We start from the raw sequence: 110,348 nt of genomic DNA on the forward strand, positions 1-110,348 counted from the left end.
GTCCTCTCCTCCCTCGAGCGTGAGGCAATCGGAGAACTCTCGCCGTGGGCGAACTACCCACTCCACCTCCACGAGCGGTATCCTCTTGCCCGGCGGCCCCCCCCGCTCGATGAAGTCACGGTGTGCCGCTACGAGGACTTCTTCGAGAACCCGGCGTGGGAGGACGTGATCCCGGTAGAGGAGTCCCTCCGGGGCTGGCTCAGCCGCGAGCTCCCGGCAACCTTTGCAGGATAGGAGGTCCAGATGGGCTACAGGTACGTGGTGATCGGGGCCGGACGGCAGGGCGTGGCGGCGGCCTACGACCTCGCCCGTCATGGCGAGGCGGAGCAGATTACGCTCCTCGACCGCAATGCTGCGATCGCACGCGCGGGGGCGGAGCGGCTGAACGGGCTCCTCGGCCGGCAGGTGGCCGACGCCGCGGTGGGGGATGCGTCCCAACCGCAGATGCTCGCCCCGCTCCTCGCCAAGGCCGATGGGCTCCTCTCCGCCGCCTCGTACCGGTTCAACCTCGGCCTCGCCCGGGTCGCGATCGGGACGAAGACCCACATGGTGGACCTCGGCGGCCATACGGGGATCGTCCGCGACGAACTCGCTCTCGATCGGGAAGCGAAGAACGCAGGGATCGCCCTCGTCCCCGACTGCGGGATGGGGCCGGGGATGAACGTGACCCTCGCCCTGGTCGCGATGGACCTCCTCGACGAAGCCGAAGAAGTCCGGATCTACGACGGGGGCCTTCCGGAGGACCCCAAACCGCCATGGAACTACGCCCTGTTCTTCAGCGCCGAGGGGCTGGTGAACGAGTACGAAGGCGAGGCCTACTTCCTCCGCGGGGGAGTGGTCACCCCCATCCCCGCCCTATCCGAGCTCGAGGAGCTGGAGATCCCGCCGCTCGGGGGGCTCGAGGCGTTCGTGACGTCGGGGGGCCTATCCACCATGCCGTGGACGTACGCAGGAAGGCTGCGCATCCTGGAGAACAAGACCCTCCGCTACCCTGGGCACGCCCATCTCCTCCACGGCCTCCGCGCCTTGGGGCTGTTTGGGCGCGAGGCGATTCAGGTCGGAAACAACCTGGTAGCGCCGCGCGATGTGCTGATCTCCCTTTTCAACTGGGCCCTGACCGACCCCGAGGCCCGCGACGTGTGCGTGATCCACGTCCGGGCGCGGGGGAAGGTGGGCGGCCGCCCGGCCGAGGCCCGAGTGGGCCTCCTGGACCGCTACGATCCCGAGACGGGGTTCCGGGCGATGGAGAAGCTCACCGGATGGCACGCCGCGCTCGTTCTCTCCCTCGCCGTGCGCGGGGAGATCCCCCCCGGGGCGACCCCAATCGAGCGCGCTCTCTCTGGGGACCGGTTCCTCTCCGCCGCCCCGGCGCGGGGATGGGCGATCGAGCGCGACGTCGAGTGAGTCCCGCGGCCCCCATCGTGGCAAGGGCTATCTAGGGCAGCCACTCCCCCTACGAAGCGTGGCAGCCCTTGATGATGTACCCGCCGGATTTCTCGTCCCGTTCGAGATCGAGGATCCCCCGCGCCCCGGCCTCCTCGAGGAGCTGCCCGAACGAGCTGAACCCGTGGTAGGACTCGCTGAACCCTGGACGCCGCCGCTTGATGGTTTGCTTGACCATCGACCCCCAGATGTTCTCCCCTTCTCCCCGCTCCTTGAGGAGGGCCTTGTACGTTTCCACGACGAGGTTCCACGCCTCCTGCTTCTTGGGTTCCACGGGGGGGAGCGCCGGCTGTTGGCTCTTCTTCGCCGCCGGCTTGCGGCCGCCCGACTTGGGCTGGTCCTTGGCGGCCGGCCGCACCGCGCGGACGAGGTCATCGTAGAAGATGAACTCGTCGCAGTTGGCGATGAGGAGGTCGGAGGTGGAGTTCTTGACCCCAACCCCGATCACGGTCCGGTTGTTCTCGCGCAGCTTGCTCACCAAGGGCGAGAAGTCGGAATCGCCGCTGATGATCACAAACGTGTCCACGTGCTGCTTCGTGTAGCAAAGGTCGAGGGCGTCCACCACCATCCGGATGTCGGCGGAGTTCTTCCCGGACTGGCTCACGTGGGGGATCTCGATCAGCTCGAACGACGCCTCGTGCATGGGCGCCTTGAACTCCTTGTAGCGCGCCCAGTCGCAGTAGGCCTTCTTCACCACGATGTTCCCCTTGAGGAGGAGCCTCTCCAGAACCTTTTCGATGTCGAACGCGGGGTAGTTCGCTTCCCGCACTCCAAGGGCGATGTTCTCGAAATCGCAGAACAAAGCCATGTTGACGGTATCCGCCGCTTGTGCTGCCTTCATAAAACCTAACCAACCACCTGTGTGGTGCCTAGCGCGCACCACGCAATTAGATTATACCTGAGGATGGGAAGTCAGCTACCGTCCGCCGGCCGTGAGCTGGGGCGGCCGATCCCCGACGCAAGGGCGGAGAGCGGGAACGCCTCCCGGTAGTCAGAGGTGAGCACAGCCGCCTCAGCGGCGGGCACACCCTGGCGGTGCAGCCGACGGCGAAAGGTGGCCACCGCTCGGCGCCGGACCCACGCGTATCCGATGGAGAACCCAATCAGGGCGGCAAGGAGGCGGACCACCGCTCCCGCCGCCCTGATCCCATGCCATAGCCGTCTCAGTCGTCCTCCTCTTCGTCATCCACGTGAGCGTGCATCCCTTCACCAGCCTTGATCCACTTCTTGATCCCCCGGAAGGCCTCGCGGAGGTTGATCATGTACCCGCGGGCCATCTCGAGCGCTTCCTCCTTGGGGATGCCGGACTCCACGAGCTTTTTGTAGAACGTCCCCACCGCATCGGCCATGCTCTCCGCGGCCTCCTTCGAGTACAGGACGTCGCGCAGCCCCCGGAGGAGCCCTGGCACCTGCTGCGTGACGACATCCAGCACCTCGCGAAACTGTTCCACGTCGGTCTGCCCCTCTTTCTCCTCGTCGCTCATCGTCTACCTCCTTCTAGATTCGCAATACCGGGACTTCCCGCCCGAGGAGGGACAGGCTCCCCGTGACCGAGAACCCGGATTTCGTGGCCCCCACAGCGAGGGTCAGGCCCGCGATCTCCGACCCCACCCCCACCTCGAGGAGGGACGCTCCCACCGTCCGCGCGGCAATGGCCAACCACGTCCGTGCGGGCGGGCCCGGAAGCCGCGCGAACGCGGCACGAAGTTCGTGCCCGAGGCGCATCGCTGCCACGAGCTCCCCCTGGCAGAGCTCGCACCCCACCACGTGCCCGAGGAGGGCCGCCCCTTCCGGCTCGGGGAGGGAACGCGCCGCATAGAACGGAATCCGCTCCCGGGCCTCGTCGCACGTCATGGCCTGAGCTCCTCGGCGAGCCTCTTCTTGGCGTGGAACATCCGTGACTTCACCGTCCCCTCCGGAACCCCTTGCACCCGGGCGATCTCCTCGTAGCGGAGGCCCTCGTAGAACGCGAGGAACACGACCTCGCGCTGGTCGGGGGGCAGCCCCGCCACCGCCCGTTGCACCCGCACCTCCCGCTCCACCGTAGAGGAGGGATCCGGGGATTCCCCCTCTTCGTCGGGGACCCGCTCGCCCTTCACCTCGCCCCGCCCGATGCGGTGCGCGTGATGGCGGGCGATCCCGAAGATCCATGTCGAGACCTGGGATCTCCCCTCAAACTTGTCCGCCCCATTCCACACGGCGACCATCGTCTCCTGCACCACCTCTTCGGCGAGATGTCGGTTCCGGAGGAGGGTGAGCGCGTAGCGGAACACCCGATCGGCGTACCGCTCGTACAGGGCGCGGAACGCCCGTCCATCCCCGCGCGCCACCTGCCCCACCAACTCCCCATCGTCCGCCAATGGCTCTCCTCTCCCCATCCCCCGCTGCTCTGACCGCAGCCGCCTGGCGTGAACTCTACCCTCCCCGTTCATCCGGTATGTGCCTGTTGGGGGGGCGGGAGGTTCAATGGAGGAACCTCGGTCGGTCAAGCGGCGTCGTGGGAGGAGGCCACGGTTCGATCGCGCAAGGAGGAAGCCAGGGGCACGAAGAGGAACATTGGGCTTTTGATCGGCATCATGACCCTCCTCATGGGGACGCCAAGCGGCACCCAATCAGGTGGCACGGTTGACGCGCTCGCCCAGCAAACGCCCGCCGATGCGGGATCGCGGTGGAGGTGCTCCAAGACGGCACCGTCCTCCCGGGGTTCGTGGCCACCCCGGTGCGGATCGATGGCCCGGGCGCGGGGACCGTGGTCGGGGAGTACCCCACCCTAGCGGCGCCCGACCCTGACCACGTACCGGCTGAGAGCGGGGAACAGGCCGAGCCCCACCCCAAACAAGACCGCCGTGACGAGGGCAAACCGCAGGGCGGACATGTCAGCCACGCCCGTCACGTACCTCATCCCCTCGACCATGTACGTGAGGGGGACGGCGCGGCCCACCGCACGGAGGAACGCGGGCATGATCTCCAGGGGGAAGTAAACCCCTGACAGGAAGAGCATGATCTGGGCAAGGATGTTCGCCACCGTGCTCGCGCTGGTCGGACGGCGCACGACGAGGGCGATGAGCGTGCCCAACCCCATCGCCCCGCTGGTCGCCGCGATGACGAATACCGTGTACAGGCCCCAGTTCACCGCGAACTGAACGCGGAACAGGACCACGGCCAGGCCCAAGGTGATCGTGGTGGAGACGAACCCCACCCCCAGCCGCACCAGGCCGATCGCCCCGAGGAGGGCGGTGGGGGGCATCGGGGTCACGAGGAGGCGATCGAGGAGCCTTCGCTCCTTCATCTGGGTGATGTGCCCCGACACGGCGAGGAGCCCGGACATGAGGACCGAGAACGCCATGATCCCCGGCACGACCATCGTGAACCAGCCGGCCGGCGTTCGTCCAACGCTCACCCGCTCCACCTCGACCACCGGGGCCAATCCTTGCCGGCGCAGGTCGAGCTCCGCCGCGATCCCCTGGGCCACCTCGGCCAGGGCGTACCCCTCCTGAACGCGGGTGGGATCCTGGAGGAAGAGGAGCTCCTCCCCATCCCACACCAACCCCAGGCCGAGCACCTGCCCAGTGAGGTCAGCCTCGAGCTCGGCGCGGTCCTCATACGGCCGCACCGTCACCGTGTTCTGGGAGGAGAGGACCTCGTCGAGCAGGGCATCGCGTTCCCCGACGACGAGGAGGCCGAGGGTCACCTTCCCCCCGCCCTCGCCCCCTCCCCACACGAACCCAAAGATGATGATGAAGACGACGGGAAACAAGACGGTGAAGAACAGCGCGATCTTGTCCCGCAGGAAGACGAGGGCCTGCGTCCGGAGGAGCTGCCGGAACGCGGTCATCGGGCCACGTCCCACCGCAGGCGCCGCACGGCGACGGCCGCGGACAGGCCCGTCCACCCGAGGGGCACGAGGAACGTCAGGGGGAGAGGGAGGGTGGCCTGCCCTGCCCCGAGGGAGAAGCGGAGCCCTTCCGCGAGGTAGCTCAACGGGTTGAGGTAGAGGAGGACGCGCAGGAACAGCGGGAGATCCGCGACTGGGAAGAAGAGGCCGCTCAGGAACAGGATCGGCATGTTGATGATGTTGGCGATGGCCATCCCCGCTTGAGCTGTGTTGGCGAGCGAAGCGACGAAGAACCCGAACGCGAGGAACGTGACCGCCGCCAGGACGAGGTACCCGACGGCCAACGGCCGGGTGAACGCCACCGTGGCCCCGAACCCCACCCGGCCGAGGAGGACAACGAGGGTGAACTGGAGCCCGCACATCGCCAAGTACCCAAGCGCGAACCCGGCGAGGTACTGCAATACGCGGAGGGGGGTCACCCAGTAGCGGCGGAGGATCTTCAGATCCCGCGAGAAGAGGATCGTCCCCGACACGCTGAACAGCCCGCCCACGAAGAACGCCATGAGGACGATCCCCGGGAGGAGGAAGTCCACGTACGCCACGGGAGCACTGGAATCCCCGATCCACTCCGTGCGCACGGGGGTCGCGGCCTCTGGCTCGTAGAGACCGGCCCGGGTGAGGAGCTCCCGGTTCAGCCGCGCCAGGACCTGCTCCACGACATCCGCGGCCATGGTCGAGGCAGCGTTCGCCTCGCTCGAGTACACCTCAACCTGAGCAGGGGGGCCGGACCCGACCAGCGCCGCCAGCGCGGCGGAGCTGAACCCGGGCGGGATCACGATCAGGGCCGCAACGTCCCCCAGCCGGACCGCCTCCTTCTCCCGAGCGAGGAACCGCTCCGCATCCTCCCCAGAAGTGGGCTGGCGCAGGGTCAAGAGGGGCTCCTCCCCTACTCGGGGTGGGGCGGACAGGGAAACGAACACCTCCTCCACCACCGACGCGAACCCCTCCTCCCGGTCGAGGTTCGCAAGCGCGACAGGGAAATTCATCGTCCCCTCCTCCCCGAGGTGCCCGAACACGAGCGTCAGGACCGAGAGGAGAAGGAGCGGGAACACGACGAACCAAAACAGGGTCTCCTTTTGCCGCAACGCGGTCACGAGGGCGCACCGCGCCAGTTGGAGAACGGCCCTCACGCGCGGAGCCTCCTCCCGGTGAGGGAGAGGAACACGTCCTCCAGGTTCGGCTGGCGCACGACCATGTTCCGGAGGGGAATCCCTCGCTCTCGGGACCAGGAGAGGAGCCCCTCCAGGGCCGCCACCAGATCGGGCGTCGTCAGGGTCACCGTCGTCCCGTCCCCGTGTGCCTCCCCGGGAAGGCTCGCCAGGGCCTCCGGGCTGAGGTCGAACGCGTCGAACTCGATGAGCGTCTCCTGACCGAGGCTGGACGTGAGGTCGCGCGGGCTCCCGTGGGCGATCACGCGGCCGTGGTCCATGATGCACACCTCATCGGAGAGGGCCTCCGCCTCCTCCATGTAGTGGGTGGTGAGGACGATCGTTTTCCCCTCCCCCTTCAGGCGCTCGACGATCGCCCAGATGTTGTGGCGGGCTTGGGGATCGAGCCCGGTGGTGGGCTCGTCGAGGAACACAAGGTCCGGATCGTTGATGAGGGCAGCACCGAGGGCGAGACGCTGCTTCTGCCCTCCCGACAGGTGTCGCACCAGGCTTCCTGCCTTGTCCTCAAGCGCGATCTCAGCCAGGACCTCCGCCACCGGCCGCGGCCGATCGAAGAACGACGCGAACAGGGCGAGGACCTCCCGCACCCGGAGGTAGGGCTCGAACCCGCCCTCCTGGAGCAGCACGCCCATCCGCCCCTTCATCCCCGCCGTCACCCGCCGCACCCGGGCCCCGAACATCTCGATCTCGCCTTCGTCCGCGTCGCGGATCCCCTCGAGGATCTCCAGGGTCGTCGTCTTGCCGGCGCCATTGGGCCCAAGCAGGGTGAACACGGTCCCCACCCGGACCGCGAACGAGACCCCGTCCACGGCGTGGACGGTGCCGTAGCTCTTCTTGAGGTCGCGCACAGCGAGAAGCATCTGCGGATCGTTCGCCACGACCGCCCCCTTGCCCCCCCATATCGGGAAGGGCCGGCGGATCGTAGCGCCGCCGCCCTCGCTCCGCCACGGGAAGCCCGGGGGGCTCGGTATAATGCGAATATCCGGAAGGGGGGAGCGACCATGCCTGAAGAGGAACGCCGGCTGAGCGCGATCCTGATCACCGACATCGTCGGGTACACCCTCCTTGGGCAGACGAACGAGGACCTCTCGCTCAAGCTCCTCGAGGAACACGATGCCCTCTTGCGACCCCTGTTCTCCTCCCACGGCGGACGGGTGGTCAAGGCGATGGGCGACGGGTTCCTCGTCGAGTTCCCAAGCGCGCTCCAGGCCACGCGGTGCGCGATCGCGATCCAGGAGGCCCTCCACGCGCGGAACGCCTCTCAGCCCCCCGAGCGCCGGATCCGGATCCGGATCGGAGTCCATGTCGGGGATGTCGTCCACCGCCAGGGCGACCTGTTCGGGGACGGTGTGAACGTGGCGTCGCGGATCGCCCCGCTTGCTGAGCCGGAGGGAGTTTGCATCTCGGCCCAGGTGTACGATCACGTGTGGAACAAGGTGCACTTCCCGCTCGTGAGCATGGGAAGGCAAGCCTTGAAGAACGTCCGCGTGCCGACGGAGGTGTACGCGGTGGCGTTCCCCTGGTCCCAGGTGCGGCCGGAGGAACCGCGGCCGGTGGACCGCACGCGGATCGCCGTCCTCCCCCTGGCGAACACCAGTCCCGACCCAGCCGACGCCTTCTTCGCCGACGGGATGACAGAGGAGCTCATCTTCACCCTCTCCCGAATCCGCGGATTGCGCGTGATCGCCCAGACATCGGTCATGAAGTACAAGGGGACCAAGAAGTCCATCGCCGAGATCGCCCAGGAGCTGAGGGTGGCCACGGTGCTGGAGGGCAGCGTGCGCAAGGTGGACCACCAGCTGCGGATCAACCTCCAGCTCATCGATGCCCAGACCGAGGAACACCTGTGGTCGGAGGCCTATGACCGCAAACTCGAGGACGTGCTTGCTGTCCAGACCGAGATCGCGCGCAAGGTGGCGGAGATGCTTGAGGTGAAGCTCGTCGCCGGCGAGGAGCGACGCCTCCAGCCAGCGGGGGCGCGGGACGTGGACATCTACATGCTGTACCTGAAGGGTCGCCATTTCTGGAACCAGCGGTCCGAGAGTGGCCTCAAGCGAGCGATCGAGATCTTCCAGGACGTGATCGCGGCCGATCCGCACTACGCCCTCGCCTACGCTGGCTTGGCGGACTCCTACAGCGTGCTCGCCAGCCAAGGGCATCTGCCGGTGCACGAGGCGCTCCCCCTCGCCAAGGAGGCGGCACAGAAGGCCCTCGAGCTGGACGAGGACCTCGCTGAGGCGAACACGTCGCTGGCTCTCATCGAGTGGCTGTTCGAGCACGACACGGAGCGGGCGGCCACCCGGTTCAAGAAAGCGATCGAACAGAACCCAAACTATGCCACCGCTCGCCATTGGTACGCCAACCTCCTGAGCGACCTCGGCCGGACCTCGGAGGCCCTCGCCGAGATGAAGCGTGCCCTCGCCCTCGACCCCCTCTCCCCGATCATCAACATGGCCCTGTCCGCCATCCTCTGGGAGTCCGGGCAGTTCAGCGAAGCCCTCGATCAACACCGCCGGGCGCAGGCCCTCGCGGCCGACTTCGTGGAGGGCCATCTGTCCCTCGCTTCCGTCCTCCAGACGGCGGGGAAGTGGGCCGAGGCCGAGGCGGAGCTCAACAAGGCCCTCGATCTCGATCCCAACAGCAGCGCGGTGCGCCGGGCGTTCGCGGACCACCTCACGTTCCTCGGCCGCTTCGACGAGGCCCTGGAGACCATGAACAAGGTCCTCGTCATGGAGCCCGACTCACCGATCGCGAACCATACCTACGGGCGGTGCCTCGTCTTCGCCCGGCAGTACGAGGAGGCGATCGTCCAGCTTCAGCGGACCCTCGATCTCGATCCGGAATGGGTTCAGCCCCGCGTCACCCTCGGCATCGTGTACACCCTGCTCGGGCGGCACGAGCAGGCCCTGGAAGCATTCCGGAAGGCCGAAGCGAGGGTTGCCAAGACGGACCGGGTGCAGACCGAGATCCAAGCGTCCCGGGTCGTCACCTACGCCGGGATGGGGGAGACGACGACCGCCGAGGAGAACCTGCGGGCGCTGGAGAGAAGGGATTCCGGACTCGGCCACGCGTTCACGGTCGCCTCCGCTCACTTCGCCCTCGGGCACGTGGACGAGGGCCTGGCCTGGCTCGAGAAGTCCTTCCAGGCACGCGATCCGGGGCTACGCCTTCTCAAGGTCCATCCCTGGTTCGATAGCGCCCGGTCCGACCCCCGGTTCCAGGGCTACCTCGTCAAGATGGGGTTCCCCGAAGAGGCGCCCCCGGTGGCGGCGGGGTAGGCCGTTGGACCCCGAGGAGGTCTCGTCATCCATGATCCCCACGCCGGTTGCCGTGAAGGCCGTGCGAACCTACGATGAGGCGGAGATCCGCTCGGCCGTGGAGGCCGCGCTGGCCGCGATCGGAGGGGTGGACGACCTCCTCCGGCCGGACAGTCGGGCGTTCGTGAAGATCAACCACCTCTCCCCGCCATCCCCTCCCGAGCGGGGGATCGTCACCCATCCCACGTTCACGGGTGCGGTCCTCGCGGTCGTGCGGGACTACACGCCGCACATCACGGTGGGCGACGACCTCCACCCCTCGACTCCGGATGGGTTCGAAATCTCCGGGTACCGAGCTCTCGCGGAGCGGCTGGGGGTGAGGCTCGTCAACCTGCGGGAGGAGGGATTCACCCGTGTGGAGTGCGCGGGGGTGGTCCTAAAGGAGGTCTACCTCGCCCGCGCGGTCCGCGAAGCGGACGTCATCATCGATCTCCCTAAGCTGAAGACCCACTCCCTGACCCTGTTCACCGGCGCGGTGAAGAACATGTACGGCGTGATCCCCGGCGGGCTGCGCACCGCGTTCCACGGGCAGCACAAGGACCCCACCGAGTTCAGCCAACTCCTCGTGGACATCTTCGCTGCTGCCCAGCCCCAGCTCACGATCATGGACGGGATTGTGGCGATGGCGGGAGCAGGCCCGGCCAACGGGACGCTGCGCGAGCTCGGGGTGATCCTCGCCAGCCGCGATGCGGTGGCCGTGGACGCCGTGGCATCGCGGATCATCGGGCTCGATCCGCTCGCCGTGCGGACCACCCGCTACGCCCAGGAACGGGGGCTGGGAGCGAGGGACGTGGAGATCGTGGGCGAGCCGATCGCAACGGTCAGCGTCGCCGACTTCGCCCTCCCGCCGATCCCGGCGGGGGAGATTGTGGGCTGGGCCCCGCGGTTCCTGACGCAGTTCGTCACCCGCCAGCTTGCCGTCCGCCCCCAGATCGTGCGCCGGAACTGCGTGGGGTGCGGGGCCTGCGCCCGCATCTGCCCCACCGGCGCGGCCACCGTGACGATGGGGAAGGCGCACATCAACCGTGAGATCTGCATCCGCTGCATGTGCTGCCATGAGGTGTGCCGGTTCGACGCGATCGCCCTCCAGCGATCGCCCCTCGGACGGGCGCTCCACCCGTTCGCTCGGGCGCGGCGCCGTCGGAGGTAGGGTGAACCGCGAACTCCCCGAGTACACGGAAGGCGAGGAGATCGCGAACGCGGTCACCCACGCCGTGGCCACGGGACTCAGCCTGGCTGGCCTCGCCGCCCTCACCGTGCTCGGCGTGGTGCGGGGAGCGAGCGCGGGCCAGATCGCGAGCCTCGTCGTGTATGGGACAACCCTCGTCCTGACCCATCTCGCCTCGACCCTCTACCACAGCGTGCGGAACCGCCAGGCGAAGGCCGTGTTCCGGATCCTCGACCACGCCTCGATCTACCTCCTCATCGCCGGGACCTACACCCCATTCCTCGTGATCCGCCTCTGGAACCCATGGGGATGGGCGCTCCTCGGGGTCGTGTGGGCGATGGCCGCGGCGGGGGTCGTGTTCAAGTCCTTGTTCCTGGGGCGCCTGCGCAAGGCATCGGTCGTCACCTACGTCGCGATGGGATGGCTGATCGTGGTGGCAGCGAAACAGGTCCTGTCCCATGTTCCACTGGGGGCGCTCGTCCTCCTCCTCGCCGGTGGCGTGATCTACACCTTAGGGATCATCTTCTACGCGTGGAAGCGCCTTCCGTTCAACCACGCCATCTGGCACCTCATGGTGCTCGCGGGCGGGATGTGCCACTACTTTGCGATCTTCCTCTACCTCCTCCCCGCCCGGTAGGGTGTGAGCGCTATCATGCGCGGGATGGAGGGGAAACTCACATCGCCCACGGTCCTGCGGGAGGTCCTCTCCCGCCACGGGGTCCGGCTGCGCCCCGAACTCGGCCAGCACTTCCTCGCCGACGGGAACATCCTGGAGAGGATCGTTGAGTTGACCGAAGCAGGGGGGGATGAGACCGCGGTCGAGGTCGGCGCGGGCGCGGGAACCCTCACCGTGGCGCTCGCCCCGCGGGTGCGGGAGCTCGTGGCGGTCGAGGTGGATCGGCGGCTGATCTCGGTCCTGGAGGAGACAACCGCCGCTCACCCCAACGTGCGGGTCCTCCCCGGGGATTTCCGCGGGTTCCCGCTCAGCTCGCTCGGGGAACGGATCCTCCTCGTGGGGAACCTCCCCTACGGGATCACAAGCGATGTCCTCGTGAAACTCATCCGCGAGCGGGAGGCGGTGGAGCGGGCGGTAGTCATGGTCCAGCGGGAGGTCGGGGAGAAGCTCGTCGCCCCCCCCGGACCGGAGGCGAGCCGGCTCGGGGTCCATCTCCGTGCCTACTTCGACGCTGAGGTGGTGCGGAAGGTGCCGCGGACCGTGTTCTTCCCCCCGCCGGCGGTGGACTCGGCCCTCATCCGGCTGCGGAAGCTCCCCGTGCCGCACGTCACGGCGCCGGAGCCGGCGTTCGAGCGGGCGCTCTCCCTCATCTTCTCCGGCCGGCGGAAGACCCTCCGTCGCGCCCTCCTCGGGCAGCTCTCGGCTGCGGAGGCGGATCGGATCCTGGCCGAGGCTAGGTTGGACGGCCGAGTGCGCGGCGAGGCCCTGCCCCTCGAAGCCGTGGACCGCCTGGCCCATACCCTTGACCCCGGCGGGACGAGATGATGGCCCAGGGCTCTAGAGACGGGGGGCACGATGATCAGCTGTCGGGGAGCGGCGAAGACCTATGTGGTGCGGGAGCGGGCGGGGCTTCTCGGCCGCAACGCGGACGAAGGCCTCCGCCCACTCGGACGAGCGGCCCTTCGCCGTTGCCTGGAGCACGGGGGAACCGTCGCCTCAGGCCCATGACCGACGGGGGGCTGCTCACGCGGATGCGGGATCTGCTGACGAGGGAGGGGCGGCTCATCTCCCTCCCTGCGGACCGGACCACAGTGTTCGTGGGCGACACACACGGGGACTGCGATGCGACCGAGCGGGTGCTGGACAAGTTTCCCCCCCGCGAGCACGTCCTCGTGTTCCTCGGGGACTACGTGGACCGGGGGCCGGATTCGCTCGGCAACCTCCGCCTCCTCCTTGAGGCCAAGCTCGCCCACGGGGGCCACGTGGTCCTCCTCATGGGCAACCACGAGGGGTGGGCGGTCCAGCAGTTCGCGCCGGCCGACTTCTGGGAGCGCCTCCGGCCCCCGGAGGCCGCGGCGTGGGGGGAGGTCCTCGCCGGGCTCCCGTTCGCCGCTCACCACCCCATCGGCCTCCTCGCCCTCCATGGGGCTCTGCCCGATGTGGAGAAGCTCGCCGACATCGCCCGCATCCAGCTCGGCTCAGCGGCGTGGCGGGCGCTGGCGTGGGGAGACTGGGAGGACCGCCCCGGCCCTGCCCTCAAAGCGCTCCCCTCCGGCCGTCCGGCGTTCGGAGGGGACCACTTCCGCCGCGTCGCGGATCGCCTCGGAATTCGCGCCCTCGTCCGCTCCCACCAGCCCTCGGCCCCCTTGTACCTGTACGGCGACCGGTGCCTCACCCTGTTCACCTCCCGCGCCTACGGGGGAACGGTCCGGCGGGTGGCCGTCCTCCGTCCGGGGCAGACGGTAGCCACGGCGCGGGACCTCGAACTCGTCGAGATCTAGGCCGGCGGCCCCTGGTCAGGGAGGGGCTGGAACACGGTGCCCCGGTAGCGGCGCAGCTCCTCGATCGATTCCAGGACATCGGGGAGGGCACGGTGCTTGGCGTTCGCTCCGTTGGCGGGGACCCGGTCGGGGTACCAGCGGCGGACGATCTCCTTGATCGAGCTCACGTCCACCTGGCGGTAGTGGAGATAGGCGTTGAGGCGCGGCATGTGACGGGCGAGGAACCGGCGGTCGAAGCACACCGAGCTCCCGGCGAGCGGACACGCTCGGGGCGGGCAGTACTTGCCCACGAGGGCGAGGGCGGCCGCCTCGGCCTGGGCAAGGGTCGTCGTGGACCGGCGCACCTCCTCCAGCAACCCCGACGCCTGGTGCTGCTCCTGGACCCAGTCGTCGAGGCCCACGAGCGCGTCGTTGGGGTGGTGCACGACGAGCGATCCCTGGGCGAGCAGGTTCAGATGCTTGTCGGTGATGACGACCGCGATCTCGAGGATCACGCTCGTCTCCGGATCGAGACCGGTGGTCTCGAGGTCTATCCACACGATGTTCTCTCGGTACCGCATGGTGGGCCGTATGTCCTTTCTCTTCCCGGTCAGGCTCGGCCGTCGTGCCCTCGCTTGCCACGAAGCCACGGGAGGGCTACCGTACCGGGCGATGATGCCCGCACGGCTGCCCGTTGGCCAGCGGTGGGTGGAAAAGCCTATCCCCTACGATATTGGACCGGTTCCAGACATCGCCCTGCCCCGGTTTCGCCTGCGCCTGTTCGGCGCGGTGGGGCATCCCGGCGAGCTGAGCTGGGACGAGCTCCTCCGCCTCCCCCAGACCACCGTTCAGGCTGACTTCCACTGCGTGACGGGGTGGAGCGTGCCGGACCTCGTGTGGGAGGGGATCCCCACCGGGGCGATCGTGGACCTCGTCCGCCCCCACCCGGGCGTGACGTGGGTGATAGCCTACGGCCGGGAGGGGTACACGACGAACGTCCCCTATCCCCAGTTCCAGGATGCCCACAGCCTCCTCGCCCACCGGCTGAACGGAGCCCCGTTGCCTCCGGAACACGGGGCCCCGCTGCGCCTCGTCGTTCCCTCCCTCTACGCCTGGAAGAGCGCGAAGTACCTTTCGGCCCTGGAATTCCTGACGAGCTTCCGCCGCGGACACTGGGAAGCGCGAGGCTACCACGACGTCGGGGACCCGTGGCGCGAGGAACGGTTCCGATCCTAGAGGGACGACCACCAGTACCCGTTCATCGGCCCGAACCGCGAGAACGGCCACACCCGGAAGAACGGAGCCCCGATCAACTCCTCCTCCGGCACGAACCCCCAATAGCGGGAGTCGTAGGAGTTCATCGTGTTGTCCCCGAGGACGAAGTAGTGCCCCCGCGGGACGTGGGTGGGGGCAATCCCGTACTGCATCCCCGCCCCTTGGGTCCAGTAGGTTCGCTCGGCGACAGCGGCGAGGGGGGACCCGTCCACGATGATCTTGCCCCCCACGATCTGCACGGTCTGGCCGCCCACGGCGATGAGCCGCTTCACGTACCGCTCGCGCCGCGTGCGGTACTCGATCCCGAGCCCACGGAGATCCTGGACTCCGTCGGGAACGGAGACCGAGAGCTCCTTGTGCCCAACGCCCTCCCGGAGGACGACGAACGCGAGCTCACCCCCTTGGGCGGCCTCGATCCGCCGGTCGGCGGTGCGCACCGCGGGCACGGGCTCCCCGCCGATCCCGATCGTCGGGTACTGGACATGGGTGATCCAGTCCTTGGCTTGAATCCCGGCCAGGGCCGCCGGGCTGCCCGGCTCGACCGCCGTGACCTGCATCTCCTCCAGTTGCCAGAACACGATCACCCGGCCCGGCACCGGGTCGCGGAAGTGATAGGTGAGGATGTCCACGAAGAACGAGTCCCCGGGGGCGATCGTGGGGTTCATGGACCCTGTGGGGACCGTCATCCGGACGGTGACGAAGTTGATCGTGAGGAGGAAGATGATCCCCACCTCGACGATCGTCTCCGCCCACCCCAGCCAGTACTCCGTGCGGTGAGAGAGGCGCACCCCGCGCCGCCGGAGGAGGCGCACGATCCAGGGCGGTTTCTTCTCCTTCTTGGGCTTTCGCTGCGGCGAGGGGCTCATTCGATCTTGTGGATGCGGCTCACCCGGCGCAGCCAGTAGGGGCGGCTCTTGCGCACCGCGTTGCGCTTGACCACTTCGATCCGCTCCAGCCGCGGCGAGTGCACGGGGACGGTGCGCTCCACGCCCACCCCGGCCGCGACCTTGCGGACCGTCATCATCGTCCGCGTCCCGGAGCCGGAGATCTTGAGCACGACCCCTTCGAAGGGCTGCAGCCTCTCCCGCGCCCCCTCCGCTACCTTCTCGTAGAAGCGCACGATGTCCCCGGGCCGGAAGTCGGGAATCTCCCGTACCTGTTCAACCTCGAGGGCGTGGATGAGATCGTCCATACCGGTCATACTTCCTCTCCTTTCAACCGATCCAAGATGATGGCCACCGCGGCCCGCACCGAGAGGTAATTGTACCCGCGCCCGCGCACCGGGGGGAGGAGGGCATCGCACGCGGCGAGGAGCTCATCGGCCATGCCGTTCCCCGTCCCGAACGCAAGGAGGACCGGCTTCTCCCGGACGAGGGCCCGCGCCTCGTCCCAGCTCAGGCGAGGGTAGGGGAGGCCGCTCCGCGCGCTCGTCCCCCACAACAGCGGGGGCTGGCCCTCCGCCGCGGAGATCTCGTCAAAGCACTCCTCGATCTCCTCGCGCACCGCGACGAGGGACACCGCCTCACGGCGGTTGGAGGACTCCTCCTCTTCCATCCAGAAGCTGCGGAGCCGCTCCGCGATCCGCCGCTGGCTGGCGAGAGGGGTGACCACGTAGTAGCGGGAGGCGCCGTAGGTGCGGGCCGTACGGGCGATATCGGGCACGTTGATCGAGGTCAGGGCAGTGGCCACGATCCCGCCCTCCCGGCTCCGCATCGGGAAGTGGAGGAGGGCGATGTAGAGGTTCCCCATGGTGGGGAAGGGTAAAAGAGGACGGCGGTTGGGGCAAGGGAACCCCATGTCTTTTGCCCGGCGCGGGGGTCGCGGGTAGACTGGCGCGCCATGCGCTCCCGGCGATCCTTCCTCCTCGCGGCGGCGGTCCTCGCCCTCGATCAGGGCACCAAGGCCTGGGCAGGGCGAACCCTCCCCGGGGGGGGATCCCGATCGTACCTCGGCGGCCTGGTTCGCCTGACGCTGGTCCACAACCCCGGTGGCGCGTTCGGCCTCTTCCCAGAGCATAGCGGGGCGTTCATCGCCGTGTCCGCGGTCGTCGTGGCGGCCCTGGCCGTGCTCCTCCTCCTCGGGCGGTGGCGCCCGTTGGGCCGCGTGGGGAGCGCGCTCCTCCTCGGGGGGGCGGCGGGGAACCTCGTGGATCGGGTGCAGTGGGGGTACGTGCTCGACTTCCTCCAGGTCCCGGGGTTGCCTGTGTTCAACGCCGCCGACGTGGCGATCGTGGTCGGGGCAGGGCTGCTCGCGGTGGCGCTCCTTGGGGGAGGGAAGGCGAAGTGAAACCTCTCTTCGTCGTGCTTGAAGGCCCTGACGCGTCGGGGAAGTCCACCCAGCTCCATCTGGTCGCGGATGCCCTCGCGGCGAAGGGGGTCCCCGTCCTTGCTACCCGCGAGCCGGGGGGGACGCCCCTCGGCGAGCATCTGCGGGACCTCGTCCTCTCCCCCAACTCCGCGATGAACCCCCTCACCGAGCTCCTCCTCATCATCGGGGCCCGGCACGAGCACGTGGAGAAGGTCATCCGCCCGGCGCTGGGGGAAGGGAAGTGGGTCCTCTGCTCCCGCTACACCCTGTCCTCGCTCGCCTACCAGGGGTGGGGCCGCGGGCTCGACCTCGACCTCATCCGTCACCTGAACCAACTCGCCACCGGCGGCCTTGAGCCGGACTACGTCTTCCTCCTCGATCTCCCCCCCGGGGTCGCCTACGAGCGGACGCGGGAGCGGGATCGGTTCGAGGGTGAGGGGCTCGAGTTCTTCACCCGGGTCCGGGTGGGATACCTCGAACTGATCCGCTCCGTGCCGCGGGCCTACGTGATCGATGCCACCCTGTCCCAACAGCGCGTGCTCGGGGAGATCCTGGCCCACCTTCCTCTCCCTGGGATATGATCTCTCCGTCAAGGAGGGTCCATGGAGATCGTCTGCCGGCGTGAGGATCTGGTGTTCGGGGTGAGGACCGTCAGCCATGCTCTGGGCGGGCGGACCGCGATGCCCATTCTGGGGGGGATCCGCTGCCAGGGGGAGGGAACGGGGGTCGAGCTGACCGCGACCGACCTCGAGCGGTCCATCCGGTGCCGGATCGCGGCCCAGGTGAACGGCGCGGGGACCGTCGTCCTGCCGGGGCAGGTCCTCTCCCAGCTCGTGGGCCGCCTCCCCGAGGCGGAGACGGTCGAGCTGCGGGAAGAGAATGGACAGGCCCGCCTCACGTGTGGCCGGGCGAGGTTCGATCTCCTCACCCTCCCCCCCGACGACTTCCCCGCGGGGGCGCGGCCGGAGGGGAAGCCGGTGGGAAGTATGTCGCTTCCCACGCTCCTGCAGGGCATTTCCCAGACCACGTTTGCCGCCCTGCGGGCCTCCGAGACGACCCGCCTCGCCCTCACCGGAGTGGACATCGTGCTCCGCGACGGGGCAGCCAAGCTCGCCGCCACGAACGGGTACCGGCTGGCGATCAAGAAGGTCCCCGTGGATGGCCTGGCGGAGGACTACGAGGGGTCGTTCCTCGTGGACGCGACGGTGTTGGGCGACCTGTCGCGGGTCCTGGCTGGGGTGAGCGAGGAAGAAGTGGCCATCTACACTGACGCGGGCCAGCTCCACTTCGCGGCCGGGCCGGTGTTCTTCTCCTGCCGGACGATCCAGGAGCAGTTCCCCGACTTCGAGCGCGTCGTGCCCAAGGATAGCGAGATCGGCCTCTTCGCCCCACGAGCTGAACTCCTCGACATCCTACGCCGGTTGGAGCTGTTCGCGGCCGAGGAGTCGGGGGCGGTGAACCTCAAGGTGGCCGGGCCCGAGCTCGAGCTGGCCGCGGCATCGAAGGACAAGGGCCAGGGCCAGGAGTCGGTTCAGCTCCTCAAGACCCCCCAAAAGAGCATGGAGATCGCGTTCCGGGCGGAGTACTTGATTGACGCCCTGCGGAGGATGGAGTCGGATCAGGTTGCGCTGTGGCTGTCAGCGCCGGAGCGGGCGGGGCTGATCGAACCGGCGGGGGAGATCGCCGCCGGGGACGCGGGGTTCATCTACGTGTGCATGCCGGTCAGGCTCCTTTAAGCCTTCCCTCGGCGTGAGCGATCGCGCTCTCGATCGCGTGCGGCAGGGCCTGCCAAGCAGGCCCTCCTCCCTGGGCGAACGTGGGGCGGCCGCCCCCCTTCCCACCGAGCGCCGCGGACGCGAGGCGGACGAGGTCCCCTGCGCTCACCCGTGGCTCGTCCACGACCTTCGCCACGACGATCGCCCGCTCGGCATCGCAGGCTCCGACCACAACCACGGACCGGCCGAGCCGGGCGGCGAGCGCGTCCGCGACCCGTTTTGCCTCCTCCGCTCCCCCCTCCACGATCGTGCTCACGAGCTTCGTCCCTCCCACCTCGCGCGCCGCGGTGAGGACCTGCTCCGACCGGAGCGAGGCGAGCTCCTCCTCGAGGGCCGCGACGCGGCGACGCAGGGAACGCGCTTCGTCGAGCGACCTCCGGATCCCGGCGAGGGCCTCCGCCTCGGGCACCCCGACCAGGTTCGCGATCTCGCGTCGCTCCTCGCGCAGACGGGAGAGGTAGCGATGGGCGGCCTCGCCGACGAGGGCGCGCAGCCGACGCGTTCCCGCCGCCACCGCCTCCTCGGAGAGGAGGACGATCGGGCCGATCTCCCCCGTGCGGCGGACGTGGGTCCCCCCGCACAGTTCCCTGGACACCCCCGGCACCTCCACCACACGCACGCGGTCCTTCCCCCGGTACTCCTCCTCGAAGTGGGCGATCGCGCCGCGCTTCTTCGCCTCAGCGAGCGGCAGTTCCTCCACGCTCACCGCGAGGTCCTGGAGCACGGGGGCGAACGCAAGCTCCTCGACCTGGGCGAGCTCAGCGGGCGACAGGGCGGAGAAGTGGGTGAAGTCGAACCGGAACTCCTCCGGACCGACCGACGACCCGGCTTGGATCACGTGCTCCCCCACCACCCGGCGCAAGGCAGCGTGGAGGAGGTGGGTCGCGGTGTGGGCCCGCTCGATCCTCCGCCGCCGCGCCTCGTCCACGATGAGCCGGCACCGGTCGCCGAGACGGAACTCACCTTCCGTCACTCGGACGGTGTGGAGCGTGCCGTGGGGCGACTTCTGTACATCCAGAACCTCAGCTCGTCCCGGTCGGGTCAGGTTCTCGATCCAGCCGGTGTCCGCGACCTGCCCGCCCCCTTCGGCGTAGAACGGGGTCCGCTCGAACAGAAGCGGCCCCCCTTCTGCCGCGGCGAGGCACGTGGCCTCCACCTGGAGCGTTCCGTACCCAACGAATTCCGTCTCCCGCTTCACAGGGGCGGGAGTCAAGCCCTCCCCCGAGGCCACGCCGCTCCCCCCGTGAACGTTCCGGGAGCGCTCCCGCTGGGCTTCCATCTCCTGGGCGTAGCCCGCGTGGTCGACTGAGAACCCTTGTTCCAGAGCGATCTCTTCCGTGAGCTCGGGCGGGAAGCCGTAGGTATCGTAGAGCTCGAACACCACTCGGCCAGGTATCCTCCCCCCGTGGGGCAGCCCGGCCAGCACCTCGCGCAGGCGGGCCTCTCCCGCACGGAGCGTCCTCCGGAACGTCCTTTCCTCGTGGGAAATGACCTGTCGAACGAGGGAACGCCGCTCCTCGATCTCGGAGTAGATGGGCCCGAACGAGCTCACCACCGGTTCAACGAGAGTGCGAAGCTGCCCCTCCTTGAGCCCGAGCTCATCCGCCGCCCGCACCATCCGCCGCAGGATCCGCCGCAGCACGTACCCCTGGGCCTCGTTCCCTGGCCTCACCCCATCGGAAACGAGGAACACGACCGCCCGGATGTGGTCGGCGATTAGGTTCCGCAGCCGGAGATCGCTCCGGCGGGCCGCGGCGGTGATCGCCTCAACAATCGGCCGGAACAGGTCCGTATCGAAGTTCGAGTGCACCCCTTCGATCACAGCCGTCATCCGCTCGAGGCCCATCCCGGTGTCGATGTTCTTTTGGCCAAGCTCGCGCAGCGTCCCATCGGCTCCCGCGTCGTACTGCATGAACACGAGGTTCCAGATCTCGGAGAACCTTCCGCAGTCGCAGGCCGGCCCACAGTCGGGTCCGCAGGGTGGGAGGCCCCAGTCCCAGAAGATCTCCGTGTCCGGGCCACACGGGCCGCGGTCGCCCACCGGCCCCCACCAGTTGTGGTCCTTCCCCAGGCGGACGATCCTTGGGGCGGGGATCCCCACCACGTCCCGCCAGATCGTATACGCCTCGTCGTCATCCTCGTACACGGAGACCCACAGGCGGTCGGGGGGAAGCGAAAGCTCGCGGGTGAGGAACCGCCACGCCAGTTCGATCGCTCCCTCCTTGAAGTAATCGCCGAAGCTGAAGTTCCCGAGCATCTCGAAGAACGTGTGGTGGTAGGCGGTCGTCCCCACCCGCTCGATATCGGTGGTGCGGAAGCACTTCTGGCAGGTCGTGACACGGGGATGGGTCGGGGCGATCCTCCCCCAGAAGATGTCCTTGAACTGGACCATCCCCGCTCCCGTGAAGAGGAGCGTTGGGTCCGCGGGGACGAGGCTCGCCGACGGGAGGACGACATGGCCCTCGCGGCGGAAATAGTCGAGGTAAAGTTGGCGCAGTTCGTGGCCCGTCATGGGAGGATTGTCGGTCCGGCGTGCGCTGGCCGCCACAGGCGGCCCACGAGAAGCCACGTCCCGAACGCCATAATGAGGAGGACGCTCACCACCTGAGCCGCCCGGAACGGGCCAAGCCACAGGGCATCCCCGCGGAAGAACTCGCACGCGAACCGCACCGCCCCGTAGCCGATGAAGTACGTGGCGGCCAGGAACCCATCCTTCGCCGGCCGCGTGCGCAGCTTCCAGAGGAGGGCGAAGAGGAGGAGGTTCCCAAGGGCCTCGTACAGCATCGCGGGGTGGAGGGGGAGACCGGGGTAGGTCGCGCCGGCGGGGGACGAGGCGGGGAACACGATCCCCCACGGGAGGTTCGTCGGGGTCCCGAACGCGTCGCCGTTCAGGAAGTTCCCGATCCGACCCAGCACCTGCCCGAGGATGAGGGCGGGAACCACCGCGTCGGCAAGGCGCCAGAACGGGACCCTCTTCCAGCGGGCGACGATGAGGAGCCCCACCACGCCGCCGATGATCCCGCCGTGGATCGCCAGCCCCCCGTGCCAGATCATGAACACCTCCCACGGCGCGCTGCGGTACCAGTCCCACTGGAAGGCCACGTAGTACAGGCGCGCGAACAGGATCCCGAGGGGGATGACGACGAGGAAGAGGTCGAGCACGTCATCGGGCTGCGAGAACACCCCGCGGCGGCGGGCCTCCGCGCGGACGATGAAGTACCCGAGCACGAACGAGATCACGTACATGAGGCCGTAGTACCGGATTTCAATCGGCCCCAACCTCAGGAAGATGGGATGCATCAACGGTCACCGAGCGGCCATTATAATGGGATCGTGATCAGGGGGAGGCGCTGGCTGGGGGCGCTGGGAGCGGGTCTTCTCCTGTGGGCGTCGTTCTTCCCCGGGCTGGGGTGGCTCGCTTGGCTCGCCCTCGTCCCCCTCTTGTGGGCCCTTGATGAGGCGGGAACGAAGCGCGGGTTAGGCCTCGGCGCCCTGTGTGGGGTCGTGTTCTTCGGGCTCGAGTTCTCGTCCCTTTCCTCCCTCTCGCCGTTCGTGGGCGCGATGGTGGTCCCGATATGCCTCGCCCTCGCGGTGTACGGGGGACTGTTCCTCGCCCTGTTCGGGGCGGTGGCCGGGCGGTGGAGCTCCCCCTTCGTGTGGGCGGGGGGATGGGTCCTCGTCGAGGCCCTCCGCGCGGCCGGGCCGTTGGGGGTCACGTTGGGGAGCGTGCCGGGGACGATGGCGGGCGGGCCGTTCCTCCCCGCGGCGGCCTGGGGCGGGCCGTGGCTCCTCTCGCTCGGGGTGGCTTGGACGGCGGGGTGCCTCGCCTGCGGCGTGCGCCAGCGACGGTGGCTCCCATGGGCGGCGCTCGGCCCCCTCGCCCTGTTCGTCGTGAGCGTCGTCCCATCCGGAACGCGGGACGGAGGGACCCTCACCGTGGCCCTCATCCAGCCGAACATCGCCAAGCTCGAACAACTCGACCCAAACCTCCTCCCGGCCCACCTCGCCCTCTACCAGGAGCTCCTCGCCCAGGTTGCGCCCCCCGTGGACCTGATCGCCCTCCCCGAGAACGTGCGGCCGTGGCTCCTCGCCGAGCGGGACCACCTGGCCCTGTTCCAAGGCGCGGCGATCGAGGTGGGGGCGTCCGTCCTTGTGGGGACAGCGGAGTTCCGCGAGGGGAAGATCTACAACACGGTCCTCGTCCTCTCCCCCCGCGGGGAGGTCACGGGCACGTACGCCAAGACCCGCCTCGTCCCGTTCGGGGAGTATGTGCCGGGGCGGGGCCTCTGGGAGAAGATCGGGCTCGGCCCGCTCATCGCTCCGCTCCTCCCGTTCGACCAGACCCCCGGGGAGGAGGTGCGCCCGGTGGGGAACCTGGGGATCATGATCTGTTTTGAGTCCACGTTCCCCGGGGTCAGCCGTGAGCTCGTGCAGGCGGGAGCGGAGGTCCTCCTCGTCCCCACCAACGATGCCTGGTTCGGGGAGACGCGCCTCCTGTGGGAGCACTACGCGCTGGGGGCGCTCCGGGCAGCGGAGACGGGGCGGGCGCTCGTTCAGATCGGCCAGACCGGGGTAAGCGGCGGATGGGGGCCGCGGGGGGAGGACCTCGGCCGGCTTCCCCCCCGGACGAGGGGGACCACCGTCCTGGAGGTCCCGTTACGGACAGGCTCAACCCCCTACGTGCGCGTGGGGGACGGGCCGGTGCTCGGCCTGGCCGGGGCCCTCCTCGTCCTCGGGCTCAGGACAAAGCGGCCCCGCTCGGGGCGGGGCCGCGAAGGTCGGCTGCGAACCTAGGAGGGGATCTAGGGCGCTACAACGTCCACATCGAGGGTTACCTCGTCCGTGTTTGCGGTAGGGGTGAGGTCATCCCACACCTTCACCGTCGCCGTGTACGAACCGGTTTGAGCGTATCCACCTGCGTAGACCTGGGTCACGTTCAGGGTGCTGGCTGGCGTGGGGAGAACCACCGTCACCACGTAGCCATCGCCGGAGCGGAGCTCCCACTTCACCAGCTTGCGGGCTGCATCCCCAGCCTCGGCTTCAAAGGCGAACGTGACATTGGCGCCCGCAGAGGGGGTCTGCGGGGTGGCGGTGAAGGCCGTGATCACCGGCGGGGGGCTGGTCACGGTGATCGTTGCCGTGGCGGTGAAGTCCTGGGCGGGAGTGGCGTCGTCGGTGACGGTAAGGGTCGCGGTGTAGGTTCCAGGATCGTTGTAGGTGTAAGGTGAACTGTCATCCGGGATCCACCAATCGTAGGTCGCGAAATCCACATCGGATTCGAAGTCGGGCGTCCCGTCGGTCTCATAGTCGAGCGCGACGTGCTTGATCCTCCGCCCCGGCGCGGCGCTGATCGTGGCCCAGAACTCGACATCGAGGGGAGCTGGGCCCGAAGCGGGAACCGCCCCCAGGCTCACGGTCGTCGTCGGTGCTGCACTCACCGTGATCCCCACCGATGCGGAGCTCGTCCGCCCCCGAGCATCCTGGACGGTCAGGGTGGCGATGTAGTCGCCAGGGTCCTCGTAGGTGTGAACGACCGCCACGGTGATGTCGGACCCCTCCGCCGCGGCCGAACCGTCCCCAAACGTGAGGGTGTAGCTCACGATATCCCCCGTGGAGCCTGACAGATCGAACTGCACGGTAAGGGGAGAGGTAACGCTTGCCGTGAGGACGGCCTGGGGCGGGGCGAACAGCCACGCACACCCGGCGAGCCCTAGCCCAAAGACCACCACGAGCCCTATCTTCCAAATCCTGCGCATACCGACCTCCTTCGTCATTGCAGCTGGGGCGAGCGTAGCCCGATCCCAGCATGCCCAATGAGAATCGAGCGAACTCTGGACCGCGGTTCCGTCCATCGGTGGGCGGACACGTGTCCGGGCGAAACCCTGTTTCGCGGCACGGTGTATATTGCCACGGAAGGAGGCGGGGTGCCCGACGGGGAACTTGAGCTCATCCAGCGGAGCCTGAATGGCGACCTGGAGGCATGGGGGGAGATCGTGAGCCGGTACAAAGAGGCCGCGTTCGGGATCGCGGTGGCGATCCTCCGGAACCGCGCCGACGCCGAGGACGCGGTCCAGGATGCGTTCGTCCGCGCCTACGAGCGGTTGGACCGGTACGATCTTTCCCGCAAGTTCTCGACGTGGTTGTTCACGGTGACGGCGAACGTGGCGAAGAACGCGCTGCGCCGTCGCCGGCGGGACCCGCTCCCGAAGGAGGTGTGGGCGGAGGACCCCGCCCAGGCGGTGTGGCAAGAGGAGATGGAGCAGAGCGTGCGCGAAGCGGTGTGGGGCCTTCCCGAGCCGTACCGGGCCCCGCTCGTCCTCCGCTACTGGCACGATTTACCGCTCGAGGAGATCGGCGATGTGCTCGGCCTGCGGCTGGGCACGGTCAAGACACGGTTGCACCGGGCGCGAGCCCTGGTGCGGGCAGAACTTGCGGCACGGGGGGTGATTCGCGATGCGGTTGGATGAACTGGACCCTCTGATCCGGAGGGCGATCGCCCGGGAAGTGGAGGAAGGCCTCCCCGCCGTGGAGGGGTTGGAGGGGCGGGTCATCCGCCAGCTGGCCCAACCGGCCCCCCGCCCGTCGTGGCGGAGGCGGGCCTCCGCAGCCATCGCCCGGCCCCGGATCCGCTGGGGATGGGCCCTCGTCGGCGGGATGGCCATCCTCGCGGTGGGGGTGCTGATCGGGAGGTTCTCCTTCCCCGGCGGGAACCCGCTCCCCCCCGCGGGGGCGAACCTGTTCACCGTGGCGGCGCCGGGGGCGAAGGAGGTCAGCGTGGTCGGGGACTTCTCGGCCTGGCAGCCGATCAACCTATTCGACCACGATGGGGACGGCGTGTGGACGGTGACGGTGGCCCTCCCCCCCGGCCGGTACGAGTACGCGTTCGTCGTGGATGGCCGCTGGGTGGGGCAGGACCCGCTCGCGGCCGAGTACGTGCGCACGTTCGGGGAGTACGTGTCGGTGCGCTACATCGGCGGGGAGGGGCTGTGAGGGGCCTCGTCGTGGCCGTCGCCCTGCTCACGGTGGGGACCATGGCTCAGGTCCCCCTGGCGCCGGTTCCCACCGCAGAGGAGGTCCTCCAGTTCCTCCAGGGGATGCCGATCTCCGCGGCGCTGAAGGCCGCGTTGGCTCCGGTCCTGGGGGCGGGCCTCGCCACGGGACGGGCGACCCCAGCGGTGAGCCTCCCCTTCCTCCGCGGGCTCGCTACCTTGCCCCCTCCTCAGGCCGAGGAGGCCCTCTCGATCGTGTACCGCACGCTCGAACGGGGGTTCATGGTGGACGCGCTGATGAACGATGTGCTGAAGGTGCTCAAGATGGGGCAGCCGTGGGAGGCGGTGATGACGAACCTCCGCATCCGCGCCAACCTCCTCGTGGCTAGCCAGCAGGTGCTTGTCCAGCATGGCATCGTCGGGGTGGGGCCTCAGGGGCCGGGAGGCCCGCTCCTTCCCCAGGACCGGCTCGTTGTGGAGATGGCATGGGCCGTGGGGGATTTCGTGCTCAGCCAGCCACGGGAACCGTTGGAGGCGTTCGTGCGCTCTCGCTTCCAAAAGTTGCGGGGCTCGGTGCTCGACCCGAGCCTCGTGGATCCGCTGCTCGCCGCACTCACACCGGAGCTCGTGGAGCAGATCGCGCGTCAGGCGTATGGACCTAGCCTTTAGAAGGAGGTCGAGGAACATGAAACACATGTGGACCATCGCGCTCGTGCTGGCCATCGGCGTCGCCGCCGTGGGCCAGGTGGAACCGTTGGGGATCGTGGTTGAGCCGCCGGCGGGCGACCTCGTGGTCACGATCACCACCGACAAGCCGGCCTACGCCGTCGGGGAGACGGTGAAGATCACGTTCACCCTTAATACGGCCGCCTACATCATCATCGTGGACCGACATCCGGATGGGAATAGCTATCAGATCTTCCCCAACCAGTATGAGTCCCAGAACTACTTCCCCGCGGGGACGCACACCATCCCCACTCCGGGGAAGGGGTACCAGTTCACGGTGAACCCTCCCCTGGGCACGGAGTGGCTGTGGATCATCGCTTCGACCCAGCCCGTGAGCAGCCTCGCCGGGTTCTCCCCGGGCGAGCCGTTCCCCCTCCTCGGGGCGGACCCTGAGGATGTGCAGGTGCAGGTCCTCGGGCTCGTCCCCGAGCCGACCCAGCGGGCGTTCGACTTCACGAGCTTCGAGATCGTGTCCGGGCCCGCTCCTGGCTATGGCACGCTCATCGTGCGCACCTCGCCGGCAACGGCCAAGCTCTACGTGGACGGCATCTTCCGCGGCTACACTCCCCGGACCCTGAACCTCGTGCCGGGGTTCCACGATATCCTCATCCGCAAGGCGGGATACGGGGACTACACGGCGCGGGTCTACCTCGTAGCGGGGGGAACCCGGACCCTGGATGTGGTCCTCGCGCCGACCGGACCTGCGAACCAGCCTCCGGTCGCCCAGTTCACGTTCACGCCGCCCGTTCCCACCCCAGGGGCGCCTGTCTCGTTCAGCGCCGCTTCGTCCTACGATCCCGACGGGACCATCGTGACCTACCAGTGGGATTTCAACGGCGATGGCGTGTTCGATCGGACGGGCCGGACCGCGACGTGGACGTTCCCCGTGGCGGGCACGTACCCGGTGCGCCTCGTGGTGACGGACGGCCTGGGGGCGACCGGGCAGACAACGCAGCCCGTGGCGGTGGCGGCGATGAACCAGCCACCGGTCGCGCGGTTCGCCTACACGCCCACCGCTCCGCGGCCCAGCGACTGGATCCAGTTCGATGGCGGCGCCTCGTTCGATCCGGATGGATCGATCGCGGCCCACCAGTGGGACTTCCAGAACGACGGGATCTTCGATCGCACCGGTCAAGTGACGTTCTGGCAGTACGCGACGCCGGGCACGTACACGGTGCGGCTCGTCGTAACCGACAACCAGGGGGCTACCGGCCAGGCGACGCAGACGGTCGTCGTCACGCCGCTCGTCATGAACCGGCCGCCGGTGGCACAGTTCACATACAGCCCTGTCTCTCCGACCGTCGGGGCGCCGGTCACGTTCAACGGCACCACTTCCTACGACCCCGATGGGGCCATCGTCGCCTACGCTTGGGATCTGAACGGCGATGGGGCGGTGGATCTCGCTGGGCCGATCGTTTCGTGGGCCTACGCGACGGCGGGGGCGTACAACGCGACCCTCTACGTCACCGATAACGAAGGGGCCACGGGGCAGATGACCCAGCCCGTGATGATTGCGGTGGCGGGGCCTCCGGGGATGCCGGCGATGGCCGTCCCCGGGATCTACGTGTGGGGCACCGACACGTGGCGGATCACGGTGAACGGGGCCTCGACCTGGACCACGCCGCGGAGCTACCGCGTTGAGCTCCGCACGGATGGCGAGTTCATCAACGCGTCCACGGATACCGGCCCGGTCCCGCTGGGGCTCGTCCCCGAACCGGTGAGCGAGGGGTGGCGGATCGTGTTCGAGGGCACGGTGACCTCGGGCCGGATCACCCACTCGTTCCAGGTCCGCAATGCGAACTCGATCTACCTGGACCTGCAGCTGGACATGGACGGAGATGGGGACCTTGACCGCTCGCCGGGGTTCGTGCGGCTGCGCCAGTTCGGGGTCAACCCGCCCCTGAACCCGCTCGTCGTGGGAAACCCGGAGGGGTACAGCGGGGCGTTGGTCCCCTCGCTTAACTTCCGAATTGGGTCCGCCCTCTCCTACACGGAGTTCGTGCGGATCGTGTTCTGGCAGACGACGATCGGGGCGCTCGAGGGGATGTAGGACCTCCGCGCTCCGTGTGCGATGGGGCCCGGCCGACGAGGCCGGGCCCCTCGTCTCCCGGGGATCCCCGCGCTCGGCCCGACCGCCGCGGGGGAGAAACCGCGGCGCGTGGGCTATAATGACCCAACCTGCAAAGGAGGGTCTCGATGAAGGAAATCCGCTGGCACGGGCGAGGGGGGCAGGGAGCGAAGACCGCGTCCCAGATCCTCGCCCAGATCAACCTGCGCGAGGGCAAGTTCGTGCAGTCCTTCCCCGAGTTCGGCCCCGAGCGGTCGGGGGCCCCGATCCGGGCCTATAACCGAATCGCAGACGACGCGATCCGCGTCCATTCTGCGGTGTACGCGCCGGACATCGCCGTGGTGGTGGATGAGTCGCTCCTCACCGCGGAGAGGCCCGCCGACGGGCTCCATCCCGACGGCACGCTCATTGTCAACACCTCCTGTTCGGCCGAGGAGATCCGCCGCCGCACCGGCTACACGGGCCGGATCGTCGTCCTCGACGCGGACCGGATCGCCCGCGAGGCGGGAACAGGGTTCGCCAATATCCCCATGCTCGGGGCGGTGGCCGCTGTGCTTGGCACCCCCTGGGAGCTCGTGGAGGAGGAGGTCCGGGCAACGATGGGGGAACGCATGTCCCGCGACATGCTGGAAAAGAACATCGCCGCGCTGCGAACGGCGTACGAGGCAGCAAAGGGGGCAAGCCATGGCCGATGAACTCAAGGGCTGGAAGGACCTCCCCTTGGGCGGGGTCGTCCCCGGAGGGGCGGCGCGGGAGCTCAACAAGACGGGGAGCTGGCGGGCCGAGCGCCCGATTTGGCATGAGGAGAAGTGCATCCAGTGCTTCCAGTGTTGGCTCCATTGCCCGGACGATTCGATCCTCCTCCACGGCGGGAAGATGACGGGGATCGACTACGACCACTGCAAGGGGTGCGGGCTGTGCGCGGCGATCTGCCCCAAGGATGCCCTGGAGATGGTTCCAGAACGGGAGGGAACATGCGCAAAGTGATGACGGGCCACAAGGCGGTGGCCGAGGCGATGCGCCAGATCGAGCCGGATGTGGTGGCGGTGTACCCGATCACCCCCCAGTCGGAGATCGCCGAGTACTACGCCCAGTACGTGCACGACGGGATCGTCCACTCCGAGCTTGTGCCGGTGGAGAGCGAGCACTCCGCGTTGTCGGCGTGCGTGGGGGCGGCGGCGGCGGGGGCGCGGGTGATGACCGCGACCTCGTCCCAGGGGCTCGCGTTGATGGTGGAAGTCCTGTACATCGCGGCCGGGATGCGGCTCCCGATCGTGATGGCGTTGGCCAACCGGTCGCTTTCGGCGCCGATCAACATCCACTGTGACCACGCTGATGCCTACCTCGCGCGGGACGCGGGCGCGTTCCAGATCTTCTGCGAGAGCGCTCAGGAAGCGTACGACTACACCCTCATCGCCCAGCGGATCGCCGAGCACGAGAAGGTGCGGATCCCGGGGATCGTGAACCTCGACGGGTTCACCCTCACCCACACCTCACAGGTGGTCGAGCCGCTGGAGGACGAGACGGCGAAGAAGTTCGTCGGCCCGTTCAAGGCCCTGTTCCCCCTCCTCGATGTGGACCACCCCGTGTCGTGGGGGACGTTCGCCATGCCCGACTACTACTTCGAGCTGAAACGGGCCCAAGCTGCGGCGATCGAGGAGGTGGCGGGCGTGTTCCTGGAGGTGCAGCGGGCCTACGCCTCCCTCACCGGCCGGCGCTACACAGGGTTCATCGAGCCGTACCGGCTGGACGATGCGGAGCGGGCGGTGGTGGTGTTGGGCTCCACGGCGGGCACGGCGAAGGTGGCCGTGGATCAGCTGCGGGAGAAGGGGGAGAAGGTCGGCGTCCTCAAGGTATGGCTGTATCGGCCGTTCCCCTATGCCGAGGTCGCCCGGGCGCTCGGACACGTGAAGCAGGTGGCCGTTCTCGACCGCGCGTTCTCGTTCGGGGCAATGGGGGCCCTGTACAACGATGTGGCGGCGGCCCTCGTCCCAAGCGAGCGGCGGCCCGTCCTCGCCAACTACATCTACGGGTTGGGAGGGCGGGACGTGACGGTGGAGCAGATCCTGCAAGCGTTTGCCGAGGTGAAGACGGCCCGCCCCGCGACGGGGCTGCGCTACCTCGGCCTGAGGGAGTAGGAGGGACCATGCCAAGCATCAAGACCCTTGCCCAGCGCGAAGAAGCGGGAGTCCGGTTCACGAGCGGCCACACCCTGTGCGCAGGGTGCGCGGAGCCCCTCGTCGTGCGCGCCGTCCTCAACGCGATCGAGGGGCCCGTGGTGGCGGCGAGCCCCACCGGCTGCCTTGAGGTCGCGACGAGCCGTTTCCCGGGGACGGCGTGGAACGTGCCGTGGGTCCACGTCGCGTTCGAGAACGCGGCGGCGGTCATCTCGGGGGTGGAGGCGGCGTACAAGGCCCTCACCAAGACCGGTGCCGTCAAGCGGCGGATCCGGTTCGTCGTGTTCGGCGGCGATGGGGGGACGTACGACATCGGGCTCCAGGCCCTGTCCGGAGCGCTGGAGCGCGGCCACGACTTCCTCTACGTGTGCCTGAACAACGAGGCGTACATGAACACCGGCGTCCAGCGCTCCAGCGCCACGCCGCGCTGCGCCTCGGCCACGACCTCCCCGGTGGGGGACGAGATCCCCGGTAAGCCCCAGGACCGCAAGGACCTCACCGAGATCGTGGTCGCCCATCACGTCCCGTACGCAGGCCAGGCGGCAGTATCGAACCTCATCGATCTCGCGAACAAGGTCGAGCGGGCGATGAAGCACGAGGGGCCGAAGTTCCTCAACGTGCTCACCACGTGCCCGTTGGGCTGGCGGACCCCGCGCGATAGCGCCGTCACCCAGGCGAAGCTCGCTGTGGAAACCCGGTACTGGCCGCTCTACGAAGTGATCGAGGGCGTGTACAAGATCAACTACAAGCCGAAGGAGAACGTGCCGGTGGAGGAGTGGCTGAAGACCCAAGGCCGGTTCCGCCACCTGTTCCGCAATCCCAACGGTAAGGAGCTCATCGCCGAGTTCCAGGCGGCTGTAGACCGGCACTGGAACGAGCTTTTGAGGAAAGAGAAGTGCCTCTCCGGCGGCGAGAGCCAAGGCTAGCTGAGGGAAGGGACCGGCCCAGGCCGTGGTGGGTGGACCTGGGTCGGGACCTCTTCCTCGGGGCCGGGGTGGGGGCGGGGACGGGGGCCTTCTTCCACGACGCCGCGTTCGGCGCGGCGTGCGGGGCGATCATCGGCCTCCTTTTCTTCCTCTACTTCCGGCTCCGGCTGCGGTTGGTTCCCTACTGGAGAGTGAGGCGCTGAAGGTCGGGCTCACGCTGGGCGAAGTGGATCCCGGGGGCCCTGCCAAGACGTGGATCTTGACCGTGGGCGGCGTTGTTTCTCGCCAGCGCCGCGGTGGTGGTGCGGAGCGGGCTACGCTTGTCGAACGCAGGCGACCGCCTCGCCGAGGCGACGGGGATCGGACGGCTGTGGGTGGGGACGATCCTCCTTGCCCTCGCCACGTCGCTTCCCGAACTCGTGACCAACCTGGCGGCGGTCCACCTCGATGCCCCCGACCTCGCCGGCGGGAACATCCTCGGGGCGAACATGCTGAACATCGTTGTCCTTGTTGCGCTCGTGAGCCTGTTCCCGCGAGTCGTGATTCGGCCTATGGAGCGCGACCAAATCTGGCTCGTCGTCACCGCCTTGATCCTCACGGGGGCAGTGCCGGTGCTAGTCGCAATCGGAGGGCGCGTCAACCTGGGCCCAGTCAGCCTGGGCACGGCGTTCATCCTCGGCGGGTACCTGATCGGCATGGCCGTGGTGTACCGCACCCGCAGCTGTCAACCTGCGCCAGCCCCCACCAGCGCCGACCAGGACCCAGAAGAGGCGCCTCCGACGGTGCGCGGGGCATGGGCCAGGTTCGGGCTGGCAACGGCGGGGGTTCTTATCGCTGCCCCTGCCCTCGCCGTGAGCGCTGACCAGTTGGCCACCATCCTCGGGATCGCCGGGAGTTTCATGGGTGTCCTCGCCGTGGCGCTCGTGACGACGATGCCTGAGCTGAGCGTGACTTGGGGGGCGCTGCGCTTGGGTTCAGCGACGATGGCCCTCGGCAACGTGTACGGAAGCTGCGCGTTCAACGTTCTGATCCTGGGGATTGCTGATCTCATGTATCCGAAACCGATCTTCCTCGCCCTTGACCAGTCTCACATCGCAGCGGGCGTGGGAGCTTTCCTTCTCATGGGGCTCGGCCCGGCCTTCTTGGCCCTGCGGACGCGGGGCAAGCTTGCCCTGTCCCAAGCCCTGGCCGTGGTGATGGCCTTGGGATGGGGAGGCTTGATGTACCTTGTGCTCACGCTGGCCCAGTAGCTCCCTGGGTGCTGCTGGTGTCCACTGCCCAGCGGATGCCCCCGACGCACGATGGCCGTTTCGGAGGTCGCATCCGGCAGCGGGGGGTTGAGCATCGCTACCGCAGGCGGGCCAGCTTTGCTCGGGCGGGCTCCCGGACGCTTAGCCAAGCCTGAAGTAGCTCTCGAGCTCGGGTCATGCTCGTGTCGTCGCCTCCTCCACGATCTTGATCTCCTCGTCGGTGAGGCCGTAGAGGTCGTAGACGAGCTGGTCAACCCGGCGGTCCATGGCCACGATCTGCCCCCCGGGCGAGGTGTTGGGCAAGGCACGTCGCCTGACTTATGAGCGCTTGGGGCTGAGCCCCAATCGCTCCAGGCGATGTTTAATTGCCGAAGGGGCGCGCCCGTGTCGTTGGGCAAGCTGGTCGACGTTGAGTCCCTGCGCGAATCCTGCCTTGAGGCGCTGGTCTTCTTCCTCGGTCCAGGCTTCGTAGGCTCTGGGATGCGTGCGACGTTTCTCTTCAAGCGTATACAACTTAGCAGCTCTCTTTGGCGCGATGAAATCCAGGACTGCACCAAGTGCCCAAAACAGGTCCGGGACGTATTGTTCGTCGATCAAGATTCGGGATCGCACGTCCGCGCCATGCTTCACCTCGCTGATGCTCAGGAACCTCGATCCGTCCGGTGTCTCCTTGAGATCAACGTACAGGGTCCGCGATCCGGCCTTGACCCTCACGCTTATGATCTCCGTGTACTCAGGGGTCATTTTGTCGCCTCCTCGACAACGCGGATCTCCTCCTCGGTGAGGCCGTAGAGTTCGTACATAAGGTGATCGATTTGGCGGTCGGTAGCGGCGATTTGGCGCTGGAGGGCGGTCCTTTCATGTTCGGTCTTGGCGGCGGAGGTGGGGTTCACCTTGTGCCACTGGTTGATTCGCGCTTGTACAGGATGTCACGGCCATTCCTTCGCCATGCCCCAGAGGCCGCCGAACCATCGAATCATACCCACGCGCACGTTCTCCGCCGTTCGCACTACGAAACACTGCTTCTTACCGAAACCGTTCAGATTCGTCCCTAGGATCAACATGCTTCGGTCGTCGATTATGAAACGATCGTGTAGTACAGGCCTTGCTGGTAGCCGTACGTGGATATCGCGTCCTGACGCCTGGGCTACGTTGAGTAGTCTCCTGAGTTTCCCGGAATCCCGAATATTTGTGGTCAAGATATCGATCGTGCATTGCGGTGAACACGCATCCAGGTGTTCGACAGTCGCGTAGTCGAAGTAAGGATCGCATACTCTGATGTCGCCGAAGAGGGCGCCTAAAAATTGATGCAGTTGGACGACTTCCTGAACAGCCTTGGCGGGATCAACCATGGTCACAGAGCCACAAACAGCGGCAATTCTGGTCTTCCCACCGGCAAGTAGGAAGTACTCGTGTCTCCCCTTCCGTCGTCTCCGGTCCAAGGTACGCACTTCCCTCGGCGCGGCCATCGTTCCCGCCCCGGTCGTGGGGCTCACTGGTTGTACCGTGCGGTCACCCCGCGGGCAAGCCAGGCGGAACCGACGCGGGTTAGGGGGCGGCTACTCCGCGCCCGGACCGCGCTCGAGGCATTCCTTGAGCCGGTACAGGAGATCGAGGGCCTCGAAGGGGGTCAGCCGGTCCGGGTCCATGCGCCGCAGCTCCTTCAGCACGGGGTGATCGTCGGTGGCAAAGAGGGGGAGCTCCTTCTCACGCGGGGGCAAGGCGGGCGCGCCCTTCTCGAGTTCGTCCAGGGCCCGCTGGGCCTCGCGGAGGACCTCCTCGGGAAGCTGGGCCAGTCGGGCGACGTGAACACCGTAGCTCCGCTCCCCGACCCCGGGGAGGATCCGGTACAGGAAGACGACCTCCCCCTTCCACTCCCGGGCCGCGGCGTGGAGGTTCACGACCCCGGGAGCCTCGTCGGCGAGGCGGGCCAGCTCCCGGTAGTGGGTCGCGAACAGGGTCTTGCACCCGATCTCCATCGCCAGATGGCGGGCGATGGCCCGGGCGAGGACCATCCCATCGTGGGTGCTCGTCCCCCGCCCCAGCTCATCGAGGATCACCAGAGAGCGCGGGGTGGCCCCCCTCAGGATCGCCCCCGCCTCCACCATCTCCGCCATGAACGTGGACAGACCGCCCGTCAGGGCGTCGGACGCTCCGACCCGGGTGTAGATGCGGTCGAACACGGGGAGCTCCGCCTCCTTCGCCGGCACGAACGACCCCATCTGGGCGAGGAGGGCGATGAGCGCCGTCTGGCGAAGGAACACGGATTTGCCGGCCATGTTCGGCCCCGTGACCACCGCCAACTTCACCCCTTCCCCTAGCTCGAGATCGTTGGGCACGAACTGGGTCACTTCCTCCACCATCGGGTGCCGACCCTCGCGGATGCGAACCACGGCCCGATCCGTGAACCGAGGCCGGGTGTACCCCTTGCGACGGGCGACCTCGGAGAGGGATCGCAACGCGTCGAGCTCAGCGAGGGCCTCCCCCACCGCCCCGAGGGCCCCGATCTCCCCCTCCACCCGGCGGCACAGGGAGAGGAACGTGTCCCGTTCAAGTTTCGCGATCCCGTCCTCCGCCGCGGCGAGCCGGTCGGCCAGGGACGCGAGCTCGGCCGAGGTGAACCTCTCCCCACCGGTGAGGGACTGCCGCCTTCGCCAGTCGGACGGGACCTTCGCAAGCTGGGAGCGGGTGACCTCGAAGTAGTACCCGAACACCCGGTTGTAACCGACCTTGAGGCTCGGGATCCCGGTGCGGGCCCGCTCCGCCGCCTCGAGGCCCGCGATCGCCTCCCGCACCTCCCCCGCCTCGCGGCGCAGGGAGTCAAGCGCGGGGTCATAGCCCTCGCGGATGACATCCCCTCCATCGAGGGTCGGGGGCGGAGGGTCCACGATCGCGCGGCGCAGGTCGTCGGCGAGCTCAGCCGGCGCCTTCCCGATCGCGTCGGAGAGGGCGGCAAGCTCCTCCGGCGCGACCGCCAGGAGATCCTTCAGCCGCTCGCCGATCTCGGCCGCCGCGTCCAGGGTGCGGGCGAGGGCGAGGAGGTCCCCGGGGGAGAGCCCCCCCGTGGCCACCCGCCCGCGGAGGCGGGGGAGGTCGCAGCACGACCCGAGCGGGCGAGCGAGCGCGTCGTCCAAACCTGACTGGAGGAGGCAGTCCACCGCATCGAGCCGCCGCTCGATTCCCTCCCGCCGGGCGAGCGGAGCGAGGACCCACCTCCGGAGGAGCCGCCGCCCCATCGCCGTCTTCGTCCGGTCGAGGACGGACAGGAGCGTGACCGCGCCCTCAGCTCGGAGGGGGGTCAGGAGCTCAAGCGAACGCTGGGTGAACGCATCGAGGACGAGCGTCTCCTCCCCCGCCCGCGCCGGCGGCCTCAGGTGAGGGAGATCCCCCACCGTGGCCGTGAGGTAGACAAGGAGCGCGCCCGCGGCTGCCGCCGCGAGCGGAGCATCCCCCAGCTCCCCTGGGAACCGGGCGTGCAGGGCCGCGGAGCTGAAGTCGGCCTCCGGCCGTTCCGTACCTACCCCGGGCAGCTCGACCGGAGGGCGCCACCCCTCGGGGACGATCCACTCCGCCACCGGCAGCCGCGCCGCGAGATGAGCGAGCTCCCCAAGCGGGAGTTCCTCGGCCCAGAACCCGCCCGACGCCGCCTCGGCCCACGCCACCCCCGCCCGTTCCCCCCGCGGCCACACCGCGGCGAGGAGGACGTCCAGCCCGGAGTCGAGGGCCCCCTCCTCGATCATCGTCCCCGGGGTGAGGACCCGCACCACGCCCCGCTTGAGGAGCTTCTTCCCCTGTCCCGGCCGCTCGAGCTGGGAGGCGAGGGCGACCTTGTGCCCCTTGCGGAGGAGGCGCTGCACGTAGAGATCGGCCTTCCGCACCGGGACCCCCGCCATCGGGACCCCCTCCCGGCTGGTGAGGATGATCTCCAGGTCGCGGGCCACGGTCTCCGCATCCTCGAAGAACGCCTCGTAGAAATCGCCGAGCTGAAAGAGAAGGACCGCGTCGGGGTGGCGCGCCTTGAGCTCGCGGTACTGCCGCATCACCGGGGTCAGTTCCATGCCCGGCGGAGTATACCCACCGCCGTCGCCAGGCCGGCTCCACACCGTCGCCACATCCTCGCCCCATGCCCTGCACCTGGATGGGTGAGCCTTCACCCGAAGTCGGTCTCCCAACGGCCATTCTGTGCCGAAGGCAGGGCCCGGCTAGACTCGGGAGCGAGGATGAAGAGGATTCTGGTGGTGGACGACGACCCGTGGGTGCGAAAGCTCGTGCGGGGCTACCTCGAGCGGGCGGGGTTCGCGGTGACAGCCACAGCGAGCGGCGAGGAGGCCCTCGCCGAGTTCACCGCCCACCCCCCCGACCTCGTCGTCCTCGATCTCATGCTCCCCGCGATGGATGGCCTGGAGGTGGCCCGCCGCATCCGAAGCTCTTCCCCGGTCCCGATCATCATGCTCACCGCCCGGTCCACGGAAGAGGACCGCGTGGTGGGACTGGAACTGGGGGCGGATGATTACGTGGTGAAGCCATTCAGCGCCCGTGAGCTCGAGGCACGGGTGCGGGCCGTGTTCCGCCGCGCCGAGTCCGGCCCCGCGGAGCCGCGGGTGGCCGAGGCGGACGGGATCCGACTCGACCTCGAGCGACGGGAGGCGTGGGTGGACGGGAGACCGGTGGAGCTGACGGCGCTCGAGTTCGATCTCCTCGCGTTCCTCGTCCAACACCCCGGCCGCGCGTTCACGCGCCTGGAACTGCTGGAGGCGGTACGGGGATCCTCGTTCGCCTCGTTCGAACGCGCGATCGACTCCCACATCAAGCGCCTGCGGAAGAAGATCGAACCCGTGCCCGAGGCCCCGACCCGGATCGTGACCGTGTACGGGGTGGGGTACAAGCTTGCGGCGGAGGGACCGCGTGAGCCTGGTTAGGAAGCTCTCGTTTCAGACGAAGCTCGTGATCGTGCTCCTCGGGGTGGTCCTCCTCGTGACCACGCTCGGCCTCACCCTCGTGCGGATCTCCGTCAACCGGGCGTTCTCCGACCTCTCCCAGCGCGAGGGGCGGGCCTACGATCAGTGGGTGCGAACGCTCATCACCCGCTACCCTGGGCATCGGGACGACCTCGCTGGGATCGGGCGGTTCCTCGAGGGAAGCCCCCGCGCCCCGGGCTTCCTCCTCGTGAGCCCCGAGGGACAGGTCGTCCTCGCCCAGGACCCCTCCCTCGTGGGGCAGGTCCTCCCCCCCGCCGAAGTGGCGCGGGGAACCCCGATCGAGCTGCCTGACGGGAGCCAGTGGACCATCGTTCCCGTTGAGGAGAGCCCGCCCCCTCCCCTCCACGAGGCGTTCCTCCAGACGGTGAATCGCTCGCTGTGGATCGCCACGGGGGTGGTGGCGGTCGTCGCCCTCATCCTCGCCCTGCTCCTCATTCGCCACCTCACTGGCCCCCTGCGCAACCTGGCGGCCGCAGCCCACCGCATCGCCGCGGGCGACCTCACCGCCCGGGTGGAGGAGACAGGGGAGGACGAGCTGGGGAAGCTCGCCCAGTCGTTCAACGCGATGGCGGAGAGCCTGGAGGAGGCGGAGCGCTCCAAGCGGCAGATGATCGCCGATGTCGCCCACGAACTGCGGACCCCGATCACCGTCCTCCGCGCCGCGGTGGAGGGGTTCGAGGACGGGGTCCTCGAGCCAACCCCGGAGAACCTGTCCGCCCTCAAGGACAAGGTCCACCTCACGGCGCGGCTCATCGAGGACCTCCAGCAGCTCGCCCTGGCGGATATGGGGCGCCTGTCGCTCCGCCAGGAACCGTTCCCGCTCGAGCCGGTCATCGCGGACATCGCGGCGATGATCGGGCCCCAGCTCGAGGATGGGGGGATCCAGCTTGCCCTCGATCTTCCCCCCGACCTCCCCCCCGCGGCTGGCGACCGCCAGCGGATCCAACAGGTCCTCCTCAACCTGATGGCGAACGCCCTCCGCCACACCCCCGCCGGGGGGGAGATCCTTGTCACCGCCCGCGCGGACGGGTCCGAGATCGAGGTGAGCGTGTGCGACACCGGGCCTGGGATCAGCCCCGAAGACGCGGCACACCTCTTCGCGCGGTTTTACCGGGGGCGGGAGGAGCGCGCGGCCGGGACGGGGACGGGCCTGGGCCTGTCGGTGGCGAAGGCGATTGTGGAGGCCCACGGGGGGAGGATCTGGGCCGAGAACCGCCCCACCGGCGGGGCCTGCTTCCACTTCACCCTCCCCCGCGCCCTCACACCGTAATCGTCCATGAGTTGACGCGACGGCTTCTTCCGTTATAATGCGAATCATAATCATGAGCAGGCGGGAGCGGACCCCGAAACAGCACGTGATCCTGGAGGCCATCCAGGGGCGCACCGACCACCCCACCGCGGAGGAGCTGTATCGGGAACTCAACGAGCACGGCCATGCGATCAGCCTGGCCACCGTGTACAGGAACCTGCGCGCCCTGACCCAGGAGGGAAAGGTGCGCGAGCTCCACGGAGCTGGCCCGGATCGGTTCGACCCCACTGTCTCCCCCCATTACCACTTCCGCTGCCACCGCTGCGGCCGGATCTACGACCTCGATCTCCCCTACCGCAGGGAACTGGACAGCCTGAACTTGGGCCTGGGATTCAAGGTGCTGGGACACCAGCTCATCTTCCTGGGCCTGTGTCAAAACTGCCAAGGAGAAAAGGAGGAACCATGGCAAAAGTAGCGCGGGAGATGGTAGAAAGGGCAGGAGTGGATGTGGAACAACTCCTGGAGCTTTTGGTGAACAACGCTGCTGCGGAACTCACCACCTATTACTACTACACCATCCTCAGGGCCAACCTCATCGGCCTGGAGGGAGAAACGATAAAGGAGATCGCTGAGGTAGCGAGGATCGAAGACAGGAACCACTTCGAGGCCTTGGTCCCCCGGATCTACGAACTGGGCGGGGAGCTCCCCGATGACATGGTGCAGTTCCACAATCTTTCCGCGTGCCGGCCCGCCCACCTTCCGGAGAACCCCCGAGATGTGAAGGGGATCCTGACGGTGCTGGTGGAGGCGGAGCGGTGCGCCGTGCGAGGCTACACCCAAATCTGCAACATGACCGCCGGCAAAGACCACAGGACCTACGACCTTGCCCTTTCCATCTTGCATGAGGAGATCGAGCATGAGTCGTGGTTCTCTGAGTTTCTGGGGGAGGGTCCGTCCGGGCACTTCATGCGCCGGGGGGAAACCTCTCCCTTCGTCTCCAAGTTCCTCAAGTAGAGGGTGCGGCGGGGCTACACCGGTGAAGAACTCACCCAGTTGTAACCGAGACCAGTGCCCGTCCCCTGCACGGGACGGAGTTTCTGAAAATCAGGAGGGGTAAAGAATGCGTAAAATGACGGAACAGAACCTGAGGGACGCGTTCGCCGGGGAATCCCAGGCCCACATGCGCTACCTCATCTTCGCCGACGTGGCCGAACGGGAAGGAAAGCCCAACATCGCCCGCCTGTTCCGGGCGATCGCCTACGCGGAACAGGTCCACGCCCAAAACCACTACCGCGAGCTCGGGATGATCCGGGGCTCCGCCGACAACCTCACGGTGGCCATCGACGGCGAGACCTATGAGGTGGAGGAGATGTACCCGGCCTACAACGCCGTGGCCGAGCTCCAGGGGGAGAAGGGCGCCGTAAGGAGCACCCACTACGCTCTGGAGGCGGAGAAAATCCACGCCCAGATGTACAAGGGGGCCCAGGAGGCCGCCCAGGCCGGGAAGGATATCCAGCTCAAGACCGTGTACATCTGCCCGATCTGCGGATACACCGCGGAGGGCGAGGCCCCCGCCCGGTGCCCGGTTTGTCAGGCCCCGCGGGAGAAGTTCCGCGCGTTCTGACGGGAAAGGAGGAACGATGGGAAAGAAGGCGCAGGAGATCGTTGGGATGAAGGTGGAGGAGCTGGTGGAGCAGCTCAACCGGGCCTATGCCGATGAGTGGCTCGCCTTCTACCAGTACTGGGTAGCGGCACAGATCGCCTCCGGCCGGGGATCCCAGCCCGTGGTGGAGGAGCTAACGCGGATCGCCGACGAGGAACTCGAACACGCCGAGGAGCTCGCCCAGCGGATCGTCCAGCTGGGGGGGAAACCCCTTCCCCATCCTAAGTTGTGGCTGGAGAAAACGAACTGCGGCTACAGTGAGCCGCCGGACTCCCGGGACCTGGAGAAGCTGCTCCGCACAAGCATCGACGCCGAGCGCTGTGCGGCCTCCGTCTACCAGAAGCTCGCCACGCTCACCCACAGTAAGGATCACATCACGTACCAGCTGGTCTGCCACATTCTGGCCGAGGAGCTCAACCACGAGGATGCTTTTGAGAACCTGCTCTAAGGAGGAGACCATGGAAGAACGGCGTATCCCATTGATCGGTGACCCCGCCCCCGCGTTCGTCGCCCAGACGACCCGGGGGAAGATCGACTTCCCCAAGGACTACCAGGGAAAGTGGGTGATCCTATTCTCGCACCCGGGGGACTTCACCCCTGTCTGCACCACGGAGTTCGTGGCCTTCGCCAAGCGGTACCCGGAGTTCCAGAAGCTAGGGGCGGAGCTCATCGGGCTTTCGGTGGACCACGTCTACTCCCACATCAAGTGGACGGAGTGGATCGAGGAGAAGCTCCGGGTGAAGATCCCGTTCCCGATCATCGCCGACACGACGGGGAGGATCGCGGGGCTCTACGGGATGATCCACCCCGGGGCCTCGGAGTCGGCCGCGGTGCGGGCGGTGTTCCTCATCTGCCCCCAGGGGATCGTGCGCGCGATCGTGTACTACCCAGCGAATATCGGGCGGAACATGGACGAGATCGTCCGGCTCCTCAAGGCATTCCAGACCGCGGTGAAGGAGAAGGTGGCCCTCCCCGCCGATTGGCCGAAGAACGGGCTCATCGGTGACCACGGGATCCTCCCCGCCCCCGATACCGAGGATGGGGCCAAGAAGCGATTGGCGGAAGCCCAGGCTGGAGCCTACGAGTGCTACGACTGGTGGTTCTGTCACCGCAAGCTCAAGGAGGCCGCGTGATGGAACGTCATCTGACCCAATCTCGACCGACGGAAAGCTGAAGGGTAGAGGAGGAAACAATGGGAATCGCAGCGAAGATCCAAACCGCTGATTGGCAGAAGGAAAAGCACGTCCCAGCGCTCGAGTGCCCGGACCGGGTGAAGGCGGACACGTGGACCCAGGTGAAGGTCTCCCTCGGCAAGGCGACCGCCCATCCCAATACGACCGAGCACCATATCCGCTGGATCGGGGCCTATTTCGCCCCTGACGGGGACAAGTTCATCTACGAGCTCGGAAAGTTCGAGTTCAACGCCCATGGCGAGGCCGTGGCCGGGCCGAACCAGGGCCCTGTGTACACCCATCACGAGGTGACGTTCTCCTTCAAGACGACGAAGCCCGGGACGCTCCACGCCCTGGCGTACTGCAACATCCACGGCTTGTGGGAGGCGGAGAAGCGGATCGAGGTGGGATAGCAGGCTCCCCCGGGCGGCACGGTACAACGAACCGGGGCCGGGGAGAGCCCTCCCCGACCCCGGGCTCACCCCCTACCGGCCCATCCTCGTGCCGCGAGGGCCGAGGCAAGCGCTCGTGCCCTGGCAGTTTGCGCATTCAAACTGGATCGTGGTGTGGCTGATCCCAAATTCATCGGCGAGGACCCGCTTCAGGTCCGCCATCACAGCTCCCGCTCTGCTCAGCGCCTGATCGGCAATCACAACGTGGGCGGACAGGGCGACGTACCCCGGACTCACCGTCCACACGTGGAGGTCATGGACCTCCGCTACCCCCGGAACTCCGGACATCGCCTTCAAGACGGAGCTCGCTCGCATCCCTTCAGGCGTCCCCTCGACGAGGATGTGCCCGGCTCGGCGCACCACCCGCACCGCGCCGACGAGGATCAGCACCGCGATCGCGAGGCTCACCAGGGGATCGGCGATCGTCCATCCGGTGGCGAGGATCACGACCCCTGCCCCGATCACGCCCACCGAACCCAGGGCGTCGCCCACCACGTGGAGGAACGCGCTGTGGACGTTGAGGTCGTGGCGGTCGTGGCGATGGAGCACCCCCGCCACGCTGATGTTCACGACGAGCCCCGCCCCGGCCACGGCGAGCATCGGCCCCGCCAGGATGGGGGATGGGTTACGGATCCGCCCGATCGCCTCCCAGAAGATCCCCACCGCCACCGCCGCCAGCGTGGCCCCGTTGACGAGCGCGGCCAGGACCTGCACCCGGTGGTACCCATAGGTGTGCCGGTCCGTGGGGGGGCGGCGGGCAGCCTTGAGGGCGGCGTAGGACAGGGCAAGGGCGAACGCGTCCAGGAAGACGTGCGCCGCATCGGAGAGGAGGGCAAGGCTCCTCGTGAGGAGCCCGCCCACGACCTCGGCGACGCAGACGAGTGCAGTGATCCCGGCAGCGAGGAGGAGCCTTCCCTCGCTGTGAGAACGTGTCGCCATCGCCTGTGCATGATCCCGACCGGACGCCGCCCGCGCAAGGCCGTCCATGGGCCTGGTCGAACGTGCTACCGGAAGAAGGATCGGTTCCCGCGGGTGCGGGTTAGCGAGGGGGCTCCGCGGCGTAGCCCCGTTCGAGGGCTTCCCGGTTCAGCTCGATCAACCGTTCACGGGCCTTGGCCCCGAGCTCAACAGCCATCGCCTTCGCGACCGTCTCAAGGGGGAGGATGCCAAGGGCGCGCACCACCGCCCCGAGGGCGATCATGTTCGCCACGCGTGGCTCCCCGAGCTCCCGGGCGACGTCGTTCGCCGCGACGAAGATCCCGCGCACATCCTTCCGCGTGAGGTCGCGTTCGATGAGCGACCGGTTCACCACGATCGCCCCACCCTCGGCGACCCGCGGCTCGAACCGATCGAGGGACGGGCCGTTCATCGCGAGGAGGACATCCGGGTTCTCCCCGATCGGCGACCCGATCGGCTCATCGGAGAGGACCACGGTACAGTTGGCTGTTCCCCCGCGCATCTCCGGCCCGTAGGAGGGAAGCCAGGTCACGTCGAGGCCAGCCTCCATCCCCGCCCGGGCGAGGATCTTCCCCGCCAGGAGCACCCCCTGCCCTCCGAACCCCGCACACACCACCGCTCGCTCCATCTCTACCCCCTATCCACGAGGTCCCCGAGGGGGAACGCCCCCGTCACGACATCGGCCACGTGCTGGTGGGCCGCCGCGGGGGGCATCCTCCATCCCGTGGGGCACGTCGCCAGGATCTCCACGAGCGAGTACCCCTTCCCCTCCACCTGGTAGCGGAGGGCCTTCTCGATCGCCTTCGTCGCCTGGGCAACGTGGCGTGGGTCGTGGAGCGACTGGCGGGTGACGTAGGCCGGAGCAGCAAGGGTGGCGATCAATTCCGCTACGGGAAGCGGATGCCCCATCGTGGAAACATCGCGCCCCTCGGGACAGCTCGTCGCCCGCTGCCCGGGAAGGGTGGTGGGGGCCATCTGCCCCCCGGTCATCCCGTAGATCTGGTTGTTCACGAAGATGACGGTGATCGCCTCGCCCCGGTTCGCGGCATGGATCGTCTCCGCCGTCCCGATCGCGGCCAGGTCACCGTCCCCCTGGTAGGAAATCACAACCAAGTCAGGGTTCGCCCGCTTGAGCCCCGTGGCCACGGCGGCCGCCCGGCCGTGGGAGGCTTGGATCCCGTCGCAGCGGAACCACTCGTAGGCGAACACAGCGCACCCCACGGGGGCGATGAACACGGTTCGTTCCTGCACTCCCAGCTTATCGATCGCCCCCGCCACGAGGCGCGTGATGAGACCGTGGTCGCACCCCGGGCAGTACGTAAAATGCTTCTCGTTGAGGCTCGTGGGGCGAGCGAAGACCTTCACCATCGTCTCCGCCTCAGGCATAGCGCAGCACCTCCCGCAGGATATCGCTCGGGGTCGGCACGACCCCCCCCAGCTCCCCGTAGAACGGGGTCGCGGTGCGACCCTCCACCGCCAGCCGCACGTCCTCCCACATCTGGCCAGCGGATAGCTCCACCGTGAGGATGGCTTTCACCCGCTCGGCGAGGGTCCGAATCGGGGCGTAGGGGAACGGCCACAGGGTGACCGGACGGAGGAGCCCAACCTTGACCCCCCGCTCCCGCCCCCGCCGCACCACGGTCTTGGCGATCCTCCCCATCGTCCCGTACGCGATGAGGAGGACCTCCGCGTCCTCGGTCGCCACCTCCTCCCACCGCACCTCACGGGCCTCGATCTCCCGGTACCGGGCGTACCTCTTCACGTTGAGCTCCCGCAGCACCGTCGGCTCGAGGGCGAAGCTCGCGATCAGGTTGGGCTCTCGCCCCTTCGCCCCGGTGAGGGCCCACGGCTTGGGAGGGAGGGTCCCCGGATCACGCGGTGGAGGGAGGGTCACCGGCTCCATCATCTGCCCGAGCATCCCGTCGGCGAGGATCAGTGCTGGGACCCGATAGCGATCGGAGAGGTCGAAGGCGAGCCCCGCCAGTTCGGCCGCCTCCTGGCCGGTGGACGGGGCAAGGACGATCAGCCGGTAGTCGCCGTGGCCCCCGCCCTTCGTGGCCTGAAAGTAGTCCCCTTGCGCCGGGGCGATGTTCCCCAGTCCGGGCCCGCCCCGGGCGGCGTTGAGGATCACGCACGGGAGGTCCGCCCCCGCGAGGTAGGAAATCCCCTCCATCTTGAGGCTCACCCCGGGGGAGGAGGAGGAGGTCATCGCGCGCACCCCCGCTGCCGCCGCGCCGTAGCACATGTTGATCGCCGCCACCTCGCTCTCCGCCTGGAGGAACGCCCCTCCAGCCTTGGGGAGGTGGGCCGCCATGTATTCCAGGACCTCGTTCTGGGGGGTGATCGGGTAGCCGAAGTACGCGCGGAGCCCCGCACGGATCGCTGCCTCGGCCATCGCCTCGTTGCCGGTCATGAGCTGTCGTTCCGCCATCCGCCCCTCCTTACCGCTGCGGCTCGCCGGATGGTCGCCCCGCACCCCGCGCCGGGGTGCCAGCGGCCGCTTTCTCCCGGTAGACCTCGATCGCCACGTCGGGACACGTCTGAGCACAAAGGGCGCAGCCGGTGCACGCCTCAGGGTGAACGGCTGCGGCCACGGCGTATCCTGAACTGTTGTACTCTTTGGACAGATCGAGCACCCCGAACGGACACACGGCGACACACAGGCCGCACCCCTTGCACCGTTCCCGGTCTACCACCACCTTCCCCTTGGGCATCGCTCGCCTCCTAGTCCAGTTCCAATCGTTTGGATGTGCGGTCCCCGTGGCGGCGCTTGAGGCGCCCCAATGCGGCGTCGGTCGCCTTCAGCCACGCCTCGAGCCGCCGCTCCACCCGTTCCTCAGGCTCCGCGGGGAGGGGGGTGGCACCAGCGCGGCTGTTGAGGGCGGACCGGAACTCGATCGCCTCGCGGTGATAGGCGAGGGCATCCCGATCCTGGTCCGTGACCCGGCGCAGGGAGAGGGTGGGCCGGTCGAGGCGGTCCAACCCGATCACCTTGACGAGGACCTCCTGGCCCACGATGAGGGCCCTCCCGCCCGGGCCGTCGCCCACGGTAGGGATCTCCGACGTGTGGAGGAACCCCACCCCTCCTTCCGGGAACCCGATCAGAACACCGTTGAGTTGGATCTCCAGCACCTTCCCCAGCGCAAGGTCACCGACCCGGGGGTTGGGAGTCATCGTCTCCCCTCACCTCCCGCGCGGTCCTCCTCAGGGGTCATGCCTTGGCAACCTTGCCCGCCTTGATGCAGCGGGTACAAACCTCGATCCGCACCCGCCGCCCGTTGTGGACGACGTGGATGCGCTGCAGGTTGGGCAGGCGCACCCGGCGACTGTGGCGGCCGGAGTGGCTCACCTTCGCCCCGAACTCGGGGCCCCGGCCGCAGATTTCGCATCTTCGTGCCATCTCAATCCTCCTTGTGCACGTAGTGAGGGGCAAGTGGACGCGGGTCATCGGGTCCCCCCGACTGAAACCGGTCCCAGCCTTGGCGGGCAACCTCGCTCGCCCGAGGGTGGGCGAACCGCGCCCCGGCGCAGGTGACCCCCGGCGCACAAGTCGCGATCTCGTCCCGGAACTGCTCGACCCCGGATCCAACGAGGAGAGCGCCCGGCTGTTCGACCACCTTGGCGAGGGCCTCCCGCCACGGGAGCACGGCTTCCGCCCCCACGCGGTCCCGGGTTGCCCACGCCATGTACACGAACTCCCGGCGGTCATGGATCCACACCGCGACCTTCCCCGGCCACCACGCAACCGGTCCGGCGAGGGCCTCGGTGTGGCGAACCCCCACCACGGGAACCTGTAAAGCCTGCGCCATTCCCTGGGCGAATGCAAGGCCGACCCGGAGACCGGTGAACGAACCGGGGCCGATGTCAACGGCGATCAGTTCGATCTCTTCCCGCTTCGCCGCCGCCAGACGGAGCAAGGCATCCACCGCCGCGGGGAGGACTCCCCCCCCGCTGCGGCCCATCGGCAGCACGAATTCGTGCTCCCCACCACCCAGGGAAACAAGGGCGACTCCGCCCTGGGCGCCCGCAGTCTCGATCCCCAACACCACGGTCCATCTTAGAGGCCAGCTCCCGGGGCGCGCAACTCCGCCTCACGAAGGAGGCGGGGCGGGGGATGCGTTCCCGCTAGGATTTGCTCGCCGCGGAGGCGATCCTGGGCGATCGCACGGGCGAGGGCCTTCTCATCGGCGAAGCGCTCGTCAGGCCTGAGGAAGGAGAGGAGGTGGACCTCCACTGACCCCACCACCTCGCCGTGGGGGGGGGTGAAGAGGTGGACCTCGGCCGAGGGGGATAGCCCAGGGAACGTCGGCCGGTCCCCGATGTAGAATAGAGCCTTGCTTTCCCCGAGCGACCATTGAACCCACGCCGCGTACACCCCGCGCCGCGGCCGCACGAGCTCGGGGGCGAGGTCGAGGTTCACCGTGGGGTAGCCGAGCCGGCGGGCGAGCTTCACCCCCGACGTCGGGCTCCCGGCGAGCCACGCTGGCCGGCCGAGGAGCAAGGCCGCCTGATCCACCTCCCCCCGGGCAATGAGGTCCCGGATCCGGCCCGCGCTCACCACCTCCCCCTCCCACCGCCAGGGGGCGACGACGTGCACCGCCAGGTTGAGGGGGGAGGCGAGGCGCTGGAGGGTGGCCACATCCCCCGCCCGATCCCGGCCGAACCGGTGATCCGGCCCCACCACGGCCACTGTCGCCCCGAGCCGGGCGACGAGTTCCTCACCCACGAACTCCTCGGCGCTCAGGTCCTGGATCCGTTCCCAGGGGGCCACCACGACCTCGTCGGCGTGATCCCGGAGCAGGCGCACCTTGGCGGGGAGGGTGAGGAGAGAGGGCCCCCGGGGAGGGAACGTGTAGGCGACCACAGGGAGCCCGGCGGCGCGCTGGCGCGCCTCCGCGAGGAGGAACTGGTGGCCGCGATGGACGCCGTCAAACCGCCCCACCGCCACGGCACAGGACATCCGCGTTAGGAGGTCTTGCTGGCGAGGATGAGCCACCCGTAGCTGCGCAGGGATCCGTACCCGATCTCATCCCCCTCGGGGCTCCAGCACGGGAACGCATCGCGCCACTCGTCAAAGGTGAACGCGGTCCGCTCCCGCCCATCGCGGCGGATGACGTGGATGTCGGATGGCCCGCGCAGGCTCGACTCAAACGCGATCCATTCCCCATCCGGGGAGAAACGGGGGCACCAGTCGAAGAACGGGTCCTCGGTCAGCATCTCGATCCGGTCTCCCTCCACGAGGTCGAGGACGTACAGGTCCCAACTCAGCGTCGCCCCGACCTGCCACAGGCCGACGAAGGCGAGCGATCGGCCATCGGGGGAGAAGTCGGGGGTGTCCACCGGACCAGGGGTGCGGGTGAGCCGGCGGACCGTCCCCGAGGGAAGATCGAACAGGTACAAGTCGCACTGCCCATCCGCATACGCGATGAACGCGATGCTCGTCCCATCCGGCGACACGGCGGGCCGCGCGATGAGCTCGACCCCGGGGAGGGCCCCCGACTGCCGGAGCTGGTCTTGGGAGAAGAGGAGGGTCCGCTCCCCAGCGAGGGTGGCCTGCCACAGGGCGTAGCCTTGCTCGCTGAACGCCACGTACACGAACCAATCCCCGGGCCCGAACCGCGCCCAGTCGGTGGCCGCGCCCTCGGTCAGCGGACGGGCGTTCCGCCCCTCCGGGGCGAGCCCAACCCACACTTCCCCTTCGTCCACGTACAGCACGTACTGGCCATCCCGCGACCAGTCAAGGGCCGTCAGGCCGAGGAGCCCCGCCCCCGCCTGGATCGGGATCAGGAGAAGCAGCCCAACGCACAGCCTGCGCATCACGCCCATTCTAGGCACGAGGCCGGAACGGGACAACTCCGACGCCCCCATCCCTTGCGGGGGGAAAGGGTCAGAACCCATCCCGCACCTCCACGACGTCCAGTTCCGCGACCCGCGCCGGGATGCTGAGGAGGGAGGCAAGGTTGGGCTGGGTCGCCCCGCCGTCCCCGGAGATGAGCTCCTTCACGTACAGCCCACCCTGACAGAGGATCTCGACCTCCGCTTCCGTGGGGGAGAGGAGGCGGCCCGTGGCCGCGAGGACCCTCCGCCGGCGGACGAGGTCAGCCCGCCGATGACGGACCCGCTCCGGGGTCCGCTGCTCGATCTCCCCCACAAGCGCCCCCACGGCCCGCGTGAAGGCCTCCTCGTCCACCGGCCGTGCAAGCTCGATCCGCGCCCGGTACCTTTTGTCGGCCCGTTCCTCCTTCACCTGGGCCACGAGGTCCGCCGTGCCCGGTCGGAGGTCGAGGACCTCCACCTTCCCCGCGGCGGCAGCGTTCACCTCGCGGGCAATCGCCTCCAGGTCGAGGGTGCGGATCGTGGGCTCCTTGACCTCGATCACGAACGGCCGACCCCGGCCGAGCATCCGCGCGTCGATGTCCTCCCGCCCTGCCCCGTGGAGGTGGCCTCCCGTGCCGCCGCTGGCGGCGAGGAACGCGGGGAGCACGAGCTCCTCGACCGAGGTCGGGTACTGCTTCCCCGTCCCCCCGCAGCTCACGCAGCCCCGGCCACGGCAGCTCCGGCACGGCCAGTGGGTTTGGGGGATCCCCCGCGCGAGCTTCCGGTACCGGCCGTAGAAGAAGGCCGGGGCGACGGTGAGCGCGATCGCCCCCGTGTCGAGGTCCACCGTGAACTGTACGTCCGGGCGGGCGAAGTCCACCGTCGCCTCCCGCCCCGCCAGTTCCCGCTCGAACGCCTTCCCCAGCTCCCGATTCACATCGCGCCTGAACGGTTCGGCCCACGGGGAGGGGAACCGCTCAGCGAGGAACTCCTCCACCGCCTCGTGGCGGGGGGAGAGGCGCACGCCGAAGAGGAACGTGGCGAACTCCCGATCCCGAACGAGTTCGGCCGCCTCGCGGGCCCGCGCAGCGAGGGTCGGCCACAGGCCTTGGCAGACCCAGCACCGTCCCTCGGGGACCGACGCCCCGCCGCCGGCTGCGGCACGGAGGATCCTCCCCCGCTCCGCATTGGGGACACCGGAGCCCAGCCCAGCGAAGCGACGCCCGAGGCACCGATCGCAGATCGGCCCCGCGGAGGCAAGAGAGGCGGCGAGTTCGAGCGGGTCCACGAAGGAGATTATAGGGGGTAAGGCGCGTATACTGATCCCCTATGCCCCTCGTACGGGGCGAGGAGGATCCGATGACGATGCGTGAGGTGGTGCGGAGGGTCGGGGCATGGGTCGCCGTTCTGACCGCAGTTTTGGGGGCAACCGCCGTCGCGGCAGGGGATGTGGTGGCCTGGATCCCCTACGCGCGGATCACCCCCGAGTACGACAACGTGGTTGCCATCCTCGGGTTCCGCCCGACGGAGACGACGACGACCGACCCGGCGGAGCTCGACCTCCTGCTCGCGGGCCGGCCGGTGCTCCTCATCCCCGAGCAATCGGAGGCCGAAGAGAGGGCCCTCGAGGAGCTGGGCCTCGCCACGGCAACCGTCCTGACCGGGTTCCTCGCCCAAGGAGGCCGGATCGTGGGCCTGACCTACTCCCAGGGGGCCGAGGACATCCTGCGCGGGGCCGGGCTATGGGCTGTGACGGATGACTACAACGTCACGGGCGGTGACATCGCGATCGCCCTTCCCACTGACCCCTTGGCGCGGGACGTCCCCGCGCGCTACGAGGGTCCGGACGGGAGCACCGACTTCGCGAACCTGCCCCGGGACGCGGTGGTGGTCGCCTGGGACACGGTGGACGAGGCGCCGGTCGTCTTCCGCTGGGAGACACGGGGGGGAACGGTGGTCATGCTCGGGTTCGACTGCTACGAGTACAACGACGCGACGGCGCAACTCCTCACGAACGCGGTTGAGGTTGCGCTTGGGACGCCCGTCGAACCAGCCGCGGACAACGTGGTGCAGGACCTGGGCCCAGCCGATATCGAGGACATCCTCATCCAGCTTGGCTACACGTTCGACAGGAGGACCGACGACTACGGCGATCCGGCCTGGGTGATCTACCTCAACGTGGCCACGGTGGCGCTGTTCGTGGACGACCCGGTGGAGGATGCCCCGGGCCGGTACCAGTACCTTCAACTCTATGCGGGGTGGCTCACCGGCGGCGCGACCCCGTGCGAGGTCGTCAACGCGTGGAACCAGGCCAAGCGGGGCTCGCGCGCCTACCTCGACGAGGACGGTGACGTGGCGCTCGAGGCCGATCTCTACCTGCGGGGCGGGGTGACGCGGGACACGATCGCCGAGTTCCTGGAACGATTCGAGCGGATCCTGCCCATCTTCCTCGACCACCTGCACGAGGGCTAGCGAGCGCCTCGTTCGTCATGGGTTCGCCCGGGGCCGGGAGGTCGTTGCCCCGCCCCGGGCGAGCGTCCATTGCGATCCGCTACAGCCGGCCTCCCATCGTAAGGGCGAGGACCGCCTTTGGGGCATGAAGCCGGTTCTCCGCCTGGTCGTACAGCCACGCCAGCTCGGGGTCATCGCACAGCTCAACGTCGGCCTCGTTGCCGCGGTCGATGGGCATCACGTGCATGAGGTACCCGGGCTTCGCCAGTCCCCTGTGCCTCTTACGGGTGTACTTCCAATCCTTGAACCTCTCCGCGTTCTTGATCTCCGCCTCTTTGCCGATCTCGTAGCGGCGGGCTCATCCACCCCCGGGGGAACACGACCGTCGCCCCCTTCACGGCATCGTCAAGCTCAGTGGTGACCTCGAACTTCCCCCCGCCCTGTTGGGCGAACTTCTGAGCCAAGTTCAAGGCCGCGGGGTCGAGCTCGTAGCCCATCTCCGCGAGCACCCTCGCCACGCCGGAGACCCGCTCGGTGGAATAGACCACCTCCTCCCCTTCCGTGGCGGAGCACCGCACCGCTTTCTCGTAAACATCCGGGGCAGGGTGTTACGCCCTGCCCCGGACGCAGCTCGGGCAGGGCGAATACCTATGGTCTCCCGCCCATCGTGAGCGCCATGACCGCCTTCGCCGTGTGGAGCCGGTTCTCCGCCTCGTCGTACACCACCGACTGCGGCCCGTCGATCACCGCATCCGTGACCTCCTTGCCGCGGTCAGCGGGAAGGGCATGCATGTAGATCGCGTGACGCCGCGTCAGCTTCATCCGCCGCTCGTCGCAGATCCAGTCCCGATGCTTCTTCGTCTCGGCGACGATCCCCTCCGGGGTCGAGGCGGCGAAAAAGCCGCCCCAGTTCTTCGGGATCACGACATCGGCCTTGTCGAACGCTTCGTCCATATCGTGGGTCACCGTGATCTTGCCCCCGTGGTGGGCCGCGTTCTCCCGGGCCTGGGCCATGATCTCCGGGCTGAGATCGAACTTCTCCGGGTAGGCAAGGGTGATGTCCATCCCGTACCGCGCGAAGAGGAGGATCTGCGATTGCGGGACAGACAGGGGCTTGAGGTGCGATTCAGCGTAGGCCCAGCTGATCCCGACCTTCACTCCGTGGAGATCCGTCCCGAATCGCTCCCGAATCGTCATGATGTCGGCGAGAACCTGCATCGGGTGGTACACGTCATCCTGCAGGTTGAGGACAGGGACCCGCGACCGGGCAGCGGTCCGGCGCAGGTACTCGTTCCCCTTCCCGTACTCGCAGGCGCGGATCGCGATCGCGTGCCCGAGACGCGACAGGACCTCCGCCGTGTCCTCCGGGGTCTCGCCATGGGAGAGCTGGAGCTTGTCTGGGGTGAGAAAATGCGCATGTCCGCCGAGCTGGGTGATCCCGGCCTCGATCGAATTCCGCGTCCGGGTGGAGCTGTCGTAGAAGATCATGAACACCGTCTTGTAGAGGAGCCATGGGGTTGGCTCATCGTGAGCGAACTTCAGTTTCAGCTCCCGCGCCACGTCCAGAAAGACGTCGATCTCGTCGCGGGTGTAGTCCTGGCACGTGATGAAGTGCCGCCCTCGGAAGAAACTGGACATACGGTTACCCTCCTTTTATTTGCGAAACTTGGGCCAGCTCGGTGAGGAGCGTGGCCGGAAACGCAGCGTAAAACGCTGCGCTGAACACAAGGTCTTCGGTCTTCACTCGTTCGTTCGGGGCATGGGCGAGCGCCTCCGCCCCTGGACCGAATCCTACCGTGGGGATGTGGTACACGCCCGCGGTAACCGTGCCGTTCGTGCTGAAGTTCCAGTGCGCGATCTCGGGGTCCCGTCCAAAAACGCGGCGATAGGTCTTCGCCGCCGCGCGGGTGATGAGGGCATCCTCCGCCTCGAGCCACACCGGGAAGTACTTCTCGGTGGGATAGCGCAGCCCGGTATAACTCGGCTCGTCGAACACGAGCTCACGCACCGTTCCCGCGATCCCCGCTCGCCGGAGGGCGTCCTCCAGCTCGCGAAACACCTGGTCCTTGGACTCGCCAACGGTCAGGCGGCGATCGAGGTGGACCTCGCACACATCGGGGACGGCGTTCAGAGACGGCGACTGGGAGCTGATCTCCGTGACAGCGATCGTCCCCTTGCCGAGCACTGGCCTCACGGGGAGCCGCTCGTTCAGGCATTCGAGCTCGGCCACGACGCGTGCCATCTTGTAGACCGCGTTGTCCCCGAGCTCGGGGGAGCTGGCGTGGGCCGAGCGGCCGGCGACGCGCAGCCGCACCTCGATCCGTCCCCGCTGTCCGCGGTTCACCCTCATCTCTGTCGGCTCGGTGATGAGGACGAAATCTGGGCGCAGCCCGGACTCCTCGATGATGTACCGCCAGCAGAGGCCGTCGCAGTCCTCCTCGAGGACCGAGCCCACGACGTACACCGTGAAGGCATCGAGAGCCCCGAGTTCTCTCATGATCTTCATCCCGTAAATCATCGCCGCCATCGCGGCCTTCTGGTCCGACGCCCCGCGCCCGTAGAGCCAGGTGCCGTCGGTGTCGCCACTGTAGGGATCTCGCTCCCAGAGGTCACGGTTCCCCGGCTCGACGGTGTCGATGTGGGCGTCGATCGCGATCTTCACCGGGCCATCGCCGACCTGGCCGATGACGTTCCCGAACGGATCGGTCCACACCTTGGCGAACCCGGCGGCTTGCATCTCCGACGCGATCAGCTGGACGATCTCTCCCTCTCGTCCCGACGGGCTCGGCGTCTGGATGATGCGCCGGCCCAGGCCGACGATCTCTGCGCGATAGGCCTCTGCCCGAGCGAGGAACTCGCTCCTCATCGTTCCTCCTTTCCGATAGGCGAGCAAGTGGCGGCACTACCCCCGCACGACCTGTGTCCCCGCGCGGCCCTCCGCGGCCTCCACCGCCTGGGCGAGGGAGGCGATCACAGCTCGCTCCCCTCCAGCCTCGATGAACCGCACACAAGCCTTGACCTTCGGCTCCATCGAGCCCTTGGCGAAGTGCCCCTGTTGCGCGTACCCCTTCGCCTCGGCGACCGTCAACCGGTCGAGGACCTTCTCCCCAGGCCTCTTGTAGTTCAGGCGCACCCGGTCCACATCGGTGAGGATGAGGAACACCGCCGCTCCCACATCCTCGGCGAGCCTTTCCCCAGCGAGGTCCTTGTCGATCACCGCCTCCACGCCCCGATAGGTCCCATCCTCCTTGATCACCGGGATCCCCCCACCGCCGGAGGCGACGACGATCGCCCGGTTCTCGACCAATAGACGGATCGCCTCCCGCTCCACGATCGCCTTGGGGTCTGGAGAGGGGACGACCCGCCGCCAGCCGCGCCCGGCGTCCTCAACGACGTGCCACCCCTTCTCCGCCTGGAGGCGCTTCGCCTCCTCGGCAGAATAGAACGGGCCCACCGGCTTGGTGGGATTCTCGAAGGCGGGGTCGGCCTTGTCCACCAGGACCTGGGTGACGATCGTCGCCACGGGGATATCGCCCCGCCCCGCGTGGGCGAGCACATTATGGAACGCCTGTTGGATCATGTACCCGATGAACCCCTGCGACTCCGCCCCGCAGACGTCCATCGGCATCGGGGGGACCACCGCCTTCGCCGCATCCTGCTGGAGGAGGATGTTCCCCACCTGGGGGCCGTTGCCGTGGGTGATCACGAGGCGCCATTTTCCCGAGAGGACCATCGCCGCCAGCTGCTCCACCGTGCGCTGGACGTTGCCGTACTGCTCCTCGAACGTCCCCTTTTGCCCCGGCTGGAGGATCGCGTTACCCCCCAGGGCCACCACGACCGTCTTCTTCGTCACCTGAGCACACTCCTTCGTGGGTTCTAGCCAGTTGCCTCGTCGCTGGGGACGAGGCGCCACATCCGCATCCAGTGCGCGCGCATCGCCGCGCGGGCCTGGGCCGGATGGCGGGCGCGCACCGCCGCCGCCACACTCCGGTGCAGCCCCGCCACCTCGCCGATGTCCCCCGCGTCCTTCAGGTAGTACTCCCGGGTGAACTCCCGGTACAGCCGTTCGTCCATCGTGTGGATGAGGGGGACGAGCACCGCACTGAGGAGGCTGTTCCCGGTCGCCTCCACCAGGGCGAGGTGGAATCCCTTGTCGGCGGAAAAGTAGGCATCGAAGGTCGTCGGATCAGCGAGCGAACCGAGCTCGGCACCGATCGCCTCCAGCCGCTCCGCCTGGGCCTCCGTCCTCTTCCGCGCTGCGAGCTCCGCCAGCGGCGGCTCCAAGACCGTCCGCGCCTCCATGATCTCCAGACAGCTCGCCTCGCTCTCCAGAAGGAGCAACGCCTGGCGGGCAAGCGGCTCCGTGGGCGGGCGCACGAAATTTCCGATCCCGACGCGCGGCTCGATCAGGCCCACCGCGGCGAGGCCGGACAGGGCCTCGCGGACGGTGGGCCGGCTCACCCCCATCATCTGGGCGAGCTCGGCCTCCGAGGGGAGTCTGGCCTCCGGGGCGAACGCGCCGCGGCGGATGGCCTCCAGGATCTGTTCAGCCACCTCCGTCGAGGCCTTCGTGGATCGGACTCTATGGAACTCCATGCTTGTCAACCTGTCAGACAGTATGCTAGCATTATCACCTACACCGGTCAATAAAGAGGAGGACCATGATCGATCTTTCCAAGCGTGAAAAAGGGCGCATGCGGGCGGCGAAGCGGGCGCGGGAGCGGGGCATCGTCGTCCCCACGTTCGCGGAGATGCGCGACCCGGAGAAGATTCGTCCGGAGATCCGCGCTGAGCTCAAGGAGATTGGGCTATGGGATGCCCATCCCCGCAACCTGTTCCGCATCACGTGGAAGAACGAGCCCGTCAAGCAGGGCGGCGGGTTCGGCGGCGTGAACCACATCGAGTTCCCGCCCGCTCTCACCGGGGTCCGGGCGCGGGTGATCGCCCTCGTCGGGAAGTGGTTCCCCACCGGATCCCACAAAGTGGGAGCCACCTTCGGGTGCCTCGTGCCGCGCCTCGTGACCGGGCAGTTCGACCCCACGGTCCACAAGGCGGCATGGCCGTCCACCGGGAACTACTGCCGGGGGGGGGCGTACAACTCCGCCCTTCTTGGGTGCGAGTCCATCGCCATCCTCCCCGAGGGGATGAGCCGGGAGCGGTTCGAATGGCTGCGCCAAATCGCGGGTGAGGTCATCGCCACTCCCGGGAGCGAATCCAACGTGTGGGAGATCTTCCAGAAGTGCAAGGAGCTCCAGGTGACGCGGGACGACGTCATGATCTTCAACCAGTTTGATGAATTCGGTAACCACCTCTGGCACTACGCGGTGACCGGCCCGGCGATGGAGGAGGTCCTCGCCGCCGAGCTCAGGGCGGGCGAGCGGTACGCTGGCGTGGTCCTCACTTCTGGCTCGGCGGGCACCTTGGCGAGCGGGGACTACCTCAAGGAGGCCCATCCCCAAAGCAGGATCGCCGTCGGGGAGTCCCTCCAGTGCCCAACCCTCCTCCAGGCCGGGTTCGGGAGCCACCGCATTGAGGGGATCGGGGACAAGCACGTCCCGTGGATCCACAACGTGCGGAACACGGATCTCGTCATCGCTCTCGATGACGAGGGACCTCTTTCCCTCATCCGGCTCTTCAACGAGCCCGAGGGCCGCAACCACCTCCTCCGCCAGGGCGTCCCGGCATCGCTCGTGGATCAGCTCGACCTCGTGGGGATCTCCGGCGCGGCGAACCTCCTTTTGGCGGTGAAGTTCGCCCGCTACTATGAGCTCACGGAGCGCGATGTCGTCCTCACCGTGCTCACCGACTCGATGGAGCTCTACCGGAGCCGGATCGCGGAGCTGCGCGAGGAGCGGGGGCCGTACACGGCGCTCCACGCCGCCGCGGACCACGGGCGATGGCTCCTCGGGGCGACGACCGACCACCTGCTCGAGCTCACCTACACCGAGCGGAAGCGGATCCATAACCAGAAGTACTTCACGTGGGTCGAGCAGATGGGGAAGTCGGTCGAGGAGCTCAACGCCCAGTGGTACGACTGGCCAGAGTACTGGGATCGCATCCACCGTCAGGCGGACGCGATCGACGAGCTGATCGTGGAGTTCAACCGCGCTGTGGCGCAGGGGTAGCGTGGAGAGCCGCATCCTCGCTCGGGCGAGCGACGCCGCTTCCCGCGGGGAGCGAGCCGTCTTGGTGACGCTCGTCGGCGTGGAGGGGCCGGCCCCCCGCGCGCCGGGGGCGCGGATGCTCGTGTTCGCCGATGGGAGGAGCGAAGGGACGATCGGCGGCGGGTCGCTCGAGGCGCACGCGATCGAACGGGCCCAAGGCCTCCTCCTGACGGGCGGCACCGAGCTCGAGACCCTCGACCTGACCGACCGCGGGCTCAAGTGCGGGCGGGGGAAGGCGACCCTGTTCTACGAGGTCCTCTCCCCTGAGCCAGAGCTCGCCATCTTCGGCGCTGGCCATGTCGGCCGGGCCCTCGCCCGGCTCGCCCAGGAGGTGGCCGCCTTCCCGGTGACCGTATACGCGGGGCGCGGCGAGGAGAGCACGGAGTTCGCCGCGGTGCGCCCGGTGCCGGGGTTCAAGGGGATCCCCGCTCTCCCTTCCCCGAGCTACGCCGTCATCTGTACCGATTCCCATGCCACGGACCTCGACGTCGCCCGACAGGTCCTCCGTCAGGACCCGGGCCCGGCCTACGTGGGCATGCTCGGGTCGCAGGCGAAGTCGGCCGAGATCCGGACCCAGCTCGAACGGGACGGGATCCCACCCCAGCGGATCGCCGACCTGCACTGTCCGGTCGGACTCCCCCTGGGCGGCCGCTCCCCGGGCCTCGTCGCGCTCTCGATCCTCGCGGAGGTGGTGGCGTTCCACCACAGCCAGCTCGCCGCTGCCCAGGCGCGGCTCACGGGGCGAGGACCTTGAGCGGGGACCTCCTCGGGGCCGCCCTCGCCGCCCGGGCGGGAGCGCGGGCGATGGTCCTCACTGGGGGAATCGGCGTCGGGAAGACCCGTGCCGTCCTCACGCTCGCTGGCGACCTCCGGCGCCAGCACCTCCGCGTGGGGGGCGTCGCCTCGCCGTGGGCCCTCGTCGGTGGGGAGACGGTCGGGTACCGGGTGCGCGACCTCACCACGGGAGAGGAGCACCCCCTGTGCTCGCGCCCGGCCCCGGGGCTCCCGTCCTGTCGGTTCACCTTCTCCCCGGAGGGGCTCGCCTTCGCCAACGCCGTGCTTGCGCGGGCGACACGGGAGGCCGAGGTGATCGTGGTGGATGAGGTCGGTCCCCTCGAGCTCTCCGGAGGAGGGTTCACCCCTGGACTGCGGGCCGCCCTCGGATCACCGGCGTTCCTCATCCTCACCACGCGGCCCGCGCTTGTGGACGAGGTCCGGGCCTGGGCCGGCCTGGCAGGAGTCCCGACGATCGAGCTGGGCGAGCGCCCCCCCGCGCTGCGCACGCTGGCGGAGACGCAACACCTGTTCGATGCCGCGGCTGAACACTGCGCCCGCCCCACGGGGAGCACAGGCCCCCTCACCGGCTACGCGGATTCACTTGCCCGGGCGGCGACGCTTGTCACCATCGCGCCTGGGGAGAGGATCCTCGACATCGGAATCGGGACCGGTGCCTTCGCGTGCCGGGTCGCTGTGCCTGGGGTCGAGGTGTGGGGCGTGGATCCGTCCCCCACAATGCTCACCCGGTGCCAGAAGGAGCATCCCGACTACCACCTCCGCGAGGGCCACTTCCTCGCCCTCCCCGTCCCGGACGGGGCGTTCCACGCCGTCCTCTCCAGCTTCGCCTTCCACCACCTCGCGCCCACGGAGTACGAACCAGCGTTCGCCGAGATCACGCGCGTGCTAGAGCCCGGCAGGCGGTTTGCCCTCCTCGATATCCTGTTCACGACCGAACAGGCAAGAGAGGAGGCCCGCGTCATCCTCGGCGATCTATGGGACGACGAAGAGACCTATCCCCTCACTGCCGAAGTCGTCCAGGCGGCAGAGAGCGCCGGCGCGGTGGATGTCGCCCCCCATCGCGTGGGCCGGCTCCACTGGGCCATCACCGGTACAAGGCCCCATAGCCCCGTGAGCCGGGCCCGTCGGTCCCCCGCGGCGTAGCGGGGAGGGTTTCCCCGGTGGTCCCAGCTACCGGGGCGAGCCCCGGGCGGGGAGGCCGTGTGGGCAGGGGCGGCGGTCCCGGGTATCCTCCCCGGTCTGATCCCGAAGGAGGGTCCATGGACGAAGAAGCGGAGGGCAAGCTGTGGGAGATCGTCGAGGAGAGCGAGATCGGCCTCCTCATCACGAATGCCGAGGGCTATCCGCGCATGCGGCCGATGACGGTCATCGCCTATGATGAGGACGGGAACGTCTGGTTCGCCACGAGCAGGTCGTCGCATAAGGTGGAGGAGATCGCGCGCAACCCCCGGGCGACGGCGTGCTTCCTCAACCTGGAGGGGGGAGCCCATGCCCAGATCTTCGGCGAGGCCGAGATCGTGGATGACCCAGATCTCAAGAAGGAGCTGTGGGACGAGGAGTGGGGCGAGTACTGGGAGGGGCCGTCCGACCCTGACTACGCCCTCCTCGCCCTGCACGGGAAGCGCGCCGAGTACTACCTCCTCGACGAAGACGAGCTGTGGGTGGTGGAGTTTGAGGGCTAGATCCGAGGCAGCCGGCGGCTCGTCCCCTTGACCTAGCGCCCCGCCCGTGTAGCATCTATGTGCATGAGTCACTTAGAAGCGGAGGACACTCCTCCGGGCTGCTGCAGCGGGTCCCGCGACGGGCACGAGTGCTGCCCTCCCGGGGGAGCACGGGTGCGCGGGTTCACCCATTGCTGGCTCCTCCTCCAACTCGCGCGGGGCCCTGCCCACGGGTACGAGCTCCTGGAACGGATGGCCGCGGACGCCCCCGGAACCGATCCGGGGTACCTCTACCGGACCCTGCGCGGGTTCGAGGATGAGGGCCTGGTTCGCTCGTCGTGGGACACCAGTGGCAGCGGGCCCGCCCGACGGATATACGCGATCACCGATCAGGGCTGGGACTACCTCCGCGCCTGGTCCGTCCACATCCGCCGCACCCGCGACCAGCTCGATCGTTTCCTGAACGACTACGCGGCCCTCACCCATGGGCAAGGAGGTGAGAACGATGTGTGAACCGCATCCCCACGCTAGGGCGCAGGCGTTCAGCCATGCCTGCTGCGAGCCCATGCCGCACCCGATGCGCGGTTGCTGCGAACCGATGCCGGCTCCCCACCATGGGACCGGGTGTTGCGACCCCAATATCGGGTTCCGTCGCCGGTTTGTGAACCGCGAGGAGAAGATCGCCCAGCTCGAGGCCTACCTCGCTGACCTCCGGGCTGAGGCGAAGGCAGTGGAGGAGAAGCTGGCCAAGCTCCGCCGAGCGGAGTAAGGCACCGTGATCCTCCTCGGGTAGTTCAGGGGAGAGAGAAAGGGGGCGACCGGGCGGCCGCCCCCTTGATGAACAGCTTACCGCAGGGCGCGCGGATTATCGCGTCGACGATTGCGAGCACACTTCTGGCAGTAAACCGGGCGATCGGTCTTGGGCTCGAAGGGGAGCTCCTCGATCTTCGCACCGCAGTCCGCACAGGTGAGCCCCAAATGGCTCACGTTGTACATCTTGCGCCGCTCGTAGGTCATGTCGCCTCCTTACCGTGGGCCGATAGAGAACTCCTCGAACCAACGATGGCGGGAGTGTACACTGTTTCCGCCCATGTGCCAGGACTTACGTCCCACCCCCCCCGCGCCGCGGGGCCGGGGCGAGCGGGGGTGGATGATGGCCGAAGCCTGCGCCAACCGCGGCCCACGGTCCGCCAAGCCACCCCGCCGCTCACCGGCTACACTCTCCCCCGCGGGGCAACCCCACTTCAGCGAACACGCGCGAGGTGAGAACCATGAGCCGTCCACGCGGGGTTAGGGGGGAGGCCAGGCGGGCAACGATCACCGGGCCGTGCGTCCGCGAGGCGATGGAGCGCGCCGTTCGGCACCTCGCGGAGCACGAGGAGCTCATCAATGCCCTCAACGTGTTCCCCGTGCCCGATGGGGATACGGGGACGAACATGGTGCTCACCGTGCAGTCGGCGGTGGACGGGCTGCGGGAGCTGGGGGACGCTTCCCTCGGGAAGACCCTGGAGGTGATGGCGTCCCGGGCCCTCCTCGGGGCGCGGGGCAACTCCGGGGTGATCCTGGCCCAGTACCTGGTCGGGCTGAGCCAGGGGGTTGATTCCCACCGCGCCAGCTGGCAGACGTGGGCGGAGGCGCTCGCCCGGGCGACCGACGAGGCGTACCGGGCGGTGGCCGAGCCGAAAGAGGGGACGATCCTCACCCTGATGCGCGCCGTGGCGGAGGAGGCGAAGCGCCTCCAGGGTAAGCCCCTCCCTGCGGCGGCCCTCGCCCTCCTCTCCCGGGCCAATGAGGCCCTCGCCCAGACCCAGGAGATGCTGCCCGAGCTCGCCGAGGCGGGGGTGGTCGACTCCGGTGGCCTCGGGTACCTGTTCGCGCTCCGGGGGTTCGTGGAGCAGGTGGTGGGGGAGACCGAGATGGCGGAGCCCCTGCGAGCCCTGTTGGAGGAGAACCGCGAGAGGATGGAGGCCTACACCGCGGCCCGCCGGGAACCCGCCCCGGATGCTCCCGCCCTGCGGGATACCCCCTCCACCCGGTTCTGCCTCCAGTTCATCCTCCAGGGAGAGGACCTCCCCCTGGGGGAGATCCGGGAGCGCTTGAGCCGGGAGACGGCGTCGGTGGTGGTGGTCGGGGGGCCGACCATGGCCCATGTCCACGTCCATACCAACGATCCGGACAGTGCCCTCGGGATCGGCGCCACCTATGGGGAGGTGGGCCGGGTGAAACTGGACGATATCCACCGCCAGTACCACGATTTCGTGTTCGGGACCAAGGGTGAGGTCACGGGCCCCGTAGCCCTGATCGCGGTGGTCAATGGGGAGGGGCTGGCGGAGATCGCCCGGGGGTTGGGGGCAACGGAGGTCATCGTGGCGGACAAGATGAACCCCGCGGTGGGGGAGCTGTTGGAGGCGATCGGGCGAGTCCCCCAGGCCCAGGTGGTGATCCTGCCCAATAACGAGAACGGCATCCTGGTGGCCCAACATGCGGCCCAGCTCTCGGAGAAAGAGGTGCGGGTGGTTCCCACGACGACGATCCCCCAGGGGCTGGCCGCTCTCCTCGCCGCCGAGGGGGACCTGGCCTCCACCGTGGCCAAGATAGAGGGGGCGATGGGACGGGTGAGGACCGGGGAGGTGACCACGTCCATCCGCCGCACCAACCTCAACGGGCTTCCGATCCAGGCCGGGGAGTATCTCGCCATCTGGGACTCTTCCCCCATGTCCACCGGGAAAACCCCGGAGGAGGCGCTCCTCCGGTCCTTGCCCCAGGTGCTCGGGCAAGAGTCCCTCCTCACCCTGTTCTACGGGCGGGAGGTCACCAACGCCCAGGCGATGGGGCTTGCCGATGCGATCCGGGGCCAGTTCCCCAACCTCGAGGTCCAGATCTACTACGGGGGGCAGCCCTACCATCACTACATCGTTGCCCTGGAGTGAGGAGGGAGACATGGAAGCAAGCTTAGGGGTGGGGGCGGTGGTGCTCGGGTACCTGTTGGGCTCGCTCCCGGGGGCCCTCATCGTGGGAAAGCTTCGGGGGGTGAACCCGCGCACGGTGGGGACAGGGAACCCGGGGGCGGCGAACGTGTACCGGAAGCTCGGCCGGGGCTGGGGAATCCTCGTCGGCTGTTGGGATGCGGTGAAGGGGATTTTGCCGGTGTGGATCGCCAGGGCCCTGGGGGTAGGGCCATGGTGGGCCGCGGCGGCGGCCGCCGCGGCTGTGGCTGGCCACAACTGGCCCCTCTTCTTCCACTTCCGAGGTGGAAAGGGAGTGGCAACGACGCTCGGGGCTGCACTGGCGTTGGATCCCCTGGCCTTCGCCATCGCCTTCTCCGCGTTCGCCGGGGTCTTCATCCTCCTCGCCCTCACCCCCGCCGCTCCGCTGAAGGTCCCCTGGGGGGCGGGGGCGTTCTCCGTAGCGTTCCTCATCCTGGAGGCGCTTACGGGTGGCTCGGCCCTCCTGTTCGCCGTTGCGGCCCCCACCATGATGCTCGCGGCCCAACGTCACGCCATCCGCAGGTCGTTCGCCGCTGTCCGCCAGCGTCGGCGGGAGAGGAGGGAATGAATGGCCAAGGTGCTCACGGGAAGCGTGAGCGGCGTCCCCGCGGAGGTGGCCGAGCGGTTTGGGCTCGGTCTCGTCCCCTACTACGTCACCTATGCCGGGAAGACGTGGAATGAGCTCGAGATGGACAGGGTGGACCTCTACCGCTGGATGCGGGAGTCAACTGGTTTTCCCACCACCTCTCAGCCCACCCGCGAGGACTTCCTCGCGGCGTTTGAGCGGGCGGCCCAGGAATCCCCGGCCGTCATCTACATCTGCCTCTCCTCCCGCTACTCCAAGGCCTATGCCGTGGCCACGGGGGTGAAGGAGGAACTCCGGACGAGGCTCCCCGAGCTCGCTGTGGACATCATCGACTCCCGGACCGGAGCCGCTGGGCATGGCCTGGTGGCCCTGGAGATGGCCCGCCTGGCCCAACAGGGCCTCTCCCGGGAGGAGCTCCTCGGGCGGTGGGAGGAGGTCCGGGCCCGGAGCAGGTGCTTCGCGGTCCTCGACACGCTCAAGTACCTGGCCCGCGGCGGCCGGATCCACCACGCCCAGGCCTGGCTGGGCTCCATCCTCCGGGTGAAGCCGGTCCTCACTTACTCCGACGAGGGGGAGACGATCCCCGTGACCCGGGTCCGCACCGCGGCCCAGGGGCTGGAGTTCATCGTGGAGGAGGCCCGCCGCCACCTCGAGGAGAGGAAGGCGACCGGGGTGCGGTTCGTCGTCGATGACGCCGACAACGCGGAGTGGACGGAGGAGGTCCGGGAGCGGCTCGAGCGGGAGTTCGCCCCGGAGGAGATCCTGCGGTGGACCATGAGCCCGGTGGTGGGGGCGCACACCGGCCCGGGGAGCTGGGGCGTGGCCTGGTACCCGGTGCCCTGACCCGTGGCCTACGAGCGGTTCATCTCCTCTTCCACTTCCCTTTCTCCCGCGGCGTAGAACCCCTCCTCGTCGGGGGCCAGCTCCCGCAGGAGCCGCAGGAACTCGCCCGCGTGGACGCGCTCCTCATCAGCGATGTCCCTCAGCACCGCGATCGCAAGCTCGTGGTCGGTGGACTCGGCGAGCTGCGTGTACAGCTGGATCGCCTCGTACTCCGCCGCGATCATGAACCGGATCGCACGGACAAGCTCCGCCTGCGTCAGCTTCCTCGCGCTCGCTAACCCTGAAAACGACGATCCAAATTCAGGCATGATCTTCCCCCTTCCTCGCGGCCGCATCGGCCACGGTCATCCATCCTACGGCAAGGCGCGCGACCGTTCACGCGCCCATCGGGACAGCCCCCTCCACGGGCCTTCCACGTAGGATCCACGGCCGATCCTCGCCGAGGAAGGAGGGGATGGGCGATGGCGGAGTATCATCGGCCCGCGCGGACTACTGCGTGGTGGTCGCACCCCTCGTGGTGAGGGCAGTGCGGCCGAAGCCAGAGCCGACCATGGTGTGGAAGAAGAACTACACGAGGAGAACCACGATGCCCCACTCTCGCCTCTCTCTCCCCATCCGGGGGATGACCTGCGCCTCGTGCGCGGCCCACGTGGAGCGGGCCCTCGCACGCGTCCCCGGCGTCGCCTCCGCCGAGGTGAACTTGGCCACAGAGCGGGCCACGGTGGACCTCGGGGAGGACGTGCCCCTCTCCTCCCTCGTCCGGGCGGTCCGGGACGCTGGCTACGACGTGCCGGTGGAGACGCTCACCCTCGCCATCAGCGGGATGACCTGTGCCTCGTGCGCGGCCCACGTGGAGGCGGCCTTGGCCGGGGTCGCGGGGGTCGTCGCGGCGACCGTGAACCTGACCACGGGGCGGGCCACCGTGGCGTTCCTCCCTGGACTCGCCGAGCCAAGCGACCTCATCTCCGCCGTGGCCGCGGCGGGATACGAGGCCCATCCAGCGGATGCGGTGGCCCCACCGGATGAAGCGGAGCGCAGGACGAGAGAAAGCCGGCTCCGAATGCGCCTCGCGTGGGCCCTGACCGTCCCCATCATCCTGTGGATGATCCCCGACATGTTCTGGGGCGTGATGTGGCCCACCCCGGCTGCCTTCAACGCGGGGATGATCCTCCTCGCGCTGCCCGCCTTGGCAGTGGGCCACCGTACCTACCGCTCTGCCCTCGCCGCGGTGCGGCACCGCTCCGCGAACATGGACACCCTCATCGCCCTCGGCACGACCGTCTCGTTCCTCACCGGCCCGGCGTCGTTCTTCACCCCGCTCGCCAACTACGCCGGCGTGGCGGCGATGATCATGGCGTTCCACCTCACCGGCCGTCACGTGGAGGAGACGGCCAAGGGCCGCGCCTCCCGGGCGATCCGGAGGCTGGTGGAGCTTGGGGCGAACACGGCCCGCGTCCTCCGCGAGGGAGCGGAGGTCGAGGTGCCGATCGAAGCCGTCCAGGTCGGGGACATGATCGTCGTCCGCCCCGGGGAGAAGATCCCCACCGATGGGGTCGTGATCGAGGGCGAGAGCGCAGTGGACGAATCCATGGCCACCGGCGAGTCCATGCCCGTGGAGAAGAGGCCTGGGCAGGAGGTCATCGGGGCCACGGTGAACCAAGACGGTCTCCTCACGATCCGGGCGACGCGGGTGGGGAGGGAGACGTTCCTCTCCCAGGTGATCCGGCTCGTGGAGGAGGCGCAGGGCTCGAAGGTCCCCATCCAGGAGCTCGCCGATCGGGTGACCGCCATATTCGTCCCCCTGATCCTCGCACTTGCCCTGCTCACCATCCTCCTGTGGATCGTCGCCCCGGGGGCGATGCGGCCCCTCGTGACAGCCGGGTCCTTCCTGCCGTGGGTGAACCCCGACCTCGGACCCATCCCGCTCGCCCTCCTGTCAGCGGTGGCCGTGCTCGTCATCGCTTGCCCGTGCGCCCTTGGCCTCGCCACTCCCACCGCGCTGATGGTGGGAAGCGGGATCGGGGCTGAGCGGGGCATCCTCATCCGCTCTGGGGAAGCCCTCCAGGCCCTCCGTGCCGTGCGCGTGGTGGCGTTCGATAAGACGGGGACGATCACAAAGGGCCAGCCGGAGGTGACGGACCTCGTCCCCGCCGCGGGCGTGGCGACGGCGGACCTCCTGCGGATGGCGGCCGCGGCCGAGCAGGGGAGCGAGCACCCGCTGGGGAAGGCGATCGTGCGGCGAGCCGGCGCCGAAGGAATGACGATCCCCCGGGCACGGGAGTTCCAAGCCGTGCGGGGGAAGGGCGTGATCGCCCAGGTGGATGGGCAGGAGGTGGTCGTGGGATCGCGGTACCTCCTCGCGGAGCGGGGCGTGGACCCGTCTCCCCTCGCCGAGGCGCTGCGCCAGCTGGAGGGGGAGGCGAAGACGGCGGTCCTGGTGGCAGCGGGCGGGCGCCCCCTCGGCGCGATCGCCGTGGCGGACACGCCGAAAGAGGACGCTTCACGTGCCATAGAAGAACTGCGCCGAATGGGCCTCCACACGGTGATCGTGACCGGAGACAACCGCCGCACCGCCGCAGCGATCGCGCGCGAGGTGGGGATCGCGGAGGTGCGGGCGGAGGTCCTGCCCGACGGCAAGGCGGGCGAGGTGCGTCGGCTCCAGGAGGCGTTCGGCCTGGTGGCGTTCGTCGGGGACGGGATCAACGATGCCCCCGCCCTCGCCCAGGCCGATGTGGGGATCGCCATCGGCACCGGCACCGACATCGCCATCGAGGCAAGCGACGTGACCCTCGTGCGCGGTGAGCTGACCTCCGTCGTCCAGGCGATCCGCCTCTCCCGCGCTACGTTCCGCGTGATCCGCCAGAACCTGTTCTGGGCGCTTGCCTACAATGTGGTGATGATCCCACTGGCGCTGATCGGCTGGATGCACCCCATCCTGGCGGAGGCCACGATGGCAACCTCTTCGGTATCCGTGGTGACGAACTCCATCCGCCTCCGCCGGGCCCGGATCTAGGAGCACGCCCGATTCCCGTCCGGATCGCATCCCTTCGTCCGAACGCCCTAGATCGGCAGGCGCACCTTTCCCGGGCACTTGTAGGGCCGCGTCGGGCGCTGTTCCGCCACTACCTCGCCGAGCTCACCTCCGTCGCCGCCCAGGACGACGCGCGGGAGGAGAGCTTCTATCCGGCGCTCGCTGCCTTCTTCGACGCCTACGCCCGCGAGGCGGGCCTCGCCCAAGTGCGCACCACCGCCCAGCCGAAACCCACCGAGGCCGGGAACCCCGACTTCCGCGTGTGGGACGGCCGCCAGCATATCGTCGGCTACATCGAAGCCAAGCCGCCTACCGTGGAAAACCTTGAACCAGTGGCCGAAACAGAGCAGCTCCGGCGCTACCGCAAGTTCCCCAACCTGATCCTGACCAACTTCTTCGAGTTCCGGCTTTATCGAAACGGGGAACTCGTGGCCAAGGCCCGGTTGGCGCGGCCGTTCATAGCCACTAAGTTGGGCGAGCGGCCTCCCCTGGAACAGGTGGACGAACTCGTGGCACTCCTCGAACAGTTCTTCGCCTTTTCCCTTCCCAGGGTTTACTCTGCGGAGTCACTCGCAGTGGAACTGGCCTGGAGGACACGGTTCTTGCGAGACCAAGTAGTGGCCGAAGAACTCGCCCAGGAACAAGCCAGCGGCGCTGGCCCTCTTTTGGGCTTCTACGAGGCGTTCAACGATTTCCTCATCGCCGGCCTCACATTGGAAAGCTTCGCTGACCTCTACGCTCAAACCATCACTTATGGTCTTTTTGCCGCCCGGGTCCGGGCCGGCGAGGAGTTCAACCGCCGGGCCGCGTTCGACGCCATCCCCCACACCATCGGCGTCCTCCGTGATCTCTTCCGGTTTATCTCCCTGGGGGAGCTTCCTCGCCAGTTGGAGTGCAGCGTAGATGGCATCGCCGAAGTGCTCTCTATGGCTGACGTGCGCGGTATCCTCCACCAGTTCTTCCATGAGGGCAAGGGCGCTGATCCCATCGTCCACTTCTACGAGACTTTTTTGACTAAATACGATCCGGAAGAGCGGGAGCGCCGCGGCGTCTACTACACCCCCGAGCCGGTAGTCTCGTACATCGTCCGCTCCCTTCACCAGATCCTGCAAGGAAAATTCGGGAAAGCCGATGGACTCGCCTCGTCGGGGGTGACCCTTCTTGACCCAGCCGCCGGCACCATGACCTTCGTCGCTCAGGCGGCGAAGCTTGCCGTAGAGGAGTTCGTGGGCAAATACGGTGAAGCCGGCCGGAAAGATTTCATCCGCGACCACATCCTGGAAAACTTCTACGCGTTTGAGCTCATGATGGCCCCCTACGCCGTCGGGCACCTCAAAATGGGATTTTCCCTAGAGGAGCTTGGCTACCAACTCTCCGAGGACGAGCGGTTCAAGCTCTATCTCACCAATTCGCTAGAAATGGAGGAGCTCGCCGAAAGCCAACTCCCGGGTTTTTCCTCCTTGGCCCAGGAATCCCACCAGGCCGGCGCGGTCAAGCGCGAAGTGCCCATCCTGGTGATCCTCGGGAATCCCCCGTATTCCGTCAGTTCGGCCAACAAGTCCGAGTTCATCGAACGAGAGATGGAAGCTTACAAAGAGACTGTACGCGATGAGCGAAACCTCATGCCTCTCTCTGATGACTATGTGAAGTTCATCCGGTTTGCCGAGTGGAAGATCGCCCAAGCCGGCCAAGGCGTAGTGGGCATGATCACCAACCATTCCTACCTTGATAGCCCAACGTTCCGGGGTATGCGTTGGCACTTGATGCAGACGTTCGACGAGATCTACGTGCTTGATCTGCACGGAAACTCTCTCAAGAAGGAGCGCTGCCCCGACGGCTCTCCAGATGAAAACGTGTTCGATATCCGCCAAGGGGTAGCGATCGCCCTTTTCATCTGCAGGGGCACGGCATGCCGTGCCCCGACCCATTCGGCCCGCACGTTCCGTGCCGATCTTTGGGGCTTGCGGGACAAGAAATACGCCTGGCTCTCCGAACACGATTGGCAGAACACTGACTGGCAAGAGGTCCATCCCCGTCCGGAGTTCCACCCATTCGTCCCCCGTGATGAGGCGGAGTTCGAACACTACAGCAAGTTCGCTAAGCTCACCGACATCTTTCCGGTAAATAGCACGGGCATAAAGACCCATCGCGACCACTTCGTATTTGACTCCGACCGCGAGGCGCTCAAGCGCCGCATCCGCACCTTTCTCGATCCCAACCTTCCCGATGAGCTGGTGCGGGAGACGTTCGGCCTCAAGGACACCCATACTTGGACGATGGCCACCAAGCGTAAGCTCCTCCAACAGGATGGGGAGTGGGAGAAGAAAATAGTTCCTTGTCTATATCGACCCTTCGACATCCGTTGGCTCTTTTACCATCCTCATGCCCTTGACCGAAGCCGTGAGGAGGTCATGCGCCACATGCTGGCCGGGGAAAATCTAGCGCTCGTTCTAATGAGGCAAGTTTCACTTGATGAGCCTTATACTCATATGCTCGCAACGAACATGATCGTGGACAACAGAACTTTTGTCAGCGCGAGGGGAATAACTCTCCATTTTCCCCTCTACCTCTACCCCGACCGGCGTGACCTACTCTCAACACATGAGCCCACGGAGCGGCAGCCCAACTTAAATCCCGATGTGGTGGCCGCTCTGGCAGCCGCGTACGGCCAAGAGCCATCGTCCGAAGAAATCTTCTACTACGTCTACGCGGTGCTCTATGCCCCAACCTACCGCGAAAAGTACGCTGAGTTTTTGCGGCTGGACTTTCCCCGGATCCCGTTCACATCCGACTACGAGCTTTTCAAGCAAATGGCCGAGCTGGGAAAGCGCCTTGTGGAACTTCACCTTCTTCAGTCGCCGGAGCTTGATCCGCCCATCGCCCGGTTCCAGGGCGAGGGTGACGGCAAAGTTCAAACTGGCAAGAAGGGCCTCCGCTACGATGCCGAGCGGGAGCGCGTTTACATCAACGAAGGCCAGTACTTCGAGGGTGTACCGCCCGCGGTGTGGGAATATCAGATCGGCGGGTACCAGGTGTGCCAAAAATGGCTCAACGACCGAGCCGATCGCCAACTTTCCCTCGACGACATCCGCACCTACTGCCGCCTCACCACCGCCCTTTCCAAAACCATCGAGACCCAAATTGAGATAGACGGGCTGTACCAAACAGTTGAGAGAAGCCCGTTGCTTGGCAGTAGGAACAAAATGAATGGGGGAGATGTCTGATGGCTAAACAAGACAGCGTTGGCAAAGTGCTCTCGCTCCCGGAAGAACTCAGCGCCGATCAGGTTGAGCACCTCGGGGTGCGCCCCTGAAGCGGGACCACCAGGACGACTAACGACCGACGACCGACCTTCGGGTGTATTCTCCCCTGGGAAGAGAGGAGGGGTGAGGTGAGCACGCAGAACGGCAGGTACAGTTCGGCGTTCAAGTTCCAGGTGGTGTTGGAATCCCTGAAGGCTGAAGGAAAAGGCGGGGAGGCTCAGGTGGCCCGGGCGTACGGGATCCACCCAGTGACGCTGTCCAACTGGAAGAGGCAGTTCCTCCAGCGTGGACCGGAGGTGTTCGGGGGCACAGAGGAGGTCAAGGGGTACGAGAAGAGGATTGCGGATCTGGAGCGGGTAGTCGGCCAGAAGGAAGTGGAGATTGCGCTTCTCACAAATTTCTTGAAGGGGCGCTGACGGTGGACAAGAAGATCGAGCTGGTGGAGGTGCACCGTGGGAAGCACGGGCTCAACCGATGCCTGCGTGCCCTGGGGGTATCGAAGGGGACCTGGCATCGCCACCAGTGCCGTCCGGCAGTGCCCGCAGCGGACGAGAAGCTGAAAGCGGAGGTGCTATCCGTGGTGCGGGAGCATCCGGCGTACGGGTACCGGAGGATCCAGGTCGAGCTGCGGGAGCGGACCGGGGAGCGGGTGAACCACAAGCGGCTGCGGAGGCTGCTTGGCACCTGGGATCTGGCTCTGCCTCGGAAGGTGGCCCGCCCCTGGCCGAGCGGGGTGCGGCAGATCCTCAGGACGGGCCGAGGGAAGCTCGATCTGGTACAGGGAAGGGAGATGGAGCCGCTGGAGGCACTGTCGACGGACTTCACGGAGATCCGGTACGCTGGGGGAACGAAGAAGGCGCACCTGATGGCGATGGTGGATGTGGGGAGTGCGTGGGTGCCGGGGTGGGCGGTGGGGTCCTCGGCAGACCGCAGCCTGGCCCTGCGCTGCTGGGAAACGGTGAAGGAAGCGTTGGCTCACGTCGGCCGGGGAACGGAGGGGGTGATCGTGCACCACGACCACGACGCGGTGTACACAAGCTACGACTGGTTGCAGACGCTCCTCATCCGGGACCGAGCGCGGGTGTCCTACGCTGAGCGGGGTGCGCGGGACAACCCGTGGATCGAGTCGTTGTGGGGCCACTTCAAGGTGGAGAACGGTTCACTCCTCTCCGAGGCGGCGACCCTGGAGGAGCTGGAGTGGGTCATTGACCGGCAGATGCTGTACTACAACCAGGAACGGCGGCACTCGGGACTTGGCTACCGAGCGCCGATGGCGTACCTGGAAGACGAGGGGATCCACCCAAAGGTCTTAGTCGAAATCGGCCCTCGAAGTGGTTCCGTTTTAGGGGCGCAGGTCCCCTCGGTGCTGCTGTCCTCGCTGCTGGTGGTCTATTTGTGGAGAAGAACATCACCGAGAAAGCAGCCAACCGGGAAGTACATGAAATAGACGCGTTCGGCACTGCATGGAAAGAAGGACGTCTCTACCGTGTGCTAGTCGAGGCTAAGTCTGGAGGAGGGGGGACGCGCGACTTGTTCGCCCTACTTGGGAGGAAGGTGTATCTAGACGCAGGTCTTGCTGTTCTACTTCACTCAACCCAGGAAAACCCGGAAGAGAAAGACCTGTTGCTGGCTCGTTTCGAGAAACGAGGCCATGCGGTGAAATCTTGTAGCGTCGACGATATTTCCAGTCCCCAACTGATCGCCAAGCTTTGCGAAGTCGACAATAGAACCGTCTCTGAGCGCATGAATATGATTCACAGCCTGCAAACTTGGCGATATGCATTCTGGACGGAGCGGGCCTTGTTGCATCATCTTACCCGTGAGGCTAAGTCCCTTGGTGACCGTGTGTCAAACTTGCTCACTGCTCGGAAGTTGCTTGAGAGGCTCAATGAGTGCTTTTTCCTTTTCGATTGCCGGGATCAAGCCCGACATTTATATGACTTCTACTCTAAACACCCTAAGTTGACGGTACAGATGATCGAGGAGCGACGGAAAATGGCTCCTGGAGATGAACTCAGGAGGCTATCGGCCGAGGAAGCCTTCAAAGCGTGCGTGTATGATGGCAGGGTTCCGGAAGTTCAGGCTTGCATGTACTTGGAGCATAGGGCTCGTTGTCTCCTGTTGAAGGCCGCAGTGGACATGGCCATGATTGCGAGAGTGCCAACAACGGGCTTCACCCTTATGGATAAGCTTGTTCCGCCTTCCTTCACGTCGTTTGCAGCACAGGTTGCTAGAATTCCCGATCCGGAGAGGCTTCCGCAGCTCTGGCAAGCATACATTCTCGGTTGGGGTGGCTTTATTGTCACAGCCAGAGCGGAAGAGGAGTACGAGTACATTGGCCTCGAGGCAGGGCTCAAACCCGAGCAGGTACACGTGGGCTTGAAGGCGTTTGACAAGCTGTTCCCCGTAGATGGGCGGGCCTGGCATTATAAGCAGGATGACAATACCGGGATAACCCTTCTGAAGATGGTGCCAAACGTCTTCCGATGGCTTGGCGTCCAAAGACGGCGCTGGATCTACGGTGACAAGGAATTCTTCAGAGGCCTTCCGTCCTTAGGTCGTGAAGACTGCGTGAAATGGGCCACATGTGGGTACGAATTACTGAGCGCTGATATTCAGCAGGCCCGAGCCTGAGATGAAACCGCCAACAGGTCTACCAATCGCGGAATTGCAACCTATACCACGACACATTGGAGGCTTCGATTGATCACTGTGATACTGTAACAAGTACACGGGCTGGAAGCGCGGGGTCAGACCTTCATTTTCAGGCTGGTGCTTAGCTGGGAGACGATAGGGAGAAGTCATCTAGCCCTACGCGAGACCGGGGGAGCCCTGTCGCCTGACGACATCAGCTAGGCTCCCGAATCAGTTGATCTCAAGATCCTAAAAGTAAAGGTCTGACCCCCCGACTCGGCCTAGATGGGCACTAGGCCTAGGCTGATCTTGAGGGCTTCATCCACCTTCTCCATCGTCTGTGAGGTGAGTTCACCCCAGTGCTCAATCAGCCTCCGCTTATCGATCGTGCGGATCTGGTTGAGCAGGATGACCGAATCCCGCTTCAGCCCACCCTCTTGAGCTTGCACGCGCACCTCGGTTGGGTATTCCTTGGGCCCGCCGGCCGTAGTGATGGCGGCTACGATCACCACTGGGCTATACTCATTGGCCACATCGTTCTGGATGATCACGACGGGCCGTGTCTTACCCTGCTCCGAGCCGACGACAGGGTCTAGATTGGTGAGCCAGATGTCGCCGCGCCTATATTTGGGCAAGCCATTCTCCTCTCAGGGTTCAATCTGGTCCGAGACTTCTTGCTCGGCAGCGAAGAACACTTCTGCCAGCTCACGATCTTGGGCCGCACGGGCCAGATACTGCTCCTTGAGGCGCTCTCGGAGCTGTGCCCGCTCCTCCTCGGCCAGGCGGGCCGCGGCCGCCTCGGCAACATACTGGCTGAGCTTGCGCTCCGGGACGCGGGCCCGTAGCTTGGCCCACAACTCCTCAGGCAAGGTCAGGTTCACCTTGCGCTTGGCCATTTTCATACCTCCTTATGGAGGCATAATTTATACGCCCATGGGGCGTATTGTCAAGCCAAACAGTTAGTCTTCGAGCATGGGAGTGAGGCGGTGCGGATGGTCGCAGCATGACATCAAGGGTTTGGTGAACCTTCCGACTGGGCCGCCTCACGCCTCGATCCCGAGGGCGACCCGCAGGAGCCAGCCAATCAGGAACGACAAAAGCGCCACTCCCATGCTGATGGCCACCATCTCCACCAGGGTCCTCCGGTACCCAAGGTCCCGCACCACCGCCATGAAGAAGGTGAAGGCGGCGATCACCACCAGCGCGTCGGCCAGGGCCAACCCCAGGGCGGCGTAGGGGCTTGAGAACAGGAAGAACGGGAACACCAACAGGATCACGGTGAACACATAGGCGACCCCGGTGTAGAGGGCCGCCCGCAGGGGCGCTTTCGGTCCCCGTTCGGACTTGGCGGACAGGTACTCCGAGGCCGCCATGGAGAGCGATGCCGCCACCCCGGTAATCAGCCCGGACAGCCCCACCAGGCGCGAGCTCTGCAGGGCGAAGGTGAACCCGGCCAGGGCCCCGGTCAGCTCCACCAAGGCATCGTTGACCCCCAACACCATGGAGCTCAGGTAGCCCAGCCGTTCCTCGTCGATCAGCTCAACCAGGCTCGCCTCGTGTCCGGTCTCGTCGGCCATGATCCTCTCCAGTTCCGGGATCTTCCCGGCCACCTCGGCATAGGCACCCTCGGCCCCCCGCTCCCCTGCCTCCATGAGCTTGATGGCGAACGTGAGGCCGAATACCCGGGCGGCAAGGCGGTACAGGAAGATGCGCCACCGGCGGGGCTTCACCTCCCGGTGGGTGTAGCTGGCCAGGGACCGGTAGTGCCCCAGCTCCTCCTCGGCCAGCCGCTCCAGGACCGCGGCATTCTGCCCCTCGGCCAGCCGGGCGAGCCCCCGGTACACGTGGTGCTCGGTGATTTCGTTCCGCTGGAAGACCACCAGCTTCTCAACTAGCGATGGGTCGAGCATGGGACGGATTCTAAAGCACGGCAGGCAGAGGGTGAAGTCCCACCGCGTGACGTGGGCAAAGAAGACGACCCCCGACCGCAGGAGCCCGCCGTCCAGGGGTCGTTCACCGCTTCGCGATCAGGCGGTCGCGCCGTTCACCTCCCCGTGCCCGTCATGTAGAACGGGTAGAGACAGCACGGGTCACAGCACGGATCGCAACACGGCCCACAGGTCGGAATCGGAGAGAGCTTCAGGTGGATATTGCAAATGGGGACTCCACAGGGTTTGGACGGCCGCGTGCAGAGAAGAGAGCGGCAATCCGCCCTGTCCACAAGCTTAATGTAGGTCTGCACGTCACCTTGATCGGTGGTGCTCACCACGATCCGGTAGAACCCCGCCGCCGCTTGGCTCCCCGCGGAGGTCTTCTGGTCCCACACGATCTTCGTATCCACGCTCACCGGGTTGGGATAGGTGTGCTCGTACACCACGCCCCCCAGAAACGCTTCCACCCTCCACCCGCTGATCTGGGTTGTGATCGGACAGCAACAGGAGCAGAGCCGGCCTTGCGGGACGATCACCTCGATGAGAATCGCCTCCCCCAACCAGAACCCCTCGTAACAGGAGGGCTCAGGGGAAGGAGAAGGGCAACATGGGGGCGGAGGGCAACACGAAGGCGGAGGACAACAGGACTGCCCCCACGCCAGCCCGGCCCCCAGCACCAGGACCGCCGCAATCATGACCGCCACCCGCTTCATAGGACCACCTCCGCGGCATTGTACAGCGGCGCGGTGTCGCCGCCTGACCCTCGCCCACCGGACCGCGCGGATAGGCTGCCAGCCACTCCTCCGGTAGGATTGGGGCCATGGCCGTGGAGATGAGTCGGGACAGGTTCGAGCGGCTGGTGCAGGACGCCCTGGCCGAGCTCCCCCCGGAGTTCCAGCGGTACCTGAATGGCCTCGAGGTGCGGGTCGAGGACTACCCGGACGACGAGCTGATGGCGGAGTGGGGCCTCGTCCCCCCCGACTACCCGTTTGGGATGTACGAGGGGCCATCGCTCCCTGACGTGGACACGCCGCGCGACTTCCCGGGGACGATCGTCCTCTACCAGCGCCCGCTCGAGACGTGGTGCCACAACGTGGCCGAACTCCGCGATCAGGTGCGACGGACGGTGTACCACGAGCTCGGGCACCGATTTGGGTTCTCCGACGAGGGGATGCTCGACGAGCTCCGCGGTGGGGCGGGCACACCCTGGTCGGAGGGTGCACGCCAGGCGGAGGCCGAGCGCCACCTTCGTCAGGCGGAGCACGACCTGGGGGCAGCCGAAGCACTGCTCGCGGCGGGGAGCCTCGACTGGGCGCTCGATGCCGCCCTCGTCGCCGCCGACCGCAGCCTGCGGGCCCTCCTCCTCTCTCGCGGAGAGGACCCGGAGGCGATCGCCCACGATGGGATCCCCGACCTCCTCGCCCGCGCTGTCCGCCACGTCCCCGAGCTGCGCTCGCTTCGGCCCCTCCTCCGCTTAGATGGGATCGCGCTCGACATGGGCGACGCCGGCGCCCCACCCCCGGCGGAACGGGTCCGACCGCGGACCGCGCACGATGCGGTGGCCTATGCGCGAGAGCTTCTCGCGGCGGCCCGCCACGCGCGGGGGGGAGGATGAACGAGCGGCTCGCCCCCCTCCGCTGGGAGGGATCCCCCGACGAGGCTCGATCCCATGGGGCCTCGGGCTGAACGTCGCCACTTCCATAGCTCCCCTCGCAGGATGTGCGGGAATACGAGGCCCGGGCTCCTCGTAGTGCGCCGAGTTCGCGGTGAGCGACGCGCGAGATACATGGCAAAACGCCCCCTCACCCATCCTCTCCCCCAGAGGGGAAGAGGGATTGCGGGTGAGGGGGAGGCTGAGGGGAGAGCAGCTCCCTATCCTGCTAGGATCGGTGAGCGCGATCCTCACACCACTCCGCGCCGCCCGCTGGCAAGGGGAGAAAGGAGAGGATGGGGGTACAATCCTGGCCTATGGCCGCGGTTCGTCCGACCAAGCGTCGCGAGACAGTCCAGGCGATCTTCCCTGATGAGCGGGCGTTCGAGGGACCAGCGGGAACCGCACTCGCCGATTTCGTCCAGGCGGCATACCCCGATCCCCGGGTCCCGGCGATGGCCGCGATCGTCGGCGGCGAGCTTCGTGAGTTATCGTTCCCGCTTCGCGAGGACGCCTCAGTCCAGCCGGTGTTCCTCACCGACTCGGAGGGAATCCGCATCTACACCCGCTCGTTGAGCTTCCTCCTCGCGGGCGCGGTCCACACCCTGTTCCCGGAGGCGCGCCTGATCATCGACCACTCCGCACCGTTCGGGGGGTACTACTGCCGGGTGGTCCAGCGCCCGCTCTTCACCGCGGATGAACTGGAGCGGATCGAAGCGCACATGCGCGCCCTCGTCCGGGCGAACGTCCCCATCGTCCGGGAGGAGGTCCCCCTCGCGGAGGCCCAGGCCCGGCTCCGGGCGCGGGGCCTCTCCAACAAGGCCGACCTCCTCGCCCAGGGGGCAAGCGGGGAGACGATCCCCCTCTATCGGCTCGGCCAATTCGAGGACTACCTGTTCGGGCCGATGGTCCCTTCCACCGGCCTCCTTTCCCAGTTCGCCCTCACCCCCTATCCGCGCGGGTTCGTCCTCCGCTTCCCCCGCCGGGAGAGGCCGAACGAGCTCGCCCCGGCCGAGGATTACTCCGCGCTCCTCCAGGTGTTCGAGGAGTACGGACATTGGCTCGAGCTTCTTGGTGTGTACGACGCGTACACGGTCAACGAGGCGGTTCGCACCGGCCGCATGACGGAGGTGATCCTCGTCTCGGAGGCCTTTCACGATCAGCGGATCGCGCAGATCGCTGCCACGATCGCCCGCCACCCCTCCGCCCCGCGGCTGATCCTCATCGCCGGCCCGACTTCGTCGGGCAAGACGACGTTCACCAAGCGGCTGGCGGTCCAGCTTCTCGCCCTCGGCCTCCGACCGTACCCGGTGTCCATGGACGACTACTTCCTGTCCCGCGACGAGATGGCCCGCCGCGGCCTCACCGATTTCGACGACATCTCGGCGGTCGAGGTGCCCCTCTTCCAGCGCCAGATGGAGGACCTGTTGGCGGGGAAGGCGGTGCGGCTGCCACGGTTCGAGTTCGCCACGGGGCGACGCGAGACGGGGAGCGAGCTCAAGCTGGAGGAGGATGGGATCCTCCTCGTAGAGGGGCTGCACTGCCTGAACCCTGGACTCCTCCCCTCGGGGCTGGAGGAACAGTCGTTCCGCATCTACGCCTCCGCCCTCACCCAGCTCAACCTCGACGACCACGTGCGGATGTCCACCACCGACAACCGCCTCCTGCGGCGCGTGGTGCGGGACGCCGCCTACCGCGGCTACACCGCCGAGAACACGCTGCGGATGTGGGACAACGTGCGGCGGGGCGAGAAGCGGTTCGTGTTCCCCCACCAGGGGCGGGCCGATGTCATGTTCAACTCCGCCCTCGTCTACGAGTGGAACGTCCTCCGGCCCCGCGCGGAGCCGCTCCTCCTCCAGGTGCGGCACCCCCGGTTGCGGCTGAGGGCGGAGCGGCTCCTGGAGGAACTGCGCTGGTACGCCCCCTACCCGGGGGACGAGGTCCCGGCGACGTCCATCCTCCGCGAGTTCATCGGGGGAGGGATCCTCGCCGCGTACTACCCGAGCCCGTTCGAGCGGGCCAGCTGGAGGAGAGGACCATGACGGAGATCGCCCCCTGGAAGCGATTCGACGAGGTTCAGGAGCAGGTCTTGCACGGCGACGGGGCGTTCCTGGTCGCGATGGACAGGGACGGTCGCCCGAACGCGATGACGATCGGGTGGCTCCAGCTCGGGACGGTGTGGGGACGGCCGGTCTGCCTCGTCCTCGTCCGGCCGTCGCGTTACACCCACGGCTGTATCGAACACAGCGGGGCGTTCACGGTGAACGTGCCCTTGGGGACGATGGCAAAAGAACTCGCGTTCTGCGGGGGCCGCTCCGGACGGGACACCGACAAGTTCGCCGAGCTCGGACTACGGACCATACCCGGGAAGAAGGTCCCCTTGCCCGTTCTCGCGGGATGCGCCGTGGCGTACGAGTGCCGGGTCGTAGCCCAGGCAAAGCTCCTCCCGGAGGGGATCCGCGACGCGGGGATCCGCGCCAAGTACTACCCCCGGGGCGACTTCCACACCCTGTTCTTCGGGGAGATCGCCGCCGCGTGGGAGATCGCTCCCTGACGGCCTCGTCATCGCCAGGGGATGAACTCCCCCCATCCCAGCTGGGCGAGGAGCTCCCCGTCCCGCACGAGCCACTCTCCCCGCGAGAGGACGCCCACGATCCGGCCCCGCACCGGGAACCCTTGGTAGGGCGAGAAGTCCGTGGCCATGTGGAGCTTCCCCGCCTCGATCGTCGAGGAGCCGTGGGGATCCACAAGGACAAGGTCAGCATCCGCACCGACCCGGATCCCCCCCTTCCGCGGCCAGAGCCCGAACGCCCGTGCCGGCCCCTCGCCGAGGTACCAGGCGACGTCGCGGAGGGTGATCCGGCCTTGCGCCACGCCCTCCGAGTAGAGGAGGGGAAGGAGGGTCTCCACCCCAGGGAGGCCGGACGGAAGCTGGGTCGGCTCGTCCCGCCACGCGTCCTTCTGCGCGTTCGTGAACGGGCAGTGGTCGGTGGACACCGCCTGCAACCCGCGGCGGGCAACGGCCCGCCACAGGGCGTCCCGGTCCGCTGCGGTGCGGAGCGGAGGAGTCACGGAGAACCGGTGGCCATCCGGCCGCGCGTAGACGGCCTCGTCGAGGAGGAGGTAGTGGGGGCAGGTCTCGCCCACGAGCGGGGCTCCCGCCCACCGGGCCGCCTGCAGGGCGACAAGGCCCTGGGCCGTGGAGACGTGGGCGATGTAGGTCGGGCAGCCCGTATCCCGAGCGAGGATCCCCACCTCGGCGATCGCCACCTCCTCCGCGAGCGGTGGCCGCGCTCGGGGGAATGGGCCGCCGTGGGGATCCACGAGCTCCTCGGCCTCGGCGTGGACCATCGCCACGCCCCCAAGCTTTCGAATCGCCACCATCGCGTCGCGTAGGATCCCAAGCGGGGTCCGCCGGCCGCTCGCCGCGTAGGCGAGGAAGAACTTGAACGACCGGACCCCGAGCTCCGCCGCCGCGGCAAGTTCGTCCCCGCGGTCTGGGGTCCACCCCACCATCTCCGCCCGGAGGGCGAAGTCCACCACCGCCTCCCGGGCCTGAGCGAGCCGCCGCTCGATCTGGTCAGGAAGGGGTACCCCAGGTTCGCCGACCGTGAAATCGAGCACGGTCGTCACCCCCCCGGCCGCGGCGGCGCGGGTCCCCGACGCGAAGTCGTCGGCGGAGCGGGTGCCCGCTACGGGAAGGGAGAGGTGGACATGGGCATCGATCGCCCCGGGGAGGACGAGGAGGCCCTGCGCCGAGACCGTCTCACAACGGGCAGGGACTCTCCCCACCCCCGCGATCCGGCCCCCCCGAACGAGGACAGCGGCCTCCCGCACGCCCCGGGGCGTGACGACCTTCCCGCCGACGACCGCGAAGCCGTCCACGGGGGCACGATAGCCCGCCGGGGGGCGGGCGGCAACGGGGGCTACAATCAGCGCGATGGCCAAGCCCAACCTCCTCGACCTCGCCTACCCCGACCTCGCCGCCGAGCTTGCAGCGTGGGGCGAGCCTGCGTACCGGGCGGACCAGGTGTGGGGCTGGGCCTGGGGGGAGCTCGCCACGGACTTCGGGGCGATGACGAACCTCCCTCGGGATCTGCGCGCGCGGCTCGGCGAGGCATTCACCCTGGCCGGCCCGGTTCCGATCGCCCGCCAGGGCGACGGGGAGGGGACAGAGAAGGTCCTCCTCTCCCTCCGCGATGGACAGGCGATCGAGGCGGTGCTCATCCGGGAGGATGGCCGGCGCACGGTGTGCATCTCCACCCAGGTCGGGTGCCCGGTGGGGTGCCCGTTTTGCGCCACGGGGAGGATGGGCTACGTGCGGGACCTCACCGCGGGGGAGATCGCGTCCCAGGTCCTCCACTTCGCCCGCGAACTCCGCGGCGCGGGGGAGCGGGTGACCCATGTCGTGGTGATGGGGATGGGCGAGCCCCTGCTCAACTACGACGCCACCCTCCAGGCGCTCCGCAACCTGAACGACCCGCGCGGGTTCGCCCTCGGGGCGCGGAGGGTCACGGTCTCCACCGTCGGGGTCGTGCCGGGGATCGTCCGCCTCGCGGGGGAGGGGCTGCAGGTAAACCTCGCCGTCTCCCTTCACGCCCCCACCGACGCACTGCGCCGCGAGCTCGTTCCGCTCGCGGAGCGGTGGCCGCTCGCGGACGTCCTCGCCGCCGCTGACCGCTACGCCTCCGCCACCGGGCGGCGGGTTTCCTACGAATACGTCCTCCTCCGCGGCGTCAACGACCGGCTTGACCACGCGCGCGGTCTGGCGCGCCTCCTCCGGGGGAGGCTCGCCCATGTGAACCTCATTCCGTTCAACCCAGCTCCAGGCCTCCCGTACCAGCCGCCCGATCCGGACGCGGTGGACGCGTTCCGCCGGGAACTCGTCCTCCACAGCGTGGACGCGACCGTGCGCCGCTCCCGTGGGGTCGCGATCGAAGCCGGCTGCGGCCAACTCCGCGGCCAACGTGCTGATGGGGCACTCGAACAACCCAGCTAGAATGCCCCCCTTCCTTGGAGGTCCTTCAGGAGAGCAGCTAGGGCAGAATCGTGAGGCCGACCACGAACCCGCGCCGACTGTGGAGGGAGAGGTACAGCCTCCAGCCGGAGCCCTCTACGCCGAACCCCGCGCCCCCCGTGAGGTGAACGTCGGCCCTCGTCTCGGGTTCGATGTCCACCAGCGGAGCGAGGGCCGCGGAGGGCGACCACGGCGGCACCCATGCCATCTCCTGGAGGGAAACCCCGACCAGGACGACAAATCCAGCGCGACCAACCGGCAGCCAGCCAGCGATGTACCCCTCAACCTCCGGCCCCCCCGCGAACCACCCCCCGGGCCCCGGCTCACTCAGGTCGGGGAGGGGCGGCGCCAGCTGGAACGAGATGCCGAACCCGAACCCCTCGAGCCAGAGGTCTGTCGAGATGGAGCGGGTGGTCAGGCCCACGGCGAGGCCGAACCCGACCGCCGATAGCTCCGCGTCCACCGTCCACGAGGGAGGGGAGACGGGGGGCCACAGGGAAGGCCGGGCAGGGGAGAGACTCACGACGAGGGAGACCTCTTCCCCATCCCCTACCACGAGGTCCACGGACTTCGCTTCGTAGCCATCCTTCTCGACCTGAACGCGGATCCGCCCCGGGGCAACGCTGGTGGACAGGGGCGACGTACCGACGTAGGTCCCGCCCACCCACACCGCGGCCCCGCTCGGGCTCGTCGCCACGGAGAGGGTGGCCTGGGGCCGATGTACGCGGTAGGAGGCCCACGCCGTGCCCCACGTCCCAGGCAGGAGCGCGGTGATCTGGGACGCGAACGCAGCTGGGTTCGTGTACACGAGGAATGCGTCCGCCTCGAACGCCTTCGCCTCGTAGAACGAAAGGGGGGAAGCGCTCGCCACGAGCTGGAGGTACTCGATCCCTTCGGGCGCGGTGACCCGGAGGACCCACCCCTGCGTGGGGAGGGTATGGGTCCCCGCTGGAAACAGCGGGTCCTGGAGAAAGCGGTTCGGGACGAGGAGTTTCACCTTCCCGTCCGCGGTCAGGTTGTAGAGGTAGACGTAGGCGTCGTGGTTGAGGGTGAACGTGAGCCGGAGAGGATCGCCAGGGGCGTAGGTCGCCTTGTCGGTCTTCACGGAGACGACGATCGGGGGCTCGTCGGGGACGGGGATGATCCCCTGCGGAAGGACGGGCGCTTCCCCGAACGCAAGGAGCCCGAACGCGAGCAGGGCCACCCACGCCGCGAGGAGCTTCGCCTTCATCGGGGCATCACCTCCGACCGGATCTACACCTCGTCCGGGGGACCGGTTCGCTGGCCTTGGCCTCCCGCGGCGAGGGCCTTCCGCAGGGCGCGCAGCGGCAGAAGGGCGCAGGAGAGGCGCGTCCTGACGACGCCCCCAAGGGCGGAGAGGAGGTCCTCATCCTGCATCCTCTCCACCTCGGCCACGGGCTTCCCCACGATGAGCTCGGTGAGGAGGGACGCCGCGGCCTGAGAGATCGCGCACCCCTCGCCGCTGAATCGGGCATCGGCGATCGTCCCCCCCTCCACCCGGATCTCCAGCCGCACGACGTCCCCGCACAGGGGATTCGCCTCGATCGCGGAACCGGTGGCGTCGGGGAGGCGCCCCTTGTGGCGGGGGTGGCGCCAGTGGTCGAGGATGACCTCCTCGTACCCGGTCATCGCAGCGCCTCCCAAACCCGATCGAGGGCGGCGAGGAACCGCTCCACTTCGTCAGGCGTGGTGTACACATAGAACGACGCCCGGCACGAGGCGGGGATCCCGAACCGGCGGTGGAGCGGCTGGGCGCAGTGATGCCCGGCACGGATCGCGATCCCCTCCTGATCGAGGAGGGTCGCCACGTCGTGGGGGTGGATCCCGGCGACGGAGAACGAGACAAGCGACCCCCGCAGTGCCGGATCGCGGGGCCCGTACACGGTCACATAGGGCCGGCCGAGGAGCCCGTCCAGGGCGAGCGCGGTCAGCTCCTCCCCGTGGCGGCGGACCTCGTCCATCCCGATCGCCCGCAGGTAGTCCGCCGCCGCGCCGAGCCCGATCGCCTGGGCGATGGGGGGGGTCCCCCCCTCGAACCGGGCCGGCGGACTATCCCACGTCGCCCAGTTGAGCCACACCTCGCGCACCATCTCCCCCCCGGTGAGGAGGGGAGGGAGCTCGGAAAGGAGGTCATTCCGCCCCCACAGGATGCCGATCCCGGTCGGGCCGAGCATCTTGTGCCCGGAGAACGCGACGAGATCGGCCCCCAGTTCGCGGACGTCCACCGGCAGGTGGGGCACGGACTGGGCAGCGTCCACGACCACCCTTGTCCCCGCCCGATGAGCCTCCGCCGCGACCTCCGCCACCGGGTTCACCGTCCCCAGGACATTCGACACGTGCGCAAGGGCGAGGACCTTCGTCCGCGGGGAGAGCTTCCTCCGCAGGTCGTCCCGGTCCAGCTCCCCGTCCTGGGTCACGGCAGCCGCGCGGAGGTGCGCTCCCTGCCGGCGGGCCATCTCCTGCCACGGGAGGAGGTTCGCGTGGTGCTCCATCTCCGTCACCAGGACCTCGTCCCCCGGATCAACGTACGTCTCGCCGAGCCCCCACGCCGCGAGGTTGAGGGCCTCCGTCGTCCCGCGGGTGAACACGACCTCGTCCGGCCTCGCCCCGATGAACGACGCAACCTTGGCCCGCGCCCCCTCGTAAAGATCGGTCGCCTCGGCGGCGAGCTCGTACACGCCGCGCCGCACGTTGGCGTAGGACTTCCGGTAGAAGTCGGCCTCGGCCTCGATCACCGCGCCCGGCTTCATGCTCGTGGCGGCGGAATCGAGGTACACGAGGGGCTTCCCATGCTCGTGGCGGCGGAGGATCGGGAAGTCGTCCCGGATGCGCTCGTCCATCACCCGATCGCCCTCTCGAAGCTCATCTCGAGGAGTCCCTTCAGCTCGACCGAGTATTCCAAGGGGATCTCCTTCAAGATCGGGGACACAAACCCATTCACGATGAGGCTCATCGCCTGGGCCTCGGACAGCCCGCGGCTCATCAGGTAGAAGAGCTGATCCTGGGATACCCGGCCCACCGTGGCCTCGTGCCCCAGCTCCACATCGTCCGTCTCCGCGTTGAGGGTGGGGATCGTCTCCGTCCGCGCGTCCGGGGTGAGCAGGAGCGTCGAGCACTCGACGTGGGCCTTCGCCCCCCGGGCGAGGGGGGAGACGTGGACCGTGCCCCGGAACACGGACTTCCCATTCCCCTGAACGACGGACCGCGAGATGAGCCGCGACGTTGTGTCCGGCGCGCGGTGAAGGGCCCGGGCACCGCTATCGAGCCACATCCCGTCCTGGGAGAACGTGAACGCGAGGTTCTCCGTGCGCGCCCCGGGGCCGAGGAGGACCGTCGTTGGGTAGAGCATCGTCACCTTGCTCCCGAGCGACGCCGATACCCAGTCCACCGCCGCCCCGGCATGGGCCAGCGCCCGCTTGTTGTTCAGGTTGTACACGTTCTTCGACCAGTTCTGGATGGTCGTGAACCGAACCTTCGCCCCCTCCTTGGCGAAGATCTCCACCATCCCCGAGTGGAGCGCGGACCGCGCGTACCGGGGAGCGGAACAGCCCTCGATGTAGTGGACCGACGACCCGGGCTCGGCGACGATGAGGGTGTGCTCGAACTGGCCGACGGCCTCGGTCTGCATCCGGTAGTAGGCTTGCAGCGGGACGGCCACCTCCACCCCCGGCGGGATCCAGATGAACGTGCCCCCGCTCCACACCGCGCCGTGGAGGGCGGCGAACTTGTTGTCCTCGGGGGGGATAACCTTCATGAAGTACCCCTCGACCCACGGGTACTCGCGGACCGCGGTGTCCATGCTCGTGAAGATGACCCCTTGGGCGCGGACCGTGTCGAGGAGGGACCGGTACACGACCTCGGAGTCGACCTGGGCCCCCAGCCCGGCGAGAGCCTTCTGCTCCGCCTCGGGAAGGCGCAGGGCGGCGAACGTGCGGCGGATCTCGTCGGGAAGATCCTCCCAGCGTTTGACGGGGTCCACCGGGCGGGCGTAGTAGGCGAGGTCAGAGAAGTCGAGCTCGGAAAGATCGGGACCGAATCGGGGCAGAGGCGCTCTCCCGAACACCTCTAGGCAGCGCGCGCGGTGGGCCCTCATCCAGGCGGGCTCGTTCTTCTCCGCCGACAGCCCGTCCACGAATTCCCGGGTCAGGGCGTTCATCCGCGCACCACCTCGAACCCCTCCTCCCCGATCCTCCGCGCCAGCTCGGGCCCCCCTCGCTCCACGATCCGGCCCCCGTCGAGGATGAATACCTCCGCGGGCGGGACGTGGTCGAGGATCCGCGGGTAGTGGGTGATGATGAGAACCGCTGCCCCGCCGTCAGCCAGGTCGCGGATCGCGCCCGCGATGAGGCGCAATGCATCCACATCCACCCCCGAGTCCGGCTCGTCGAGGAGGGCGACCTTCGGCTTGAGGAGGTACAGCTGGAGGAGCTCCGCCCTCTTCTTCTCCCCCCCGGAGAACCCGACGTTCAGCTCGCGACCATCGAACGCCTCCATCCTCAGGCGGGCGATCGCCTGAGGGTAGTTGCGCTGGAATTCACAGAACCCCTGCCCCCGCTCGGCGCACGCCAGACGCAGGAACTCCCGCAGCGACACCCCTTCGATCTCCGGCGGGTACTGGAACGCGAGGAACAACCCCCGCCGGGCGCGCTCGAACGGGGGCAGGGAGAGGAGGTCCTCCCCCTCAAGCCGGGCCCGACCGCCCGTCACCTCGTACCCCGGCCCCCCCGCCAGGCTGAGGGCGAGGGTGGACTTCCCTGAACCGTTGGGGCCCATCAGGGCGTGGACCCGGCCCGGCTCGAGGGCGAGGTCCACCCCCTGCAGGATCGGCTTCCCCTCCACCGATACGTGAAGATCGTCTACAACCAGAACGGGCATACGAAACATGAGGCTACCCCCCGTGCGGAAGGGCCGCAACCTGGCTCAAGGGAGAAGGTCGGTGGTGAAGAGCTCCTCGCTCGGGTACGCGCGCGGCATGAGGCCATGGGCGACGAGGAACGCCTGCATCGCCTCCCAGCGCGTGGCGTCGTCGTGCCGGGCCCCGGCGGCGTAGAACGGGAGCGTGGCCTCAAACGAGCGGCGGGTGAGGTCCTCCCCAGCGAGCTCGGGGACCGCGGCCTCGAACAGGGCGAGCGCCGCGTCGGGACGGTCGCGGGTGAACTCAATCGCCCTCGCGAGCGCATGGAGGAACCCGCGCACCTCCTCCGGCCGTTCCCGGAGGAGCGCGGGATGGGCGACCACAACCAGCTCATAGGTCGCCGGGATCCCGTACTCCTCTTGGGGGAAGAACACAGGCCGGTAGCCGAAATCCTCCACCGCGAGGGCCTCGTAGTTCCGGAACGCCCCGATCGCATCCACCCGCCGCGCAAGGAGGGCGAACAGGGTGTTCATCCCCACGTAGACGAGCTCGTACTCGTTCGGTGCCAACCCGGCGGTCCGAAGCATCGTTTGCCATAGAACCGGCTCCAGGGGCTCCAGGGCGTACCCGATCCGCTTCCCCCGCAACTCATCCAGTCCCACGATGCCGGATCCGGCGAGGGCGAGGAGCCCGCCGAGGGAACCCTCGATGAGCGCCCCCACCGCAACGAGGGGGAGGCCCGCCCCGCGGGCGATGAGGTAGTTCATCTGGGGGGTGAGGGCGAGGTCCACCGCCCGCGCCGCAGCGAGCTTGGCGGGATCGCTGGGATCCGCGGGCGCGCTGAGCTCGACCTCGATCCCGGCGGAGGCGAATAGCCCCAACCCCTGCGCCACGTAGAGGGGGACATGGTTCGGGTTCGGGTAAAAATCGAGCATCACCCGCAGCGGCGCCCCGTGGCCGAGGACGAACGGGAGGAGGAGAAGCCACCACCGCTTCATCGCACCCCGATCCTGCTCGGGGAGGGGTTGGGGCGCCAGCGGAGGAGGTACCGTTCGAGGAGGGAGAGGGAGGCGAACAGTCCAACCCCGAGGAGGGTGAGGACGAAGAGGGCGGCGAACAGCCGGTCCGCCCGAAGGAGGGCGTTGGCCTGGATCATGATGTACCCCAGGCCTCCAGTGCCCCCGATCCACTCCCCGATGATCGCACCGGCGAGGGCCAGCGTGGCCCCGACCTTGAGTCCAGCCAAGGCGAACGGTGTAGCGGCCGGAAGACGCACCAGGCGGAGGATCTTCCCCTCCCCGGCCCCCAGCGTGCGGAGGAGGTCCACGAGGTCCTCCCCGACCGCGCCCAGCCCCTCCCCAAGGCTGACCGCGATGGGGAAGAAGGAGATCAGGCCAACCACGATTACCTTCGGCCCCCGCCCGTACCCGAACCATAGGACGAGGAGGGGGGCGATCGCGAACACGGGGACGACCTGGGAGGCGAGGAGGAACGGACGGAGGGCGCGGCCGATCGCCGGGACGTAGAACCCGACGAGGGCCACCGCGATCCCGCCCGCTGCCCCAAGGAGCAAGCCCAGCCCGACCTCGCTCAGCGTGATCCCGGCATGGTGAAGGAGGAGCGGGAGGTCCGCGACGAGCGTCGCCAGGATGTGGCTGGGAGGGGGAAGGAGGTATGGCGGGACGTGTGCCAGCCGAACGCCCCCCTCCCACAGGGCGAGGGCAGCGAGGAGAAGGCCGGCGCTCGTCAGGCCCTGACGCATCGGGTTAGGCATGGAGGGAGAGGTGGCCCAGCACCTCGCCCCGCGCCCCCGCAATCCGCGGGTCGGTGCGGAGGCGGGGGCGGGGGAGGACGACGGGGTACGTAGCGACGACGCGGGCGGGGCGTGGACTGAGGACGTGGACCTGGTCCGAGAGGAGGACCGCCTCCTCCACATCGTGGGTCACGAACAGGATCGTCTTCCGGTGGGACATCCACACCGTAGCGATCCACTCCTGGAGGGAGGCCCGGGTGAGGGCGTCGAGGCCCCCGAACGGCTCATCGAGGAGGAGGACATCGCGGTGGGAGAGGAGGGTCCGCATGAGGGCGAGGCGCCGCCGCATGCCACCGGAGAGCTCGTGGGGGTAGGCCCGCTCGAACCCAGCCAGCCCGAACTCGTCGAACAAGGCCCGCGCCTCCGCCCGCGCGGGCCCGAGGGGTCGCCCCGCCACCGCGGCGGGGAGGAGGGCGTTGGCGAGTGCATCCCGCCATGGGAGGAGGGTGTCCGCCTGCGGCATGTAGGCAGGGCTCCCGCCCGCGATCGAGACCGCGCCTGCGTCGGGGGAGATGAGCCCCGCCCCGATTTTGAGGAGCGTTGTCTTCCCGCACCCGGATGGACCGATGACGGTCGCCCACCTCCCCGGCGGGACGGCGAGGGACACCTCGTCGAGGACGGGCAAAGACCCCCTCCGACTGGGGTAGGAGAACGAGACCCCTCGGAACTCCACCGCAACCCCCTCCCCCGCCATCGGCCTAGCGGGAGGGAGGGATGAAGTGCTCCCGGCAGCGGGGTTCGTAGCTCTCCAGCCCCCCAATCAGGACCTCCGGCCCCCCGGTGGCCGGCTTCCCAGCCACGAGGCGCTGGGAGCGGGTCGCCGGCTGGCCGCACACCGTGCATACGGCTGCCAGCTTCACCGCCTCGTCGGCGAGGGCGAGGAGCTCCGGCATCGGCCCGAACGGCTCTCCGCGGAAGTTGAGATCGAGCCCAGCGACGATGACCCGCTTCCCGAGGCCGACCAACCGCTCGGCAAGCTCGGGGAACGAGGGGCCAAAGAAGTGCGCCTCGTCGAACGCGAACACGTCCGTGCTCGCGACGGGATGATCCGCGATCAGGCCCGAGAAGCCATCCCAGGAGATGTCCGTGGGCAATCGGCAACAGGGAAGCGCCCGTCCGTGGTGGGTGACCACGTGTTCCATCGCGTAGCGGGTATCGAGCTCGGGCTTGAAGAGGAGGACCTCCTTCTTGGCGATCCGCGCCCGCTCCACCCGCCGCAGGAGCTCCTCCGTCTTCCCAGAGAACATGCACCCTGTGACGGCCTCCAATCGTCCCGCCATGGGCGGATGGTAGTCGGTGAGGGGGGCGGAGGCGAGGGGCAGCCGCAGCCTAGCGCCGGAGGCAGAGGAGCGCCCAGACCACGGCCACGAAGAGGGAGAAGGCGGCGATCACGGCCTCCGGCGTGCTTGGAACACCGGAGCCCGGACGGGGCGGGGCGCGCAGGGTGAACGAGTCGAGCAGCTCGCCGGGCGTGGGGTGGAATGACTCCTCCGTGGCCTCGGCCACGGAGACGATCTCCACCGCAACCTGCGCCGGCGTCACCGCGACGCGCGCGTAGAAGTTGCGTCCCTCGACCGCCGCTACCGAACCCTCGACGCGGGCCGGGGCGAGCTCCCGCGGCACGGCTCCGCCGCCGCCGAGGACGAGGTACGTGACCCCGTCCCTCTCGATCCGCTCGTAGTTGTGGGCATGTCCGTTGAACACGAGATCCACCCCCGCCTCGACGAAGATCGGGTGGTAGATGAGGTCGTACCCGTAGCCGCTCCCATGGTAGGCGTCCGATGAGAACACCGGATGGTGGAAGATGACGAACTTCCACCGCTCGGGCCCCGCGAGCTCGGCCCGGGCATAGGCCTGTTGCTCGAGGATCTGGTCGGCGCGGGTGACGCTCGTGTCAAGGCCCACCACCAGGAGATCGCCCCACCGCAGCGTCCACCAGCGCTCGCCGTTCTGGCCAGCTCCGGGAGGGTGGGCAAACGCCTTGTAGTAGGAAACGCTGTTCTTCTCGTGGTTCCCGAGCACGGGGATGAACGGGGCAGTGAGGAGCATCGGCGCAAACGCATCGAACCACGGCTCCCAGTAGTAGGCGTTCGGCGTCTCGACGATGTCCCCGGCATGGAGGACGAAGTCGAACCCCCCGGAGCGGGCGGCGTCGTAGGCGATGGCGCCCGCGATCACGGCCAACCGGTCCCCCCCCTCCCACTGCCACTGCGTATCGGCGAGGACGGCGAACGTGACCGGCTGTCCCGGAAGCGGGGCCGTCCTGAAGTGACCGATTGGGCTCGACGTGATCTCAGATCCGTCCTCGATGACCACGCGGTACACGTACTCCGTCGCCGGGTCGAGCCCCTCCACCACCACCTCGACCTGGCCGTTCGTGCCTTCCGGGGGTGCGGGGACAGCGATGGTGCGCACCGGAACCGGGCGCGCGGCGTGGGGAACCACCGGCGCAACCTCAAGCTGCGCCGGGAGCGGCGGCACGACCACCCAGGAGATCACCACCGACTCCGCGCTCGGCGCACCGGAGTACGGACCGCGGGCGAGGGGCGTCCCCGAGCCCAGCCCCAGAACAGGGGATAGGGCGAGAGAGACGAGCGCCAAAGCGAGAAAGAGCTTCACCGGCTTCCTCCAGCCCGAGGGAAGGGTACCCTCTGCCGCGCCGACGGACAACAGGGTCCGGAGCAGTAGGCCTCCCCGCCTAAGGCGAACCCGCCTCGACGTCCGTTGCGAGAACGATCTGGGTTGGATCCTCGATCAGGATGCGCGGCCCGTCTTTGAGCGACGCGTACTCGACCACCCCCGTAGCGAGGATCTCCGTGCCCGGCCCAAGGCTGACCGGCGGACACGTCGCCACGAGGAAGAGGTGGAACCCAAACCTCGTTTCACTTGGATCAACGCGCCGGCCATTCCCGGCGGCCAGCACCGCGGCCACCGTGAGCCGCACGGTCACGACCTGATTCACGACCTCGCTGATCCTCGCCTCAAGCTCGGATACCGTGAGGACCTCGCCCACCGTCCCCCAGAGGCCGCGATGGTGGATCATCGCCTCGAGCTGCGCCGCCTCGAACTGGGCGCGGTACTTCCCGTTCGGGGGGATGATGAGGAGCCGTGCCAAACCAGCGCGCACGATCTCGAGGTTCGCCATCACCCATCCCTCGTCCGTCTCGACGTAGGCATAGGCGAGGAGCCGATCGTAGACGTCGCGCTCCTTCACGTCGAGCTCTAGGCGCACGGTCTTGAAGAGAAGAAGGCGCTTCGTGAACGCGATCGCCTCCTCCGAGTACGGTTCCCCAAGCTCGGGGGTGTCAATGCCGAGCAGGCGAACGCGCTGGCTCCCACGGATGTCCACCGTGTCGCCGTCGATGACCCGGAGCACGCGGCTCGTGATCGTCGCCCGGCTCGGATCGGGGGCCTCGGCCTCTCCCACCCCGATGATGGCGAGGGCCAACACCCCCGCGAAAGCCAGGACGCCAGCCCGCCTCATTGGTAGTGCACCCGCCGCTGCGTGACCGTCATCTGGAAGATGGTGAGGACGAAGATGATGCCGAACAGGACCACCGAACCGGCGGCAGCGCGCCCAAGGTGCATCGTCGCGCTGTCGATGCGCCCCGACATCCGCAGGATGTAGTACACGATCGTCTCCGCGCTGCGGAGCGGCCCCGGTCCGTTGAAGAGGGTAATCACCTCCGTGAACACCTTGAACGAGCCGATGAGCGACATGATCAGTACGAAGAAGAGCTGCGGTGTCAAGAGGGGGACCGTCACATGAAGCCACGTCTGAAAACCGCTCGCCCCATCTACCTTCGCGGCATCGTAGTACTGCTGCTCGATATTCTGCATCCCGGCGAGGAGGATGATCGCGTGGTAGCCAACATAGTGCCACACGCTGAGGATGATGAGCGCCGGAATAGAATATCTCGGATCGTTAAGCCAGGCGATAGGATCGATGTGCACGAACGGCAACTTGTTGAGAAGCGACAGAAGGTAGTTGATGAGGCCGTAGTCCGCATTGTACATCCACCGCCACACCATGGCGATCGCCACGATCGGGCTGATGTAGGACAGGAAGAACGACGTCCGCGCGAACGATAGGAACCGCAGCCCCTTATTCAGGAGCGTCGCGACAAGGATCGCCAGGAACAACGTGACCGGGACGGTGATGATGACGTAGTAGAACGTGTGCCACATGGCGCGCCAAAAGTACTTGTCGTTGAAGATGTAGCTGTAGTTAGCGAACCCGACGTAAGGTCGCGGCGGCAGAAGGCCCCACTTGAACAAGCTGATGTAGAACGCGGAGAAGAAGGGATAGAAAACGAAAACGCCGAGGATGATCAGCGCAGGGAGGAGGTAGAGGTACGCCGTGCCGGACTCCCGCCACAGGGCGGGATCCTTCCGGTACCAGCTGACCGGGTTCAGTGTCCCCCCCACCCGCTGCCAGAAGGGGAGCACCGGGCCCGCCCTCTCTTGTCCACTTCGATCCGCCATCGGTTCACCGTCCACCGCCAGCTCGCGAGGGGGACATGATCCCCCTCGCGAGCCAGCTCTTCCGTGGTTAGTACTCGAGCAAGGCCTCGATCTCCTCGCACATCGCCCGCAGGCCGTCGAGGGGCGATACGGCGCCGCGCATGATCTCATCGAACTTGGTCGAGAGGACGGTGCGCATGTCGCCGTAGTTCGGGTGAAGGATCTGCGAGAACCCAAGGAGCATTTGGTCCGACATCGCTTGCTGGTACGGGTTCGCCGCCACGAACTCCTTCCACGCCGGGAGCTGGTACGCCGACTTGGTGACCGGCTGGTAGCCGCTCTTCATCGCCCAGTACGCGGTATTCTCCGGACGAAGGAGGAAGCGGGCGAGGAGCACCGCCGCATCCTTCTGGGCCTGGGTCTGGTTCGGGGTGTTGAAGACGGCAAGGTTCGTGCCCTGGATCATCGAACTGCGGTTGACCGGCCCAGCGGGGAGCATCGCCACGCCGAGCGTGTACCCAGCGTTCGTAGCCGCCTTGCTGTTGTAGGGGTACCCCGCTGAGGTGTCGATGAACATCGCGACCTTGCCCATGTGGTCGCTGATGTATTCGGCGGTGACGAATGTGTAGGGAATGAGCCGTCCGCAGAACTCAACCGCCGTTATGCCCGGCTCCTCACAGAGCGTGACCGCCGTCCAGTCGTCGTTCAGGATCGAGCCGCCGGCCTGGTCGAGGAACACCAGGAACTGCTCGGGGTTCGCCGCTGGGCGCAGCGCCGTCCCGTACCGATCGATCTTCCCATCCCCGTCCAGATCCACGGTGAGCGCCTTCGCGAGGTCGTAGAACTCCCCCCACGTCGTGGGCGGGTTCGGGATAAGATCAGCGTTGTAGTACAGGACCATGATCGACTTGTTGAACGGGACCGTCGTCAGGACACCGTTGTACGTGTTGCTCGGGACGAGTCCGTCAATGATGTCGGCGATCTCCTCCGCCGTCATGTGGGGCCCGATCGGATAAAGAAGGGACTGGATCGGGGTAACCCAGTTCTCGTAGACCTGGGCGATCGTCGGCAGGTTGCCGGCGGCGACCGCCGCGTTGATCTTGCCCTGCAGCGCGCTGTAGGACCCCTGATAGGTCAAGTTCACCGTGATGTACGGGTACTCCGCCATGAAATCATCCACCAGTTTCTGGAGGTTGGGCTGGTGGCCCGAGCTCATCGCGTGCCAGAAATCAATGGTGACCGGCTCGTTCGCCGCGAGGGCGACCGTGCCGAGAAGGAGACCCAACAAACCTACAACCATCTTGCGCAGCATGTTCCCTCCTTGGTTACGTGCGGTCCATCACCGAATCCACGATCTGACCTTTGGAGATCACCTCCTTTGTTCGCAGCCATCACTTGATCCCCGTCCTCGCCACGCCCTGGATGAACTGCTTCTGGGTGAAGAAAAACAGGATGAGAATCGGAACGATGGCCATCACCGAGGCAGCCATGAGAAGGTGGTAGGCCGTCCCGATGTCGCTGCTGAACGTCATCAACCCGACCGGGACCGTGCGCATGGACGCCGAGTTCGTCATCAAGAGCACCCACTGGAAGGAGTTCCAGCTCCCGAGGAACTTGAACAGGGCCACCGTGAGGATCGCGGGCTTGGAAAGGGGCACGATGACGCGCCACAGGTAGCGGAGGCGCGAGCAGCCATCGATGCGCGCCGCGTCCCATAGCTCGTCCGGGATCGACCGGAAGAACTGACGGAGGAGGAAGATCCCGAACACGGACACAATCCAGGGGATGATCAACCCTTCGTACCGATCGAGCCAGCCGAGCCGCGTCAGCGTAACGTAGTTCGGCACGAGGAGCATCTCCCCCGGGATCATCAGCGTACCGAGGAAGATCGCGAACAGGACGTCCTTCCCGATGAAACGCATCTTCGCAAACGCGTAGGCAGCGAGGATCGTCGTGATGACCTCGCCGATCGTGCACATGATGGCGATGAAGAAGCTGTTGAAGAAGTAGCGGCCGAACGGCGCCATATTCCAGGCCACAACGTAGTTCTCCCACTGAGGCTCGGGGGGGATCCACTGGGGCGGCATCCGCATCGCGCCCGCCTCCGTCTTGAGCGAGGTCGTCACCATCCAGAAGAACGGCAAGAGCATGATGGCGCAGCCCACCGCCATGAGGAAGTAGAGGAGCCCCCGGTAGGCTCCCCGGCGGACCAGGTAGCGGGTGTCGGACCCCTTGGGTGCCAGCGTTCCTCCTCTGCCTCGCCCCGATACGCGGGACGGGAGTATAGCGAGGGGGGTCGTGATCGGTCAACGGAGGGTGCAGCACATGCGGGCTCGCGGTAAACTCGGAATCGGAGGTGGACGATGCGCGTCGTGATGACCGTGAGTGCCCTACTCCTTGCTGTAACCCTGGTTGGCTTGCCCAAAGGACCCCTCAACGTGGCGATCGTGTGGCATCAGCACCAGCCCTTGTACTGGAACCGCCTCACCGGCGAGTACGAGCTCCCCTGGGTGCGGGTCCACGGGGTCCAAGAGTACCTCGACTCCCCGCGGATCCTCCGCGAGCACCCCGGGGTCGAGGTCACCTACAACCTCCAGCCGAGCCTCCTCTGGCAGCTTTCGGACTACGTGGAGATCACCGAGGAGGAGCGGGAGAAGGGGGGCCTCTACCAGTACATCGGGGCGGTGGATAACCACCTCAACTGGACCTGGAAGCTCGTCACCGACCCGGGGTCGATCACCCCTGAGGAGCGGGCGGCGATGCAGGACCAGTTCTTCTGGATCAACGGGTACATGCTCCGTCCCGGCGGGAAGTATTACGACCCCCGCTATGCCGAGCTCAACCAGCTCAAGGGGGAGCGAACCCTCACCGACGAGGAGCTCCTCGATGCAGCGGGGCTGTTCCTCCTGTGGCAGATCTCCCCTGAGCTCCACGACGAGCTCGGGCTTCCGGACCTCCGGGGGAAGTCCGGGTTCACCCAAGAGGACGTCGTCCGGTTGATCCAAGCCCAGCACGAGGTGCTCACCCGGGTGGTGGAGGCCTACCGGGAGGCGCGAGAACTCGGAGCCGAGCTCATCACGAGCCCGTTCTACCACCCGATCCTCCCCCTCTTGGCGGAACGGGGGTGGGAAGAAGACATCCTCGGCCAGCTCGCCCGGGCCCAAGCCCAGCACCAAGCTCTGTTCGGCGCGAAGGCGGTGGGGGTGTGGCCGCCGGAACAAGCCGTCTCGGAGCGGGCGGTGGAGCTCCTCGGGGAGGCGGGGTTCACCTGGACTGTGGCCGACGAGTGGACGCTCGCCGCGGCGCTCGGTCGCACCCCCAACCGGGACGAGCTCACCCGGCCGTGGCGGTTCGGGAACATGACGATCCTGTTCCGGGACCACGACATCTCCGACAAGATCAGCTTCGCCTACGGGAACAAGCCGACCGCTGAGGCGGTCTCGGACCTCCTGGCCGAGATCCGCAGCTACTGGGAGGCCCTCGCCTCACCGGAGGAGCACGTCCTCGTGATCGCCCTCGACGGGGAGAACTGGATGTTCATGGCCGGGTACCCGGACAACGGCCGGGAGTTCCTTCGTTCTCTCTACCAGTCGTTCCGCGAGGCGGAGTGGATCAACACCGTGACCCCGGGAGGGTTCGTGGCCTGCCACCCCGCCGTTGCGGAGATCCCTTCCGTTCCCACCGGGTCCTGGGCCGGCGACCTCTCCACCTGGCGCGGGGAGCCGGAGGAGGACGAGGCGTGGGAGCGGTTGGGCCAAGCCAGGGAGGCGGTGTTCGCCGATGATCCCAACCCCGCCGCCCTAGACGCCCTGTATGCCGCTGAGGGGTCGGACTGGTTCTGGTGGTATGGGGCAGATCAGGACTCCGGAACGGATGACCTCTACGACTGGCTCATGAAGGCCCACCTCGTGGGCGCCTACCGGGCGGTGGGGTACGCGGATGCGGACATCCCCACCGTCCTCTCCCTCCGGTTGAGGATCCCGATCACGGCGAGCCTGGGGGAGGCCAAGCCGGCGGTGGACGGCCGCGTCACGGACCCCGGCGAGTGGGCGGAGGCAGTGGCGGTGCCCGGGCAGGGTTCAATCCGCGCCGCCGCGTTCGCGTACGGGGAATCCTCCCTCTACGTGCGCGCCGATCTCGATCCTTCCCCGCGGGATCTCTCCGGAACCGAGACCAAGCTCGTCCTCTACGCCACGGGGAAGCCGGGGGAGAAGGCAAACGTCGTCACTCGCCACAGCGGCGAACCCCTCGGGTTCCCCCTCGTCTCGGCCGTCGAGCTCGACCTGGCCAAGGTGAAGGCGGACGGCTCGGGGTACGTGTTCCGCTACGCTGCGGACGGGATGGGGCGCTGGCGGCTCGCCTCGCCCGTGCGCACCCTCACCTCCCGCGTCGCTCACCTGGACGAGGTCATCGAGTTTCAGATCCCGTTCGAGGAGCTGGGGGTGGAGCCGGGACAGGGCTTGGTCCTCGCCCTCGCGCTCGAGCAAGCAGGGGAGCTCCTCGGGATCGCTCCGGAACGGCCCCTCGAGGCACGGATCCCGACCCTCGTCCAGGGGGTCGAGGTGTGGGCGATGGAGGACCCGGCAGGCGATGACCACGGGATAGGGACGTACGTCTACCCCCTCAACAGCGTCTTCGCCGAGCCCGGGCTGTTCGACCTCCTCCGCTACGCAATCTACGACGCGGCCGATCGCTGGCAGCTTACGTTCGAGTTCCCCACCCTCCCCAACCCGTGGAACGGGCCGCATGGCTTCTCCCACCCCATCCTCTACCTGTACCTCGACGTCGCCCCTGGCGGCCGGACCGATGCCCACGAGGAGGGGAAGGCCGCCCAGGTGGCGTTCGACCCCGATCATCCGTGGGACTGTTTTGTGAAGGTAGCGGGGTGGCCCGCCTACGGTCGGCACCTGTGGCTGTCGAGCGGGGAGGGACCGTTCCTCATCGAGGTGGCGAGCGACCCCAAGCGGGGACGGATCATCGTCACCATCCCCAAGACGCTCCTTCCCGAGATCCGGGGCTGGCATTATGTCCTCGTCGGCTCCCAGGACGGCTACGGCGCCAACCACCTCCGCCCGATCAGGGTGGCGGCCGGGGAGTGGACCGGCGGCGGCTGTCCGGATCCCCTGTGGGCGCCCCAGATCTACGATTACCTCGCCCCAGCGGGGACCTCCCAAGAGGTCCTCCTCGCCGGGTACGATGGGGCCGAGCAGAGGTACACTGTGCTTCGACCTATTGCCGTCGCGTTCTAAGGAGGTGAGACCGGAACCGACATCGTGGTTCGACAACGGTGATCCATCAAGCTAGATCGAGTGAACAAAGGAGGTCAACATGCGGAAACTTGTAGGGATACTGATGGCACTGACGGTGGGGCTGGTAGCGTTCGCCCAGGCCCCGAAGCTTGTGATCTGGGCCGACGACACGCGGGCCCCCGTGCTGCGGGACATCGCGGGGGAGTTCGCGGCGACGACCGGGGTTGAGGTCGAGGTCGTCGAGATCGCGTACGACCAGATCCGAGGCCAGTTCATCACCGCAGCACCGACGGGGCAGGGCCCCGACATCATCGTCGGCGCCCACGACTGGGTGGGGGAGCTCGCCGCGAACGGGCTCCTGGAGCCGATCAACTTCGGACCGAAGCTCGCCGAGTTCAGCGCGCCGGCCGTCCAGGCGTTCTCCTACGGCGGGCAGAACTACGGCGTCCCCCAGGGGACGGAGAACATCGCCATCATCTACAACAAGGCCCTCGTTCCGGAGATGCCGGAGACGTGGGATGAGCTCCTAGAGTTCGCGCGCGAGATCACAGACCCGACGAAGCCGATGTACGCGCTTGTCTTCCAGAACGGGCCGGATCCGTACCACTGGTTCCCGATGCTGTCCGCGTGCGGGGGCTACGTGTTCGGGACGAACCCCGATGGTTCCCTCAACCCGTGCGACGTCGGGCTGGCCAACGAAGGGGCCCTGCGCGGGGCGCAGCTGTTCGCGGACATGATCGCCGAGGGGCTCCTCCCGTCCGGCGTCAGCTGGGACACGATGCGCGCCCTGTTCTTCGGCGGGAACGCGGCGATGGTCATCTCCGGACCGTGGCTCGTGGCGGACACGGTGGCAGCAGGGATCGACTATGGCATCGCCATGATCCCCTCCATTCGCTGCGCGGATGGGAGCTACGGGGTGCCCAAGCCGTTCATCGGCGTGCAGGGGTTCATGGTGAGCTCGTTCAGCCAGAACAAGATCCTCGCCCTTGACTTCCTCCTCAACTACGTGGCGACCACGGACACGATGCTCGCCCTCTACGAGCGGAACCCGCGGCCGCCGGCCCATCTGCCGACGTTCGAGATCGTGTCGAGCGATCCGGACATCGCCGCGTGGGGCCTACAAGGTCAGTACGGGGTCCCCATGCCGAACATCCCGGAGATGGCGTCGGTGTGGGGAGCATGGTCCGATGCTCAGAGCCTGATCGCCAACGGCCAGGCCACACCTGAGCAAGCGTTGCAGGAAGCGGTCGCGAAGATCAAGGCCGCCCTCAAGTGTGAGTAGGTGAACCCACGGGGGGCAGCCCGGGGCTGCCCCCCGCTTCCCCCATGAACGGGCGGTCCCTCCTCACCCAGGGGCTCAAGTACGGGTTCGTCGCCCTCCTCGACGCGGCCGCTCTATGGGCCGTGATCGCCCTCCTCTTCCGCGGCGATTACATCCTCCTCGCCGTCCTCGGGATCGGCACCCTCGTCCTCAACTTCGTCATCCTTTCCCGCCGGGCGTACCCGCTGCGGTTCCTCCTCCCCGGGCTCGTATTCCTGTTCGCGATGGTCGTGTACCCGATCGGGTACACGGTGAACGTCTCCCTGACCAACCTCCAGACGGGAAACCTCCTCACCAAAGCCCAGGTCATCGCCCAGCTCGAGGGCCGCTACTACCTCCCCCCTCAGCCGGAGACGTTCACGTTCTGGGCGTTCCGCAACGCGCAGGGGGAGCTCGCGCTGCTCCTCACGTCAAGCGATGGCCGCACGTTCCTCTCTCAGGGGAACGAGCTCGTCCCAGTGGACCTCTCCGACCCGCGGTTCGTGCGGGGAGAGGACGGGACGGTGATCTCGTTCGATGGCTACACGCGGCTCACCCTCCCCGAGGTTTACCAGTCCCTGGGCGCCTTGGAGGCGCTCGACCTGCGGTGGGGGGAGGCACACGTGCGGCTGACGAGCGTCCGGGAGTTCGGGACGTTCCTGCGGAAGTACCAGTACCTTCCCGACCAGGATGCGATACTGGACCTGGAAACGAACGCCACGTACTACACCAAGGAGGGGTACTTCACCTCGCCCGAGGGGGTTCGCATCGAGCCCGGGTTCCAGATCTACGTGGGGTTCCGGAACTACCTCGACGTCCTCACCAACCCCGGCATCCGTGCCGACTTCACCCGTGTGTTCGGCTGGACGTTGGCGTGGTCGTTCCTGAGCGTGTTCTTCAGCTTCGCGGTCGGCCTCGGGCTCGCCTACCTCCTCAACGACCCCTACGTGCGGGGCCGGTTTGTCTACCGCTCGCTCCTCATCATCCCCTATGCGATGCCCGCGTTCATCTCCGCCCTCGTGTGGGCGGGGCTGTTCAACACCGACCTCGGGGTCATCAACCGCGTCCTCGGGGACCTGTTTGGGGTGAAGGTGCGCTGGTTGCAGGACCCGATGTGGGCTCGGACGGCGCTGATCTTCATCAACGTCTGGTTGACTTACCCGTACATGATGATCGTCTCGCTGGGGGCGTTGCAGAGCATCTCCCAGGAGCTGTTCGAAGCGGCGCGGGTGGATGGAGCCACGAGCTGGCAGAGGTTCTGGCGGATCACGATGCCCCTCCTCTGGGTGAGCGTAGCCCCGCTCCTCATCGGTTCCTTCGCGTTCACGTTCAACAATTTCACCATCATCTGGCTTGTCACCGCGGGACGACCGGCCGTGCTCGGCGCGGCCACCCCTGCCGGGGCCACGGACATCCTCATCTCCTGGACCTACCGCCTCGCGTTCGAGGGGGAGCGCGGGAACCAGCTGGGGCTGGCATCGGCGGTGTCGATCATCATCTTCATCATCATCGCCGTGATCAGCGCAGTGAACTTCCGGTTCACCCGCGCGCTGGAGGATGTGAGCCGCAGTGTATAGCCGTCCAAGCCGGATCGGCCTCATCGTGCGCCACGCCCTGATCTGGATTGGGGTGATCTACGCCCTGTTCCCGATCCTGTGGATCCTGTCCGCCTCGTTCAACCCCACGAACAACCTCCTCGAGCAGAAGCTCCTCCCGGCGAATCCAACGCTCGAGCACTACCGGCGGCTGTTCACCGATCCCACGATCCCGTTCCCCAGGTGGGTCCTGAACACGGTCATCGTGTCGGGGACTACAGCCGCGATCACGGTTTTCCTGTGCGCGCTCGGCGCGTACGCGTTCTCCCGGTTCCGGTTCCGCGGCCGCCGGGCAGGGCTCCTCGCCCTCCTCCTCGTCCAGATGTTCCCCCAGATGCTGGCGATGGTGGCGATCTACCTCCTCCTCATCAAGATCAAGGAGTTCGTCCCCTGGCTGGGGTACAACACCCATCCTGGGCTGATCATGGTCTACCTGGGGGGAGCGATGGGGTTCAACACCTGGTTCATGAAGGGGTACTTCGACACGATCCCGCGCTCGGTGGAGGAATCGGCCCTCGTGGACGGGGCAACGCCGTTCCAGGCCTTCCTGCGGATCGTGCTTCCGCTCGCCCGACCGATCCTCGCTGTGGTGCTCATCATCCAGTTCATCACCACCTACTCGGAGTACGTCCTGGCGAGCATCCTCCTCAAGGGGACGGAGATGTACACCCTCGCCGTTGGCCTGCGGTTTTTCATCCAACAGGCTTACGATCGGCGGTGGGGCGTGTTCTCGGCGGCGGCGATCCTCGGGGCCCTCCTCATCCTCGCGATCTTCCTCCCCCTGCAGAAGCTCATCATCTCCGGCCTCACCGGCGGCGCGGTGAAGGAATAGCTAACCCTCTCCCCGCTTCAGGTAGCGGAACCCCATCCCCGGCACGCCCACCTTCCCCGCAACGCGCTCCGCGGTGAGGAGGTCGGTCCACCGCCCGCCCATGGGGAGATCCACGACCGTCTCCTCTTCCCCAGCGTTGAGGGCGAAGGCGACCTCGGCCGGGGGCAGGTCCCGCACCAAGAGGAGGGACCTTCCGTGGGCATCGGCCCACCGCACGCCCCCCCGCCGGAGCACGGGCTCCTCCCGCCGCAGGCGAACGAGGGTCCGGAAGGCATCAAGGAGATCACGATCCCACTTCTGCTCGTCCCAGGAGAACGTGCGGCGACAATCGGGATCCTCCCCTCCCTCGACCCCGACCTCGTCTCCATAGTAGATGGCCGGCGCGCCGGGGAACGCGACCAGGAACGCCGCCCCCAGCACGAGCTTCCGCCTGTCGCCACGGCATAGGGTGAGGAACCGCGGCACGTCGTGGCTCCCAAGCAGGGTGTAGCAGGCGTAGTTCGCCGCGGGAGGGTAGCTCGCCCAAAGGCCGTGCACGTAGCGAGCGAACCGCGGCGCATCCCACGCTCCTTCCGCCAGGAAGCGGACCAGGCCCTCGCGGAGCTTGTAGTGCATCACCCCATCCAGGGCCCCGTGGCGAAACCACGACGTGGCAAGGCCCATCACCTCTCCGAGGACGTACGCGTCGGGGTTCACCGCCTTGCTCTCCCGGTACACGTCGCGCACGAAGTCGGGGGGGAGGTACTCCACCGTGTCCAGCCGCCACCCATCCCCACCGCGCTCATCGAGCCAATGGCGCACCACGGAGAGGAGGTAGTCGCGCACGGGGGGGTGGTCGTGGTTCCACTCCGGAAGCTGGGCATGTCCGGCCCAACACGCGTAGTTGGGATGAGGCGTGGCATAGGGCCGATCGCCGCGGATCCGAAACCAATCCCAGTACGGGGAACTCCGACCCCGCTCCACCACGTCCTGAAAGAAGGGGTGCCCCACCCCACAGTGGTTGAATACGCCATCGAGGACGACCCGCATCCCCCGGCCATGGGCCGCGGCGAGGAGAGACTGGAACGCGCGATCGCCCCCGAAGGCGGGATCCACCCGGAAGTAATCCTCCCCATCGTACTTGTGGTTCGTCGCCCCGGTGAAGATCGGCGTGAGGTAGAGGGCGTTCACCCCGAGGGCCTCCAGGTACGGGAGCTTGGCGAGGATCCCCACGAGGTCTCCCCCCGCGAACGAGCCATGGGTCGGTCGCTCGTCCCACGGGACCGTGCCGGGAGGGTCGTTCCCGGGGTCCCCGTTGCAGAACCGGTCCGGGAAGATCTGGTAGAACACGGCATCCCGGACCCACGCCGGGGGGCGCATCACTTCCACCGGGTGAGGATCTCCTCGCGGCGGAACAGCTTCACCGCCAGATAGAGGAGGACCCCATCGAGGACGACGAGGATCCCCCCCTCCAGGATCACGAGGAGGAGGTTCACCGCGGTCATCTGCACGGAGTAGACGATGAGGGGGATCAGGGTAGGAATCACGGCCAACCCCGAAAACTGGTAGGCGGCGCGCGGGTCGCTCGTCCGCGACGAGACGAGCATGGACACGAGCACTCCGAACACGGCGAGCAGCGGCGACAGGGCGAAGATCGAGACGAGCCACGGGACCGAGAGCACACCAGCCGGGATCCCACCGAGCATGATGTGGGCGGCCGCGAGGAAGAGGAGGAACACCCCCCACGTGAGGCCGACCGAGGGGAGCACCGCCACCAGGGCCTTCCCCACGAAGATCTCCCAGTCCGTGAGCGGGGTGGCGAGGAGGGGTTCCAGGGTCCCCTGCTCCTTCTCCCCGACGATCGAGTACACGGCGAGCGTGACCGGGATCATCACCGGGAGGATGAGGAAGTACATGAGCGCCGTGTTGAACAGGGTCGCCTGCGCCTCGGGTGGGAGCCCCTGGCCCTGCCACACCATAAACCCCGCCAACCCGCCCATGAACAAGGGGAGGAACAGGGCCCCGTAGAGGACCATCTTGATCTTCGCGAGCTCCTCCCACTCCTTGACCATGAGCGCCCTAAGCCGAGGCATCGTCCCCCCCCACGAGCTCAAGGTACACGTCCTCGAGCGTCCGCTCATCGCGCTGTACGGAACGGATCTCCGCCCCCAGCTCCACCAACCGGCGGACGAGGGCCGGGACGTCCCGCTCCGGGTCCGCCACCTCGACCGCGAGGGCGGTGCCGTCGAGGGATGCCGCCCGCACGAACGGCAGCTGAACCCCCGTCGCGAACTCCGCCCGCGGGTTCGCGAGCTCCACGATGACCCGCGATCCCGACATCCGTTCCTTGAGGGCCTCCGGGCGATCGAGGGCGATGAGGCGGGTGCGGAGCACGGCGATCCGGCCGCACAGCTCCTCCGCCTCGGGGAGGTTGTGCGTGCACAGGAGGACGGTCCGCCGCTCGCTCGCCAGTTCCCCGATGAACCGGCGCACGTCGCGGGCGCTCTCCGGGTCGAGGCCGGAGGTCGGCTCGTCGAGGAACAGGACCGGCGGCTCATGGACGAGGGCCCGCGCGAGGGCCAACCGCTGCCGGAGGCCCTTGGAGAGGGTCGCCACCGCGTCACCTGATCGATCGGCCAGTCCAAGCCGTGCCAGGTAGTGCTGAACGCGGCGGCGGGGATCGCTCACCCCATAGAGCTCAGCGAAGTACCGCAGGTTGCGCTCGACAGAGAGGCGCTTGTAGAACCCCGGCGCCTCGGTGAGGATCCCCACCTGGGATCGGATCGCTTGCTCCTCCTTCCCCACCTCGTGCCCGGCGACCCATGCCCGGCCGCTCGTCGGGGAGAGGAGGCAGGCGAGCATGCGCACCGTGGTCGTCTTCCCCGCCCCGTTGGGGCCGAGGAGCCCCACGATCTCCCCCTCCCGCACGTCGAGGTCCAGCCCGTCCACGGCCGTGCGGCTGCCGAACGTCCGGGTCAGGGCTTCGGTGTGGATCATCTCTCCCCCCCCTCCGCTTCGCGTCCCGGGGCGCACGAGGTCATGATGAGGTAGTCCACCCCCTGGCCGAACAACCATCGTCCCAAGGTCAGATGCTGCTCCACAGTGAACCCCACCTTCTCGTAGGCGCGGATCGCCCGGGCGTTTGTGGCGTGGACACAGAGGGAGACCCCCCGCAACCCGAGATCGCTGTAGGCATAGCGGAGGAGGAGCCGCAGCGCCTCCGGTCCGTACCCATGCCCCCAGCTGTCCCTCTCCCCGAGGAGGATCCCGACCTCCGCCGTCCCCTCCTCCGGCGCGATCCCATAGAGCCCGCACAGCCCGATCGGGCGGCGTTCCTCCCCCAGGAGGATGAGGAACTGCACATCGTGGGGCGTCTCCCCTCTCCACGGCAGGGCCCGGCGGCCGGTGAACCGCCTCAGCTCCCGGTCGGTGAGCCAACCCGCGATGAGGGAGCGGTCCTCCGCCCGGACCGGCCGCAGCCCCACCCCCCAGGTCTCACCCATGGCCCCCTACCGCATGGAGGACGCGCTGCTTCGTCCTGGCCAGCGTCCAGCCGGCGTTCCCGCGGTAGAGAACCGCCCCTCCATGACTCCCGCCTCCTTGGGTTAGGGCAATAGAACTGCGAACAGGCGCAACTCTACCCCCGATAAGGGGGACCCTCAACCGCGGACGGGCCCGCCGCCGGAGAGGGGACCGGTGTCCGGCAGCGCGGCGACGAACATGGCCTCCCGGGGACCCACGGGGTGCTGCCACCACGGGCGTGGTCGGCTAGGGTGCGGATGGGATCGCACCGAAATGCAAGAAAGGAGGGCACGCGTGATGGCCAAACGACTTGTAGGTGGACTGCTGGTGGGAGCGCTCCTCTCCTGTGCAGGGGGCATCGCCCAACAGGCGGTCGTGCTTCCCCCGGCCGAAGAGGAAGTGACGGTGCTCGAGGAGGCCTTCTCCCAGGTGGAGGACTTCTTCCGGGGATTCATCGTCGAGATGAAGACCTCGCTAGCGACGCTCGGCGCACGCGTCGAGGAACTGGGGAGGACGTCCCTCGTCTTCCAGATGGGCCTCGAGGAATTGGCGGAGCGGCTCCTCGATCAGGACAGGCAGATCACCGAGCTGGGCAGCCGCCTCACGGCGGTCGAACAGGCGATCGAGGGCGGGATCGGCCCCAAGATCATGGACCTCGACGGACGACTGAGCGCCCTGGAGGGATACGACTTCGCATCGTTCGAGCGACGGTTGGGGGCACTGGACAAGGCGTACGAGGCCCTGTCGGTGCGGATCGACAACAACCGGGCGAAGATCGAGGGCCTCGAGGCGGCGTTCGCGGCCACGAGTGCCAGCCTCGACGAGCGTCTGGCGGTGGTGGAGGAGGTCCAGATCGAGGCGGCGAGCCAGCGCCAGGAGATCGAGGCCCTGAAGACCGAGCTCGCGCAGTTGGCGGAGGCCGAGCAGGCCCAGTGGTCCGCGATCTTCCTTGTGCCCATCGTGGTGGGGGGGCTCCTGTTCCTCCTCCTCTCCTCCTAGGGCCTGACCCGGAACCAAAGTGGGACGGTGGGGCTGAGCCCCACCGTCCTTTTTCTTGCCCCCGCCCGGGGACGGCTGTCCGTCACGAGCGTGACAAACCCCACCGCGGGCGGACCCAGCGGCCATCCGGTGGCCCAGCCCCGTCCGCTACCCTAGCCCCTGGATGCCGAACCGAAGGAGGTCGTTCCGATGATGAGAAGGGTGATGGGAGGGCTGCTTGTGGGAGCGGTGCTCTTTGGAGGGGTCGCGCTGGCCCAACAAACGGGAGTCCAGCTCCCCCCAGCCGAAGAGGAGATCGCCGCTATGGAGAGTGCGTTCAACCAGGTGAGCCAGTTCTTCACCGGGTTGATCACGGAACTGAAGGGGGCCGTGGCCACCTTAAGCGCGGTGGACGCCGACTTTGCGGCCCAACAGCGGGCCATCGCGGCCCAGCTCGCAGACGCGGAGGGCAAGATCCGCGAGCTCCAGGAGGTCTGTGCCCACGTCCCGGGGCTCCTGTCCCGGGTGGATGGCCTCGCGGCTCGCCTCGATGAGGCAGGGGCCCAGATCGCTGAACTGCGCACCGTCGCTGAGGGCCTGACGAAGACGGACCAGGAGCTCGCCTCGGGCCTCACTTCCCTCGCTACGAGCCTCGAGAAGACCCGCCAGGACTTCGCCACCGCGATCGCCACGCTCGGGGACCAGGTCTCCGACCTCACCAAGCAGGGCACCGTACACGGCAACCGGATCACCGCCCTCGAGGGTGCGGTCCTCGCCCTGAAGTCCTCGATCGAAACATGCGAGGCTGCGCTGCGGGCGGAGATCGAGGCGATCAGCACCAACCTCGATGAGCAGGTGTTGGCGCTGCAGAGCTCGATCGCCGACGTGAACCACCAGCTCGCGGATCACGCAACCCGGATCGCGGCCCTCGAGGCCCAGGACATCGGCTCGATGCAGAGGCGGATCCTCGCCCTCGAGCAGTCAATTCAGGCGTTGAACATCAAGATCGAGAATAACCGAGAGAAGATCGCATACCTGGAGAAGGCGATCGGTGGGTTCACGTCCGACCTACAGACGACGATCGGGACCCTCCAGGCCCGGGTGGACGACCACGAGGCGCGGCTGGCGACGGTGGAGACGACCGTGGTCGGCCTGGACGTCACGGCGCTCCAGGATGCGGTGACCATGGCCCAGGGAATGGCGATCGTCGCCCTGGTGGCGGGACTCGCGGGCCTCGTACTCGGCCTCCTCGGTGGATAGACAGGCAGGGGATGGGCGCGGCGAGCGGGCCGCGCCCTCTTTCTTTGCCGTTGTGCGTAACGAACGTTACACTAGCCGCGTGGTCGGGGAGGGGCAATGGGACAGGTCGGAGAGCGGCTGAGGGAGCGAAGGTTCCGTTACAGACTGAGCAAGCGCACCTCGCCGTTCAGCAACTCCAGCCGGGAGCGGGGGGGCTCCCGCCCATGACGGCCATCGTCCGCCTCACCGTCCACGGGTTCAAGTCGTTCCGGCGGCGGGTGACGCTCGACTTCTACCCCGGGTTCACCGCCATCATCGGCGAGAACGGGACCGGGAAATCGAACCTCCTCGATGCCCTCACGTTCGTGATGGGCCGTCGCTCCCGGTCTCTGCGCGCGGAGCGGATCGAGCACCTCCTCCACTCCCCGGCGAATGGGGACCCAGTGGACGAGGCAGAGGTGATCCTGACCCTCGACAACCGCGCGGGCACGTTCCACGAGCTCCTCCCCGACGCGGGCGACGAGGTCCAGCTCGCGCGCCGGATCAACCGCACCTCGTCCACCTACCGCATCCAGGGCCGCGTCGTTGCCGCCCGGGATGTGGAGGCCCTCCTCGATCTGGCGGGGATCGAGGCCGATGGGTACCACATCGTGGAGCAGGGGATGGTGATTGACGTCCTGGAGCGATCACCGCGCGAGCGGCGGGAGATCCTGGACGAGGTGGCGGGGATCGCTGCCTACGAGGAACGCAAGGCCCGGGCGATCGAGGAACTGGGGGAGGTCAAGGAGCGGCTGAACACGAGCCGGATCCTCCTCGCCGAGCGGCGGCAGCGGCTGGCCGCCCTGTACCGCGAGCGCGAGGCGGCCCTCGAGTACCAGGCGCTCGCTGCGGAGCGGGAGCGGATCGCGGCAACGCTCGCCTGGCGCCGGTTTTTGGGCCGCAAGATGGCCCTGGACAAGGCCCACGCCCAGGCGGCCCGCCTCCGGGACGCGGTGGCTGACCTGGCGGCCGAGGTCGAGCGCCTGGACCGGGAGATCGAGGCCCGCGAGCGAAGGGGCGGGGAGCAGCCGGGGGATAACGGGCTGGCGGACCTCGTGCGGGGGGTGGAGCGGCTGCGAGGGGCGCTCGCGACGAAGGAGGCCGAGGCCCGCCTCACCGAACGGGAGATCGCCTCCCTGAAGGAGACGATCCGCGACATGCGCGACCTCGCCTCCCGGCCGGACCGGCCGCCGGAGGCCGTCGAGTCCCTGCTCGCCCTGCGCTGGAACGGGGTGAAGGGGACCCTCAGCCAGCTCGCCACCCCCAAGGAGGGGATGGAGGTCGCGTTCGCCACGGCGGTGGGGGGCCACGCCCATGACCTCGTCGTCGAGACCCGCGACCTCGCCTTGAAGGCGGTGCAGCACCTCAAAGAGCACAAGGCGGGGCGGGCGCGGTTCCTGCCCCTCGACCGGCTCGCAGTGCCCCCCGTATCCCCCAAGGCCCGCGCCGCGGCCCGGCTCCCGGGGGTCCTCGGGCTCGCCGCTGATTTCGTGACCTGTCCCCCGGACGTACGTCCGGCCCTCCTCTACGTGGTGGGGGACACCCTCATCGCGGAGTCGCTCGAGGCGGTGCGGGATGTCCTCGGGGTGCGGGTGGTGACGGTGGATGGGGACCTCCTCGAACGGGGCGGGGCGATCCTCGGCGGTTCCCAGGCCCGGCGATCGGGCGTGGATCTCGCCCCCCGTCAGGCCCAGCTCCGCTCCCGCGAGCAGGCCTTGGCCCAGCTACGGGCGGAGATGGAGAAGCTCTCCGCCGAGCTCGCCACAGCTGAAGCGACCCTCGCCGCGCGGGCGAAGTCGGCAGCCAACGCCCAGACCGCGCGGGCGAGCGAGGAAAGCGATCTTCAACTCCGACGCGACCGGCGGCGGGAGGCATACCGGGAGCTCGAGCGGCAGCGGGCGAACCTCGCCCGCTACGAGCGCGAGGCCGCGGAGATCGAGGGCGAGCTCGCGGCGCTGGGGGGGATCGCTGAGCCCGCGGGCGGTGGCGAACAGGGATCGCTGGAGGTCCTCCAGGCCCGCCTCCGCCAGGCCGAGCGGCGCCAGGCCGAGCTGGGGACGGTCAACCTGCGGGCGATCACCGACTACGACGCCTTCCTCGCCGAGTTCCAGGACCTGAAGGACCGGGTCGCGACCCTCGACGCAGAGAAACACGAGATCGAGCGGTTCATCGGGGAGATCGAGGCCAAGAAGAAGGAAAAGTTCCTCGCCACGATGGAAACAGTATCCGCTGAGCTTG

The 110,348-nt window shown here is 67.7% G+C and carries 117 protein-coding genes (2 of these 117 running past the window's edge); 56 read left to right on the top strand and 61 right to left on the bottom strand.

Features of this window, described 5'->3' with window-relative positions:
• Positions 1 to 234, top strand: the 3' portion of a protein-coding gene (locus tag BARAN1_RS05760) for a hypothetical protein (RefSeq protein WP_122031597.1). 81 nt of this gene lie to the left of the window's left edge; only the last 234 of its 315 coding nucleotides appear in the window; its start codon lies beyond the left edge, outside the window; its stop codon occupies positions 232 to 234.
• A 9-nt stretch (positions 235 to 243) separates the two neighbouring features.
• Positions 244 to 1,404: a saccharopine dehydrogenase family protein gene (locus BARAN1_RS05765; protein WP_122031598.1), complete on the top strand. Its 1,161-nt coding sequence runs from the start codon at positions 244 to 246 to the stop codon at positions 1,402 to 1,404.
• Positions 1,405 to 1,453: 49 nt separating this feature from the next.
• On the opposite strand, the gene BARAN1_RS05770 is transcribed toward BARAN1_RS05765, so the two are convergent.
• The 8 genes from BARAN1_RS05770 to BARAN1_RS05805 form a co-directional block, all read right to left on the bottom strand.
• A complete protein-coding gene (locus tag BARAN1_RS05770) occupies positions 1,454 to 2,284 on the bottom strand; it encodes an NYN domain-containing protein (RefSeq protein WP_122031599.1) in 831 nt (276 codons plus the stop codon).
• Between the two features lie 71 nt (positions 2,285 to 2,355).
• Positions 2,356 to 2,571: a hypothetical protein gene (locus tag BARAN1_RS05775; RefSeq protein WP_122031600.1), complete on the bottom strand. Its 216-nt coding sequence runs from the start codon at positions 2,569 to 2,571 to the stop codon at positions 2,356 to 2,358.
• Positions 2,572 to 2,606: 35 nt separating this feature from the next.
• Positions 2,607 to 2,927, bottom strand: a complete 321-nt coding sequence (locus BARAN1_RS05780) for a hypothetical protein (RefSeq protein WP_122031601.1) — start codon at positions 2,925 to 2,927, stop codon at positions 2,607 to 2,609.
• A gap of 13 nt (positions 2,928 to 2,940) precedes the next feature.
• On the bottom strand, positions 2,941 to 3,297 hold the full coding sequence (locus tag BARAN1_RS05785; RefSeq protein ID WP_122031602.1) for an anti-sigma factor family protein: 357 nt from the start codon (positions 3,295 to 3,297) through the stop codon (positions 2,941 to 2,943).
• Entirely contained in the window at positions 3,294 to 3,821 is a 528-nt protein-coding gene (locus BARAN1_RS05790) for an RNA polymerase sigma factor (protein ID WP_157959520.1), read from the bottom strand. The genes BARAN1_RS05785 and BARAN1_RS05790 overlap by 4 nt, the downstream gene beginning before the upstream one ends.
• Before the next feature lie 392 nt (positions 3,822 to 4,213).
• On the bottom strand, positions 4,214 to 5,278 hold the full coding sequence (locus tag BARAN1_RS05795) for an ABC transporter permease (RefSeq protein ID WP_122031604.1): 1,065 nt from the start codon (positions 5,276 to 5,278) through the stop codon (positions 4,214 to 4,216).
• The gene (locus tag BARAN1_RS05800) at positions 5,275 to 6,468 is read right to left on the bottom strand and encodes an ABC transporter permease (protein ID WP_157959521.1); all 1,194 of its coding nucleotides are present in this window, start codon (positions 6,466 to 6,468) and stop codon (positions 5,275 to 5,277) included. Before BARAN1_RS05800 ends, BARAN1_RS05795 begins: the two co-directional genes overlap by 4 nt.
• Complete coding sequence (locus BARAN1_RS05805) at positions 6,465 to 7,367, bottom strand: ABC transporter ATP-binding protein (protein WP_122031606.1); 903 nt, start codon at positions 7,365 to 7,367, stop codon at positions 6,465 to 6,467. The genes BARAN1_RS05800 and BARAN1_RS05805 overlap by 4 nt, the downstream gene beginning before the upstream one ends.
• A gap of 141 nt (positions 7,368 to 7,508) precedes the next feature.
• On the opposite strand from BARAN1_RS05805, the gene BARAN1_RS05810 reads away from it, so the two are divergent.
• The 5 genes from BARAN1_RS05810 to BARAN1_RS05830 all read left to right on the top strand — a co-directional run bounded on the left by BARAN1_RS05810 (position 7,509) and on the right by BARAN1_RS05830 (position 13,449).
• Positions 7,509 to 9,785 (top strand): tetratricopeptide repeat protein, encoded by a 2,277-nt coding sequence (locus BARAN1_RS05810; RefSeq protein ID WP_122031607.1) that lies wholly within the window; start codon positions 7,509 to 7,511, stop codon positions 9,783 to 9,785.
• A gap of 31 nt (positions 9,786 to 9,816) precedes the next feature.
• Positions 9,817 to 10,974, top strand: a complete 1,158-nt coding sequence (locus BARAN1_RS05815; RefSeq protein ID WP_122031608.1) for a DUF362 domain-containing protein — start codon at positions 9,817 to 9,819, stop codon at positions 10,972 to 10,974.
• 1 nt (position 10,975) lies between these two features.
• Positions 10,976 to 11,629 (top strand): PAQR family membrane homeostasis protein TrhA, encoded by a 654-nt coding sequence (trhA, locus tag BARAN1_RS05820; protein WP_231944254.1) that lies wholly within the window; start codon positions 10,976 to 10,978, stop codon positions 11,627 to 11,629.
• A gap of 24 nt (positions 11,630 to 11,653) precedes the next feature.
• Positions 11,654 to 12,493 carry a 16S rRNA (adenine(1518)-N(6)/adenine(1519)-N(6))-dimethyltransferase RsmA gene (gene rsmA / locus BARAN1_RS05825; RefSeq protein WP_157959522.1) on the top strand — a complete coding sequence of 280 codons (840 nt, stop codon included), beginning with the start codon at positions 11,654 to 11,656 and terminating at the stop codon, positions 12,491 to 12,493.
• Positions 12,494 to 12,699: 206 nt separating this feature from the next.
• A complete protein-coding gene (locus BARAN1_RS05830) occupies positions 12,700 to 13,449 on the top strand; it encodes a metallophosphoesterase family protein (RefSeq protein ID WP_157959523.1) in 750 nt (249 codons plus the stop codon).
• Here the strand turns inward: BARAN1_RS05830 and orn are convergent.
• Positions 13,446 to 14,009 (bottom strand): oligoribonuclease, encoded by a 564-nt coding sequence (orn, locus tag BARAN1_RS05835; protein ID WP_122031612.1) that lies wholly within the window; start codon positions 14,007 to 14,009, stop codon positions 13,446 to 13,448. The two genes, BARAN1_RS05830 and orn, sit on opposite strands and share 4 nt — an antisense overlap.
• A gap of 10 nt (positions 14,010 to 14,019) precedes the next feature.
• On the opposite strand from orn, the gene BARAN1_RS05840 reads away from it, so the two are divergent.
• Positions 14,020 to 14,664 (top strand): molybdopterin-dependent oxidoreductase, encoded by a 645-nt coding sequence (locus BARAN1_RS05840; RefSeq protein ID WP_231944255.1) that lies wholly within the window; start codon positions 14,020 to 14,022, stop codon positions 14,662 to 14,664.
• Here BARAN1_RS05840 and lepB read toward each other — a convergent pair.
• Genes lepB through BARAN1_RS05855 form a run of 3 tightly spaced genes read right to left on the bottom strand, consistent with a single transcriptional unit; the run spans position 14,661 to position 16,452 of the window.
• Positions 14,661 to 15,569, bottom strand: coding sequence for a signal peptidase I (gene lepB, locus BARAN1_RS05845; RefSeq protein ID WP_122031614.1), 909 nt, complete (start codon positions 15,567 to 15,569; stop codon positions 14,661 to 14,663). The two genes, BARAN1_RS05840 and lepB, sit on opposite strands and share 4 nt — an antisense overlap.
• The gene (gene rplS, locus BARAN1_RS05850; protein WP_269460763.1) at positions 15,566 to 15,904 is read right to left on the bottom strand and encodes a 50S ribosomal protein L19; all 339 of its coding nucleotides are present in this window, start codon (positions 15,902 to 15,904) and stop codon (positions 15,566 to 15,568) included. The genes lepB and rplS overlap by 4 nt, the downstream gene beginning before the upstream one ends.
• Positions 15,901 to 16,452 carry an RNA methyltransferase gene (locus BARAN1_RS05855; protein ID WP_157959524.1) on the bottom strand — a complete coding sequence of 184 codons (552 nt, stop codon included), beginning with the start codon at positions 16,450 to 16,452 and terminating at the stop codon, positions 15,901 to 15,903. The genes rplS and BARAN1_RS05855 overlap by 4 nt, the downstream gene beginning before the upstream one ends.
• 90 nt (positions 16,453 to 16,542) lie before the next feature.
• Here BARAN1_RS05855 and BARAN1_RS05860 point away from each other — a divergent pair, with 90 nt between their 5' ends.
• Genes BARAN1_RS05860 through dnaN form a run of 3 tightly spaced genes read left to right on the top strand, consistent with a single transcriptional unit; the run spans position 16,543 to position 18,746 of the window.
• Complete coding sequence (locus BARAN1_RS05860) at positions 16,543 to 16,989, top strand: signal peptidase II (protein ID WP_122031617.1); 447 nt, start codon at positions 16,543 to 16,545, stop codon at positions 16,987 to 16,989.
• Positions 16,986 to 17,591 carry a dTMP kinase gene (tmk, locus tag BARAN1_RS05865; RefSeq protein WP_122031618.1) on the top strand — a complete coding sequence of 202 codons (606 nt, stop codon included), beginning with the start codon at positions 16,986 to 16,988 and terminating at the stop codon, positions 17,589 to 17,591. Before BARAN1_RS05860 ends, tmk begins: the two co-directional genes overlap by 4 nt.
• A 21-nt stretch (positions 17,592 to 17,612) precedes the next feature.
• On the top strand, positions 17,613 to 18,746 hold the full coding sequence (gene dnaN / locus BARAN1_RS05870) for a DNA polymerase III subunit beta (protein ID WP_122031619.1): 1,134 nt from the start codon (positions 17,613 to 17,615) through the stop codon (positions 18,744 to 18,746).
• Here the strand turns inward: dnaN and alaS are convergent.
• Both alaS and lgt read right to left on the bottom strand, forming a co-directional pair.
• On the bottom strand, positions 18,733 to 21,297 hold the full coding sequence (gene alaS / locus BARAN1_RS05875) for an alanine--tRNA ligase (RefSeq protein ID WP_122031620.1): 2,565 nt from the start codon (positions 21,295 to 21,297) through the stop codon (positions 18,733 to 18,735). The genes dnaN and alaS overlap by 14 nt on opposite strands.
• Entirely contained in the window at positions 21,294 to 22,085 is a 792-nt protein-coding gene (gene lgt / locus BARAN1_RS05880) for a prolipoprotein diacylglyceryl transferase (RefSeq protein ID WP_122031621.1), read from the bottom strand. Before lgt ends, alaS begins: the two co-directional genes overlap by 4 nt.
• Positions 22,086 to 22,118: 33 nt before the next feature.
• Between lgt and lnt the strand changes: the two genes are divergently transcribed.
• On the top strand, positions 22,119 to 23,579 hold the full coding sequence (gene lnt / locus BARAN1_RS05885) for an apolipoprotein N-acyltransferase (RefSeq protein WP_157959525.1): 1,461 nt from the start codon (positions 22,119 to 22,121) through the stop codon (positions 23,577 to 23,579).
• A gap of 8 nt (positions 23,580 to 23,587) precedes the next feature.
• On the opposite strand, the gene BARAN1_RS05890 is transcribed toward lnt, so the two are convergent.
• On the bottom strand, positions 23,588 to 24,541 hold the full coding sequence (locus BARAN1_RS05890; protein ID WP_157959526.1) for a PKD domain-containing protein: 954 nt from the start codon (positions 24,539 to 24,541) through the stop codon (positions 23,588 to 23,590).
• Positions 24,542 to 24,709: 168 nt separating this feature from the next.
• Between BARAN1_RS05890 and BARAN1_RS05895 the strand changes: the two genes are divergently transcribed.
• From BARAN1_RS05895 to BARAN1_RS05930, 10 genes are all read left to right on the top strand, one after another.
• Positions 24,710 to 25,252, top strand: a complete 543-nt coding sequence (locus BARAN1_RS05895) for a sigma-70 family RNA polymerase sigma factor (protein ID WP_162297761.1) — start codon at positions 24,710 to 24,712, stop codon at positions 25,250 to 25,252.
• Positions 25,239 to 25,775, top strand: a complete 537-nt coding sequence (locus tag BARAN1_RS05900) for an early set domain-containing protein (RefSeq protein ID WP_122031625.1) — start codon at positions 25,239 to 25,241, stop codon at positions 25,773 to 25,775. Before BARAN1_RS05895 ends, BARAN1_RS05900 begins: the two co-directional genes overlap by 14 nt.
• Entirely contained in the window at positions 25,772 to 26,443 is a 672-nt protein-coding gene (locus BARAN1_RS06590) for a hypothetical protein (protein WP_162297762.1), read from the top strand. Before BARAN1_RS05900 ends, BARAN1_RS06590 begins: the two co-directional genes overlap by 4 nt.
• A 16-nt stretch (positions 26,444 to 26,459) precedes the next feature.
• Complete coding sequence (locus tag BARAN1_RS05910; RefSeq protein WP_162297763.1) at positions 26,460 to 28,550, top strand: PKD domain-containing protein; 2,091 nt, start codon at positions 26,460 to 26,462, stop codon at positions 28,548 to 28,550.
• Between the two features lie 146 nt (positions 28,551 to 28,696).
• A complete protein-coding gene (locus BARAN1_RS05915; protein ID WP_162297764.1) occupies positions 28,697 to 29,263 on the top strand; it encodes a 2-oxoacid:acceptor oxidoreductase family protein in 567 nt (188 codons plus the stop codon).
• Entirely contained in the window at positions 29,253 to 29,555 is a 303-nt protein-coding gene (locus BARAN1_RS06595; RefSeq protein WP_162297765.1) for a 4Fe-4S dicluster-binding protein, read from the top strand. Before BARAN1_RS05915 ends, BARAN1_RS06595 begins: the two co-directional genes overlap by 11 nt.
• Entirely contained in the window at positions 29,543 to 30,706 is a 1,164-nt protein-coding gene (gene porA / locus BARAN1_RS05920; protein ID WP_122031628.1) for a pyruvate ferredoxin oxidoreductase, read from the top strand. Before BARAN1_RS06595 ends, porA begins: the two co-directional genes overlap by 13 nt.
• A gap of 8 nt (positions 30,707 to 30,714) precedes the next feature.
• On the top strand, positions 30,715 to 31,671 hold the full coding sequence (locus BARAN1_RS05925; protein ID WP_122031629.1) for a thiamine pyrophosphate-dependent enzyme: 957 nt from the start codon (positions 30,715 to 30,717) through the stop codon (positions 31,669 to 31,671).
• A 32-nt stretch (positions 31,672 to 31,703) separates the two neighbouring features.
• Positions 31,704 to 31,874, top strand: coding sequence for a hypothetical protein (locus BARAN1_RS06540; protein WP_157959527.1), 171 nt, complete (start codon positions 31,704 to 31,706; stop codon positions 31,872 to 31,874).
• Positions 31,875 to 31,946: 72 nt separating this feature from the next.
• The gene (locus BARAN1_RS05930; RefSeq protein WP_122031630.1) at positions 31,947 to 32,921 is read left to right on the top strand and encodes a sodium:calcium antiporter; all 975 of its coding nucleotides are present in this window, start codon (positions 31,947 to 31,949) and stop codon (positions 32,919 to 32,921) included.
• Positions 32,922 to 33,095: 174 nt separating this feature from the next.
• On the opposite strand, the gene BARAN1_RS06800 is transcribed toward BARAN1_RS05930, so the two are convergent.
• The 4 genes from BARAN1_RS06800 to mutS all read right to left on the bottom strand — a co-directional run bounded on the left by BARAN1_RS06800 (position 33,096) and on the right by mutS (position 36,979).
• Entirely contained in the window at positions 33,096 to 33,224 is a 129-nt protein-coding gene (locus tag BARAN1_RS06800) for a hypothetical protein (RefSeq protein ID WP_269460764.1), read from the bottom strand.
• A 15-nt stretch (positions 33,225 to 33,239) separates the two neighbouring features.
• Complete coding sequence (locus tag BARAN1_RS05940; protein WP_122031631.1) at positions 33,240 to 33,665, bottom strand: hypothetical protein; 426 nt, start codon at positions 33,663 to 33,665, stop codon at positions 33,240 to 33,242.
• Positions 33,662 to 33,814 (bottom strand): hypothetical protein, encoded by a 153-nt coding sequence (locus tag BARAN1_RS06545; RefSeq protein ID WP_157959528.1) that lies wholly within the window; start codon positions 33,812 to 33,814, stop codon positions 33,662 to 33,664. The genes BARAN1_RS05940 and BARAN1_RS06545 overlap by 4 nt, the downstream gene beginning before the upstream one ends.
• A gap of 666 nt (positions 33,815 to 34,480) precedes the next feature.
• Positions 34,481 to 36,979: a DNA mismatch repair protein MutS gene (mutS, locus tag BARAN1_RS05945; protein WP_122031632.1), complete on the bottom strand. Its 2,499-nt coding sequence runs from the start codon at positions 36,977 to 36,979 to the stop codon at positions 34,481 to 34,483.
• Between the two features lie 162 nt (positions 36,980 to 37,141).
• On the opposite strand from mutS, the gene BARAN1_RS05950 reads away from it, so the two are divergent.
• The 8 genes from BARAN1_RS05950 (at position 37,142) to BARAN1_RS05985 (ending at position 42,397) form a co-directional block, all read left to right on the top strand.
• A complete protein-coding gene (locus BARAN1_RS05950; RefSeq protein ID WP_122031802.1) occupies positions 37,142 to 37,840 on the top strand; it encodes a response regulator transcription factor in 699 nt (232 codons plus the stop codon).
• Positions 37,827 to 39,170, top strand: a complete 1,344-nt coding sequence (locus BARAN1_RS05955) for a HAMP domain-containing sensor histidine kinase (protein WP_162297766.1) — start codon at positions 37,827 to 37,829, stop codon at positions 39,168 to 39,170. The genes BARAN1_RS05950 and BARAN1_RS05955 overlap by 14 nt, the downstream gene beginning before the upstream one ends.
• Positions 39,171 to 39,222: 52 nt before the next feature.
• Complete coding sequence (locus BARAN1_RS05960; protein ID WP_157959529.1) at positions 39,223 to 39,624, top strand: Fur family transcriptional regulator; 402 nt, start codon at positions 39,223 to 39,225, stop codon at positions 39,622 to 39,624.
• Positions 39,612 to 40,163 (top strand): DNA protection during starvation protein, encoded by a 552-nt coding sequence (dps, locus tag BARAN1_RS05965; RefSeq protein ID WP_122031635.1) that lies wholly within the window; start codon positions 39,612 to 39,614, stop codon positions 40,161 to 40,163. The genes BARAN1_RS05960 and dps overlap by 13 nt, the downstream gene beginning before the upstream one ends.
• Positions 40,164 to 40,269: 106 nt before the next feature.
• Complete coding sequence (locus BARAN1_RS05970; protein ID WP_122031636.1) at positions 40,270 to 40,773, top strand: rubrerythrin family protein; 504 nt, start codon at positions 40,270 to 40,272, stop codon at positions 40,771 to 40,773.
• A 16-nt stretch (positions 40,774 to 40,789) separates the two neighbouring features.
• Positions 40,790 to 41,260: a ferritin-like domain-containing protein gene (locus tag BARAN1_RS05975; protein ID WP_122031637.1), complete on the top strand. Its 471-nt coding sequence runs from the start codon at positions 40,790 to 40,792 to the stop codon at positions 41,258 to 41,260.
• A gap of 10 nt (positions 41,261 to 41,270) precedes the next feature.
• Positions 41,271 to 41,945, top strand: coding sequence for a peroxiredoxin (locus BARAN1_RS05980; protein WP_122031638.1), 675 nt, complete (start codon positions 41,271 to 41,273; stop codon positions 41,943 to 41,945).
• 59 nt (positions 41,946 to 42,004) lie between these two features.
• On the top strand, positions 42,005 to 42,397 hold the full coding sequence (locus tag BARAN1_RS05985) for a class II SORL domain-containing protein (protein ID WP_122031639.1): 393 nt from the start codon (positions 42,005 to 42,007) through the stop codon (positions 42,395 to 42,397).
• Between the two features lie 72 nt (positions 42,398 to 42,469).
• Here BARAN1_RS05985 and BARAN1_RS05990 read toward each other — a convergent pair whose 3' ends face one another.
• From BARAN1_RS05990 to BARAN1_RS06040, 11 genes are all read right to left on the bottom strand, one after another.
• Positions 42,470 to 43,375, bottom strand: coding sequence for a cation diffusion facilitator family transporter (locus tag BARAN1_RS05990; protein WP_157959530.1), 906 nt, complete (start codon positions 43,373 to 43,375; stop codon positions 42,470 to 42,472).
• Between the two features lie 100 nt (positions 43,376 to 43,475).
• Positions 43,476 to 44,021 (bottom strand): 2-oxoacid:ferredoxin oxidoreductase subunit gamma family protein, encoded by a 546-nt coding sequence (locus tag BARAN1_RS05995; RefSeq protein WP_122031641.1) that lies wholly within the window; start codon positions 44,019 to 44,021, stop codon positions 43,476 to 43,478.
• 2 nt (positions 44,022 to 44,023) lie between these two features.
• A complete protein-coding gene (locus tag BARAN1_RS06000) occupies positions 44,024 to 44,779 on the bottom strand; it encodes a thiamine pyrophosphate-dependent enzyme (protein WP_231944256.1) in 756 nt (251 codons plus the stop codon).
• Positions 44,772 to 45,824 (bottom strand): 3-methyl-2-oxobutanoate dehydrogenase subunit VorB, encoded by a 1,053-nt coding sequence (locus BARAN1_RS06005; protein ID WP_122031642.1) that lies wholly within the window; start codon positions 45,822 to 45,824, stop codon positions 44,772 to 44,774. Before BARAN1_RS06005 ends, BARAN1_RS06000 begins: the two co-directional genes overlap by 8 nt.
• 10 nt (positions 45,825 to 45,834) lie before the next feature.
• Complete coding sequence (locus BARAN1_RS06010) at positions 45,835 to 46,107, bottom strand: 4Fe-4S dicluster domain-containing protein (RefSeq protein WP_122031643.1); 273 nt, start codon at positions 46,105 to 46,107, stop codon at positions 45,835 to 45,837.
• Between the two features lie 10 nt (positions 46,108 to 46,117).
• The gene (locus tag BARAN1_RS06015; RefSeq protein WP_122031644.1) at positions 46,118 to 46,567 is read right to left on the bottom strand and encodes a S1 RNA-binding domain-containing protein; all 450 of its coding nucleotides are present in this window, start codon (positions 46,565 to 46,567) and stop codon (positions 46,118 to 46,120) included.
• 37 nt (positions 46,568 to 46,604) lie between these two features.
• The gene (gene rpmB / locus BARAN1_RS06020; RefSeq protein WP_122031645.1) at positions 46,605 to 46,793 is read right to left on the bottom strand and encodes a 50S ribosomal protein L28; all 189 of its coding nucleotides are present in this window, start codon (positions 46,791 to 46,793) and stop codon (positions 46,605 to 46,607) included.
• A gap of 1 nt (position 46,794) precedes the next feature.
• A complete protein-coding gene (tsaB, locus tag BARAN1_RS06025) occupies positions 46,795 to 47,439 on the bottom strand; it encodes a tRNA (adenosine(37)-N6)-threonylcarbamoyltransferase complex dimerization subunit type 1 TsaB (RefSeq protein WP_157959531.1) in 645 nt (214 codons plus the stop codon).
• A gap of 11 nt (positions 47,440 to 47,450) precedes the next feature.
• The gene (locus tag BARAN1_RS06030; protein WP_122031647.1) at positions 47,451 to 48,353 is read right to left on the bottom strand and encodes a riboflavin kinase; all 903 of its coding nucleotides are present in this window, start codon (positions 48,351 to 48,353) and stop codon (positions 47,451 to 47,453) included.
• 5 nt (positions 48,354 to 48,358) lie between these two features.
• A complete protein-coding gene (locus BARAN1_RS06035; protein WP_162297767.1) occupies positions 48,359 to 49,210 on the bottom strand; it encodes a TolB family protein in 852 nt (283 codons plus the stop codon).
• A gap of 70 nt (positions 49,211 to 49,280) precedes the next feature.
• Complete coding sequence (locus BARAN1_RS06040) at positions 49,281 to 50,498, bottom strand: tRNA pseudouridine(54/55) synthase Pus10 (RefSeq protein WP_122031649.1); 1,218 nt, start codon at positions 50,496 to 50,498, stop codon at positions 49,281 to 49,283.
• 71 nt (positions 50,499 to 50,569) lie between these two features.
• Here BARAN1_RS06040 and BARAN1_RS06045 point away from each other — a divergent pair, with 71 nt between their 5' ends.
• Positions 50,570 to 51,682 carry a YbjN domain-containing protein gene (locus BARAN1_RS06045; protein WP_157959532.1) on the top strand — a complete coding sequence of 371 codons (1,113 nt, stop codon included), beginning with the start codon at positions 50,570 to 50,572 and terminating at the stop codon, positions 51,680 to 51,682.
• A 79-nt stretch (positions 51,683 to 51,761) separates the two neighbouring features.
• Here the strand turns inward: BARAN1_RS06045 and BARAN1_RS06050 are convergent, their stop codons facing one another.
• The 6 genes from BARAN1_RS06050 to BARAN1_RS06075 form a co-directional block, all read right to left on the bottom strand.
• On the bottom strand, positions 51,762 to 52,004 hold the full coding sequence (locus tag BARAN1_RS06050) for a hypothetical protein (protein WP_122031651.1): 243 nt from the start codon (positions 52,002 to 52,004) through the stop codon (positions 51,762 to 51,764).
• A complete protein-coding gene (locus BARAN1_RS06055) occupies positions 51,943 to 52,239 on the bottom strand; it encodes a hypothetical protein (protein WP_122031652.1) in 297 nt (98 codons plus the stop codon). Before BARAN1_RS06055 ends, BARAN1_RS06050 begins: the two co-directional genes overlap by 62 nt.
• 70 nt (positions 52,240 to 52,309) lie before the next feature.
• Positions 52,310 to 53,299 carry an ornithine carbamoyltransferase gene (locus tag BARAN1_RS06060; protein WP_122031653.1) on the bottom strand — a complete coding sequence of 330 codons (990 nt, stop codon included), beginning with the start codon at positions 53,297 to 53,299 and terminating at the stop codon, positions 52,310 to 52,312.
• A gap of 4 nt (positions 53,300 to 53,303) precedes the next feature.
• The gene (locus tag BARAN1_RS06065; protein WP_122031654.1) at positions 53,304 to 54,527 is read right to left on the bottom strand and encodes a YgeY family selenium metabolism-linked hydrolase; all 1,224 of its coding nucleotides are present in this window, start codon (positions 54,525 to 54,527) and stop codon (positions 53,304 to 53,306) included.
• Positions 54,528 to 54,563: 36 nt separating this feature from the next.
• On the bottom strand, positions 54,564 to 55,514 hold the full coding sequence (arcC, locus tag BARAN1_RS06070; protein ID WP_122031655.1) for a carbamate kinase: 951 nt from the start codon (positions 55,512 to 55,514) through the stop codon (positions 54,564 to 54,566).
• A gap of 23 nt (positions 55,515 to 55,537) precedes the next feature.
• Positions 55,538 to 56,215 (bottom strand): FadR/GntR family transcriptional regulator, encoded by a 678-nt coding sequence (locus BARAN1_RS06075; RefSeq protein ID WP_162297768.1) that lies wholly within the window; start codon positions 56,213 to 56,215, stop codon positions 55,538 to 55,540.
• 107 nt (positions 56,216 to 56,322) lie between these two features.
• Between BARAN1_RS06075 and BARAN1_RS06080 the strand changes: the two genes are divergently transcribed.
• From BARAN1_RS06080 to BARAN1_RS06550, 6 genes are all read left to right on the top strand, one after another.
• Entirely contained in the window at positions 56,323 to 57,786 is a 1,464-nt protein-coding gene (locus BARAN1_RS06080; RefSeq protein WP_122031657.1) for a pyridoxal-phosphate dependent enzyme, read from the top strand.
• Between the two features lies 1 nt (position 57,787).
• Positions 57,788 to 58,579 carry an XdhC family protein gene (locus BARAN1_RS06085; protein ID WP_122031658.1) on the top strand — a complete coding sequence of 264 codons (792 nt, stop codon included), beginning with the start codon at positions 57,788 to 57,790 and terminating at the stop codon, positions 58,577 to 58,579.
• Positions 58,576 to 59,763, top strand: a complete 1,188-nt coding sequence (locus tag BARAN1_RS06090) for a methyltransferase domain-containing protein (protein WP_122031659.1) — start codon at positions 58,576 to 58,578, stop codon at positions 59,761 to 59,763. Before BARAN1_RS06085 ends, BARAN1_RS06090 begins: the two co-directional genes overlap by 4 nt.
• Before the next feature lie 116 nt (positions 59,764 to 59,879).
• Positions 59,880 to 60,302 (top strand): pyridoxamine 5'-phosphate oxidase family protein, encoded by a 423-nt coding sequence (locus BARAN1_RS06095; protein ID WP_122031660.1) that lies wholly within the window; start codon positions 59,880 to 59,882, stop codon positions 60,300 to 60,302.
• Between the two features lie 63 nt (positions 60,303 to 60,365).
• Positions 60,366 to 60,794, top strand: coding sequence for a PadR family transcriptional regulator (locus BARAN1_RS06100; protein ID WP_122031661.1), 429 nt, complete (start codon positions 60,366 to 60,368; stop codon positions 60,792 to 60,794).
• A complete protein-coding gene (locus BARAN1_RS06550; RefSeq protein ID WP_157959533.1) occupies positions 60,787 to 61,050 on the top strand; it encodes a hypothetical protein in 264 nt (87 codons plus the stop codon). Before BARAN1_RS06100 ends, BARAN1_RS06550 begins: the two co-directional genes overlap by 8 nt.
• A 77-nt stretch (positions 61,051 to 61,127) precedes the next feature.
• On the opposite strand, the gene BARAN1_RS06105 is transcribed toward BARAN1_RS06550, so the two are convergent.
• A complete protein-coding gene (locus tag BARAN1_RS06105; protein ID WP_174202510.1) occupies positions 61,128 to 61,298 on the bottom strand; it encodes a CxxC-x17-CxxC domain-containing protein in 171 nt (56 codons plus the stop codon).
• Between the two features lie 254 nt (positions 61,299 to 61,552).
• On the opposite strand from BARAN1_RS06105, the gene BARAN1_RS06110 reads away from it, so the two are divergent.
• From BARAN1_RS06110 to BARAN1_RS06120, 3 genes are read left to right on the top strand one after another with little or no spacing between them, the layout of a single operon-like run.
• Positions 61,553 to 63,211, top strand: a complete 1,659-nt coding sequence (locus tag BARAN1_RS06110; RefSeq protein WP_122031662.1) for a DAK2 domain-containing protein — start codon at positions 61,553 to 61,555, stop codon at positions 63,209 to 63,211.
• A 10-nt stretch (positions 63,212 to 63,221) separates the two neighbouring features.
• Positions 63,222 to 63,836: a glycerol-3-phosphate acyltransferase gene (locus BARAN1_RS06115; RefSeq protein ID WP_157959534.1), complete on the top strand. Its 615-nt coding sequence runs from the start codon at positions 63,222 to 63,224 to the stop codon at positions 63,834 to 63,836.
• Complete coding sequence (locus BARAN1_RS06120) at positions 63,837 to 64,697, top strand: DegV family protein (RefSeq protein ID WP_122031664.1); 861 nt, start codon at positions 63,837 to 63,839, stop codon at positions 64,695 to 64,697.
• 8 nt (positions 64,698 to 64,705) lie between these two features.
• Here the strand turns inward: BARAN1_RS06120 and BARAN1_RS06125 are convergent, their stop codons facing one another.
• Positions 64,706 to 65,005 (bottom strand): encapsulin nanocompartment ferritin-likeEncB family encapsulin nanocompartment ferritin-like cargo protein cargo protein, encoded by a 300-nt coding sequence (locus BARAN1_RS06125; RefSeq protein ID WP_122031805.1) that lies wholly within the window; start codon positions 65,003 to 65,005, stop codon positions 64,706 to 64,708.
• Between the two features lie 146 nt (positions 65,006 to 65,151).
• Here BARAN1_RS06125 and BARAN1_RS06130 point away from each other — a divergent pair, with 146 nt between their 5' ends.
• The 5 genes from BARAN1_RS06130 (at position 65,152) to BARAN1_RS06150 (ending at position 73,625) form a co-directional block, all read left to right on the top strand.
• Positions 65,152 to 67,710, top strand: a complete 2,559-nt coding sequence (locus BARAN1_RS06130) for a heavy metal translocating P-type ATPase (protein WP_231944257.1) — start codon at positions 65,152 to 65,154, stop codon at positions 67,708 to 67,710.
• Positions 67,711 to 67,934: 224 nt separating this feature from the next.
• On the top strand, positions 67,935 to 70,952 hold the full coding sequence (locus tag BARAN1_RS06135; RefSeq protein WP_231944258.1) for a type ISP restriction/modification enzyme: 3,018 nt from the start codon (positions 67,935 to 67,937) through the stop codon (positions 70,950 to 70,952).
• Positions 70,953 to 71,119: 167 nt separating this feature from the next.
• Positions 71,120 to 71,407 carry a transposase gene (locus BARAN1_RS06140; protein WP_122030501.1) on the top strand — a complete coding sequence of 96 codons (288 nt, stop codon included), beginning with the start codon at positions 71,120 to 71,122 and terminating at the stop codon, positions 71,405 to 71,407.
• A 2-nt stretch (positions 71,408 to 71,409) separates the two neighbouring features.
• Positions 71,410 to 72,438 (top strand): DDE-type integrase/transposase/recombinase, encoded by a 1,029-nt coding sequence (locus BARAN1_RS06145; protein ID WP_157959535.1) that lies wholly within the window; start codon positions 71,410 to 71,412, stop codon positions 72,436 to 72,438.
• On the top strand, positions 72,387 to 73,625 hold the full coding sequence (locus BARAN1_RS06150; protein ID WP_157959536.1) for a hypothetical protein: 1,239 nt from the start codon (positions 72,387 to 72,389) through the stop codon (positions 73,623 to 73,625). The genes BARAN1_RS06145 and BARAN1_RS06150 overlap by 52 nt, the downstream gene beginning before the upstream one ends.
• Before the next feature lie 281 nt (positions 73,626 to 73,906).
• Here the strand turns inward: BARAN1_RS06150 and BARAN1_RS06155 are convergent, their stop codons facing one another.
• From BARAN1_RS06155 to BARAN1_RS06170, 4 genes are all read right to left on the bottom strand, one after another.
• Positions 73,907 to 74,260, bottom strand: coding sequence for a type II toxin-antitoxin system PemK/MazF family toxin (locus BARAN1_RS06155; RefSeq protein WP_122031668.1), 354 nt, complete (start codon positions 74,258 to 74,260; stop codon positions 73,907 to 73,909).
• Between the two features lie 12 nt (positions 74,261 to 74,272).
• Entirely contained in the window at positions 74,273 to 74,521 is a 249-nt protein-coding gene (locus tag BARAN1_RS06160; protein ID WP_157959537.1) for a hypothetical protein, read from the bottom strand.
• Positions 74,522 to 74,668: 147 nt separating this feature from the next.
• Positions 74,669 to 75,535 carry a VIT1/CCC1 transporter family protein gene (locus BARAN1_RS06165; RefSeq protein WP_122031670.1) on the bottom strand — a complete coding sequence of 289 codons (867 nt, stop codon included), beginning with the start codon at positions 75,533 to 75,535 and terminating at the stop codon, positions 74,669 to 74,671.
• Positions 75,536 to 75,669: 134 nt separating this feature from the next.
• Positions 75,670 to 76,116, bottom strand: a complete 447-nt coding sequence (locus BARAN1_RS06170) for a T9SS type B sorting domain-containing protein (RefSeq protein ID WP_122031671.1) — start codon at positions 76,114 to 76,116, stop codon at positions 75,670 to 75,672.
• Between the two features lie 260 nt (positions 76,117 to 76,376).
• On the opposite strand from BARAN1_RS06170, the gene BARAN1_RS06175 reads away from it, so the two are divergent.
• From BARAN1_RS06175 to BARAN1_RS06185, 3 genes are all read left to right on the top strand, one after another.
• Positions 76,377 to 77,171, top strand: coding sequence for a metallopeptidase family protein (locus BARAN1_RS06175; protein ID WP_122031672.1), 795 nt, complete (start codon positions 76,377 to 76,379; stop codon positions 77,169 to 77,171).
• A gap of 353 nt (positions 77,172 to 77,524) precedes the next feature.
• The gene (locus BARAN1_RS06180) at positions 77,525 to 79,249 is read left to right on the top strand and encodes a nucleoside kinase (RefSeq protein ID WP_122031673.1); all 1,725 of its coding nucleotides are present in this window, start codon (positions 77,525 to 77,527) and stop codon (positions 79,247 to 79,249) included.
• A complete protein-coding gene (locus BARAN1_RS06185; protein ID WP_122031674.1) occupies positions 79,246 to 79,761 on the top strand; it encodes a flavin reductase family protein in 516 nt (171 codons plus the stop codon). The genes BARAN1_RS06180 and BARAN1_RS06185 overlap by 4 nt, the downstream gene beginning before the upstream one ends.
• A gap of 8 nt (positions 79,762 to 79,769) precedes the next feature.
• On the opposite strand, the gene BARAN1_RS06190 is transcribed toward BARAN1_RS06185, so the two are convergent.
• The gene (locus tag BARAN1_RS06190; RefSeq protein WP_157959538.1) at positions 79,770 to 81,155 is read right to left on the bottom strand and encodes an amidohydrolase family protein; all 1,386 of its coding nucleotides are present in this window, start codon (positions 81,153 to 81,155) and stop codon (positions 79,770 to 79,772) included.
• On the opposite strand from BARAN1_RS06190, the gene rlmN reads away from it, so the two are divergent.
• Positions 81,148 to 82,206, top strand: coding sequence for a dual-specificity RNA methyltransferase RlmN (gene rlmN, locus BARAN1_RS06195; protein WP_122031676.1), 1,059 nt, complete (start codon positions 81,148 to 81,150; stop codon positions 82,204 to 82,206). The two genes, BARAN1_RS06190 and rlmN, sit on opposite strands and share 8 nt — an antisense overlap.
• A gap of 37 nt (positions 82,207 to 82,243) precedes the next feature.
• On the opposite strand, the gene BARAN1_RS06200 is transcribed toward rlmN, so the two are convergent.
• The 14 genes from BARAN1_RS06200 to BARAN1_RS06265 form a co-directional block, all read right to left on the bottom strand.
• The gene (locus BARAN1_RS06200; RefSeq protein WP_122031677.1) at positions 82,244 to 83,455 is read right to left on the bottom strand and encodes a DUF4384 domain-containing protein; all 1,212 of its coding nucleotides are present in this window, start codon (positions 83,453 to 83,455) and stop codon (positions 82,244 to 82,246) included.
• Between the two features lie 23 nt (positions 83,456 to 83,478).
• On the bottom strand, positions 83,479 to 83,874 hold the full coding sequence (gene sufU / locus BARAN1_RS06205; RefSeq protein ID WP_122031678.1) for a Fe-S cluster assembly sulfur transfer protein SufU: 396 nt from the start codon (positions 83,872 to 83,874) through the stop codon (positions 83,479 to 83,481).
• Positions 83,871 to 85,085, bottom strand: coding sequence for a cysteine desulfurase (locus tag BARAN1_RS06210; RefSeq protein ID WP_122031679.1), 1,215 nt, complete (start codon positions 85,083 to 85,085; stop codon positions 83,871 to 83,873). Before BARAN1_RS06210 ends, sufU begins: the two co-directional genes overlap by 4 nt.
• A complete protein-coding gene (gene sufB, locus BARAN1_RS06215) occupies positions 85,085 to 86,401 on the bottom strand; it encodes a Fe-S cluster assembly protein SufB (RefSeq protein ID WP_122031680.1) in 1,317 nt (438 codons plus the stop codon). Before sufB ends, BARAN1_RS06210 begins: the two co-directional genes overlap by 1 nt.
• Positions 86,398 to 87,120 (bottom strand): Fe-S cluster assembly ATPase SufC, encoded by a 723-nt coding sequence (gene sufC / locus BARAN1_RS06220; RefSeq protein WP_122031681.1) that lies wholly within the window; start codon positions 87,118 to 87,120, stop codon positions 86,398 to 86,400. Before sufC ends, sufB begins: the two co-directional genes overlap by 4 nt.
• A 45-nt stretch (positions 87,121 to 87,165) precedes the next feature.
• Positions 87,166 to 88,098 (bottom strand): ABC transporter substrate-binding protein, encoded by a 933-nt coding sequence (locus BARAN1_RS06225; RefSeq protein WP_122031682.1) that lies wholly within the window; start codon positions 88,096 to 88,098, stop codon positions 87,166 to 87,168.
• Entirely contained in the window at positions 88,095 to 88,862 is a 768-nt protein-coding gene (locus BARAN1_RS06230) for an ABC transporter permease (RefSeq protein ID WP_122031683.1), read from the bottom strand. Before BARAN1_RS06230 ends, BARAN1_RS06225 begins: the two co-directional genes overlap by 4 nt.
• 4 nt (positions 88,863 to 88,866) lie before the next feature.
• On the bottom strand, positions 88,867 to 89,586 hold the full coding sequence (locus tag BARAN1_RS06235) for an ABC transporter ATP-binding protein (RefSeq protein ID WP_231944259.1): 720 nt from the start codon (positions 89,584 to 89,586) through the stop codon (positions 88,867 to 88,869).
• A 25-nt stretch (positions 89,587 to 89,611) separates the two neighbouring features.
• A complete protein-coding gene (locus BARAN1_RS06240; protein WP_122031685.1) occupies positions 89,612 to 90,193 on the bottom strand; it encodes a thymidine kinase in 582 nt (193 codons plus the stop codon).
• A gap of 49 nt (positions 90,194 to 90,242) precedes the next feature.
• The gene (locus BARAN1_RS06245; RefSeq protein WP_157959539.1) at positions 90,243 to 91,532 is read right to left on the bottom strand and encodes a metallophosphoesterase; all 1,290 of its coding nucleotides are present in this window, start codon (positions 91,530 to 91,532) and stop codon (positions 90,243 to 90,245) included.
• A gap of 79 nt (positions 91,533 to 91,611) precedes the next feature.
• Positions 91,612 to 92,397 (bottom strand): thermonuclease family protein, encoded by a 786-nt coding sequence (locus BARAN1_RS06250; RefSeq protein ID WP_122031687.1) that lies wholly within the window; start codon positions 92,395 to 92,397, stop codon positions 91,612 to 91,614.
• Positions 92,394 to 93,398 carry a carbohydrate ABC transporter permease gene (locus BARAN1_RS06255; RefSeq protein WP_157959540.1) on the bottom strand — a complete coding sequence of 335 codons (1,005 nt, stop codon included), beginning with the start codon at positions 93,396 to 93,398 and terminating at the stop codon, positions 92,394 to 92,396. Before BARAN1_RS06255 ends, BARAN1_RS06250 begins: the two co-directional genes overlap by 4 nt.
• Positions 93,399 to 93,465: 67 nt before the next feature.
• A complete protein-coding gene (locus BARAN1_RS06260) occupies positions 93,466 to 94,689 on the bottom strand; it encodes an ABC transporter substrate-binding protein (RefSeq protein ID WP_122031689.1) in 1,224 nt (407 codons plus the stop codon).
• 79 nt (positions 94,690 to 94,768) lie between these two features.
• The gene (locus BARAN1_RS06265) at positions 94,769 to 95,548 is read right to left on the bottom strand and encodes a carbohydrate ABC transporter permease (RefSeq protein WP_122031690.1); all 780 of its coding nucleotides are present in this window, start codon (positions 95,546 to 95,548) and stop codon (positions 94,769 to 94,771) included.
• A gap of 192 nt (positions 95,549 to 95,740) precedes the next feature.
• On the opposite strand from BARAN1_RS06265, the gene BARAN1_RS06270 reads away from it, so the two are divergent.
• The 4 genes from BARAN1_RS06270 to BARAN1_RS06285 all read left to right on the top strand — a co-directional run bounded on the left by BARAN1_RS06270 (position 95,741) and on the right by BARAN1_RS06285 (position 102,353).
• Positions 95,741 to 98,626, top strand: coding sequence for a glucodextranase DOMON-like domain-containing protein (locus BARAN1_RS06270; protein ID WP_122031691.1), 2,886 nt, complete (start codon positions 95,741 to 95,743; stop codon positions 98,624 to 98,626).
• Positions 98,627 to 98,705: 79 nt separating this feature from the next.
• Entirely contained in the window at positions 98,706 to 99,908 is a 1,203-nt protein-coding gene (locus tag BARAN1_RS06275; protein ID WP_122031692.1) for a sugar ABC transporter substrate-binding protein, read from the top strand.
• A gap of 44 nt (positions 99,909 to 99,952) precedes the next feature.
• Positions 99,953 to 101,503, top strand: coding sequence for a maltose ABC transporter permease MalF (gene malF, locus BARAN1_RS06280; RefSeq protein WP_122031693.1), 1,551 nt, complete (start codon positions 99,953 to 99,955; stop codon positions 101,501 to 101,503).
• Positions 101,496 to 102,353: a sugar ABC transporter permease gene (locus BARAN1_RS06285; RefSeq protein WP_231944260.1), complete on the top strand. Its 858-nt coding sequence runs from the start codon at positions 101,496 to 101,498 to the stop codon at positions 102,351 to 102,353. Before malF ends, BARAN1_RS06285 begins: the two co-directional genes overlap by 8 nt.
• Here BARAN1_RS06285 and BARAN1_RS06290 read toward each other — a convergent pair whose 3' ends face one another.
• The 4 genes from BARAN1_RS06290 to BARAN1_RS06305 are packed head-to-tail and all read right to left on the bottom strand — an operon-like array spanning position 102,354 to position 105,835.
• A complete protein-coding gene (locus BARAN1_RS06290; protein ID WP_231944303.1) occupies positions 102,354 to 103,712 on the bottom strand; it encodes a glycoside hydrolase family 13 protein in 1,359 nt (452 codons plus the stop codon).
• On the bottom strand, positions 103,712 to 104,425 hold the full coding sequence (locus BARAN1_RS06295) for an ABC transporter permease (protein WP_157959541.1): 714 nt from the start codon (positions 104,423 to 104,425) through the stop codon (positions 103,712 to 103,714). Before BARAN1_RS06295 ends, BARAN1_RS06290 begins: the two co-directional genes overlap by 1 nt.
• The gene (locus BARAN1_RS06300) at positions 104,412 to 105,329 is read right to left on the bottom strand and encodes an ABC transporter ATP-binding protein (RefSeq protein WP_122031808.1); all 918 of its coding nucleotides are present in this window, start codon (positions 105,327 to 105,329) and stop codon (positions 104,412 to 104,414) included. Before BARAN1_RS06300 ends, BARAN1_RS06295 begins: the two co-directional genes overlap by 14 nt.
• Complete coding sequence (locus BARAN1_RS06305) at positions 105,326 to 105,835, bottom strand: GNAT family N-acetyltransferase (protein WP_122031696.1); 510 nt, start codon at positions 105,833 to 105,835, stop codon at positions 105,326 to 105,328. The genes BARAN1_RS06300 and BARAN1_RS06305 overlap by 4 nt, the downstream gene beginning before the upstream one ends.
• Positions 105,836 to 106,151: 316 nt before the next feature.
• Here BARAN1_RS06305 and BARAN1_RS06310 point away from each other — a divergent pair, with 316 nt between their 5' ends.
• From BARAN1_RS06310 to BARAN1_RS06320, 3 genes are all read left to right on the top strand, one after another.
• A complete protein-coding gene (locus BARAN1_RS06310) occupies positions 106,152 to 106,853 on the top strand; it encodes a hypothetical protein (protein ID WP_157959542.1) in 702 nt (233 codons plus the stop codon).
• A gap of 189 nt (positions 106,854 to 107,042) precedes the next feature.
• A complete protein-coding gene (locus BARAN1_RS06315) occupies positions 107,043 to 108,092 on the top strand; it encodes a coiled-coil domain-containing protein (protein ID WP_157959543.1) in 1,050 nt (349 codons plus the stop codon).
• 203 nt (positions 108,093 to 108,295) lie between these two features.
• Positions 108,296 to 110,348: the 5' portion of a chromosome segregation SMC family protein gene (locus tag BARAN1_RS06320; RefSeq protein ID WP_157959544.1), read on the top strand. The gene runs 413 nt beyond the window's last position; 2,053 of the gene's 2,466 nt are visible here — the first part of the coding sequence; it begins with the start codon at positions 108,296 to 108,298; the stop codon falls past the right edge of the window.

Origin of the sequence: Candidatus Bipolaricaulis anaerobius, assembly GCF_900465355.1 — a bacterium.
GTDB classification, from domain to species: Bacteria; Bipolaricaulota; Bipolaricaulia; order Bipolaricaulales; family Bipolaricaulaceae; genus Bipolaricaulis; species Bipolaricaulis anaerobius.

Excerpts from the sequence above, each read along its gene's own strand:
- BARAN1_RS06305 (WP_122031696.1), bottom strand. The coding sequence starts at position 105,835 with ATGGGTGAGACCTGGGGGGTGGGGCTGCGGCCGGTCCGGGCGGAGGAC.
- mutS (WP_122031632.1), bottom strand. The coding sequence starts at position 36,979 with ATGGAACTGACCCCGGTGATGCGGCAGTACCGCGAGCTCAAGGCGCGC.
- BARAN1_RS06125 (WP_122031805.1), bottom strand. The coding sequence starts at position 65,005 with ATGCCTGAATTTGGATCGTCGTTTTCAGGGTTAGCGAGCGCGAGGAAG.
- BARAN1_RS05765 (WP_122031598.1), top strand. The coding sequence starts at position 244 with ATGGGCTACAGGTACGTGGTGATCGGGGCCGGACGGCAGGGCGTGGCG.
- BARAN1_RS06200 (WP_122031677.1), bottom strand. The coding sequence starts at position 83,455 with ATGAAGGCGAAGCTCCTCGCGGCGTGGGTGGCCCTGCTCGCGTTCGGG.
- BARAN1_RS05805 (WP_122031606.1), bottom strand. The coding sequence starts at position 7,367 with ATGCTTCTCGCTGTGCGCGACCTCAAGAAGAGCTACGGCACCGTCCAC.
- BARAN1_RS05790 (WP_157959520.1), bottom strand. The coding sequence starts at position 3,821 with ATGGGGAGAGGAGAGCCATTGGCGGACGATGGGGAGTTGGTGGGGCAG.
- BARAN1_RS06550 (WP_157959533.1), top strand. The coding sequence starts at position 60,787 with ATGTGTGAACCGCATCCCCACGCTAGGGCGCAGGCGTTCAGCCATGCC.
- BARAN1_RS06255 (WP_157959540.1), bottom strand. The coding sequence starts at position 93,398 with ATGGCGGATCGAAGTGGACAAGAGAGGGCGGGCCCGGTGCTCCCCTTC.
- BARAN1_RS05940 (WP_122031631.1), bottom strand. The coding sequence starts at position 33,665 with ATGACCCCTGAGTACACGGAGATCATAAGCGTGAGGGTCAAGGCCGGA.
- BARAN1_RS05795 (WP_122031604.1), bottom strand. The coding sequence starts at position 5,278 with ATGACCGCGTTCCGGCAGCTCCTCCGGACGCAGGCCCTCGTCTTCCTG.
- BARAN1_RS06275 (WP_122031692.1), top strand. The coding sequence starts at position 98,706 with ATGCGGAAACTTGTAGGGATACTGATGGCACTGACGGTGGGGCTGGTA.
- BARAN1_RS05785 (WP_122031602.1), bottom strand. The coding sequence starts at position 3,297 with ATGACGTGCGACGAGGCCCGGGAGCGGATTCCGTTCTATGCGGCGCGT.
- BARAN1_RS06295 (WP_157959541.1), bottom strand. The coding sequence starts at position 104,425 with ATGCCTCGGCTTAGGGCGCTCATGGTCAAGGAGTGGGAGGAGCTCGCG.
- BARAN1_RS05990 (WP_157959530.1), bottom strand. The coding sequence starts at position 43,375 with ATGGCGACACGTTCTCACAGCGAGGGAAGGCTCCTCCTCGCTGCCGGG.
- BARAN1_RS05985 (WP_122031639.1), top strand. The coding sequence starts at position 42,005 with ATGGGAATCGCAGCGAAGATCCAAACCGCTGATTGGCAGAAGGAAAAG.
- BARAN1_RS06015 (WP_122031644.1), bottom strand. The coding sequence starts at position 46,567 with ATGACTCCCAACCCCCGGGTCGGTGACCTTGCGCTGGGGAAGGTGCTG.
- BARAN1_RS05960 (WP_157959529.1), top strand. The coding sequence starts at position 39,223 with ATGAGCAGGCGGGAGCGGACCCCGAAACAGCACGTGATCCTGGAGGCC.
- BARAN1_RS06175 (WP_122031672.1), top strand. The coding sequence starts at position 76,377 with ATGGCCGTGGAGATGAGTCGGGACAGGTTCGAGCGGCTGGTGCAGGAC.
- BARAN1_RS06095 (WP_122031660.1), top strand. The coding sequence starts at position 59,880 with ATGGACGAAGAAGCGGAGGGCAAGCTGTGGGAGATCGTCGAGGAGAGC.
- malF (WP_122031693.1), top strand. The coding sequence starts at position 99,953 with ATGAACGGGCGGTCCCTCCTCACCCAGGGGCTCAAGTACGGGTTCGTC.
- BARAN1_RS05925 (WP_122031629.1), top strand. The coding sequence starts at position 30,715 with ATGCCAAGCATCAAGACCCTTGCCCAGCGCGAAGAAGCGGGAGTCCGG.
- dps (WP_122031635.1), top strand. The coding sequence starts at position 39,612 with ATGGCAAAAGTAGCGCGGGAGATGGTAGAAAGGGCAGGAGTGGATGTG.
- BARAN1_RS05770 (WP_122031599.1), bottom strand. The coding sequence starts at position 2,284 with ATGAAGGCAGCACAAGCGGCGGATACCGTCAACATGGCTTTGTTCTGC.
- BARAN1_RS06225 (WP_122031682.1), bottom strand. The coding sequence starts at position 88,098 with ATGAAGCGGTGGTGGCTTCTCCTCCTCCCGTTCGTCCTCGGCCACGGG.
- BARAN1_RS05860 (WP_122031617.1), top strand. The coding sequence starts at position 16,543 with ATGCGCTCCCGGCGATCCTTCCTCCTCGCGGCGGCGGTCCTCGCCCTC.
- BARAN1_RS06250 (WP_122031687.1), bottom strand. The coding sequence starts at position 92,397 with ATGAGGCGGGCTGGCGTCCTGGCTTTCGCGGGGGTGTTGGCCCTCGCC.
- BARAN1_RS06260 (WP_122031689.1), bottom strand. The coding sequence starts at position 94,689 with ATGCTGCGCAAGATGGTTGTAGGTTTGTTGGGTCTCCTTCTCGGCACG.
- porA (WP_122031628.1), top strand. The coding sequence starts at position 29,543 with ATGCGCAAAGTGATGACGGGCCACAAGGCGGTGGCCGAGGCGATGCGC.
- BARAN1_RS05815 (WP_122031608.1), top strand. The coding sequence starts at position 9,817 with ATGATCCCCACGCCGGTTGCCGTGAAGGCCGTGCGAACCTACGATGAG.
- BARAN1_RS06130 (WP_231944257.1), top strand. The coding sequence starts at position 65,152 with ATGGGCGATGGCGGAGTATCATCGGCCCGCGCGGACTACTGCGTGGTG.
- BARAN1_RS05810 (WP_122031607.1), top strand. The coding sequence starts at position 7,509 with ATGCCTGAAGAGGAACGCCGGCTGAGCGCGATCCTGATCACCGACATC.
- BARAN1_RS06290 (WP_231944303.1), bottom strand. The coding sequence starts at position 103,712 with ATGCGCCCCCCGGCGTGGGTCCGGGATGCCGTGTTCTACCAGATCTTC.
- BARAN1_RS05900 (WP_122031625.1), top strand. The coding sequence starts at position 25,239 with ATGCGGTTGGATGAACTGGACCCTCTGATCCGGAGGGCGATCGCCCGG.
- BARAN1_RS05975 (WP_122031637.1), top strand. The coding sequence starts at position 40,790 with ATGGGAAAGAAGGCGCAGGAGATCGTTGGGATGAAGGTGGAGGAGCTG.
- BARAN1_RS06010 (WP_122031643.1), bottom strand. The coding sequence starts at position 46,107 with ATGCCCAAGGGGAAGGTGGTGGTAGACCGGGAACGGTGCAAGGGGTGC.
- BARAN1_RS06180 (WP_122031673.1), top strand. The coding sequence starts at position 77,525 with ATGGCCGCGGTTCGTCCGACCAAGCGTCGCGAGACAGTCCAGGCGATC.
- BARAN1_RS06120 (WP_122031664.1), top strand. The coding sequence starts at position 63,837 with ATGGCCAAGGTGCTCACGGGAAGCGTGAGCGGCGTCCCCGCGGAGGTG.
- BARAN1_RS05855 (WP_157959524.1), bottom strand. The coding sequence starts at position 16,452 with ATGGGGAACCTCTACATCGCCCTCCTCCACTTCCCGATGCGGAGCCGG.
- orn (WP_122031612.1), bottom strand. The coding sequence starts at position 14,009 with ATGCGGTACCGAGAGAACATCGTGTGGATAGACCTCGAGACCACCGGT.
- rsmA (WP_157959522.1), top strand. The coding sequence starts at position 11,654 with ATGGAGGGGAAACTCACATCGCCCACGGTCCTGCGGGAGGTCCTCTCC.
- rpmB (WP_122031645.1), bottom strand. The coding sequence starts at position 46,793 with ATGGCACGAAGATGCGAAATCTGCGGCCGGGGCCCCGAGTTCGGGGCG.
- BARAN1_RS06035 (WP_162297767.1), bottom strand. The coding sequence starts at position 49,210 with ATGCGCAGGCTGTGCGTTGGGCTGCTTCTCCTGATCCCGATCCAGGCG.
- BARAN1_RS06030 (WP_122031647.1), bottom strand. The coding sequence starts at position 48,353 with ATGTCCTGTGCCGTGGCGGTGGGGCGGTTTGACGGCGTCCATCGCGGC.
- BARAN1_RS06000 (WP_231944256.1), bottom strand. The coding sequence starts at position 44,779 with ATGCCTGAGGCGGAGACGATGGTGAAGGTCTTCGCTCGCCCCACGAGC.
- BARAN1_RS06315 (WP_157959543.1), top strand. The coding sequence starts at position 107,043 with ATGATGAGAAGGGTGATGGGAGGGCTGCTTGTGGGAGCGGTGCTCTTT.
- BARAN1_RS06065 (WP_122031654.1), bottom strand. The coding sequence starts at position 54,527 with ATGAGGAGCGAGTTCCTCGCTCGGGCAGAGGCCTATCGCGCAGAGATC.
- BARAN1_RS05950 (WP_122031802.1), top strand. The coding sequence starts at position 37,142 with ATGAAGAGGATTCTGGTGGTGGACGACGACCCGTGGGTGCGAAAGCTC.
- BARAN1_RS06270 (WP_122031691.1), top strand. The coding sequence starts at position 95,741 with ATGCGCGTCGTGATGACCGTGAGTGCCCTACTCCTTGCTGTAACCCTG.
- BARAN1_RS05995 (WP_122031641.1), bottom strand. The coding sequence starts at position 44,021 with ATGGAGCGAGCGGTGGTGTGTGCGGGGTTCGGAGGGCAGGGGGTGCTC.
- lepB (WP_122031614.1), bottom strand. The coding sequence starts at position 15,569 with ATGAGCCCCTCGCCGCAGCGAAAGCCCAAGAAGGAGAAGAAACCGCCC.
- BARAN1_RS05840 (WP_231944255.1), top strand. The coding sequence starts at position 14,020 with ATGTCCTTTCTCTTCCCGGTCAGGCTCGGCCGTCGTGCCCTCGCTTGC.
- sufU (WP_122031678.1), bottom strand. The coding sequence starts at position 83,874 with ATGACCGGGTACGAGGAGGTCATCCTCGACCACTGGCGCCACCCCCGC.
- BARAN1_RS05890 (WP_157959526.1), bottom strand. The coding sequence starts at position 24,541 with ATGCGCAGGATTTGGAAGATAGGGCTCGTGGTGGTCTTTGGGCTAGGG.
- BARAN1_RS05915 (WP_162297764.1), top strand. The coding sequence starts at position 28,697 with ATGAAGGAAATCCGCTGGCACGGGCGAGGGGGGCAGGGAGCGAAGACC.
- rplS (WP_269460763.1), bottom strand. The coding sequence starts at position 15,904 with ATGACCGGTATGGACGATCTCATCCACGCCCTCGAGGTTGAACAGGTA.
- BARAN1_RS06060 (WP_122031653.1), bottom strand. The coding sequence starts at position 53,299 with ATGTCCAGTTTCTTCCGAGGGCGGCACTTCATCACGTGCCAGGACTAC.
- alaS (WP_122031620.1), bottom strand. The coding sequence starts at position 21,297 with ATGACGGGCCACGAACTGCGCCAACTTTACCTCGACTATTTCCGCCGC.
- BARAN1_RS06160 (WP_157959537.1), bottom strand. The coding sequence starts at position 74,521 with ATGGCCAAGCGCAAGGTGAACCTGACCTTGCCTGAGGAGTTGTGGGCC.
- dnaN (WP_122031619.1), top strand. The coding sequence starts at position 17,613 with ATGGAGATCGTCTGCCGGCGTGAGGATCTGGTGTTCGGGGTGAGGACC.
- BARAN1_RS06265 (WP_122031690.1), bottom strand. The coding sequence starts at position 95,548 with ATGGCGGTGGGCTGCGCCATCATGCTCTTGCCGTTCTTCTGGATGGTG.
- sufC (WP_122031681.1), bottom strand. The coding sequence starts at position 87,120 with ATGCCCGTTCTGGTTGTAGACGATCTTCACGTATCGGTGGAGGGGAAG.
- BARAN1_RS06165 (WP_122031670.1), bottom strand. The coding sequence starts at position 75,535 with ATGCTCGACCCATCGCTAGTTGAGAAGCTGGTGGTCTTCCAGCGGAAC.
- BARAN1_RS06210 (WP_122031679.1), bottom strand. The coding sequence starts at position 85,085 with ATGGACGAGCGCATCCGGGACGACTTCCCGATCCTCCGCCGCCACGAG.
- BARAN1_RS06080 (WP_122031657.1), top strand. The coding sequence starts at position 56,323 with ATGATCGATCTTTCCAAGCGTGAAAAAGGGCGCATGCGGGCGGCGAAG.
- BARAN1_RS06045 (WP_157959532.1), top strand. The coding sequence starts at position 50,570 with ATGACGATGCGTGAGGTGGTGCGGAGGGTCGGGGCATGGGTCGCCGTT.
- BARAN1_RS06105 (WP_174202510.1), bottom strand. The coding sequence starts at position 61,298 with ATGACCTACGAGCGGCGCAAGATGTACAACGTGAGCCATTTGGGGCTC.
- BARAN1_RS06240 (WP_122031685.1), bottom strand. The coding sequence starts at position 90,193 with ATGGCGGGACGATTGGAGGCCGTCACAGGGTGCATGTTCTCTGGGAAG.
- BARAN1_RS05780 (WP_122031601.1), bottom strand. The coding sequence starts at position 2,927 with ATGAGCGACGAGGAGAAAGAGGGGCAGACCGACGTGGAACAGTTTCGC.
- sufB (WP_122031680.1), bottom strand. The coding sequence starts at position 86,401 with ATGAACGCCCTGACCCGGGAATTCGTGGACGGGCTGTCGGCGGAGAAG.
- BARAN1_RS06595 (WP_162297765.1), top strand. The coding sequence starts at position 29,253 with ATGGCCGATGAACTCAAGGGCTGGAAGGACCTCCCCTTGGGCGGGGTC.
- BARAN1_RS06115 (WP_157959534.1), top strand. The coding sequence starts at position 63,222 with ATGGAAGCAAGCTTAGGGGTGGGGGCGGTGGTGCTCGGGTACCTGTTG.
- BARAN1_RS05830 (WP_157959523.1), top strand. The coding sequence starts at position 12,700 with ATGCGGGATCTGCTGACGAGGGAGGGGCGGCTCATCTCCCTCCCTGCG.
- BARAN1_RS05970 (WP_122031636.1), top strand. The coding sequence starts at position 40,270 with ATGCGTAAAATGACGGAACAGAACCTGAGGGACGCGTTCGCCGGGGAA.
- BARAN1_RS06110 (WP_122031662.1), top strand. The coding sequence starts at position 61,553 with ATGAGCCGTCCACGCGGGGTTAGGGGGGAGGCCAGGCGGGCAACGATC.
- BARAN1_RS05910 (WP_162297763.1), top strand. The coding sequence starts at position 26,460 with ATGAAACACATGTGGACCATCGCGCTCGTGCTGGCCATCGGCGTCGCC.
- BARAN1_RS06230 (WP_122031683.1), bottom strand. The coding sequence starts at position 88,862 with ATGCGTCAGGGCCTGACGAGCGCCGGCCTTCTCCTCGCTGCCCTCGCC.
- rlmN (WP_122031676.1), top strand. The coding sequence starts at position 81,148 with ATGGCCAAGCCCAACCTCCTCGACCTCGCCTACCCCGACCTCGCCGCC.
- BARAN1_RS06300 (WP_122031808.1), bottom strand. The coding sequence starts at position 105,329 with ATGATCCACACCGAAGCCCTGACCCGGACGTTCGGCAGCCGCACGGCC.
- BARAN1_RS06310 (WP_157959542.1), top strand. The coding sequence starts at position 106,152 with ATGGCCAAACGACTTGTAGGTGGACTGCTGGTGGGAGCGCTCCTCTCC.
- BARAN1_RS05980 (WP_122031638.1), top strand. The coding sequence starts at position 41,271 with ATGGAAGAACGGCGTATCCCATTGATCGGTGACCCCGCCCCCGCGTTC.
- BARAN1_RS06100 (WP_122031661.1), top strand. The coding sequence starts at position 60,366 with ATGAGTCACTTAGAAGCGGAGGACACTCCTCCGGGCTGCTGCAGCGGG.
- BARAN1_RS06005 (WP_122031642.1), bottom strand. The coding sequence starts at position 45,824 with ATGGCGGAACGACAGCTCATGACCGGCAACGAGGCGATGGCCGAGGCA.
- lgt (WP_122031621.1), bottom strand. The coding sequence starts at position 22,085 with ATGCATCCCATCTTCCTGAGGTTGGGGCCGATTGAAATCCGGTACTAC.
- BARAN1_RS06185 (WP_122031674.1), top strand. The coding sequence starts at position 79,246 with ATGACGGAGATCGCCCCCTGGAAGCGATTCGACGAGGTTCAGGAGCAG.